The organism is Actinoplanes hulinensis (assembly GCF_019429605.1).
Lineage (GTDB): Bacteria > Actinomycetota > Actinomycetes > Mycobacteriales > Micromonosporaceae > Actinoplanes > Actinoplanes campanulatus.
Window position 1 is genome coordinate 1 of record NZ_JAHXZI010000012.1, and the last position, 112,451, is coordinate 112,451.

The 112,451-nt window shown below is 71.4% G+C and carries 107 protein-coding genes, 2 tRNA genes, 1 rRNA gene, 1 pseudogene and 1 riboswitch; of the genes and pseudogenes, 69 read left to right on the plus strand and 42 right to left on the minus strand.

The annotated features are described in order from the left end of the window. Positions 1-79 (plus strand): 5S ribosomal RNA (gene rrf, locus KZ829_RS45030); the annotation flags it as partial. Positions 80-260: 181 nt separating this feature from the next. Here rrf and KZ829_RS22595 read toward each other — a convergent pair. Beyond that, positions 261-1,181 carry a hypothetical protein gene (locus KZ829_RS22595; protein ID WP_246636112.1) on the minus strand — a complete coding sequence of 307 codons (921 nt, stop codon included), beginning with the start codon at positions 1,179-1,181 and terminating at the stop codon, positions 261-263. Between the two features lie 125 nt (positions 1,182-1,306). Here KZ829_RS22595 and KZ829_RS22600 point away from each other — a divergent pair, with 125 nt between their 5' ends. The 3 genes from KZ829_RS22600 to KZ829_RS22610 are packed head-to-tail and all read left to right on the plus strand — an operon-like array spanning position 1,307 to position 5,621. Continuing rightward, on the plus strand, positions 1,307-3,937 hold the full coding sequence (locus KZ829_RS22600) for a valine--tRNA ligase (RefSeq protein WP_220145937.1): 2,631 nt from the start codon (positions 1,307-1,309) through the stop codon (positions 3,935-3,937). Beyond that, entirely contained in the window at positions 3,934-5,265 is a 1,332-nt protein-coding gene (locus tag KZ829_RS22605; RefSeq protein WP_220145938.1) for a bifunctional folylpolyglutamate synthase/dihydrofolate synthase, read from the plus strand. The genes KZ829_RS22600 and KZ829_RS22605 overlap by 4 nt, the downstream gene beginning before the upstream one ends. Then, on the plus strand, positions 5,262-5,621 hold the full coding sequence (locus tag KZ829_RS22610; RefSeq protein ID WP_220145939.1) for a DUF4233 domain-containing protein: 360 nt from the start codon (positions 5,262-5,264) through the stop codon (positions 5,619-5,621). Before KZ829_RS22605 ends, KZ829_RS22610 begins: the two co-directional genes overlap by 4 nt. 34 nt (positions 5,622-5,655) lie before the next feature. On the opposite strand, the gene KZ829_RS43225 is transcribed toward KZ829_RS22610, so the two are convergent. Further along, complete coding sequence (locus KZ829_RS43225; protein WP_308285622.1) at positions 5,656-9,204, minus strand: VOC family protein; 3,549 nt, start codon at positions 9,202-9,204, stop codon at positions 5,656-5,658. A 149-nt stretch (positions 9,205-9,353) separates the two neighbouring features. Between KZ829_RS43225 and ndk the strand changes: the two genes are divergently transcribed. Continuing rightward, on the plus strand, positions 9,354-9,770 hold the full coding sequence (gene ndk, locus KZ829_RS22620; protein ID WP_220145940.1) for a nucleoside-diphosphate kinase: 417 nt from the start codon (positions 9,354-9,356) through the stop codon (positions 9,768-9,770). A gap of 12 nt (positions 9,771-9,782) precedes the next feature. Here the strand turns inward: ndk and KZ829_RS22625 are convergent, their stop codons facing one another. The 4 genes from KZ829_RS22625 to KZ829_RS44625 are packed head-to-tail and all read right to left on the minus strand — an operon-like array spanning position 9,783 to position 13,346. Beyond that, the gene (locus tag KZ829_RS22625; protein WP_220145941.1) at positions 9,783-10,568 is read right to left on the minus strand and encodes an ABC transporter permease; all 786 of its coding nucleotides are present in this window, start codon (positions 10,566-10,568) and stop codon (positions 9,783-9,785) included. Further along, entirely contained in the window at positions 10,565-11,335 is a 771-nt protein-coding gene (locus tag KZ829_RS22630; protein WP_220145942.1) for an ABC transporter permease, read from the minus strand. The genes KZ829_RS22625 and KZ829_RS22630 overlap by 4 nt, the downstream gene beginning before the upstream one ends. Further along, complete coding sequence (locus KZ829_RS22635; RefSeq protein WP_204295114.1) at positions 11,332-12,309, minus strand: ABC transporter ATP-binding protein; 978 nt, start codon at positions 12,307-12,309, stop codon at positions 11,332-11,334. Before KZ829_RS22635 ends, KZ829_RS22630 begins: the two co-directional genes overlap by 4 nt. A 29-nt stretch (positions 12,310-12,338) precedes the next feature. Further along, the gene (locus KZ829_RS44625; RefSeq protein WP_220145943.1) at positions 12,339-13,346 is read right to left on the minus strand and encodes an ArsR family transcriptional regulator; all 1,008 of its coding nucleotides are present in this window, start codon (positions 13,344-13,346) and stop codon (positions 12,339-12,341) included. Between the two features lie 385 nt (positions 13,347-13,731). Between KZ829_RS44625 and ileS the strand changes: the two genes are divergently transcribed. After that, a complete protein-coding gene (ileS, locus tag KZ829_RS22645; RefSeq protein WP_220145944.1) occupies positions 13,732-16,848 on the plus strand; it encodes an isoleucine--tRNA ligase in 3,117 nt (1,038 codons plus the stop codon). Positions 16,849-16,980: 132 nt separating this feature from the next. Next, positions 16,981-17,649 carry a lysophospholipid acyltransferase family protein gene (locus tag KZ829_RS22650; protein WP_220145945.1) on the plus strand — a complete coding sequence of 223 codons (669 nt, stop codon included), beginning with the start codon at positions 16,981-16,983 and terminating at the stop codon, positions 17,647-17,649. Positions 17,650-17,674: 25 nt separating this feature from the next. Here KZ829_RS22650 and KZ829_RS22655 read toward each other — a convergent pair whose 3' ends face one another. Continuing rightward, the gene (locus tag KZ829_RS22655) at positions 17,675-18,763 is read right to left on the minus strand and encodes a hypothetical protein (RefSeq protein ID WP_220145946.1); all 1,089 of its coding nucleotides are present in this window, start codon (positions 18,761-18,763) and stop codon (positions 17,675-17,677) included. A 193-nt stretch (positions 18,764-18,956) separates the two neighbouring features. On the opposite strand from KZ829_RS22655, the gene KZ829_RS22660 reads away from it, so the two are divergent. From KZ829_RS22660 to KZ829_RS22740, 17 genes are all read left to right on the plus strand, one after another. After that, positions 18,957-19,754 carry an alpha/beta fold hydrolase gene (locus KZ829_RS22660; protein ID WP_220145947.1) on the plus strand — a complete coding sequence of 266 codons (798 nt, stop codon included), beginning with the start codon at positions 18,957-18,959 and terminating at the stop codon, positions 19,752-19,754. Between the two features lie 28 nt (positions 19,755-19,782). Continuing rightward, complete coding sequence (locus KZ829_RS22665; protein ID WP_308285623.1) at positions 19,783-22,284, plus strand: SpoIIE family protein phosphatase; 2,502 nt, start codon at positions 19,783-19,785, stop codon at positions 22,282-22,284. 61 nt (positions 22,285-22,345) lie between these two features. Further along, on the plus strand, positions 22,346-22,690 hold the full coding sequence (locus KZ829_RS22670; RefSeq protein ID WP_220145948.1) for an STAS domain-containing protein: 345 nt from the start codon (positions 22,346-22,348) through the stop codon (positions 22,688-22,690). Positions 22,691-22,721: 31 nt separating this feature from the next. Continuing rightward, the gene (locus tag KZ829_RS22675; protein WP_220145949.1) at positions 22,722-24,665 is read left to right on the plus strand and encodes a TIGR03960 family B12-binding radical SAM protein; all 1,944 of its coding nucleotides are present in this window, start codon (positions 22,722-22,724) and stop codon (positions 24,663-24,665) included. Between the two features lie 66 nt (positions 24,666-24,731). Then, positions 24,732-25,451 carry a TIGR03936 family radical SAM-associated protein gene (locus KZ829_RS22680; RefSeq protein WP_220146169.1) on the plus strand — a complete coding sequence of 240 codons (720 nt, stop codon included), beginning with the start codon at positions 24,732-24,734 and terminating at the stop codon, positions 25,449-25,451. A 229-nt stretch (positions 25,452-25,680) separates the two neighbouring features. Then, a complete protein-coding gene (locus tag KZ829_RS22685; protein ID WP_220145950.1) occupies positions 25,681-28,863 on the plus strand; it encodes an Rne/Rng family ribonuclease in 3,183 nt (1,060 codons plus the stop codon). Between the two features lie 110 nt (positions 28,864-28,973). Next, on the plus strand, positions 28,974-29,459 hold the full coding sequence (locus KZ829_RS22690) for a hypothetical protein (protein WP_220145951.1): 486 nt from the start codon (positions 28,974-28,976) through the stop codon (positions 29,457-29,459). A 156-nt stretch (positions 29,460-29,615) separates the two neighbouring features. Then, positions 29,616-29,930, plus strand: coding sequence for a 50S ribosomal protein L21 (gene rplU / locus KZ829_RS22695; RefSeq protein ID WP_093621557.1), 315 nt, complete (start codon positions 29,616-29,618; stop codon positions 29,928-29,930). Positions 29,931-29,937: 7 nt separating this feature from the next. Further along, positions 29,938-30,195 (plus strand): 50S ribosomal protein L27, encoded by a 258-nt coding sequence (gene rpmA, locus KZ829_RS22700; protein WP_204295123.1) that lies wholly within the window; start codon positions 29,938-29,940, stop codon positions 30,193-30,195. A 137-nt stretch (positions 30,196-30,332) separates the two neighbouring features. After that, entirely contained in the window at positions 30,333-31,832 is a 1,500-nt protein-coding gene (gene obgE / locus KZ829_RS22705; RefSeq protein ID WP_220145952.1) for a GTPase ObgE, read from the plus strand. A gap of 72 nt (positions 31,833-31,904) precedes the next feature. Beyond that, positions 31,905-34,400: an aminopeptidase N gene (gene pepN, locus KZ829_RS22710; protein ID WP_220145953.1), complete on the plus strand. Its 2,496-nt coding sequence runs from the start codon at positions 31,905-31,907 to the stop codon at positions 34,398-34,400. A 68-nt stretch (positions 34,401-34,468) separates the two neighbouring features. Continuing rightward, complete coding sequence (locus KZ829_RS22715; protein WP_220145954.1) at positions 34,469-35,971, plus strand: ATP-binding protein; 1,503 nt, start codon at positions 34,469-34,471, stop codon at positions 35,969-35,971. A gap of 23 nt (positions 35,972-35,994) precedes the next feature. Then, positions 35,995-36,600: a nicotinate-nucleotide adenylyltransferase gene (gene nadD / locus KZ829_RS22720; RefSeq protein WP_204295127.1), complete on the plus strand. Its 606-nt coding sequence runs from the start codon at positions 35,995-35,997 to the stop codon at positions 36,598-36,600. A gap of 40 nt (positions 36,601-36,640) precedes the next feature. Then, positions 36,641-37,042 (plus strand): ribosome silencing factor, encoded by a 402-nt coding sequence (gene rsfS / locus KZ829_RS22725; RefSeq protein ID WP_220145955.1) that lies wholly within the window; start codon positions 36,641-36,643, stop codon positions 37,040-37,042. Continuing rightward, positions 37,039-37,671 (plus strand): histidine phosphatase family protein, encoded by a 633-nt coding sequence (locus KZ829_RS22730; RefSeq protein WP_220145956.1) that lies wholly within the window; start codon positions 37,039-37,041, stop codon positions 37,669-37,671. The genes rsfS and KZ829_RS22730 overlap by 4 nt, the downstream gene beginning before the upstream one ends. A gap of 35 nt (positions 37,672-37,706) precedes the next feature. After that, complete coding sequence (locus KZ829_RS22735) at positions 37,707-38,078, plus strand: hypothetical protein (RefSeq protein WP_220145957.1); 372 nt, start codon at positions 37,707-37,709, stop codon at positions 38,076-38,078. A 29-nt stretch (positions 38,079-38,107) separates the two neighbouring features. Beyond that, entirely contained in the window at positions 38,108-38,956 is an 849-nt protein-coding gene (locus KZ829_RS22740) for a DegV family protein (RefSeq protein WP_220145958.1), read from the plus strand. A gap of 1,119 nt (positions 38,957-40,075) precedes the next feature. Here KZ829_RS22740 and KZ829_RS22745 read toward each other — a convergent pair. Then, positions 40,076-41,116 (minus strand): DUF1444 domain-containing protein, encoded by a 1,041-nt coding sequence (locus KZ829_RS22745; RefSeq protein ID WP_220145959.1) that lies wholly within the window; start codon positions 41,114-41,116, stop codon positions 40,076-40,078. Positions 41,117-41,134: 18 nt separating this feature from the next. Continuing rightward, complete coding sequence (locus KZ829_RS22750) at positions 41,135-41,908, minus strand: putative protein N(5)-glutamine methyltransferase (RefSeq protein WP_220146170.1); 774 nt, start codon at positions 41,906-41,908, stop codon at positions 41,135-41,137. A gap of 100 nt (positions 41,909-42,008) precedes the next feature. Here KZ829_RS22750 and KZ829_RS22755 point away from each other — a divergent pair, with 100 nt between their 5' ends. The 4 genes and pseudogenes from KZ829_RS22755 to KZ829_RS22770 form a co-directional block, all read left to right on the plus strand. Then, entirely contained in the window at positions 42,009-42,869 is an 861-nt protein-coding gene (locus tag KZ829_RS22755) for a ComEA family DNA-binding protein (protein WP_308285625.1), read from the plus strand. Beyond that, on the plus strand, positions 42,869-45,196 hold the full coding sequence (locus KZ829_RS22760) for a ComEC/Rec2 family competence protein (RefSeq protein WP_220145961.1): 2,328 nt from the start codon (positions 42,869-42,871) through the stop codon (positions 45,194-45,196). Before KZ829_RS22755 ends, KZ829_RS22760 begins: the two co-directional genes overlap by 1 nt. A gap of 230 nt (positions 45,197-45,426) precedes the next feature. Next, the gene (holA, locus tag KZ829_RS22765) at positions 45,427-46,410 is read left to right on the plus strand and encodes a DNA polymerase III subunit delta (protein WP_220145962.1); all 984 of its coding nucleotides are present in this window, start codon (positions 45,427-45,429) and stop codon (positions 46,408-46,410) included. Beyond that, positions 46,407-46,637 (plus strand): annotated as a pseudogene (locus KZ829_RS22770) (hypothetical protein); the annotation flags it as partial. The gene holA and the pseudogene KZ829_RS22770, both read left to right, overlap by 4 nt. A 740-nt stretch (positions 46,638-47,377) precedes the next feature. On the opposite strand, the gene rpsT reads toward KZ829_RS22770, so the two are convergent. After that, positions 47,378-47,644, minus strand: a complete 267-nt coding sequence (gene rpsT, locus KZ829_RS22775) for a 30S ribosomal protein S20 (RefSeq protein WP_220145963.1) — start codon at positions 47,642-47,644, stop codon at positions 47,378-47,380. Positions 47,645-47,811: 167 nt separating this feature from the next. After that, entirely contained in the window at positions 47,812-48,786 is a 975-nt protein-coding gene (locus tag KZ829_RS22780) for a phosphotransferase family protein (protein ID WP_220145964.1), read from the minus strand. 55 nt (positions 48,787-48,841) lie between these two features. On the opposite strand from KZ829_RS22780, the gene KZ829_RS22785 reads away from it, so the two are divergent. The 4 genes from KZ829_RS22785 to KZ829_RS22800 all read left to right on the plus strand — a co-directional run bounded on the left by KZ829_RS22785 (position 48,842) and on the right by KZ829_RS22800 (position 52,502). Continuing rightward, positions 48,842-49,375 (plus strand): DUF4240 domain-containing protein, encoded by a 534-nt coding sequence (locus KZ829_RS22785; protein WP_220145965.1) that lies wholly within the window; start codon positions 48,842-48,844, stop codon positions 49,373-49,375. A gap of 83 nt (positions 49,376-49,458) precedes the next feature. After that, entirely contained in the window at positions 49,459-50,160 is a 702-nt protein-coding gene (locus KZ829_RS22790; RefSeq protein ID WP_220145966.1) for an MOSC domain-containing protein, read from the plus strand. Positions 50,161-50,251: 91 nt separating this feature from the next. Then, positions 50,252-52,138, plus strand: a complete 1,887-nt coding sequence (gene lepA / locus KZ829_RS22795; RefSeq protein WP_220145967.1) for a translation elongation factor 4 — start codon at positions 50,252-50,254, stop codon at positions 52,136-52,138. A gap of 82 nt (positions 52,139-52,220) precedes the next feature. Then, positions 52,221-52,502 (plus strand): GlsB/YeaQ/YmgE family stress response membrane protein, encoded by a 282-nt coding sequence (locus KZ829_RS22800; protein ID WP_220145968.1) that lies wholly within the window; start codon positions 52,221-52,223, stop codon positions 52,500-52,502. Positions 52,503-52,580: 78 nt separating this feature from the next. Here the strand turns inward: KZ829_RS22800 and KZ829_RS22805 are convergent, their stop codons facing one another. Next, complete coding sequence (locus KZ829_RS22805; RefSeq protein WP_220145969.1) at positions 52,581-53,447, minus strand: hypothetical protein; 867 nt, start codon at positions 53,445-53,447, stop codon at positions 52,581-52,583. Between the two features lie 63 nt (positions 53,448-53,510). Continuing rightward, entirely contained in the window at positions 53,511-54,275 is a 765-nt protein-coding gene (locus KZ829_RS22810) for an enoyl-CoA hydratase-related protein (protein ID WP_220145970.1), read from the minus strand. Positions 54,276-54,302: 27 nt separating this feature from the next. Between KZ829_RS22810 and hemW the strand changes: the two genes are divergently transcribed. Further along, the gene (gene hemW, locus KZ829_RS22815) at positions 54,303-55,502 is read left to right on the plus strand and encodes a radical SAM family heme chaperone HemW (protein ID WP_220145971.1); all 1,200 of its coding nucleotides are present in this window, start codon (positions 54,303-54,305) and stop codon (positions 55,500-55,502) included. Between the two features lie 3 nt (positions 55,503-55,505). Here hemW and KZ829_RS22820 read toward each other — a convergent pair whose 3' ends face one another. Continuing rightward, positions 55,506-55,967, minus strand: a complete 462-nt coding sequence (locus KZ829_RS22820; protein ID WP_220145972.1) for a DUF4870 domain-containing protein — start codon at positions 55,965-55,967, stop codon at positions 55,506-55,508. Between the two features lie 129 nt (positions 55,968-56,096). Between KZ829_RS22820 and hrcA the strand changes: the two genes are divergently transcribed. From hrcA to KZ829_RS22835, 3 genes are all read left to right on the plus strand, one after another. Continuing rightward, entirely contained in the window at positions 56,097-57,122 is a 1,026-nt protein-coding gene (gene hrcA, locus KZ829_RS22825; RefSeq protein WP_220145973.1) for a heat-inducible transcriptional repressor HrcA, read from the plus strand. A gap of 34 nt (positions 57,123-57,156) precedes the next feature. Continuing rightward, a complete protein-coding gene (dnaJ, locus tag KZ829_RS22830) occupies positions 57,157-58,293 on the plus strand; it encodes a molecular chaperone DnaJ (RefSeq protein ID WP_208467465.1) in 1,137 nt (378 codons plus the stop codon). Positions 58,294-58,694: 401 nt separating this feature from the next. Next, the gene (locus KZ829_RS22835) at positions 58,695-59,429 is read left to right on the plus strand and encodes a 16S rRNA (uracil(1498)-N(3))-methyltransferase (RefSeq protein ID WP_220145974.1); all 735 of its coding nucleotides are present in this window, start codon (positions 58,695-58,697) and stop codon (positions 59,427-59,429) included. Between the two features lie 79 nt (positions 59,430-59,508). Here KZ829_RS22835 and KZ829_RS22840 read toward each other — a convergent pair whose 3' ends face one another. Next, positions 59,509-61,926: a beta-glucosidase gene (locus tag KZ829_RS22840; RefSeq protein ID WP_220145975.1), complete on the minus strand. Its 2,418-nt coding sequence runs from the start codon at positions 61,924-61,926 to the stop codon at positions 59,509-59,511. A gap of 73 nt (positions 61,927-61,999) precedes the next feature. Here KZ829_RS22840 and KZ829_RS22845 point away from each other — a divergent pair, with 73 nt between their 5' ends. The 8 genes from KZ829_RS22845 to KZ829_RS22880 all read left to right on the plus strand — a co-directional run bounded on the left by KZ829_RS22845 (position 62,000) and on the right by KZ829_RS22880 (position 69,602). Next, positions 62,000-62,347, plus strand: a complete 348-nt coding sequence (locus tag KZ829_RS22845; RefSeq protein ID WP_308285626.1) for an HIT domain-containing protein — start codon at positions 62,000-62,002, stop codon at positions 62,345-62,347. Continuing rightward, positions 62,344-63,741 carry a serine hydrolase domain-containing protein gene (locus KZ829_RS22850; RefSeq protein WP_220145977.1) on the plus strand — a complete coding sequence of 466 codons (1,398 nt, stop codon included), beginning with the start codon at positions 62,344-62,346 and terminating at the stop codon, positions 63,739-63,741. Before KZ829_RS22845 ends, KZ829_RS22850 begins: the two co-directional genes overlap by 4 nt. 116 nt (positions 63,742-63,857) lie before the next feature. Continuing rightward, on the plus strand, positions 63,858-64,937 hold the full coding sequence (locus KZ829_RS22855) for a PhoH family protein (RefSeq protein ID WP_220145978.1): 1,080 nt from the start codon (positions 63,858-63,860) through the stop codon (positions 64,935-64,937). Between the two features lie 24 nt (positions 64,938-64,961). Continuing rightward, positions 64,962-65,432 carry an rRNA maturation RNase YbeY gene (ybeY, locus tag KZ829_RS22860; protein ID WP_183226208.1) on the plus strand — a complete coding sequence of 157 codons (471 nt, stop codon included), beginning with the start codon at positions 64,962-64,964 and terminating at the stop codon, positions 65,430-65,432. A 2-nt stretch (positions 65,433-65,434) separates the two neighbouring features. After that, positions 65,435-66,784 (plus strand): hemolysin family protein, encoded by a 1,350-nt coding sequence (locus tag KZ829_RS22865; RefSeq protein ID WP_220145979.1) that lies wholly within the window; start codon positions 65,435-65,437, stop codon positions 66,782-66,784. Further along, on the plus strand, positions 66,777-67,157 hold the full coding sequence (locus KZ829_RS22870; RefSeq protein WP_220145980.1) for a cytidine deaminase-like protein: 381 nt from the start codon (positions 66,777-66,779) through the stop codon (positions 67,155-67,157). The genes KZ829_RS22865 and KZ829_RS22870 overlap by 8 nt, the downstream gene beginning before the upstream one ends. A 449-nt stretch (positions 67,158-67,606) precedes the next feature. Continuing rightward, positions 67,607-68,482, plus strand: a complete 876-nt coding sequence (gene era, locus KZ829_RS22875; RefSeq protein ID WP_220146171.1) for a GTPase Era — start codon at positions 67,607-67,609, stop codon at positions 68,480-68,482. A gap of 82 nt (positions 68,483-68,564) precedes the next feature. Continuing rightward, entirely contained in the window at positions 68,565-69,602 is a 1,038-nt protein-coding gene (locus tag KZ829_RS22880; protein WP_220145981.1) for an acyltransferase family protein, read from the plus strand. Here KZ829_RS22880 and KZ829_RS22885 read toward each other — a convergent pair. After that, positions 69,589-70,359 carry a DUF4097 family beta strand repeat-containing protein gene (locus tag KZ829_RS22885; RefSeq protein ID WP_220145982.1) on the minus strand — a complete coding sequence of 257 codons (771 nt, stop codon included), beginning with the start codon at positions 70,357-70,359 and terminating at the stop codon, positions 69,589-69,591. The two genes, KZ829_RS22880 and KZ829_RS22885, sit on opposite strands and share 14 nt — an antisense overlap. A gap of 106 nt (positions 70,360-70,465) precedes the next feature. Between KZ829_RS22885 and recO the strand changes: the two genes are divergently transcribed. Beyond that, positions 70,466-71,242 carry a DNA repair protein RecO gene (recO, locus tag KZ829_RS22890; protein ID WP_220145983.1) on the plus strand — a complete coding sequence of 259 codons (777 nt, stop codon included), beginning with the start codon at positions 70,466-70,468 and terminating at the stop codon, positions 71,240-71,242. Then, positions 71,239-72,021, plus strand: coding sequence for an isoprenyl transferase (locus tag KZ829_RS22895; RefSeq protein ID WP_220145984.1), 783 nt, complete (start codon positions 71,239-71,241; stop codon positions 72,019-72,021). The genes recO and KZ829_RS22895 overlap by 4 nt, the downstream gene beginning before the upstream one ends. Here KZ829_RS22895 and KZ829_RS22900 read toward each other — a convergent pair. Both KZ829_RS22900 and KZ829_RS22905 read right to left on the minus strand, forming a co-directional pair. Further along, positions 72,008-72,688 carry an HAD family hydrolase gene (locus tag KZ829_RS22900; protein ID WP_308285627.1) on the minus strand — a complete coding sequence of 227 codons (681 nt, stop codon included), beginning with the start codon at positions 72,686-72,688 and terminating at the stop codon, positions 72,008-72,010. The two genes, KZ829_RS22895 and KZ829_RS22900, sit on opposite strands and share 14 nt — an antisense overlap. Further along, complete coding sequence (locus KZ829_RS22905; protein ID WP_183226215.1) at positions 72,685-72,978, minus strand: MTH1187 family thiamine-binding protein; 294 nt, start codon at positions 72,976-72,978, stop codon at positions 72,685-72,687. The genes KZ829_RS22900 and KZ829_RS22905 overlap by 4 nt, the downstream gene beginning before the upstream one ends. Positions 72,979-73,090: 112 nt before the next feature. Here KZ829_RS22905 and KZ829_RS22910 point away from each other — a divergent pair, with 112 nt between their 5' ends. The 3 genes from KZ829_RS22910 to KZ829_RS22920 all read left to right on the plus strand — a co-directional run bounded on the left by KZ829_RS22910 (position 73,091) and on the right by KZ829_RS22920 (position 74,796). Further along, entirely contained in the window at positions 73,091-73,312 is a 222-nt protein-coding gene (locus tag KZ829_RS22910; protein WP_188121444.1) for a DUF2191 domain-containing protein, read from the plus strand. A gap of 14 nt (positions 73,313-73,326) precedes the next feature. Next, on the plus strand, positions 73,327-73,731 hold the full coding sequence (locus KZ829_RS22915) for a PIN domain nuclease (protein WP_220145985.1): 405 nt from the start codon (positions 73,327-73,329) through the stop codon (positions 73,729-73,731). A 99-nt stretch (positions 73,732-73,830) separates the two neighbouring features. After that, on the plus strand, positions 73,831-74,796 hold the full coding sequence (locus KZ829_RS22920) for an aldo/keto reductase (RefSeq protein ID WP_308285628.1): 966 nt from the start codon (positions 73,831-73,833) through the stop codon (positions 74,794-74,796). Here the strand turns inward: KZ829_RS22920 and KZ829_RS22925 are convergent. From KZ829_RS22925 to KZ829_RS22945, 5 genes are all read right to left on the minus strand, one after another. After that, positions 74,787-75,710 carry a 5,10-methylenetetrahydrofolate reductase gene (locus KZ829_RS22925; protein WP_220145986.1) on the minus strand — a complete coding sequence of 308 codons (924 nt, stop codon included), beginning with the start codon at positions 75,708-75,710 and terminating at the stop codon, positions 74,787-74,789. The two genes, KZ829_RS22920 and KZ829_RS22925, sit on opposite strands and share 10 nt — an antisense overlap. Positions 75,711-75,775: 65 nt before the next feature. Further along, the gene (locus KZ829_RS22930; RefSeq protein ID WP_220146189.1) at positions 75,776-75,997 is read right to left on the minus strand and encodes a hypothetical protein; all 222 of its coding nucleotides are present in this window, start codon (positions 75,995-75,997) and stop codon (positions 75,776-75,778) included. Positions 75,998-76,086: 89 nt separating this feature from the next. Beyond that, on the minus strand, positions 76,087-76,890 hold the full coding sequence (locus tag KZ829_RS22935; RefSeq protein WP_220145987.1) for an energy-coupling factor transporter transmembrane component T family protein: 804 nt from the start codon (positions 76,888-76,890) through the stop codon (positions 76,087-76,089). Continuing rightward, positions 76,887-78,317: an ABC transporter ATP-binding protein gene (locus tag KZ829_RS22940; protein ID WP_220145988.1), complete on the minus strand. Its 1,431-nt coding sequence runs from the start codon at positions 78,315-78,317 to the stop codon at positions 76,887-76,889. The genes KZ829_RS22935 and KZ829_RS22940 overlap by 4 nt, the downstream gene beginning before the upstream one ends. Positions 78,318-78,320: 3 nt before the next feature. Then, positions 78,321-78,911: an ECF transporter S component gene (locus KZ829_RS22945; protein WP_220145989.1), complete on the minus strand. Its 591-nt coding sequence runs from the start codon at positions 78,909-78,911 to the stop codon at positions 78,321-78,323. A gap of 70 nt (positions 78,912-78,981) precedes the next feature. Next, positions 78,982-79,084: riboswitch (TPP riboswitch) on the minus strand. Positions 79,085-79,179: 95 nt separating this feature from the next. On the opposite strand from KZ829_RS22945, the gene KZ829_RS22950 reads away from it, so the two are divergent. Together KZ829_RS22950 and KZ829_RS22955 are read left to right on the plus strand one after the other, a co-directional pair. Continuing rightward, the gene (locus KZ829_RS22950) at positions 79,180-79,995 is read left to right on the plus strand and encodes an alpha/beta fold hydrolase (RefSeq protein ID WP_220146174.1); all 816 of its coding nucleotides are present in this window, start codon (positions 79,180-79,182) and stop codon (positions 79,993-79,995) included. A 31-nt stretch (positions 79,996-80,026) separates the two neighbouring features. Then, positions 80,027-80,524 (plus strand): DUF6328 family protein, encoded by a 498-nt coding sequence (locus KZ829_RS22955; protein ID WP_220145990.1) that lies wholly within the window; start codon positions 80,027-80,029, stop codon positions 80,522-80,524. Here the strand turns inward: KZ829_RS22955 and KZ829_RS22960 are convergent. Genes KZ829_RS22960 through KZ829_RS22990 form a run of 7 tightly spaced genes read right to left on the minus strand, consistent with a single transcriptional unit; the run spans position 80,504 to position 84,711 of the window. After that, positions 80,504-81,112, minus strand: a complete 609-nt coding sequence (locus KZ829_RS22960) for a hypothetical protein (RefSeq protein ID WP_220145991.1) — start codon at positions 81,110-81,112, stop codon at positions 80,504-80,506. The two genes, KZ829_RS22955 and KZ829_RS22960, sit on opposite strands and share 21 nt — an antisense overlap. A 16-nt stretch (positions 81,113-81,128) precedes the next feature. After that, on the minus strand, positions 81,129-81,530 hold the full coding sequence (locus tag KZ829_RS22965) for a Fur family transcriptional regulator (RefSeq protein WP_183226226.1): 402 nt from the start codon (positions 81,528-81,530) through the stop codon (positions 81,129-81,131). Next, the gene (locus tag KZ829_RS22970; protein ID WP_183226227.1) at positions 81,527-81,826 is read right to left on the minus strand and encodes an ArsR/SmtB family transcription factor; all 300 of its coding nucleotides are present in this window, start codon (positions 81,824-81,826) and stop codon (positions 81,527-81,529) included. Before KZ829_RS22970 ends, KZ829_RS22965 begins: the two co-directional genes overlap by 4 nt. 30 nt (positions 81,827-81,856) lie before the next feature. Beyond that, a complete protein-coding gene (locus KZ829_RS22975) occupies positions 81,857-82,726 on the minus strand; it encodes a metal ABC transporter permease (protein ID WP_220145992.1) in 870 nt (289 codons plus the stop codon). Beyond that, entirely contained in the window at positions 82,726-83,508 is a 783-nt protein-coding gene (locus tag KZ829_RS22980) for a metal ABC transporter ATP-binding protein (protein WP_220145993.1), read from the minus strand. Before KZ829_RS22980 ends, KZ829_RS22975 begins: the two co-directional genes overlap by 1 nt. Further along, positions 83,505-84,413, minus strand: a complete 909-nt coding sequence (locus KZ829_RS22985) for a metal ABC transporter substrate-binding protein (protein ID WP_220145994.1) — start codon at positions 84,411-84,413, stop codon at positions 83,505-83,507. Before KZ829_RS22985 ends, KZ829_RS22980 begins: the two co-directional genes overlap by 4 nt. Before the next feature lie 49 nt (positions 84,414-84,462). Continuing rightward, positions 84,463-84,711, minus strand: a complete 249-nt coding sequence (locus KZ829_RS22990) for a DUF6703 family protein (protein ID WP_220145995.1) — start codon at positions 84,709-84,711, stop codon at positions 84,463-84,465. Positions 84,712-84,745: 34 nt separating this feature from the next. Between KZ829_RS22990 and KZ829_RS22995 the strand changes: the two genes are divergently transcribed. The 3 genes from KZ829_RS22995 to KZ829_RS23005 all read left to right on the plus strand — a co-directional run bounded on the left by KZ829_RS22995 (position 84,746) and on the right by KZ829_RS23005 (position 87,041). Then, on the plus strand, positions 84,746-85,087 hold the full coding sequence (locus KZ829_RS22995) for an antibiotic biosynthesis monooxygenase family protein (protein ID WP_183226232.1): 342 nt from the start codon (positions 84,746-84,748) through the stop codon (positions 85,085-85,087). A gap of 16 nt (positions 85,088-85,103) precedes the next feature. After that, positions 85,104-85,592: a hypothetical protein gene (locus KZ829_RS23000; protein ID WP_220145996.1), complete on the plus strand. Its 489-nt coding sequence runs from the start codon at positions 85,104-85,106 to the stop codon at positions 85,590-85,592. A gap of 69 nt (positions 85,593-85,661) precedes the next feature. Continuing rightward, complete coding sequence (locus KZ829_RS23005) at positions 85,662-87,041, plus strand: glycine--tRNA ligase (RefSeq protein ID WP_220145997.1); 1,380 nt, start codon at positions 85,662-85,664, stop codon at positions 87,039-87,041. A 10-nt stretch (positions 87,042-87,051) separates the two neighbouring features. On the opposite strand, the gene KZ829_RS23010 is transcribed toward KZ829_RS23005, so the two are convergent. Further along, complete coding sequence (locus tag KZ829_RS23010; RefSeq protein WP_220145998.1) at positions 87,052-87,537, minus strand: XdhC family protein; 486 nt, start codon at positions 87,535-87,537, stop codon at positions 87,052-87,054. 181 nt (positions 87,538-87,718) lie between these two features. On the opposite strand from KZ829_RS23010, the gene KZ829_RS23015 reads away from it, so the two are divergent. Continuing rightward, positions 87,719-88,111, plus strand: coding sequence for a hypothetical protein (locus KZ829_RS23015; protein ID WP_220145999.1), 393 nt, complete (start codon positions 87,719-87,721; stop codon positions 88,109-88,111). 50 nt (positions 88,112-88,161) lie between these two features. Then, positions 88,162-89,295: a tRNA dihydrouridine synthase DusB gene (dusB, locus tag KZ829_RS23020; protein WP_220146000.1), complete on the plus strand. Its 1,134-nt coding sequence runs from the start codon at positions 88,162-88,164 to the stop codon at positions 89,293-89,295. Between the two features lie 189 nt (positions 89,296-89,484). On the opposite strand, the gene KZ829_RS23025 is transcribed toward dusB, so the two are convergent. From KZ829_RS23025 to KZ829_RS23055, 7 genes are all read right to left on the minus strand, one after another. Beyond that, on the minus strand, positions 89,485-90,561 hold the full coding sequence (locus KZ829_RS23025; RefSeq protein WP_220146001.1) for a DUF2786 domain-containing protein: 1,077 nt from the start codon (positions 90,559-90,561) through the stop codon (positions 89,485-89,487). A gap of 76 nt (positions 90,562-90,637) precedes the next feature. Further along, complete coding sequence (locus KZ829_RS23030; RefSeq protein ID WP_220146002.1) at positions 90,638-92,251, minus strand: family 43 glycosylhydrolase; 1,614 nt, start codon at positions 92,249-92,251, stop codon at positions 90,638-90,640. A gap of 184 nt (positions 92,252-92,435) precedes the next feature. Further along, positions 92,436-92,807: a hypothetical protein gene (locus tag KZ829_RS23035; RefSeq protein WP_043526192.1), complete on the minus strand. Its 372-nt coding sequence runs from the start codon at positions 92,805-92,807 to the stop codon at positions 92,436-92,438. Positions 92,808-92,849: 42 nt separating this feature from the next. Beyond that, the gene (locus KZ829_RS23040; RefSeq protein ID WP_188121466.1) at positions 92,850-93,341 is read right to left on the minus strand and encodes a roadblock/LC7 domain-containing protein; all 492 of its coding nucleotides are present in this window, start codon (positions 93,339-93,341) and stop codon (positions 92,850-92,852) included. 38 nt (positions 93,342-93,379) lie between these two features. Further along, on the minus strand, positions 93,380-94,390 hold the full coding sequence (locus KZ829_RS23045) for a DUF4388 domain-containing protein (protein ID WP_220146003.1): 1,011 nt from the start codon (positions 94,388-94,390) through the stop codon (positions 93,380-93,382). Positions 94,391-94,420: 30 nt separating this feature from the next. Continuing rightward, on the minus strand, positions 94,421-94,771 hold the full coding sequence (locus tag KZ829_RS23050) for a roadblock/LC7 domain-containing protein (RefSeq protein ID WP_221246226.1): 351 nt from the start codon (positions 94,769-94,771) through the stop codon (positions 94,421-94,423). 133 nt (positions 94,772-94,904) lie between these two features. Next, the gene (locus tag KZ829_RS23055) at positions 94,905-95,411 is read right to left on the minus strand and encodes a DUF4388 domain-containing protein (RefSeq protein ID WP_183226242.1); all 507 of its coding nucleotides are present in this window, start codon (positions 95,409-95,411) and stop codon (positions 94,905-94,907) included. A 121-nt stretch (positions 95,412-95,532) separates the two neighbouring features. On the opposite strand from KZ829_RS23055, the gene KZ829_RS23060 reads away from it, so the two are divergent. From KZ829_RS23060 to KZ829_RS23100, 9 genes are all read left to right on the plus strand, one after another. Further along, positions 95,533-95,877 carry a VOC family protein gene (locus KZ829_RS23060; protein WP_220146004.1) on the plus strand — a complete coding sequence of 115 codons (345 nt, stop codon included), beginning with the start codon at positions 95,533-95,535 and terminating at the stop codon, positions 95,875-95,877. Positions 95,878-95,908: 31 nt separating this feature from the next. Next, positions 95,909-97,117, plus strand: coding sequence for a deoxyguanosinetriphosphate triphosphohydrolase (locus KZ829_RS23065; RefSeq protein ID WP_220146005.1), 1,209 nt, complete (start codon positions 95,909-95,911; stop codon positions 97,115-97,117). Positions 97,118-97,128: 11 nt separating this feature from the next. Beyond that, positions 97,129-98,994, plus strand: coding sequence for a DNA primase (dnaG, locus tag KZ829_RS23070; protein ID WP_220146006.1), 1,866 nt, complete (start codon positions 97,129-97,131; stop codon positions 98,992-98,994). Further along, on the plus strand, positions 98,991-99,527 hold the full coding sequence (locus KZ829_RS23075) for a hypothetical protein (protein WP_220146007.1): 537 nt from the start codon (positions 98,991-98,993) through the stop codon (positions 99,525-99,527). Before dnaG ends, KZ829_RS23075 begins: the two co-directional genes overlap by 4 nt. A 32-nt stretch (positions 99,528-99,559) precedes the next feature. Next, a complete protein-coding gene (locus tag KZ829_RS23080; RefSeq protein WP_220146008.1) occupies positions 99,560-100,483 on the plus strand; it encodes an ABC transporter ATP-binding protein in 924 nt (307 codons plus the stop codon). Position 100,484: 1 nt separating this feature from the next. Beyond that, positions 100,485-101,243: an ABC transporter permease gene (locus KZ829_RS23085; RefSeq protein ID WP_220146009.1), complete on the plus strand. Its 759-nt coding sequence runs from the start codon at positions 100,485-100,487 to the stop codon at positions 101,241-101,243. A gap of 27 nt (positions 101,244-101,270) precedes the next feature. Next, positions 101,271-102,083 carry an ABC transporter permease gene (locus KZ829_RS23090; protein ID WP_220146175.1) on the plus strand — a complete coding sequence of 271 codons (813 nt, stop codon included), beginning with the start codon at positions 101,271-101,273 and terminating at the stop codon, positions 102,081-102,083. A 158-nt stretch (positions 102,084-102,241) separates the two neighbouring features. After that, a complete protein-coding gene (locus KZ829_RS23095) occupies positions 102,242-103,357 on the plus strand; it encodes a YihY/virulence factor BrkB family protein (RefSeq protein WP_220146010.1) in 1,116 nt (371 codons plus the stop codon). 458 nt (positions 103,358-103,815) lie between these two features. Beyond that, positions 103,816-104,826 carry an IolE/MocC family protein gene (locus tag KZ829_RS23100; protein ID WP_220146011.1) on the plus strand — a complete coding sequence of 337 codons (1,011 nt, stop codon included), beginning with the start codon at positions 103,816-103,818 and terminating at the stop codon, positions 104,824-104,826. A 49-nt stretch (positions 104,827-104,875) separates the two neighbouring features. On the opposite strand, the gene KZ829_RS23105 is transcribed toward KZ829_RS23100, so the two are convergent. After that, a complete protein-coding gene (locus KZ829_RS23105) occupies positions 104,876-105,187 on the minus strand; it encodes a hypothetical protein (RefSeq protein ID WP_220146012.1) in 312 nt (103 codons plus the stop codon). 235 nt (positions 105,188-105,422) lie between these two features. Here KZ829_RS23105 and KZ829_RS23110 point away from each other — a divergent pair. The 4 genes from KZ829_RS23110 (at position 105,423) to KZ829_RS23125 (ending at position 107,351) form a co-directional block, all read left to right on the plus strand. Beyond that, positions 105,423-105,495, plus strand: a tRNA-Asn gene (locus KZ829_RS23110). A 273-nt stretch (positions 105,496-105,768) separates the two neighbouring features. Continuing rightward, positions 105,769-107,034, plus strand: coding sequence for an NAD(P)/FAD-dependent oxidoreductase (locus KZ829_RS23115; protein WP_220146013.1), 1,266 nt, complete (start codon positions 105,769-105,771; stop codon positions 107,032-107,034). A 21-nt stretch (positions 107,035-107,055) separates the two neighbouring features. Then, complete coding sequence (locus tag KZ829_RS23120; protein ID WP_183226254.1) at positions 107,056-107,238, plus strand: hypothetical protein; 183 nt, start codon at positions 107,056-107,058, stop codon at positions 107,236-107,238. Between the two features lie 39 nt (positions 107,239-107,277). Continuing rightward, a tRNA-Ile gene (locus KZ829_RS23125) sits at positions 107,278-107,351 on the plus strand. 31 nt (positions 107,352-107,382) lie between these two features. On the opposite strand, the gene KZ829_RS23130 is transcribed toward KZ829_RS23125, so the two are convergent. Genes KZ829_RS23130 through KZ829_RS23140 form a run of 3 tightly spaced genes read right to left on the minus strand, consistent with a single transcriptional unit; the run spans position 107,383 to position 111,938 of the window. Next, positions 107,383-109,500 carry a glycosyl hydrolase gene (locus tag KZ829_RS23130; RefSeq protein ID WP_246636114.1) on the minus strand — a complete coding sequence of 706 codons (2,118 nt, stop codon included), beginning with the start codon at positions 109,498-109,500 and terminating at the stop codon, positions 107,383-107,385. A gap of 17 nt (positions 109,501-109,517) precedes the next feature. Then, positions 109,518-110,297, minus strand: coding sequence for an HlyD family secretion protein (locus KZ829_RS23135; protein ID WP_220146015.1), 780 nt, complete (start codon positions 110,295-110,297; stop codon positions 109,518-109,520). A gap of 30 nt (positions 110,298-110,327) precedes the next feature. Further along, entirely contained in the window at positions 110,328-111,938 is a 1,611-nt protein-coding gene (locus tag KZ829_RS23140; protein WP_220146016.1) for a glycosyltransferase family 2 protein, read from the minus strand. Between the last annotated feature and the right edge of the window lie 513 nt (positions 111,939-112,451).

Sequence of the window (112,451 nt, forward strand, 5' to 3'; positions counted from 1 at the left end):
TCCGAACCCGGTAGCTAAGCCCTTCAGCGCCGATGGTACTGCACTCGGGAGGGTGTGGGAGAGTAGGACGCCGCCGGACTCAACGTGATAGAAAGGCCCACCCCATACGGGGTGGGCCTTTCTTTTTGCCCTTTTTCGGTGACGGAAGGCTCACGCCCGGCGGGCGCTGCACGGCTGGGACGGCGCAGCGGCCTCGCGGGGACTCCCGGAACGGGGTGGTGCGTTTGGGGGCGGGCACTTTCGTACCGGAAAGGGTTTTCTTAGCTTCGGGTTTGGGTGGCGGAACGGATCTGGAGCATCAAGGGGGCGGCTTCGGCCGGGGTGCGGTTCGGGAACATGGCCAGGGCCAGGGCGCCGTGGTCGGCCCAGCCGCAGACCGTCAGGTCGCCGTCGGAGGAATGGGTCACTCCGCATTTCATGGTGCCGCCCAGATCGCCGGCTTCCACGTCGCTGATCTCGGTGACCGCGCCCTGGTCGTCGCCCACCAGATCGAAAGCGGTGTCCAGCTCGGAGCCGGGGGACCAGAAGAGCGAGGTGCCGCCGAAGAACAGGACGCTCTTCTCGTCGGCCCCGGTGTAGACGGCGCCCACCGCCTTGGTCATGGGGATCTCCGCGGAGAGAGCGGTCTGCAGGTAGTCGGCGGTCGCGGCGGCCTCCTCGCTGTCGTCGAGGGTGAGCGAGCCGATGCTGGTCGGTGTGGCGAGCGTCGTGTTGCGCTGGGAGTTGATCCGCCAGCCGAAGACGGCCATGGCGCCGGCGCCGGCGACCGTCACCGCGAGCAGGCTCGCCAGGACGATCGTGCGGGTTTTGCTGCGCGGCTTCGCAGGGCGGGCGGGGTCGTCGCTCTCCGCAGCCATCAGACCGAACGCGTTGTCACCGTCCGGGTCGTCGGGGGTCGCGCTCAGTTCCAGCGGGGTGTCGTCGTCGGCCGGGGCCGCGGGCGCGCTGAAGAGCGAGCCCGCCGCGGGCGGTGGGGTGTCGCTGGGCGCGGGGCCGGTCGCGGGCGGTGGGGTGTCGCTGGGCGCGGGGCCGATCGCGGGCGGTGGAGTGTCGACGGGCGCGGGTGACGGAGTGGTGCTGGGCTCGGAAGTGGGCTGGTCCGCGGTGGGCTCCGGAGCGCGCGCGGGTTCCGGCTGCTCCGGGGAGGCGGGAGGAGGTGTGTGCTGACCGCGGTCCGACATCAGGCGAGCCTATCCGGTGGCGGCCGGCGCCGTGGGTGGTGGACGGGCCGATCACCCGGGGTGCCGGGGTCCTTCGGAGGAGGTGCGAATTCGGGTCGGTGGCCGGGGATCCGTAGACTTGTCGGGTGACCGATGAGACCGAACCCCGTACTCCCGACAGCCGGCCCACCGGTGGCCTCTCCGCCCAGTACCAGCCGGGCGAGGTAGAGCAGCGGCGGTACGAGCGGTGGGTATCGGAGGGTTACTTCACGGCGGACCCGAAGAGTGACAAGCCGCCGTTCACGATCGTGATCCCGCCGCCGAACGTGACCGGGTCCCTGCACGTGGGGCACGCCCTCGACCACACGATTCAGGACACCCTGGTCCGGCTCAAGCGGATGCAGGGCTACGAGGTGCTGTGGCTGCCCGGCATGGACCACGCCGGCATCGCCACGCAGAACGTGGTGGAGCGGCAGCTCGCCGCGCAGCAGCTGTCCCGGCACGACCTGGGCCGGGAGAAGTTCGTCGAGCGGGTCTGGGAGTGGAAGGCCGAGTCCGGTGGCGCCATCCTCGGGCAGATGCGGCGGCTCGGCGACTCCGTCGACTGGTCGCGCGAGCGGTTCACCATGGACGAGGGCCTCTCCCGCGCCGTTCAGACGATCTTCAAGCGGCTGTACGACGACGAGCTGATCTACCGGGCCAACCGGATCATCAACTGGTGCCCGCGCTGCCTCACCGCGCTCAGCGACATCGAGGTGGAGCACACCGAGGACGAGGGCGAGCTGGTCTCGATCCGGTACGGCGAGGGCGAGAACTCGATCGTCGTCGCCACCACCCGTGCCGAGACGATGCTCGGTGACACCGCGGTGGCCGTGCACCCCGACGACGAGCGCTACAAGCACCTGGTCGGCACCGAGGTCGAGCTGCCGCTGACCGGCCGGCGCATCCCGATCGTGGCGGACGAGCACGTCGACCCGTCGTTCGGCACCGGCGCCGTCAAGGTGACCCCGGCCCACGACCCCAACGACTTCGAGATCGGGCAGCGGCACGGTCTGCCCAGTCCGGCGATCATGAACGAGCGGGCGATCATCACCGTACCCGGCCCGTTCGAAGGTCTTGATCGTTATGAGGCCCGTCCGGCGATCGTCGCGGCGCTGCGGGAGCAGGGCCGGATCGTCGCCGAGAAGCGGCCCTACCTGCACTCGGTGGGGCACTGTTCGCGGTGCAAGACCACGGTGGAGCCGCGCCTGTCGCTGCAGTGGTTCGTCAACACGAAGCCGCTGGCCAAGGCGGCCGGGGACGCGGTCCGTGACGGCCGGGTCAAGATCGAGCCGGCGGAGCTGTCCAAGCGGTACTTCGCCTGGGTCGACAACATGCACGACTGGTGCATCTCCCGGCAGCTGTGGTGGGGCCACCGGATCCCGGTCTGGTACGGGCCGGACGGCGAGGTCGTCTGCGTCGGACCGGACGAGCAGCCGCCCACCGGTGAGGGCTGGAAGCAGGACGAGGACGTCCTCGACACCTGGTTCTCCTCGGGCCTGTGGCCGTTCTCCACGCTGGGCTGGCCGGAGCAGACCGCCGACCTGGAGAAGTTCTACCCGACCAGCGTGCTGGTGACCGGCTACGACATCCTCTTCTTCTGGGTCGCCCGGATGATGATGTTCGGTCTCTACGCGATGGACGGCCGGCAGCCGTTCGACGTGGTCAACCTGCACGGCATGGTGCGCGACCAGTTCGGCAAGAAGATGTCGAAGTCGTTCGGCAACGTGGTCGACCCGCTCGACTGGATCGACCGGTACGGCGCCGACGCCACCCGCTTCACGCTGGCCCGCGGCGCCAACCCCGGCTCCGACGTGCCGGTCAGCGAGGAGTGGTGCCAGGGCTCCCGCAACTTCTGCAACAAGCTGTGGAACGCGACCCGGTTCGCCATGATGAACGGCGCGTCGGTCTCGGGCGACCTTCCTTTGCCGTCCGAACTGTCCGCTATCGACAAGTGGATTCTCTCCCGCCTCCAGCACGTGACCGCTGAGGTGGACGGCTACTTCGCGGCCTACGAGTACGCGAAGGTCTGCGACGCGCTCTACCACTTCGCGTGGGACGACGTGTGTGACTGGTACCTGGAGCTGAGCAAGCCGGTGCTGGCCCAGGGCAGCGCCGTGACGCAGCGCGTGCTCGGGCACGTGCTCGACCAGTTGCTGCGGCTGCTGCACCCGGTCATCCCGTTCGTCACCGAGGAGCTGTGGATCGCGCTCACCGGCGGCGAGACGGTGATGAAGGCGGCGTGGCCGTCGGCCGACCCGGCGCTCGTCGACGACGCCGCCGAGGAGGAACTGGCCGCCCTCCAGAAGGTGGTCACCGAGGTCCGGCGGTTCCGCTCCGACCAGGGGCTCAAGCCGAGCCAGCGGGTCACCGCGGCGCTCACCGGGCTGGGCAACGTCGGCATCGACGCGCACGAGCCGCTGATCCGTTCGCTGGCCCGGCTCGACGCGCCCGGCGCCGACTTCGCCACCACCGCCACCCTCGCGGTGACCGGTGGCATCACCGTCGACCTGGACACCCGGGGCGCCATCGACGTGGCCGCCGAACGGGCCCGGCTGGAGAAGGACCGGGCGGCCGCTGAGAAGGAGGTCACCCAGTGCCGGGCCAAACTCGGCAACGAGGCCTTCATCGGCAAGGCCCCGGAAGCCGTGGTCGCGAAGATCAAGGACCGGCTCGCGGCCGCCGAGGCCGACCTGGTCCGGATCGCCGCCGCCCTCTCGGGGTTGCCGGCATCATGAGCAACCCCGAGTACGACGAGGTCGAGGCCGCGCTGGACAAGCGCGGCTTCACCCGCATGGCGTTCGACATGCAGAAGATCCGAGATCTGATGGATGTGCTGGGCAGCCCGCAGCGGGCGTACCCGGCGATCCACCTGACCGGGACCAACGGCAAGACCAGTACGGCGCGGATGATCGACGCGCTGCTGCGGGCCCACGGGCTGCACACCGGCCGCTACACCAGCCCGCACCTGGAGAGCGTCCGGGAGCGGATCAGCCTCGACGGGGAGCCGGTGTCGGAGGAGCGGCTCGTCACCACGTTCAACGAGGTGGCGCCGCTGGCCGAGCTCGTCGACGCACGCTATGCGGAGCCGCTCACCTACTTCGACATGACGACGGCCATGGCGTACGCGGCGTTCGCCGACGCGCCGGTGGACATCGCGGTCGTCGAGGTGGGGCTCGGCGGCGAGGAGGACGCCACCAACGTCATCGAGGCGGGCGTTTGCGTGCTCACCCCGATCGGGCTCGACCACACCGAGTGGCTCGGCGACACGATCGAGGACATCGCCTGGCACAAGGTGGGCATCATCCACCAGGGCGCCACCGTGATCACCGCGCTCCAGACCGAGGAAGCCATGCGGCCCATCCTCGAACGCTGCGCCGACATGCAGGCCACCCTCGCCCGGGAGGGCAGCGAGTTCGGGGTGGTGGAGCGGACCCAGGCGGTCGGCGGGCAGGTGCTCACCCTCCAAGGGCTCGGCGGCGTCTACGACGAGATCTTCCTGCCGCTTTTCGGCGCCCACCAGGCGCAGAACGCCGCGATCGCGCTCGCCGCCGTCGAGGCCTTCCTCGGCGCCGGCCCCGGCAGGCAGCTCGAGGTCGACCTGGTCCGGGAAGGGTTCGCCCGGGTGGACTCGCCCGGCCGGCTGGAACGGGTGCGCAGCGCGCCCACCATCCTGCTCGACGGCGCGCACAACCCGCACGGGATGGCCGCCACGGTCACCGCGCTGGAGGAGGAGTTCTCCTTCCGGCACCTGGTGGCGGTCGTGTCGGTGCTCGGCGACAAGGACGTCACCGGCCTACTCGACCTGCTCGAGCCGGTCGCCGCCAAGATCGTGGTGACGCAGAACAGCTCGCCGCGCGCCATGCCCGCCGAGGAACTGGGCCAACTGGCGGTGGCCGTCTTCGGTGAGGACCGGGTGACGGTCACGGCTACCATGCCCGACGCCATCGAGGAGGCCGTCGTCCTGGCCGAGGAGGACTCCTCCGGGGACACCAGCGGCATCGCTGTGCTGATCACCGGATCGGTCGTCACCGTCGCCGACGCGCGGAAGCTGCTCAAACGATGAGCGCCCCGCAAGAGCCACGCCCCTCCGGGCTCAAGAACCCCCAAGCAGCGGTACGGGGACTCGGCGCCGGGACACTGGCGCTGGAGACGGTCGTGCTGCTGCTCATGGTGGCGCCCCTGAAGACGATCGCCGGAGACGGTAGCGGCCCGGCGATCATCATGGTGCTCGTGCTGGCCGTGCTGGCGATCGTGCTGGCCGGCAGCATGAAGCGGAGCTGGGCGTGGGCCGGTGGCACCGTGCTCCAGGTCCTGCTGCTGCTCGGCGGGTTCCTGCACTGGACCCTGGCCGCGGTCGGGGTGATCTTCGGGTTGACGTGGGTGTACGTGCTGCACGTACGCCGGACGATCCTGGGCTGACACCCGGTCCCGTTCCGGGACCGGGTGATGCCCGTCAGTGGATGGCCCGCCACTGGGTGATCGCGATGTTGTGGTTGTCCGGGTCGCGGAACGTCGCCGACCACAGCTCCAGGCGGTCGCCGCGGTTCACCGGGCGGGGCGAGTGGACGAACTTGACGCCCTTCTCCCGCAACTCGGTGTGCACCGCCTCGATGTCGCCGACCTCCAGGTTCAGGTAGATCAGCCGGCCCGCTTCGGACGACAGGTTGTGCACCGTACGCAGCACCAGGCGGGTGTCGCCGGACGCCAGTACGGCACTGCCGTCGCCGGTGTCGATCTCGTGGAAGCCGAGCACGTCCCGGTAGAACTCGGTCGAGCGCGCCAGGTCGGTGACCAGGATGGTGATGCCCACCCCGTGGATCGAGCCGGCCGGGCCCGGGCGGGCGCTCGGATAGCCGGTGATCACATCGGCGGCGTGCTCGTCCGGCTCGTTGCGGCCGGCGAAATCACCCCACGGGTTGCCGTCCTCCGGGTGCGGTGAGACGGCCGCGCGGCCCACCGCCACACCCAGGATGCCGTCGCGCAGCGCCGACGTGCCCTTCGGTGGCTGCTCCGAGGGCTGCTCCCGGGGCTGCTCCCGGGGCTGCTCCCAGGGCTGCTCCGGGGGCTGCTCCGGGGGCGCGACGAAGCCGTCAGCCACGGCGGGTGCCGCCTGCGCCCCCGGGTTACCGCGCAACGGCAGATCCAGCGGAATGTCGACGTGGTCGCGGGACGGGTAGGAGGCCGGCGGCGGCGCGCTCGGGAACGGCCGGTCCGGGGCCGGGGCGGTCGGGGGCGTGGTCAGCGGGGACGGCGCGGTCGTGGCGCGCTCCCGGCGCGGTTGTGCCGGGAACGCCACCGGGGTCGGCCCCGGCCTGGTGCCCGGCTCGTCCTCGGCGGTCGTCTCCTCAGCGGTCGTCGAAGGGGTGCCCGGCTCGGTGCCCGGCTGCACGAAGAACCGGGTTCGGCTGCCCAGCGGATGGGCGTCGACGTTCGGGGGGACCGGGGTGGGTTCGTCCTCCGGCTCCGCCCACGGGGAGGTCGTGGGACGCGCCCAGCGGTCGTCGTGGGGTGGGGCGCTCGGTGGGGCCTGTCGCGGAGCCGGGCGATCCGGTGTCTCGGGGGTGGACCCGGTCCAGCGTGCGTCACCGCGGGATGCGGTCGCCTGCGACGGCCGGGACCACGGGGCCCGCGGTGGTACCTCGGCCCGGGCCGGGCGCGCTGCGGGGGTGGCCGTCTGAGGTGCGGGCGGCGTTGTGGCCGGGGTGGTCGTCTGAGATGCCGGCCGGGCCTGAGGTGGGGGCGGCGCCGCGCGACTCGGGCGGGGCACGCGCCTCGGGGGCGGTGCGGGGGCGTCGGCCGGGCGCGGGACCGGTGGCGGTGGGGGCTTCAACCCCTGGCTCCACGCGGTGGGTGGTGGCGGGGGAGTGCCGGTTCGGGGCGTCCGTGAGGCGGGCGAGACCGGATCGACCGGCCCGGTGCCGCGGCGTGGTCCTCGCGAATCCTCGGGGGCCTGAGAAGACGGGCGCCCGGCGGGGACGGTCGGCGCGCTGGAAGAGGCCGCGGTCTCCGGGGCGGATCGCTGGTCGTTGGTCGGACGGTCGTGGCGACCGCGGTCGGAGGCGTCGGGCCCGGCCGGGGTCTCGCGGGGGATGCCCCGGACGGTCTCCCGAGAGGTGCCCGGGACGCCTTCGCGGGGGGTGCCCGGGACGGCTTCGCCATCGGAGGGGCGCGCCGGGGGGTCGATGTCGTCGGCTCGGCGGTGTCCCGCCTGGCGTGGAATCGCCGCCGACCGGGACGAGGCCGCGGCGGCGGTGGTGCCGACGCCGGATTGTGCCGGGCGGGTGGGCGGGCCGTCCAGGTCCAGGTCGACGGCCGGGTCGACGGACTCCAGGTCCAGGTCGACGGCCGGACCGGTTCCCTCCAGGTCCAGGTCGACGGCTGGGCCGGTGTCCTCCAGATCGAGATCGACGGCCGTATCGGCATCGGGTTCGGCGTGGGCGCGGTGTGCGCCCGTCGTGCCGGTCCCGGGCTGGTGGTAGCCGGACTTCTCGGTGCTGCTCCGGTCGGCGTCGACCTCGTCCGTGTGGGGGCCGGCCGGGTGGACGGTGCTCCGGGGAGTCTCCGCTGCCGGGCCGGTGTGGCGGGTCTCCCGGGTGGGCGGGGCGGTGTCGCCGGCTTCGGTGGGCCGGCGGGGCCGGGGTGCCGGGGAGGCGGCCCGGTCGCTCTCGGTGCGGTGGACCTCGTCCGCGTCGGGAGCCTCGGCGGTGTGGGGGTCGGCCGGTGGGGTGGGAGCCGACTCGGCCGACGTGCGCTGGGGTGGGGGCATGGTCGTGGCCGCCTGAGTGGCGGTCCTGGTGGTGGCGCGGGACGCGGCCGGTGGGGTGTCGCGCTCGACCGTCGCGGTGGCGGAGGAGTTCCGGGGGCGCGGGCTCGGGCGGGAGCCGGGCGGGCGGGTGGAGGCCGAGGCGGTCGTGGTGCGGGGACCACCCGCCGGGCCGGGTCCACCGGCGGACGGATCGGAAGGGTCGGGGCCGAACGGGCGGCTGGGGGCCTCCGCGGGCGAGGTGGCGAAGGCGGCACCTGACGGCGGGCCCGCGAACGACGCGGCGGGGCCGGGGGCCGGGTGCGAATTGGCCGACGGGGCGGAGCCGGAGGCCGGGTGCGAATTGGCCGACGGGCCGGGGCCGGGGGCCGGGCGCGGGTCGGACGACGGGGTGGGGCCTGGGTCGTACGGCGAGGTGGAGAAGTCCTCGGCGTGGTCGCGTGCACCGGACCGCGGCGGGTCGTCGAAGGCCGTGGACGCGGTGGCGGCGGCGGGGCCGAACGGCCGTGCCCGGCGGGGCAGCGGGGGCGGCTCCTCGTCGGTGCCGACCACCTGGCCCTCGACGATGGTGCCGGCGGGCGTGTCGCGGACCACGACGGGCGTGGTGGTCCGGCGGCCGAACCCGCCGGAGGAGGCGCGCGGGCCGGGCGGGGGTGGCGGGTCGTCCTCGGTGTCGACGTCCCACTCACGTTCGCGGCCCTCCCACGGGGCCGGGTCGGCGGAGCCGAGGAGTTCCTCGTCGAGATCGTCCGGATCGAGGCCGTCGGCGGGGGCGGGAGGTGGCGGCGGGTCCTCGCCCTGGGGGCGGGCGACGGCGTCCTTCCAGTTGATCCGGACGCGGCGGGTGTCGTCGACGTCGACGGTGATCGGGACGGTCGTGCCCGGATCCGGCCACTTCTCGATCGGCACCCGGGACTCGCGGACCATGGCGTCGAAGGCGCCCAGGCCGGGCGCCACCACGATGAGCTCGATGGTGGCCCGCCCGTACGCCCCGACCGGCGGCGGCTCGGTGATCGACCGCACCTCGGCGGTGCCCGCCACGGTGGCCCGGCCGCCACGGCGCGACACGTTGAGGAAAGCGACCGCTATGGCGATGGCGAGAACGGCGACGCCGAAGAAGGCGACGGCCGAACTCCGCATGCCGAGCCCGTAAACGATCACGAAGGCCGCCAGCGTGGCCATGATCGCCGCTACCAGCTTGCGCGCCGGGGCGATTGGCCGGCCGGTCTGGTTCGCCACTGTGGACCTCCCGGTTGTTCCCGTCAGGTTATGGCCCTGCGGTGCGTCCGCGAAAGTGCGGCAGTACGGACATCGCCGCTCGCCCCGTTCGCGGTACCGATAGGCTGAACTCCCCGCGTGTCGGCCTGTAGTGATAACGGAGGAACTGCGTGTCCAGCCCTACCGAGCGTTCGCTCGTCCTGATCAAGCCCGACGCGGTGCGCCGTGGCCTGCTCGGTGAGATTCTGTCCCGTTTCGAGGGTAAGGGCCTGGTCATCGAGGCGCTGGAGTTGCGCACGATGGACGGCTCCCTGGCTGACGCGCACTACGCCGAGCATGTGGACAAGGCCTTCTACCCGCCGCTGAGGGACTTCATGACGAGCGGGCCGCTGGCGGCTCTGATCCTCTCCGGTGACTCGGTCATCGAGGTGGTCCGGGCCATGATCGGCGCGACCGACGGCCGCAAGGCGGCCGCCGGCACGATCCGTGGTGACCTGGCGCTCTCCAACCGGGAGAACCTGGTGCACGCCTCCGACTCCCCGGAGAGCGCCGAGCGCGAGCTGGCGCTCTGGTTCCCGAAGTTCTAGATCTGACAGTCGTTACAGGGTCTCCAGGCTCGCCCGGCGACGGGACTCGGCCTCGAAGACCTTGAGCAGGAGCGCGGCGAGGACCGCGTAGCCGGCGCCGACCAGCAGTTCCAGGCCCAGCGCGGGCGCGGCCGCCTCGAGGCCGCGCCCGGCGGCGAGCAGCCGGGCCGCCTCCGCCGCGTGGGTGATCGGCAGCAGATGTCCGACAGTGATCATCCAGTCGGGCAGTCCGTCGCGCGGTACGTTGACCCCGGTCAGCAGGAGCAGCAGCGCGGCCGACACGTTGGAGACCACCCACACGTCGCGGAACCGCAGACCCAGCGCGCCCAGCGTGAGCCCGAAGAAGCCGCAGGCCAGCGAGCCGGCGGCCAGGGCCAGTGCCAGACCGGGCAGGGCCGGGGCGGGGATCCGCAGGCCGAGCAGCAACACCCCCATGAGCAGCGTGAACGCGGCGATGAGCAGGCCGTTCCCGGCGTACGGCAGCACCCGCCCCCAGAACACCACGGTCCGGCTGCGCGGGGACAGCAGCACGTGGCCGAGGGTGCCGTAGCGGCGCTCGTTGGCGACCGCCATCGTCCCGCCGAACACGCAGGCGGTCGACGCGGCCAGAACCGCGTTGCCGACGATGAAGAACCGGTCGTCGGCCACCTGCAACTGCCGCCCCAGATAGGCGAAGAACAGCAGCTGGAAGGTGGGCCCGGCGAGCAGTGTCCCGGTGTACATGGCGGGGGTGGTCCAGTTGAACAGGGCCCGGTACGCCAGCGCGCCACCGATGCCCATGAGCCGTAGCGTCCTCATGCCAGCGCCAGGGTCGCGGCCGCGCGGGCGCGGCGTTCGAACGATTTCAGCAGGACCGCCCCGAGCACCAGGCACACCGTGCCGAGGGCCAGGCAGATCCCGATCGACGGCCAGACCGGCCCGCCGACGGTGGCCTCGCGCAGCGCCCGGGCGCCCCACGTGGTCGGCAGGACGGCCGCGATCGGGGCGGTCCAGGCCGGCAGCACGCTGATCGGCACGAGCATTCCGGAGAGCAGCCAGATCGGGTAGTCGAGCGGGTTGGCCAGCGCGTTGGCGTTGCGCAGCAGCACGAACGTGGAGGCCAGCAGCAGGCCGAACATGCCGAGCCCGGCGATGCAGGCCAGGGTGGCGGCCCCGAAGGCGAGCGGGTGCGCCAGGTCGATCGGGATGCCGTAGACGAGGCGGCCCCACAGCAGGGTGGCGACCAGCGCGTAGCAGCCGGTGACCGCGGTGGCGGCGGTGAGCGGCAGGACCACCAGCACCGGGTGCCGGGGCGTCAGCATGATGATCTCGAGGGTGCCCTCGAACCGCTGGTGCTGGATGGCGCCGCCGGAACCGGTGAGCACCGAGGCCCAGACGCCCATCAGGCCGGCGCCGACCGCGGCCTCCAGCAGCCGGTGCGGCTCGTCGCCGGCCCGGAACAGGTAGACCGCGAGGGTGGCCTGGACCAGCGGGATGACCAGTGCCATGGCGATCTCGAACGGGGACCGGCTGAGGTGCTTGGCGCGCAGCACGGTGCCGATCAGCAGGGTGCGCAGCGTCCTCATGCGGCACCCACGATCGCCACGTACGCGTCCTCCAGCGTCGGCTCCCGGCTGTCCACCCGGCCCAGCCGGATCCCGGCGAGTTCCCGCAGCACGTCACCCTGTACGTCGACGTGCGCATCGGACTGGACGGTCAGCAGTTGCAGCGCCCCGCGGTCCTCCACCGAGGTTTCGCGGACGCCGGGCAGCCCCCGTAGGGCGCTGATCGCGGTGTCCGGGACGCCGTACGCCTCGACCTCCACGACCCGCCGCCCGTCTGCCCGGCTCCGCAGCTCGGCTGGTGTGCCGAGTGCCTGTATCTCGCCGCCGGAGATCACCGCGATCCGGTCGCAGAGCTCGTCCGCCTCGGCCATGTAGTGCGTGGTCAGCACGACCGTCGTGCCGCCCGCGGCCAGCCCGGCGACGGTGCGGCGCAGCTCCCGGGCGGCGACCGGGTCGACCCCGATCGACGGTTCGTCGAGGAACAGCACCTCGGGGGCGTGCAGCAGGCCGCGGGCGATGTGCAGCCGCTGCCGCATGCCGCGGGAGTAGCCCTCGACCCGTTCCTTCTCCCGTCCGGTGAGCCCGACGAGTTCCAGCAGCTCGGCGATGCGCCGTCTCTGGTCGCGGGGCGGTACGCCGTACAGCTCGGCGAAGTACCGCAGGTTGTCCAGCGCCGACAGCCGGTCGTAGAGGCCGCGGTCGCCGCCGAACACGTACCCGATCCGCCGCCGTACCTCCCGGGTCTGCTCGACCACGTCGAAGCCGCGGATCCGCGCGGTGCCGGCGGTCGGGATGAGCAGGGTGTTGAGCATCTTGATGGTGGTGGTCTTGCCGGCGCCGTTCGGGCCGAGCAGGCCGAACAGTTCGCCGCGGCGCACCGTCAGGTCGATGCCGCGGACCGCCTCCACCGTCTCGCGCCGGGGCCGCAGCCAGCCGGTGCGGGTCCGGTACGTGCGGCGCAGGCCCTCCGCCTCGATGGCGTAGTCGCTTTCCATGCCCGGAAAACTAGGGAACGACTGTCGATTCAGGAAACGAATTCGGTCGTGGCCGAATCGTCGCCGAGCAGGTTGACCAGTGCCAGCCCGGCCGGTTCCAGGCCGTAGAGGACCCGGCGCCCGGCCCGCCGCCGGTGCACCACCCCGGCGGCCTGCAATCCGGCCAGGTGCTCGGAGACCGTGCTCGGCGCCAGCCCCAGCACGGTGGCCAGCCCGGTGGTGGTGGCCGGGGTGGTCAGCGCCCGCAGCACGGTGGCCCGGCCCCGGCCGATGAGCAGGGTGAGCCGGTCGTCCGGTGCCGGGGTGTGGCTCTCGGCCAGTACGGCGGCGCCGCGCGCCTGATAGGTCACCAGCACCACCTCGGGATGGTCCGAGGAGTAGAGCAGCGCGCCCCGCGAGAAGATCAGCGGCACCAGCAGGAGCCGCTGGTCGGTCGCGGTGAAGTCGTCCTCCAGCTGCTTCATCAGGGTGAGCACCGGCCGCTCCCAGCGGACCCGGTCGTGCAGCCGGGCGAGCAGGGCGTCCGGGCCTTCGGCGGCCAGCGCCCGGGCCCGCAGCAGGACCTCCTCGTCCAGCGCGGCCCGCATGGCCGGCCAGTACGGCGCCATGGCCCCGTCCCAGAAGGCGGCGAGCCCGTCGGCGAGCCGGTTCAGCGCGGTCTCCCGGTCGTCGAAGAACGGCCGCAGACAGGTCGGAACGCCGTCCGGGTGGTGCCGGGCGACCTGCTGCGCGATCACCTCGGCGGGCGTGTGCCGGACCTCGTGGAGCTGCTCCTCGATGGTGGGCGCCGGCGACCCCGGCATCGGGGCGAGGAAGTCCGGCAACATCCGGCCCACCTCGAAGTAGACCCGCAGCGGGGCGGTCGCCGGATAGGTGCGCAGCACGGCCCGAGCCCGCCGGGCCCAGCCGTCGTACGGCCAGGGCGCGGTCTCCGGGTGGCGGTGCAGCAGCCAGAGGCCGCAGACCGTCTCGATCAGCGGGCTGATCGCGATCCGGGTACGCGACAGGGTCGGTTCGTCGAGCTCGATCCGGATCACGCCCATGAGTTTACGGTCGAAGGGTGGGTGGGCAGCTCCGCCCGGCGCGGGCGGCACCGGGCGCGAGCAGCGACGGACGTCGCTTCCGGCCCACGGCGGCCGCGCGTAGCCCGTACCCCTGAAGTAATGCGGATGAGAGAAGCTGAGCGTGCCCGGTATCGTTGTGCGCACGCAGGCTTTGAACCGGCCATCACCGGGGAGCCTCCGGAAGAACGGGCCTTTTTGAAAGAGCCCTAGTAGAACCGGGCGGACACCGGACCGCGCAGCCTTCCGGCGAATGAGCGGGCGGGTCTCCATGAACCGCCAAGCGAGGTGGTACCGCGGGTCTTCGTCGAAGGCTCGTCCTCGCAGTCACGTCATGTGAACTGCTTGAGGGGAACACCAGATGGCCTACCCGAAACACACCGACGCCACCGGCGTTCCGGCGAGCCCGGATCTGCCGGCGGTCGAGCGTGCCGTGCTCGACCACTGGGCGGCCGACAAGACGTTCGAGGCGTCCGTCGACCAGCGGCCGGCGGGCGAGAACGGCGCGAACGAGTACGTCTTCTACGACGGTCCGCCGTTCGCCAACGGCCTGCCGCACTACGGCCACCTGTTCACCGGGTACGTGAAGGACCTGGTGCCGCGCTACCAGACGATGCGCGGCCGGCGGGTGGAGCGGCGGTTCGGCTGGGACACGCACGGCCTGCCCGCCGAGGTCGAGGCGGAGAAGCAGCTCGGCATCACCACCAAGGCGCAGATCGTCGACCTGGGCATCGACAAGTTCAACGACGCCTGCCGGACGTCGGTGCTCGCCTACACCAAGGACTGGGAGCGTTATGTGACGCGCCAGGCCCGGTGGGTGGACTTCCAGAACGACTACAAGACCCTCGACCCGGAGTACATGGAGTCGGTCATGTGGGCGTTCAAGACGCTGCATGACAAGGGCCTGGTGTACGAGGGCTTCCGGGTTCTCGCCTACTGCTTCCGGTGCGAGACGCCGCTGTCCAACACCGAGACGCGGATGGACGACGTCTATCGGGATCGGACCGATCCGGCGTTGACGGTCAAATTCCGGTTGGACACGGGCGAGGACATCGCGGTCTGGACGACGACCCCGTGGACGCTGCCGTCGAACCTGGCGCTCGCGGTCGGCCCTGAGATCGAATACGCTGTTATGTCCGATAATTCGGGACAGAAGCTGCTTATCGGCGCGGGGCGGGTCGGGGCGTACGCCAAGGAGCTGGAGGGCTACGAGCAGGTCGGCAGCGTCCACGGCCGGGATCTCGTCGGCCGCCGCTACACCCCGCTCTTCGACTTCCTGGTCGAGCCGGGCGGGGAGAACGCCTTCCAGGTCCTCGGCGCCGAGTTCGTGACCACCGAGGACGGCACCGGTGTCGTCCACATGGCCCCGGCCTTCGGTGAGGACGACCAGAACGCGTGCAACGCGGCCGGCATCCCGACCGTCGTGACCGTCGACGAACACACCCGGTTCACCTCGCTGGTCCCGGACTACCAGGGCCTCCAGGTGTTCGACGCCAACAAGCCGGTGATCGCCACGCTGAAGGAGCGCGGCGTGGTGCTGCGCCACGACGGGTACACGCACTCGTACCCGCACTGCTGGCGCTGTGACACCCCGCTCGTCTACAAGGCGGTGTCGTCCTGGTTCGTGGCGGTGAGCACGTTCCGGGACCGGATGGTCGAGCTGAACCAGCAGATCAGCTGGACGCCCTCGCACATCAAGGACGGCTCGTTCGGCAAGTGGCTGTCCAACGCCCGCGACTGGTCGATCTCCCGGAACCGGTTCTGGGGCTCGCCGATCCCGGTGTGGAAGTCGGACGACCCGCAGTATCCGCGCGTCGACGTCTACGGCTCCTACGAGGAGCTCGCGCGCGACTTCGGGGTGACCATCACCGACCTGCACCGGCCCTACGTCGACCAGCTGGTCCGCCCGAACCCGGACGACCCCACCGGCAGGTCGACGATGCGGCGCGTGCCGGAGGTGCTGGACTGCTGGTTCGAGTCCGGGTCGATGCCGTTCGCCCAGGTGCACTACCCGTTCGAGAACAAGGACTGGTTCGAGCACCACTACCCGGGTGACTTCATCGTCGAGTACATCGGGCAGACCCGCGGCTGGTTCTACACCATGCACGTGCTGGCCACGGCGCTGTTCGACCGGCCCGCGTTCCGCAACTGCCTGAGCCACGGCATCCTGCTGGGCGAGGACGGTCGCAAGATGTCCAAGTCTCTGCGGAACTATCCGGACGTGTACCGGGTGTTCGACACCTACGGGTCGGACGCGATGCGCTGGATGCTGATGTCGTCGCCGGTCCTCCGGGGCGGGGACATGCCGGTCACCGAGGTGGCGATCCGTGACTCGGTCCGGCAGGTGCTGCTGCCGTTGTGGAATGTCTGGTACTTCTTCAGCCTCTACGCGAACGCTTCGGATTACGTCGCGAAGAATCGGACGGATTCGACGCACCTGCTCGACCGGTACATCCTCGCCAAGACCGGTGAGCTGGTCAGCGACGTCCAGCGGCAGATGGACGACTACGACATCTCGGGTGCCGCGGCCAGCATCCGGTCCTACCTCGACGCCCTGACCAACTGGTACGTGCGCCGTTCCCGGGACCGCTTCTGGGCCGGCGACGAGGACGCCTTCGACACCCTGTCCACCGTGCTGGAGACCCTCACCCGGGTGGTGGCGCCGCTCGCGCCGCTGACCGCCGAGGAGATCTGGCGGGGCCTGACCGGCGGCCGTTCGGTGCACCTGACCGACTGGCCCTCGGCGGACGTGTTCCCGGCCGACCACGAGCTGGTCGCGTCGATGGACGCGATCCGGGACGTGGCGTCGGCGGCCCTGTCGCTGCGCAAGGCCAAGGGGCTGCGGGTCCGGCTGCCGCTGGCCACGCTCACCGTGGCCACTGCCGACGGAGGCCGGCTGACCGGCCTCGGCGACCTGCTCAAGGACGAGGTCAACGTCAAGGACGTGGTCTTCACCGACGACGTGGCCGCGTACTGCCAGCAGGTCCTGACGGTCGTCCCGCGGGCGCTCGGCCCCCGGGTCGGCAAGCAGGTCCAGCAGGTGATCAAGGCGGTCAAGAGCGGCGAGTGGCAGCTCGTCGACGGCGCACCGGTCGCGGCCGGCGTCACCCTCGCCGAGGGGGAGTACGAGCTGAGGCTGGTCGCCGCCGACGTGGAGAACTCCGCGCCGCTGCCGGCCGGCGGCGGTGTCGTGGTCCTCGACACGGTCGTCACCGAGGAGCTGGCCACCGAGGGCCTGGCCCGCGACGTGATCCGCGTCGTGCAGCAGGCCCGCCGGGACGCCGACCTCGACGTCAGCGACCGGATCGCGCTCGTGCTGTCGGCCGCGCCGGTGGTCCGGGCCGCGGTCGAGGCGTACCGGGAGTTCGTCGCCGGTGAGACTCTCGCCACGTCGGTGGAGTTCGCCGAGCTGGCGGAAGGCTTCACGGGCGAGGTCGGCGACGCCGAACAGGTCACGGTGACCGTTTCGGCGGTGTGATTCAACCGATTGGCCCGGATGTTCGCCTGGTGTGGGCGAATGTCCGGGCCGGTCCAAGATCACTGGGTACATCGCGGCAACTGTCAGCTAACCTCACAACACCATCCACCCCCCACGCGTCCGGAGGACGAGTTGCCGCTGCTCTACTCGATCGGCAAGGTCACTGTCGGCAAGGTGCTGATGACCGGCTGGCGGCCGCACGTCGAAGGCATCGAGAACATCCCGCAGACCGGCGGCGCCATCTTCGCGGGCAACCACCTCTCCGTCGCCGACGAACTCCTCCTCGGCGCCGTGGTGCCCCGCCACCTGGCCTTCTGGGCCAAGTCCGACTACTTCACCGGCACCGGCGTCAAGGGTTTCCTCAACCGCAAGCTGATGGAGGGCCTCGGCGCCATCCGCGTCGAGCGCGAGGGTGGCCGGGCCGCACTCACCGCCTTCGACGCCGCCATCCCGGCGCTGCGCGAGGGTGAACTGATCGCGGTCTATCCCGAGGGCACCCGGTCGCCCGACGGGCGCCTCTACCGCGGGCGGACCGGCGTCGCCCGGCTGGCCGTCGCCGCGGGCGTCCCGATCATTCCGGTCGGCGTCCTCGGGACCGACAAGGTTCAGCCGATCGGCCGTCTCGTCCCGAAGCTGGAGCGCGGCGTCATCACGGTCAAGTTCGGCAAGCCGATCGATACGGTGGGCCGGCCCGACGACCGCACCGCGCTGCGCGAACTCACCGACCAGGTGATGGGCGAGATCCAGCGGCTCACCGGGCAGGAGTACGTTCCGCGCTACGCCCCCAAGCGCGAGGAATAGACCACAGCCCCCGGAGCCAGCCGTTTCAGGCGGCCGGCTCCAGGACGGTGTCGCGGAGACTGCTCACCAGCTCGGCGCTCTCCTCCAGCGACCGCCGGGTGAGCAGAACCGTGGCGAGACTGCCGTGGTCCGCCCAGGCGCACGCCACCACCGCCGTGTCCTCCAGCCGGCCGGTCCCGCACAGCTGATGCGCGCCGAACACACCCAGGTCGAACGGCTGCACGTCCCTCAGCCGGAGCGAATCGGACAGCCGCGCCAGCTGAGCCTCCACGTCGGAGCCCGGGGTGAGCCGGAAACCGGTGACACCGAAGACGGTGACGCGCTTGCCGCGCCCGTCGGCGTAGATGCCGGCGAAGGAGTCGCCGCCCGATCCGGCCGACTGCAACTCGTCGGCCAGCCGCTGTGCGGCGCGCCGGCCGGCCGCGGTGTCGCGCAGCTTCAGATCGGCGAAGGAGTCCGGGAGCACGGCCGTCACCGGGTACTGCCGGACGCCCGGCACCAGCCAGTAGCCGAGGGCCAGCCCGATGATCACCAGCAGCACCAGGCGGCGCAGCCGACGGCGCCGGCGTGGCCGGGGGAGCGGCCGGGCCGCCCACGGGGGTGGCGTGGCCGGTGGGCGGGGCTGAACCGGGATCCGGTCCGGGGCCGCGACCTTCCGACCCCACGCCCGGATCTTCTCCGGGGCGTTGCCGGCCGCCTCCTGACTCTTCGCCGTGGCGCGGCGGGCCGCTTCCTGGCTCTTCGTGGCGGCGCTGCGTGCCGCTTCCTGGCTTTTCGTGGCGGCGCTGCGGCCCCAGGCGCGGACCTTCGGTGGGAGCAGCGGCGGCAGGCCGGTGCCGGCGGCCGGCACCGCGGTGCGGTCGTCCTCCGGGTCGGCCTCGCCGCCGGTGAGCCGGTCGATCATGCGGGACCAGCGGGAGCGGCGCGGCCCCTGCTCGGGCACCATCGCGGCGCCGCTCCACCGGCCGGGAATCGCCTCGGTGGGCGGGTCGTTCTCGCCGGATCCGGCGTACCGGGTGGGGTCGGGCATTCCGGCGGCCGGAGTCTCATCGCCCGGCTGCGGGTCGGCCATCTCTCCGATCTCCTCCACGCTCGGCGACACGGTCGTCTTCACCCAGGTTAGGGACGCTGTGCCAGTGGGACGGCGAGGCCGGATCCGGGCAGTGGACACCAATGGCGGACAACGAGGGCGATGTGCGAGACGCTCCGGAGTCGTATGGTTACCCGGACTTGGCGTCGTCCGGCCTCGCTGGCCGGATGAGTGCCCGGATTCACGTTCGCGTGCAGACGGAAGAGGTCGCCGCACCATGAGCACGACGCAGAGGAACGCTGTCACGATCTCCGGGGCGGTCTCCGGTCGTCCGATGCTGTTCGCCCACGGGTACGGCTGCGATCAGAACATGTGGCGGCTGGTGACCCCGGCGTTCGCGGACACCCACCGGATCGTCCTGTTCGACCACGTCGGGAACGGGCGGTCGGACCTGTCGGCGTACCGGGACTCACGGCACGGCACGCTCGCCGGCTACGCCGAGGACATTCTGGAGATCGTCGAGGAACACGATCTGCGGGACGTCGTCTTCGTCGGGCACTCGGTGTCCGCCATGATCGGTGTGCTGGCCGCGATCCGGGAACCGGACCGGTTCGCCGGGATCGTGATGGTCGGCCCGTCCCCGCGGTACATCGACGACGAGGCGGACGGCTATGTCGGCGGGTTCGCCCGCTCCGACATCGAGGAGATGCTGGAGTCGCTGGACAGCAACTATCTGGGCTGGTCCAGCGCGATGGCGCCGGTGATCATGGGTAACCCGGAGCGGCCCGAGCTGGGCGAGGAGCTGACAAACAGCTTCTGCCGGACCGATCCGGAGATCGCCAGGAAGTTCGCGCAGGTCACCTTCCTCTCGGACAACCGCGCCGACCTGCCCAACCTCCGGGTTCCGTCGCTGATCCTCCAGTGCTCGGACGACGTCATCGCCCCCACCGTGGTCGGTGAGTACGTTCACAAGAACACCAGGGAGAGCACCTTCATGGCCCTCAACGCGACCGGGCACTGTCCGAATCTGAGCGCACCGGAGGAGACGGTTGACGCGATCAAGTCCTGGTTGTAGACACGGGCATGATCGGCGGACGATTGGCGTGAGTGAATCTGGCGGGCCGGACGTGACACAGGAGTTGCGACTGCCCTGGGACGACGATCCCGAGGATCTGTACGAACACGCGCCGTGTGGCTACCTCACGACGCTCCCGGACGGCACCATCGTCCGGGTCAACGAGACCTTCCTGACCTGGACGGGGTATGCCCGTACCGATCTGATCGGTCACAAACGGTTCCGTGACCTGCTCACCCCCGGTGACCAGATCTTCCACGAGACGCACTACGCGCCGTTGCTGACGATGCAGGGTGAGGTGCATGAGATCGCGCTCGACGTGGTCCGTGCCGACCGGAGCCGGGTGCCCACCCTGGTCAACTCGGTGCTGGAGTCCGGCCCCGACGGCACTCCCCGGATCATCCGCACGATGATCTTCAACGCCACCGAGCGGCGGGGCTACGAGCGGGAGCTGCTGGGCTCCCGCCGCGCCGCGGAGTCCTCCGAGCAGCGGGTGCGGGTGCTCCAGCAGATAGTGGCCGACCTGGCGGCGGCTCCTACCGAGGCCGAGGTGGCGGAAGCGGTGATCCGCGCCCCGGAACCCGCGTTCCAGGCCGCCAGCAGCAGCATCTTCCTGGTCGACCCGGAGCGGGACGAGCTGATCGCGGTCTCCTCGACCGATCCGACCACCAGCAACTGGGACGACATGCCCCGCTCGTCGACCCGGGCGGTCGCCGAGGTGGCCCGGCGCGGCGACCTGCACGTGATCGCCACCGTGGCGGAGGCCGAGGAGCACTTCCCGGATCTGGCCGAGTCGATGCGCCGCTCCGAGCGCAAGACCGTGGTGCTGCTGCCGCTCACCACCGGGCCGGCCGAGGAGCACGGCGCCGTGGCGGTGCTGGGTGTGCTGGCGTTCAGTTTCCGTGAGGAGCGCGTGCTCACCGACGGTGAGCTGCGGGTGATCCGGCTGCTCGGACAGCAGGCGGGACAGGCGCTGGACCGAGCCCGGCTGTACGACGAGGGCCGCCGCCGCGAGGACCGGTCCTCCTTCCTGGCCCGCACCACCCGGGCGCTGGACGAGCAGCACCGCCTGTTGCAGCGGGCCCGCCGCCTGGTCGAGCGGGTGGTGCCGGAGATCGCCGACTGGGCGCTGGTCCGCCTCCAGGTGGGCCCGGCCGGCCTGGTTGAGCACCACGGCGGCCCCGCCCCCGATCCGGAGCTGCTGGACGCCCGGGTCGCCGAGGCGGTCGAGACCTGCGCGCCGGTCTACGCCGGCGACGGTGACGGACTGGGCTGCACCGTGCTGCCGCTGACCGTCCGCGGCCGGGTGATCGGCACCCTGGCCCTGCGGATGGCCCCGGACCGGCGCGGCGCCGGGGCGGACCGGCTCTTCCTGGTCGATCTGGCCGACCGGGCCGCCCTGGCGCTGGAGAACGCCCGGCTCTACGAGCAGGAGCGGGCCATCGCCCGGACGTTGCAGCGCAGCCTGCTCGCCGCGGACGTGCCGGGCGCCGACTCCCGGTTCGCGCTGGAGACCCACTACCAGGCCGCCGCGCAGGACCTGGAGGTCGGCGGTGACTGGTACGACGCCTTCCTGATCACCGCGAACAAGCTGGCCGTGGTGGTCGGCGACGTGGTCGGGCGGGGCATCGACGCGGCCACCACGATGGGTCAGCTGCGCAGCGCGATCCGGGCGCTGGCCACCGCCGAGAACGGTCCGGCCCGGCTCCTGGAGGGGCTGGACCGGTTCTGCGAGCGGGTCGAGTCGGCGCGGATGGCGACCGTCGTCTACGCCGAGATCGACCTGCTCAGCGGCGAACTGACGTACGCCACGGCCGGTCACCTGCCGCTGCTGCTGCACGAGCCGGCCGGCCCACCGCAGTACCTCATGCAGGCCCGTTCGGCGCCGCTCGGCTCCCGGGCCGGCGACCGCCACCGGGTGGAGGACCGGATCCGGCTGTCCGGCGGGAGCCGTCTGCTGCTCTACACCGACGGGCTCATCGAGCGCCGGGGCCGCGGACTCGACCGGGGTTTCGAGATCCTCGCCCGGGAGTTCTCGCGGCTGCGCGACGCCCCGCTCAAGGGCCTGACCGCCGGGCTGGCCGACATCCTGGTCGGCCGCGACCACGGCGACGACGTCTGCATGCTCTGCCTCTCCCTCGGCACCGAGGAGCGGCTGGAGCGCTCGATCGGCGCCGACCCGGTCCAGATCTCCCGGCTCCGCGCGGACATGCGGGGCTGGATGGCGGGCCACGGCATCGACCCGGACTGTCTGAACGCGGTGCTGCTGGCCAGTTCCGAGGCGGTGGCGAACGCGATCGAGCACGGCTACCGGGACGACCCGTTCGGGATGGTGGACGTGTCCGCCACGATCAGCGCCGACGCCGTGGAGATCCGGGTCAGCGACCACGGCACCTGGCGTGGGCCGGGCGCCGACCTGGCCCGGGGCCGCGGCCTGCAACTGATCTACGAGTCGATGGACGAAGTGAGCTTCGACCAGGGGGAGGGGACTACGGTGACCATGCGGCGGCATCGGGGTAAGTCGTCATGAGCGACCGAAGGGAGTTCATGACGACGCCGGACTGCGCTTTTGAATCCCGAGTGGGGGAACAGTGACGGACCAGTGGGTGAGCTTCTCCCGCCGGGGGACCGCCGAACTGGTCCACCTCAAGGGTGAGATCGACCTGGCCAACGCCAACGACATCGGCCGGGCCATCGTGGCCCGGACCACCGGGGCCGACGCCGTGCTGATCGACCTGACCGCGGTCTCGTTCCTGGACAGCGCCGGGGTCCGGTTGCTCGACTTCATCGTGGGTGACCTGGATGATCGGAGGAAGCCGGTTCGGCTGATCGTCGGCGAGCGGGGGGCCGCACGGATGACGTTGCAGCTCTGTTCGTTCCGCAGTGACCTGCTGGCCACCGATCTGGACCGGGCGGCGGCGGAACTGGACCGATAGCCTCCATCGGCCTCGCGTACCCTGGACACCCATGAGCGTGAGTTCCGTCTTCCCGCAGCTCGAGCAGCTGCTGCCCCGGGTCAGCAAACCGATCCAGTACGTGGGCGGCGAGCTCGGCGCCGTCGTCAAGGACTGGGACGCCACCACGGTCCGGTGGGCGCTGATGTATCCGGACGCGTACGAGGTCGGCCTGCCCAACCAGGGTGTGCAGATCCTCTACGAGGTGCTCAACGAGCAGGAGGACGTGCTCGCCGAGCGCACCTACGCGGTCTGGCCGGACCTCGAGGCCCTCATGAAGGAGAACGGCGTCCCGCAGTTCACCGTCGACGCGCACCGCCCGGTGAAGGCGTTCGACGTGTTCGGCCTGTCGTTCGCCACCGAGCTCGGCTACACCAACATGCTGAGCGCCCTGGACCTGGCCGGCATCCCGCTGGAGAGCGCCGACCGGGACGAGACCCACCCGATCGTGCTGGCCGGCGGCCACGCCAGCTTCAACCCGGAGCCGATCGCCGACTTCATCGACGCCGCCGTGCTCGGTGACGGCGAGGAGGCGGTCCTGGAGATCACCGGGATCATCCGGGACTGGAAGGCGGAGGGCTGCCCGGGCGGCCGGGACGAGGTGCTGCTGCGCCTGGCCCGCACCGAGAGCATCTACGTGCCCCGGTTCTACGACGTGGACTACCTGCCCGACGGCCGGATCCAGCGGGTCGTGCCGAACCGGCCGGACGTGCCGTTCCGGGTTGCCAAGCGGACCACCATGGATCTGGACGCGTGGCCGTACCCGAAGAAGCCTCTCGTCCCGCTCGCCGAGACGGTCCACGAGCGCTATGCCGTGGAGATCTTCCGGGGTTGCACCCGGGGCTGCCGGTTCTGCCAGGCCGGCATGATCACCCGCCCGGTGCGGGAGCGGTCGATCACCACGGTCGGCCAGATGGTCAAGGAGGGCCTGGAGTTCTCCGGCTTCAACGAGGTGGGCCTGCTCTCGCTGTCCAGCGCCGACCACTCCGAGATCGGTGACATGTGCTCCGGCCTGGCCGAGCAGTACGCGGACACCAACGTCTCGCTGTCGCTGCCGTCCACCCGGGTCGACGCGTTCAACATCGATTTGGCCCAGGAGCTGTCCCGCAACGGACGGCGGACCGGTCTCACCTTCGCGCCGGAGGGCGGTTCGGAGCGGATCCGCAAGGTCATCAACAAGATGGTGACCAAGGAGGACCTGATCCGTACGGTCGTGACGGCGTACTCGAACGGCTGGCGCCAGGTGAAGCTGTACTTCATGTGCGGCCTGCCCACCGAGACCGACGAGGACGTCCTCGAGATCGCGCACATGGCCCACGAGGTGATCCGGGCCGGCCGCGAGGCCGCCGGCACCAAGGACATCCGCTGCACCGTGTCGATCGGCGGTTTCGTGCCGAAGCCGCACACCCCGTTCCAGTGGGCCTCGATGGAGCGTCCCGAGGTCATCGACGCCCGCCTCAAGCTGCTCAAGAACGAGATCAACAGTGACCGCTCGCTGGGCCGGGCGATCGGTTTCCGCTACCACGACGGCGAGCCGTCGCTGATCGAGGGCCTGCTGTCCCGCGGCGACCGCCGGGTCGGCAAGGTCGTCCGCCGGGTCTGGGAGAAGGGCGGCCGTTTCGACGGCTGGTCCGAGCACTTCTCGTACTCTCGGTGGGTCGAGGCCTGCGACGAGGTCCTGCCCGAGATGGGCGTGGATCTGGACTGGTTCACCACCCGCGAGCGTGAGGAGCTGGAGGTCCTGCCCTGGGACCACCTCGACTCCGGCCTCGACAAGGACTGGCTCTGGCAGGACTGGCAGGACTCCCTCAGCGAGTACGAGCAGGACGACTGCCGCTGGACCCCCTGCTTCGACTGCGGCGTCTGCCCGGCGATGGACACCGAGATCCAGATCGGCCCGACCGGCAAGAAGCTGCTTCCCCTGACACCCGTGAAGAATCTGCGGGTTCCCGCTTAGGAGTTTCCGATTCCCCCGAAGAACCAACCCGTCGGCGGCCAGGCGCCGGTCGTCCAGCGGATCCGTCTGCGGTACGCCAAGCGTGGCCCGCTGCGTTTCACCTCGCACCGCGACTTCGCCCGCGCGTTCGAGCGGGCGCTGCGCCGTGCCGCCGTACCGATCGCCTATTCGCAGGGCTTCACCCCACACCCCAAGATCTCGTACGCGAGCGCCGCGCCCACCGGCGTCGGCAGCGAGGCGGAGTACCTGGAGATTGGCCTCCAGGCGCCGGTCGACCCGGAGCAGTTGCGTGCCGCACTGGACGCCGCGCTCTCCCCGGGCCTCGACGTCCTGGAGGCGGTGATCGCGGGCGAGGGCAGCCTCGCCGACCGGATCGACGCGTCCCGCTGGCAGCTGGAACTGCCCGGGGTCGAGCCCGCGGACGCCGAGAAGGCGGTGACCGCGTTCCTCGACTCCGCGGAAGTCCTGGTGGAACGCATGACCAAGCAGGGTCGCCGTACCTTCGACGCCCGGGCCGCGGTGACCCGTTGTGCGGTGTCCGGGGAGCCGGACCTACCTTCCGGGGCCGTTGGCGTACGGTGTGCGATAATCGACCTTGTCGTACGGCAGGTGACGCCCGCCGTGCGGCCCGATGACGTCCTCTCCGGCCTGCGCGTGGTGGCCGGCCTGGAGCCGCCGGTGCCCCCACGGGTTACCCGGCTGGCCCAGGGCACACTCACCGCGCAGGGGGAGATCGTCGATCCGTTGGACGCGGATCGCGGGGATGTCGGCATCGGAGGACGCTAGCCGCAAACCGGCTGGTGTTCGTAGAACGTTTTTCAACGTGGCGAGGGCGGCAGCATCCGGAGCCGGCCAACGGCCCGGCGGTCTTCGGCCCGCTGCCAGGTTGAAAAAGGTTCACTTGACAGACTTCGGCAAGCCCGTCCCCAATCGGTCGGGCCCGAAAAACTTTGCAGCGACCCTGCGTGGCAGCGCTCACCCGCGCCCGGGGTCGCCGAGAACTGGAGAGCGCCCCATGCTCGATAACGAGCCCCCAGTCAACCTGGGAGAACAGGGCGGCGAACGGGACGGAGCAGAGACTCCTCCCGGAGATACCGCCGCAAGCACCACCCCGGTACGCCGGACGCGGGCCCCGCGCCGCAAGGCGGCGGCACCTCCGCCCGAGGCCGAGGCGCCGGACAGCGCCGCCGAGCCCGGTGCGGAGACCGAGACCCCGGCCCCCGCTCCGGTGAAGAAGGCCACCCGGAGCCGGAAGAAGGCCGCCGCGCCTGCCGCCCCGGCCGAGGCGCCGGTCGCCGAGGCGCCGGTCGCCGACGAGCCGGTCGCCGAGACTCCGCCGCCGGTGAAGAAGGCCACCCGGGCCCGCCGTAAGAAGGTCGAGCAGCCCGCCCTCGTCGAGGTGGAGGAGCAGCCCGCTCCCGCGGCCCCAGTCGCCGAGATCCCGGTCGCCGCCGTGGACGAGGACGAGATCACCGAGGACGAGGCCGCCCTCATCGAGGACGCCGCCGTGGCGGCCGCCTCCGCGGCCCGTGAGGCCGCCGTACCGGTCGTCGGGGTCCTGCCGCTCGATGACGACTTCGTCGAGGAGAAGCCGGCCCGGCCCGCCCGGGCCCGCCGGGCAGCGCTGCCGCCCGCCGTGCTCTTCATGCCGCCGGATGCCGCCGAGGCCGAGTCCGCCCCGGTGAGCCGTCGCCGTCGCGGCGCCGCCGAGCCGCCGGTGGCCGCCGAGGCCCCGGTCGCCGAGGTCGCCGAGACGACCGAGGAGGAGACCGAGGAGGCCGTCGAGGCCCCGCGCCGTGGCCGGCGCCGCCGTCGTGGCGCGGCCGAGGAGCCCGCCGAGGTCACCGCCACCGAGACCGAGCCGGTCACCGACGAGGTGGACGAGGTCGACGAGAGCGCCGACGACGTCGAGGACGGCGCCGACGAGGACGAGGACGGCGGCATCCGCCGTCGCCGCCGCCGGGGCCGTCGTGGCCGCGGCCGGGGCAAGGGCCCGTCCGACGAGGCCGACGAGAACGACACCGAGGACGGCGACGTCGAGGAGGGCGCCGAGGCCTCCGCCGAGGACGGCGAGGAGGACGAGGAGTCCGAGGACGGCGAGGGCGACGGGGTCACCCGCCGTCGGCGCCGGCGCCGGCGCAAGGGTTCCAGCGGTGACGGCGAGACCGGCGGTATCGAGGACGGCGTGCACACGGTGGTCCGGGTGCGTGAGCCCCGGCGTACCGACGAGGTGCAGGGTGTCTCCGGCTCGACCCGGCTCGAGGCCAAGCGCCAGCGCCGCCGGGACGGCCGGGAGCAGCGCCGTACCCGTCCGCCGATCCTGAGCGAGTCGGAGTTCCTGGCCCGCCGCGAGGCGGTGGACCGGGTCATGGTGGTCCGGCAGAAGCAGGACCGTACCCAGATCGCGGTCCTCGAGGACGGCATCCTGGTCGAGCACTACGTGGCCCGGGCCACCTCCGGCACCATGGTCGGCAACGTCTACCTCGGCAAGGTGCAGAACGTGCTGCCGAGCATGGAGGCCGCGTTCGTCGACGTGGGCCGCGGCCGCAACGCCGTGCTCTACGCCGGTGAGGTCAACTGGGACGCCACCGGGCTGGAGGGCCGGGCCCGCTCGATCGAGCAGGCGCTGCGTTCCGGCGACTCGGTGCTGGTGCAGGTCACCAAGGACCCGATCGGCCACAAGGGCGCCCGGCTGACCAGCCACATCGCGCTCTCCGGCCGGCACCTGGTCTACGTGCCCAACGGCAACGCCTCCGGCATCAGCCGCAAGCTGCCGGACACCGAGCGCAAGCGGCTCCGCGACATCCTGAAGAAGCTGGTGCCGGACGGCGCGGGCGTGATCGTCCGGACCGCGGCCGAGGGCGCCAGCGAGGACGAGCTGGCCCGCGACGTCAAGCGGCTGCAGGCGCAGTGGGAGGACATCCAGGCCCGGGCCACCGAGGGCAACGCCCCGCGCGCCCTGTCCGAGGAGCCCGACCTGGTCATCCGGGTGGTCCGGGACCTCTTCAACGAGGACTTCCGCGACCTGGTGGTGCAGGGCGAGCAGGCGTACGCCGAGGTGGAGAACTACCTCGACTCGGTCTCCCCGGACCTGCTGGAGCGGCTCCGCCGGCACACCGGCACGCAGGACGTCTTCGCCGAGTGGCGGATCGACGAGCAGATCCTCAAGGGTCTGGACCGCAAGGTCTTCCTGCCGTCCGGCGGCCACCTGGTGATCGACCGCACCGAGGCGATGACCGTCGTGGACGTCAACACCGGCAAGTACACCGGTGCGGGCGGCAACCTCGAGGAGACGGTCACCCGCAACAACCTGGAGGCGGCCGAGGAGATCGTGCGCCAGCTGCGGCTGCGTGACCTCGGCGGCATCGTGGTGATCGACTTCATCGACATGGTGCTGGAGAGCAACCGCGACCTGGTGCTGCGGCGGCTCACCGAGTGCCTGGGCCGGGACCGGACCAAGCATCAGGTCACCGAGATCACCTCGCTGGGCCTCGTCCAGATGACCCGTAAGCGGATCGGCGCGGGCCTGCTGGAGGCGTTCAGCGAGAACTGTGACCACTGCAAGGGCCGCGGCCTGATCATCCACGCGGAGCCGGTGCCGGAGAAGCGGTCCAACGGCGGTGGCGGTAGCAGCAGCAGTGGTGGTGGCACCCAGGTGAAGGCGGTCGCCGCGGCGGTGCGTACCGAGGCGCCTGCCCCGCAACCGCAGTCCTCCCGGCAGCGGCGCCGCCGCGGTGGTGGCGACAGCGCCCCGGTCGAACCGGTGGAGCAGATCGAGGCCGTCGAGCCGGTGGAGCAGATCGAGCCGGTGGAGCCGGTCGTCGAGCCGGTGACGCCGGTGGAGGAGCCGCCGGCCGTCGCCGAGGTGGCCGAGGAGCCCGGTCCGGTCGCGGAGGTGGCCGAGGTGCCGCCGGCCGCCCCGGTGGCGGGTTCCGGCATCGTCCGGCGCGTGCAGTCGGCGCTGACCACCTCGGACGGCGACGACGACTACGACATCAGTGGTTACGACCTGTCCCGGTACGACTCGGCGGAGGCCAACGGGCACGCCGGCGAGGCCGAGCCGATGCGGCTGGTCGGGGCCGACGACCCGGACGCGGCCGAGGACGAGGACGACGAGGACGACGACGTGGTGGGCGCCGGCACGGGCACCCGCCGACGGTCCCGGCGGGGTGGCGCACGGCGCCGTACCCGCCCCTGAACGGCTGAAACCCGGCCCGGTAGTGATCTGTAAAGAAAGCTAACTACCGGGCCGGGTTTTCCGTTACCCTCGGCGGGATCGATCCCTGTCCCCCGAGGAGACCGACGCCCATGCGTACCCCTGCTCTCGCCTCCGTGGCGCTCGCCGCGCTGCTGCTGGCCGGATGCTCCGGTGGCGACCCCGCGCCCACGGCCGCCGGGCCGACCCCGGCCGTGGCCGGGTCGGCGGCCGCCACCACCGAGAAGCCCACCGACACCGCGCTCGCCGAGGACACCGAGGCCATCTGCGCCCAGGCGAGCCGGACCAGCACGAGTTTCGGCACCACCTTCGCCGAGGACTACCAGCTGCTGATCAAGGCCGCCGCCGAGGGCGCCGAGGCGAAGGCCAAGGCCCAGGAGAAGGTCACCCGGGACGTGGAGAACTTCTCCTTCGCCCTGCTGGACATGTCGAAGCTCGCCTCGGACGCGGAGCTCAAGAAGGCGCTCGCCGCCATGGGCGCGCAGATCACCGCTCTCAAGGGTGACGTGGCCAAGATCGACGACAAGAAGCTGGCCGCCCTGCATGCCACGCTGGACAAGGCCTGCGGCCGGGGGTAGAGCCCGGTTTGGGTCTCGGCCCGGCTATGAAGTAGTCTTGCCGACGGCGCCTTTTCGGCGCTAGTTCCGTGCGCGCCTCCAAGCGCTTGCCGGAGCCTCTTAGCAACATCCGCCAGCAGCCCTACGGCTGCGTAAGTCTCAGGGAGTCCGCGTCCCATGTACGCGATCGTCAAGACCGGCGGCAAGCAGTACAAGGTTGCCGAGGGCGACGTGATCGAGGTCGAGAAGCTCGCGGGTCAGCCCGGCGATGCCCTGACCCTCGCCGCGGTCCTCCTCGTCGACGGTGACAACCTGGTGACCGAAGCGGCCAAGCTTGCCAACGTTACGGTGTCCGGCGAGATTGCCGAGCACACCAAGGGTCCGAAGATTCGGATCCACAAGTTCAAGAACAAGACCGGATACCACAAGCGCCAGGGGCATCGTCAGCCGCTGACCCGCGTCAAGGTGACCGGCATCAAGACCGGGAAGTAGGCGCGCCATGGCTCACAAAAAGGGTGCATCCAGCTCGCGTAACGGCCGTGAGTCCGCCGCTCAGCGACTGGGTGTGAAGCGGTTCGGTGGCCAGCTGGTCAACGCCGGCGAGATCCTGATCCGCCAGCGGGGCACGAAGTTCCACCCGGGCGACCTGGTCGGCCGTGGCGGCGACGACACGCTGTTCGCGCTTGCCGCCGGCAACGTCCAGTTCGGCACCTTGCGTGGTCGCAAGACCGTCAGCATCGTGCCGGTCGCGGAGTAGTTTTTCTCTACAGCGGGCCGTGGACCCTCGGGTCCGCGGCCCGCTGTCGTTTTTCAACCCGGCGGCTGGCCCTCAGTGCTGTCCCAGCGACGCTGAGACAGCACTGAGAACCAGCCAGCAGTAGTAGGAGTCGCAAAGTGACCACGTTCGTCGACCGGGTAGTGCTGCACCTGCAGGCGGGTGACGGCGGGCACGGCTGTGCCTCCGTGCACCGGGAGAAGTTCAAGCCGCTCGGTGGGCCCGACGGCGGCAACGGCGGGCACGGCGGCAGCATCACCCTGGTGGTGGACCCGCAGCAGCACACCCTGCTGGACTTCCACTTCCACCCGCACATCAAGGCGAACAGCGGTGGCGGCGGCGCCGGGTCGAACCGGGACGGCGCGACCGGCAGGGACCTGATCCTCAAGGTGCCGGACGGCACGGTCGTGCAGACCGAGGACGGCGAGGTGCTGGCCGACCTGATCGGCGCCGGCACCGAGTTCACCGTGGCCCGCGGCGGCCGGGGCGGCCGGGGCAACGCCTCGCTGGCCAACGCCCGGCGCAAGGTGCCCGGCTTCGCCGAACTGGGCGAGCCCGGCGACCAGCTGGACGTGGTCCTGGAGCTGAAGAGCGTCGCCGACGTCGGCCTGGTGGGTTTCCCGTCGGCCGGCAAGTCGTCGCTGATCTCGGTGATGTCCGCGGCCAAGCCGAAGATCGCCGACTACCCGTTCACCACGCTGGTGCCGAACCTGGGCGTGGTGCAGGCCGGTGACGAGACCTACACCATCGCCGACGTGCCCGGCCTGATCCCGGGCGCGGCCACCGGCAAGGGCCTGGGCATGCAGTTCCTGCGGCACATCGAGCGGACCTCGGTGCTGGTGCACGTGCTGGACGCGGCGGCGCCGGAGATCGAGCGGGACCCGCTGGCCGACCTGGACGCGATCGAGGCCGAGCTGTCGGCGTACGGGGGGCTGGAGGACCGGCCGCGCCTCGTGGTGCTCAACAAGGTCGACATCCCGGACGGGCGGGACCTCGCCGAGATGGTCCGCCCCGACCTCGAGGCTCGCGGCTACCAGGTCTTCGAGATCAGCGCGATCACCCGTGAGGGCCTGCGTGAGTTCAGCTTCGCCCTGGCCAAGCTGGTCGCCGAGTACCGGGCGGCCAAGCCGGTCGAGGAGGCGACCCGGATCGTGATCCGCCCCCGGGCGGTCGACGACACCGGCTTCACCATCGAGCAGGACGAGGACGGCGTCTTCGTGATCCGCGGCACCCAGGTGGAGCGCTGGATCAAGCAGACCAACTTCGACAACGACGAGGCCATCGGCTACCTGGCCGACCGGCTGGATCGGATCGGCGTCGAGAGCGAGCTCGCCAAGAAGGGCGCCCAGGCCGGCGACCCGGTCCGCATCGGCACGCGCGAGTTCGACTGGCATCCCAACGCCGGGGAGTACGTCTCCGGCCCGCGTGGCACCGACTCCCGCCTGGAGGAGCTCGACACCCGGCCGTCCGCGGCGCAGCGGCTCGCGGCCCGCAAGGCCCGCCGCATCCGCAACGACGACGAGATTCAGCACATGGCCGCCGACGGGACGGTCAGCACGGTGTCGAACTCGCAGTTGCCGGTGCTGGTCACCGACGAGGACGACGACATCGAGGGATAGTTCGGCGCGAGCGTACGGCGAGGGCGCCGCCCTCGCCGTATCGACGGACCGTGGCGGGGCATGATGGTCGTCATGCCGACCCTGACCCGTGCCGAGGCCGCCGACCGAGCAGCTGTCGTGGACGTCGAGGATTACCACGTCGACCTGGATCTCACCGCGGACGGTGACACGTTCCGATCCCGTACGGTGGTCCGGTTCCGGGCCCGGCCGGGCGCCGCCACGTTCCTGGAGTTCGAGCCGGTCGACGTCGCGTCGATGACGCTGAACGGTGTACCCGTGGCGCCCGGGGCGTCCACCGGAGTCCGGCTGGAGCTGACCGGCCTGGCCGAGGAGAACGAGCTGGTCGTCGATGCCCTGATGCGGTATTCGAACGACGGCGAGGGCCTGCACCGGTACACCGACCCGGCCGACGGCCGCACCTACCTCTACCAGCACCTGTTCATCAACAACGCGGGCCGGGTGCTGCCCAGCTTCGACCAGCCCGACCTCAAGGCGTCGTTCCGGGTGAGCGTGACCGCCCCGGCCGACTGGGTGGTGGCCACCAACGGCATCCTGGTCTCCCGGGAGGGCGGGCGCTGGGAGTTCGCGCCCACCAAGCGGATCTCCACCTACCTGGCCAGCCTGATCGCCGGGCCGTACCACGTGGTGACCAGCGAGCACGACGGCATCCCGCTGGCCCTCTACGCCCGCGCCGCCCTGGCCCAGCACCTGGAGGCCCAGGCGCCGGAGATCCTGCAACTGACCCGGCAGGCGCTGGACCGGTTCCACGAGATGTTCGAGATCCGCTACCCGTTCGGGCACTACCAGCAGGCTTTCGCGCCCGAGTTCAACTTCGGGGCCATGGAGTACCCGGGCCTGGTCGTCTTCCGGGACGAGATGATCCCGCGCTCCAAGGTCACCGACAGTGAGCGGGAGCGCAGGGCCAACATCATCGCCCATGAGATGGCCCACATGTGGTTCGGCGACCTGGTCACCATGGCCTGGTGGGACGACCTGTGGCTGAACGAGTCGTTCGCCGAGTACCTGGGCAGCCGGGTGACCGCCGAGGCGACCCGGTTCTCCGACGCGTGGACCACTTTCGCGATGCAGCGCAAGGCCTGGGGGCTGCGGGCCGACCAGCGGCCCTCCACCCATCCGGTCGCCCCCTCCGAGGTCTCCGACACCGACGAGGCACTGCTCAACTTCGACGGCATCTCGTACGCGAAGGGCGCCGCCGTCCTCAAGCAGCTGGTCGCCTGGCTCGGTGACGAGGCCTTCCTGACCGGGCTCAACGCGCATTTCGAGGCGCACGCGTACGGCAACGCCACCCTGGCCGACCTGCTCGGCGCGCTGTCCAAGGCGTCCGGCCGGGACCTGTCCGGCTGGGCCGAGGTGTGGCTGCGCCGGGCCCAGGTCAACACGCTGCGTGCCGAGGTGACCCGGGATGGCGCGAACTACGCCGAGGTGGCCGTGGCGCAGACCGCCCCCGAGGGCTACCCGACACTGCGCCCGCACCGGATCGGCGTCGGCCTGTACGACCGGGTGCCCGGCGGAGGAGTGGTGCGCCGTAAACGCCTCGAGGTCGAGCTGGAGGCGTCCGGGCGTACCGTGCTGACCGCTCTCACCGGGGAGCCGGCGGCGGACCTGCTGCTGCTCGACGACGGCGATCTGACGTACGCGAAGATCCGCCTCGACCCGGAGTCGACCGCCGGCGTGCCGCAGCTCCTGCCGCTGCTGGACGACTCGCTGGCCCGCGCCGTGATCTGGGCCGCCATGCTGGACGCCGTGGTCGACGGCGAGCGCCCGGTCGCCGAGCTGGTCACCCTGGTCCTGGCCGCGCTGCCGATGGAGACCGAGGTGGCCGTCGTCGAGGACGTGCTGCGCGCCACCCGGGGCCTGGTCGACCGGTACGCCACCCCGGAGACCCGCCCGGCCGCCCTGGAACTCGTCGCCCAGGCCGCCGACCGGCTGCTCGCCGCCTCGATGGGTGGCAGCTCCCGGCAGCTCGCCGCGGTCCGTGGCCTGATCGGCGCCACCGTCGACACCGCCCGGCTGCACGGCTGGCTGGCCGGTGACGGCGTGCCGGACGGGCTCACCGTCGACGCCGACCTGCGCTGGCTGATCATCTACCGGCTCTCGGTCCTCGGCGCGGCCGACTCGGAGATCATCGAGGCGGAGCGCGAGCAGGACCGCAGCGCCTCCGGCGAGCAGTGGGCCGCCCGGTGCCGGGCCGCCCGGCCGGACGCCGCGGCGAAGGAGGCCGCCTGGGCCGCGGTCATCGGCGACGGCTCGCTCTCCAACCGGCTCGCCGAGCTCACCGCGGCCGGCTTCTGGCAGCCCGAGCAACTCGACCTGCTGGAGCCGTACGTCGAGCGGTACTTCGCCGACATGCCGGAGATGATGCGGGTGCGCAGCGGGATGAGCGCCGAGCACATCGCCGTGGTGGCGTACCCCACGGTGGCCGTGTCGGCGCGTACCCGGGAGCTCGCCGCCGACCTGCTCGGCACCGACGGGCTGAACCCGATCCTGCGCCGTGTGGTGCAGGACTCCGACGACGACATGCGGCGGGCGCTGGCCGCCCGCGGCTGACCGGATTCGGTCGACTCCACCCCCGCGGCCTCGGGGCTTTCGTAGCCTGAGGCTTCGGGGGTGAATGCGTGGAGTGGTCCGAGGAGCTGGCCGGCGGTCTGCTGCAGGCCGCGCCGGACGCGATCCTGGTTCTGGCCGACGGCCACATCGTGCTCGCCAACGACCGTGCCGGGCAGATGTACGGCTGGCCCGTCGAGGAACTCGTCGGCCAGCCCATCGAAGTGCTGCTCACCGACCATTCCCGGGCGCTCGTCCCGGAACGGCGGCGCCTCGTCGAGGAGGGGCCGCCCGGCTCGATCGGCCGGATCGTCACCACCGCCCGGCGGCGCGACGGTGGGGAGTTCCCGGTCGAGTCGTCCACCGCACTCGTCGACACGGCCCAGGGCCGTGTCGCCGTCGCCGTGGTGCGCGACGTCACCGAACGGGCCCGTGCCGAGGAGGAGAAGGACCGGCTCCGGGCCGAGGCGCACGCGCACCGCAGCCAGCGCCTGGAGAGCCTGGGCCAGCTGGCCGGCGGGATCGCCCACGACTTCAACAACATGCTCGGGGTGATCCTCAACTACGCCAACTTCGTGATCGAGGAGGCCGAGTCGGCGGAGCCGGACGTCACGATGATCGCCTCCGACGCCATGCAGGTGGTCCGGGCCGGTCGACGCGGCACCGACCTCACCCACCAGCTGCTCGCCTTCGCCCGGCGGGAGGTGGTCCGGCCGCAGCCGGTCGACCTCAACGCACTGATCATGCAGGTCCAGGAGCTGCTGCGGCGTACCCTCGGCGAGCACGTCAACCTGATCTTCCGGCCCGGCCGGGCCCTGCCGATGATCACCTGCGATCCCAGCCAGATCGAGCAGATGCTGGTCAACCTGGCCCTCAACGCCCGGGACGCGATGCCCTCCGGCGGCAACCTGGTGATCGATACCACGGCGCTCGCCGACCAGGTCCGGCTGCGGGTCTGCGACTCCGGCCGGGGCATGCCCGCCGACGTGGCGGAACGGGCCTTCGAGCCGTTCTTCACCACCAAGGGCAGCGCCGAGGGCTCCGGGCTGGGCCTGGCCACCGTCTACGGCATCGTCACCCAGGCCGGCGGTGAGGTGACCCTGAACAGCGAGGTGGGGCTCGGCACCACGATCACCGTGCTGCTGCCGGCCGGGGCCACGCCGGCCGCCGACGGGGCCACCGAACGGCCGGCCGCGACCGGTGGGCGCGGGGAGACGCTGCTCGTCGTCGAGGACGAGGACGCGCTGCGTGACGTGGCCGGGCGGATCCTCACCGGCGCCGGCTACCGGGTGCTCGCGGCCGAGGGCGGCGCCCAGGCCCTGGAACTGGCCGCCGGCCATGACGGCCGGATCGACCTGCTGGTCAGTGACGTGGTGATGCCCGGGATGCTGGGCAAGGAGCTGGCCGAACGGCTGATCGTCGCCCGGCCGGGGACGCGAGTGCTCTACATGTCCGGGTACGCGCAGCCGGTGCTGGCCTCGCAGGGCACCCTCGACCCCGGGGTGGCGCTGCTGGAGAAGCCGTTCACGGCCGACGACCTGCTCGTGGCCGTACGCCGTCGTCTGGATGGTTGATCTTTTCGGGTTATTCTCTCCTGATGTCCGGAAAACGCGTGGGAATCATGGGCGGCACCTTCGACCCCATCCACCACGGGCACCTGGTCGCCGCGAGTGAGGTGCAGGCCCGCTTCGATCTGGACGAGGTGATGTTCGTCCCGACCGGCCAGCCGTACGAGAAGGGCCGCGTCTCACCCGCCGAGGACCGCTACCTCATGACGGTCGTCGCCACCGCCTCCAACCCCCGCTTCCACGTGAGCCGCGCCGACATCGACCGGGACGGCCCCACCTACACCGTCGACACCCTGCGGGACATGCGTGCCGTCTACGGCCAATCGGCGGAGCTGTACTTCATCACCGGGGCGGACGCGCTGGGCCGGATCATGTCGTGGAAGGACGCGCTCACCATGCTGGAGCTGGCGCACTTCATCGGTGTCACCCGGCCGGGCTTCGAGCTGTCCGGGGCCCACCTGCCGGCCGACAGCGTGACCCTGGTCGAGGTGCCGGCGATGGCCATCTCGTCCAGCGACTGCCGTAACCGGGTGGCGTCCGGCCTGCCGGTCTGGTACCTGGTACCGGATGGTGTTGTGCAGTACATCAACAAGCGGGGCCTGTATCGGGACTCGGGTATTGCCAAGCCGGTGTGAGACGCTTGAAGTCCGCAAACCCGACCGAGGGGACTCTTCTTTGCCCGTCACCGAACGTGCTCTTGAACTCGCTCTGACGGCCGCTCAGGCCGCCGCGGACAAGAAGGCACACGACATCTCCGTCATCGACGTCGCCGACCAGATCTACATCACCGACGCCTTCGTCATCGCCTCGGCGTCCAACGAGCGTCAGGTGATCGCGATCGTCGACGCCATCGAGGAAGCTCTCGTCAACCTGCCGGAGAAGGCCAAGCCGGTGCGGCGCGAGGGCCAGAACCAGGGCCGGTGGGTGCTGCTGGACTACGTCGACATCGTGGTGCACGTGCAGCACAGCGAGGAGCGCGAGTTCTACGCCCTCGACCGGCTGTGGAAGGACTGCCCCATCATCCCGTTCGTCGACCGGGACATGGTCGACGCGACGGCCGGCACCGAGGCGCCGTGACGAGGCTCATCGTCTGGCGGCACGGCAACACCGACTGGAACGCGGGCGCCCGCGTGCAGGGGCAGACCGACGTGCCGCTCAACGACCTCGGCCGGCGGCAGGCCGTCGACGCCGCCGAACTCCTCGTCCGGATGCGCCCGGCCGCGATCGTCGCCAGCGACCTCAGCCGGGCCGCCGACACCGCGGCCGCGCTCGCCGCACTGACCGGTCTCACCATCAGCACCGACGAGCGGCTCCGCGAGCGGCACTTCGGCGAGTGGCAGGGCCTCACCATGGCCGAGGTGGCCGCTGAGCGGCCCGAGGAGCACGCCCGCTGGACCGCCGGCGCCGACGTCATCGGCGGTGGTGTGGAGACCCTCGAGGACCTCGGCAAGCGGGTCTCCGACGCGCTCCAGGACGCGGCCCGGCAGGCCCCGCCCGGTGGCACGGTGGTGGTCGCCACCCACGGCGCGGCGGCCCGGCAGGGCGTCGGCCACCTGCTCGGCTGGGGGCGCGAGCAGCTCCGCACGCTCCGTGCCCTGCAGAACTGTCACTGGGTGGAGCTGACCCACGACAGCGCGCGGGGGTGGCAGATGGCGGCGTACAACGTGGGTGTCCTCGCCGAGCGGCCCGTCCCGCCGCCCGTCTGAGGGAACCGGACGATGTCCGGTAACGTCTCACCACCATGCTGATCCGTAAAACCGTCGTCCCCGTCGCGCTGTTCCTGGCGCTCTCCGCCGGTTGCGCGAACAACAACGCCCCCATCGACGCCGGCGGCGCCCCCGAGCCGGCTCCGGTGACCTCCAGCGCCGCCGCGCCCTCGGCACCCGCCGGCTCGGCCACCCTCACCGGGACCGTGACCGTCGGCGTCGAGCCGAACTGCCTGCTCCTCAAAGACGGCACCGGCGACCACCTGCTCGTCTTCGACGACCAGAAACTGAAGGCCACGGTGCAGGTCGGAGCCCAGGTCACGGTGGTCGGCAAGGCCGATCCAGGGCTGATGACCACCTGCATGCAGGGTGAGCCGTTCCTGGTCTCCTCGGTGGCCGGCAGCTGACGTCCATCTGAATCAAGTACCTTGCCTGCATGACCATCGCGGTCGTGACCGACTCCACCGCGTACCTGCCGGCTGAACTCGACGGCATGTACGACCTGACCATCGTGCCGCTCACCGTCGTGATCAACGGCTGGGGCGGCCTGGAGGGCATCGAGGTCTCGCCGGCCGAGGTGGCCCGGGCGCTCACCGCGCGCCGGGCCGCCGTCAGCACCTCACGGCCGGCGCCCTCAGCCTTCACCGAGGTGTACCGTCGCCTGCTCGACGAGGGCGCCGACGGTGTCGTCTCGGTGCACATCTCCGCCAAGCTGTCCGGCACCTACGAGGCCGCCCAGCTCGCCGCCGCCGAGATCGGATCCCGCGTCAAGGTGGTCGACAGCGGGACCGCGGCCATGGGGCTCGGCTTCCCGGCGCTGGCCGCCGCGGAGGCCGCCCGCAAGGGCCACGACCTGGACGCGGTCTGGCAGGAGGCCACCGACCACGCGGCCCGGGTCAGCACCTACTTCTACGTCGACACGCTCGAGTTCCTCCGCCGCGGGGGCCGGATCGGCGCCGCGTCGGCCCTGCTCGGCACAGCTCTGTCGGTGAAGCCGATCCTGCACGTCAACGAGGGCGCGGTCGTGGTCCGCGACAAGGTCCGCACCGCTGGGCGGGCCCTCACCCGCCTGGTCGATCTGGCCGTCGAGGCGGCCGGCGACGGTGAGGCCGACGTCGCGGTCCATCACCTGGGCACGCCGGACCGGGCGGCCGCGCTGGTCGGCGACCTCAGCGCCCGCCTCGGCGACCGGCTGCGGGACTGCTACCTCACCGAGGTGGGCGCGGTCGTCGCCGCGCACACCGGCCCGGGCCTGGCCGGCGTGGTGGTCCATCAGCGCGCCTGACGACGCCGCTGTAGAACCTCTGTGGGTCTCGGTCCGCGTTTCGCTTCCGGCTCCTTTTCTTGTACGGGTGTCCTCGTCCCGTTCCTATCAGGGCTGTTCCGCCCGCTCGGCCCCTCTCGCTGCCCACTCCCGCCTGTGCCGCCCCCGCCGGGCGTAGATCCGTTGGGCACTCCCGCATGTGCTGCCGCTCACGCCGGGTGGATGGTTGCAGTTGTGCTTGCCAGGCATCCGGGGTGCTGCTCCTGGCCGTCACGCCGGTTGCGTCGGGTGGATGGTGGCGCTTGAGGCCGGTCCCGCCACGGGGAACCCACCGAGTCACTCACGGACCGTGGTGGTGGAGGCGGGAAGGGGCGTGGTGGATCCGGGCTGTTCTGGAGTCTCTTTCTCGGTCGTTGCCTGGCCTCGGTGTCAAGTCGCCTGTTCGCGTGTTCCCGCCTTCGCCGCGAGACTCGGCCGGTCACCGCCAGCCGCTCGATCCATCCGAAACATCGATGTAGATCTTGAGTGATCGTCGCCGAACGGCGCGATCTTGCGCGATCGTGGCCGTCCGGATGTACCCCCAAGGTCTTCCAGGGGAAATGGATCATGGGCGATGGTCTGCTGCCGGATGACGACCAGGAATCAAGATCGGCCTGACGGCTGCCATCGACCAAGATCGCTGGCGAGTCGGGATGACGCCGCAACCATGCCACGTAGGCGACCACGACACGGCCGCCGTGTGGGCCCACCCCCTGGTGTAAGCGCGACCACCCGCACCGGGTGACCGGCGCTACGGCCGCGAGCGGGCAACCCGGGTGCTGGCAACCAACCGCGACGACCCGCCCCGGGCGACCGGCGTAACGGCTGGGAGTGGGCAACCCGGGTAGCTGGCGGGCAACACCGCGACCACCCGCCCAGCGTGACCGAGAGCCGGGCCGGCCGTGAGCGGCGGCAGAGGGGGTGGTGGCGACTGGGCCGGCCTGCCCGGGCACCGATCTGCGCCCGGCGGGCGCGGCACAGGCCGGAGCGGGCAGTGAGATCGCGCTGACCGGACGGGACGGCCCTGATCGGGCGGGACGAGGACACGCGTACAAGAAAAAGAGCTGGAAGTGACACGCGGACCTCGACCACGAACGATCTTCAACCGGGGAAACGTTCCCAGGAGGAGGCCAGCCAGCGGGCCGGGGTGTGCTCGCCGGCGGTCAGGTGGGGAGCTAGGGCGGACCAGGGGAGGACGCGGTCGCCCAGCTGGACCTCGTCGGCCTCCGGAAGCAGCGTGGGGGTGTCGCGGGGCCAGACCGCGCGGGTCCGCCAGCCCTCCGTGGCGGAGCCGATCACCTGGATGGCGGCGGAGGGGAGGTTCGGATCGGGCGGCTGGTGGGCGTACTCGTGAACGGCCAGCAGGCGCTCGGCGCGACGGACCGTCTGGTGCAGGGGATGGTCCGGCGGAGCCGGGTAGGGGACGGTGCAGCCGCGGTCGTCGCTCGTGTAGGCCATCGGGCTCAGCGCGTGCGGGGAGGTCGCGAAGATCGTCTCCGCCTCGACGAAGAGGGCCGGCAGATGGGGGCCGCCGTCGGCGGTGACCAGGAGGGTGCCGCGCTCGGGGGCGAAGGCCACCGGGGTGCCGCCGACCTGGTCGGCGAGGCGCGACAGCCAGCCGTCCAGCAGCAGGTGGGAGGTCCAGTAGGCGTTGCCGTCGTCGACGAACCGGACCACCACCGGGCCGATGGCCGCGCCCCGCAGGACCGCGCCGGTCAGGTTGCCGCGGGCGGTCGCGAAGATCCGTTCGGTGCGGACTCCCCAGGTCTTCGACTGCGCCGGGGTGACGTAGGTCATCGTGTCGGGCTGGTCGATCACCACGAACTCGGAGAGGAACGGCAGCACCGGCCGGCGCAGCGGGGAGCCCGGAGCGGCGCCGCGGAGTACGGGGCGCAGCAGCGGAGCGGCGTCCGGCCACGCGGCCGGGATGGGCTGTAGGCCGGCGACCAGGGCATCCAGGTGCGTGCGGTCACGCAGCAGCGGGTCGAGACGCAGGATGGTCGGCTCGGCGTCACCCGGGGCGGTGAACCGTACCTCGAACGGCGCGGCGTGATAGCGGGCGTCCCGGACACCGGCCCGGCGCAGCCGCCGGACGACCTTGGCGGCCAGACGGGCGCGGGCGATCCTGCGGAACAGGCCCACGGAGTCCCTCTTCTTACGTCAGGGTTGGCGCGACACGATCGCGCGGGCGTCGAGATCATCGTCGGTGACGACGGCGGGCGTCAATCCGTTCCCGAGTGCCGCCGCGAGCGCCGCCGCGGTCTGCGCCTCGGTGATCTCGGAGATCAGCAGCCCGCCCGGGGCCAGCCAGCCGGCCGCACCGGCGGTGACCGCGCGGAACACGGCCAGGCCGTCGTCGCCGCCGTCCAGCGCGGTACGCGGTTCGTGATCCCGGGCCTCGGCGGGCAGGAACGGCAGGTGGCGGGTCGCGACGTAGGGCACGTTGGCCAGCAGGAGGGTGATCCGGCCGCGCAGCTCCGGCGGCAGGGCGCCGTACAGATCGCCCTGATGGACGGCGTGGCCCGGCAGGTTGTCACGGGCGCACGCCACGGCGACCGGATCCACGTCGGCGGCGTGCAGGACGATCCCCGGAACCCGGTGGTGGACGGCCAGGCCCAGGGCGCCGGAACCGCAGCACAGGTCGACGACCACATCACCCGGGCGGACCGCGGCGGCGCCGAGACGTACGAGCAGCTCGCTGCGGACCCGGGGCACGAAGACCCCCGGCCGGAGGCGTACGCGGACGTCGCAGAAGTCGGCATGGCCGACCACCTGCTCGAGGGGCTCGCCGGCGGCACGCCGCTCGACCAGCGCGGCCAGGTGGTCAGCGGAGGTCGCGGCCCCGCTCAGGATCTCCGCCTCCGCCTCGGCGAACACGCAGCCGGCGGCACGCAGCCGGACGATCGCGGCGGCTCGGGCATCTGTCACACGCAGTCCTCAGCACGAATCGAAGGGCACCGGACGGTTGTCCACAATGCCGCGTCATCCACAGGGCCACGGGCGGGGGAACGCCGATCGCTCCTACGGTCGGCCCGTGCGAGAGGCGAAGGATAGCGGTGATGTCGTGGGGGCGCGGCTGCGGGCCGTGCTCGACGGGGGCGCGGCACCGGCGGATGGGCCGCTGGAGTGGGCGGACATCATTCCCGCCTGGTCGGCGGAGGAGGACGATGTCTCCCCTTTAGGGAGCCGTTCGTCCGGCGGTTCGCCGGGTGGGGACGCTCCGCCCGCCGCTGGCTCGGGCGCCTTGCCGGGTGAGGGGGCTTTCGAGGGCGGGCGCCGGCGGTGGTTGCACGCCTTCGATCCGGGGCGTCCCGGGGTGCGGGCGCTCGGCGCGGTGGCGCTGACGGTCGTGCTGATCGCGGCGTTCGTGGCGTGGCGGGCCCGGCCGCGGGTCGATCCGGTCGAGCCGTCCCCGGTGGTCGCGGAGGCGGGCCCCTCGGCGCTGCCCCGGCCCGCCGCCTCCTCCGGCGAGGTGGTGGTGGCGGTGGGCGGCAAGGTCCGGCGGCCGGGCCTGGTGCGGCTCAGCCCGGGCGCCCGGGTCGCCGACGCCCTGACCGCCGCGGGTGGGGCCGACCCGGGCGTGGACGTGGCGATGCTCAACCTCGCGCGGAGGGTCGCCGACGGTGAGTTGATCATGGTGGGGGTCACGCCGCCGCCGGGTGCCGTGCCGGCGGCCGGGCCGTCCGCTCCGGCCGGCCCCGGATCGCTGGTGAATCTGAATGCCGCCACCCTTGCTGATCTGGACGGATTGCCCGGGGTCGGGCCGGTGCTGGCGCAGCGGATCCTGGACGCGCGCGAGACGCAGGGCGGGTTCCGGGCGGTCAGCGACCTGCGGAAGGTGGACGGCATCGGGCAGGCCCGGTTCGAGCAGCTGAAGGACCTGGTGACGGTCTGATGGGCGGGGCTGTTCCGGATCTTCGGCTGGCCGGGTTCACGATCGGGCTGTGGCTCGCGGCGCTGGGCGCGCTGCACCTCTCCGCCGGGTGGGGGATCGTGGCCGGGGCGGGTGGCCTGGGGTGCGCGGCGGTTCTCGCCGGGGCGCTCAGGTCCGCTGCCGTGGTGCGCTGGATCGGCGTGGCGGTGGCGCTCGGGGCCGGGTGCGGAGCCGTCGCCACCGCGGCGCGGATGTCGGTGCGGGAGGCGCCGGCGCTGTCCGTGCTCGTCGAGTCCGGTGCGACGGTCCGGGCCGCCCTCGTGGTGCGTGACGATCCCCGGCTTCTGGCCCGGTCGGCCGGGCCGCCGACGTTTCTGGTGGCGGTCACCCTGGAGTCGGTGACCCCGGAGGACGCGCCGCCGGTCCGGCTCTCCGCGCGGGCCCTGGTGCTCGGAGCCGATCCGGGCTGGCGGGGGCTGCTGCCCGGGCAGCGGGTCACGGTCACCGGCCGCCTCCTGCCGCCCCGCCCCGGGGACCTGCGGGCCGCGGTGCTCTCGGCGCGGACCCCACCGGTGCCGGAGGGCCGGCCGTCGTGGGCGCAGCGCGGCGCCGGTGTGCTGCGGGCGGGACTCCAGCGGGCCTGTGAGCCGCTGCCCGACGACTCCGGCGGCCTGCTGCCGGGCCTGGTGGTGGGCGACACCAGCCGGCTGGACCCGGCGCTGGAGGAGGACTTCCGGGCCACCGGGCTCACGCATCTGACGGCCGTCTCGGGGACGAACGTGGCGATCGTGCTGGGTGTCGTGCTGTTCGTGGTGCGCCGGTTCCCGGCCGGGCCGGTCCTCTGCGCGGTGCTGTGCGCGGTCGCGCTGGCCGGGTTCGTGATCCTGGCCCGTCCGTCACCCAGCGTGATCCGGGCCGGTGCGATGGGCGCCATCGGGCTGTTGGGTCTGGCCAGCGGACGGCCACGGGCGGCGGTGCCCGCGCTGGCCGCCGGGGCCGCGGCGCTGCTGATCGCCGACCCGGAGCTGGCCGCCGATCCGGGGTTCGCGCTGTCGGTGCTCGCCACGGCCGGGTTGCTGCTGCTCGCGCCGGTCTGGCGGGACGGGCTCCGGCGGGCCGGATGCCCCGCGGGGGTGGCGGAGGCACTGGCCGTGCCGGCCGCCGCACAGGTGGCCTGCGGACCGGTGGTGGCGGCCATCTCCGGCACGGTCAGCCTCATCTCGGTGCCGGCGAATCTGGTCGTGGTCCCGGCGATCGCCCCCGCCACGCTGCTCGGCGTGAGTGCGGCGGTGCTCTCGCCGGTCTGGCCGGCGGCCGCCGAGTTCATCGCGTGGCTCGGGCACTGGCCGGCGGAGTGGCTGGTGCTCGTCGCGCACACCGGTGCGCGGGTCCCGGCGGGCGCGCTGCCCTGGCCGGACGGCGCGGCCGGCGGGCTGCTGCTGGCCGGGCTGACGGTGGCCGTGCTGTTAGCCGCGCGGCGGGCGATCGTGCGGCGGCTGGCGACCGTGGTGGCGCTCGGGGCGGTCCTCGGTGCGCTGCCGGTGCGGTTGCTCTCCCCGGGGTGGCCGCCGCCGGGGTGGTTCGTGGTGGCGTGCGCGGTCGGGCAGGGAGACGCCGTGGTGCTGGCCGCCGGGGCGGGGCGGGCCGTGGTGGTGGATGCCGGGCCCGAACCGAACGCGGTGGACCGGTGCCTGCGGCGGCTCGGTGTGCGCGAGGTGGCGGTCCTCGTGGTCAGCCACTTCCACGTCGACCACATCGGCGGCGTCGACGGGGTGTTCCGGGGCCGTCGGGTGGGTGCGGTGATCGGGCCCGCCTGGCCGGAGCCGGCGAGCGGGCGGGCCGCGGTGGAGAAGGCCGCCGCGGAGGCCGGGGTCGCGGTGGGGGTGGCCGGGGCCGGGTGGGCGTACTCGGTCGGTGGGCTGCGGCTGGAGGCGCTCGGACCGATCACTGAGATGCGCGGCACCAACTCGGATCCGAACAACAACTCGCTGATCCTGCGAGCCGGGGCCGGCGGTCGTTCGGTGCTGCTGCTCGGCGACGCGGAGACCGAGGAACAGGAGGATCTCGTCGCGGGCCTGGGGGCGGCCGGGCTTCGGGCCGACGTGCTCAAGGTCGCTCACCACGGGAGCGCGCTGCAGGCGACGGCGCTGCTGGACGCCGTGCGGCCGGCGGTGGCGCTGGTGTCGGTCGGGCGGGACAACGACTACGGCCATCCCAACGCCGGGGTGATCGGGCGGATCGCGCGGGACGGGGCGCGGGTCCTGCGTACCGATGAGTCGGGGGACGTGGCCGCGGTGATCGTGGAGGGGCAACTGGCGGTGGCGGTCAGGGGTGATCCGCCGGCGTGATGATCCTTCCCGGCAGCGCGACACGCCCGGGGCGGCGCGAAATTTGCGCCTGATAACGCTCAATAGGGGATGAAAGGTGCAAACAGTCATGGCAGGGCGTTGGTCCTGAGCACGCGACCCTGCGGACGGGGCGACATGTCGGGCTGCCGATATGTCTGGTTTCGCGTTCGGTGATCGGCGTTCTGCGCTAACGAGTGAGGCTCGCGGACTTGTCGCTCCCCCGTGCGACGATGTTGCGCGTGAATGCCGTGCCGCCCCCCTCGTTGCTGCTCGTCCAAGGCGATGAGGAGCTGCTCGCCGCCCGTGCCGTCGCTGAGGCCGTCGAGGCGGCCCGAGCCGCTGACCCCGGCGCGGACGTTCGGGAGTTCGAGGCCGGGTCACTGGTCGCCGGTGAGGTCGCCGAGATCCTCAGCCCGTCGCTGTTCGGCGGCCGCCGGGTCCTGGTGATCCAGAGCGGTCAGGATGCGCGTAAGGATCTGACGACCGCACTGCTCGCCTACGCGAAGAACCCCGACCCCGACGTGACACTGATCGTCACCCATGTGGGCGGGGCCAAGGGCAAGGCGTTCGCTGACGGGCTGCGGGCCGCCGGCGCGACCGTGGTGCCCGTGATGAAGCTGAAGAAGGACTCGGAGCGGATCGCGTTCGTGCGCAACGAGTTCCGCCGCAACGGTGCCCGCTGTGACGACACCGCGGCCTCCGCCCTGCTCCAGGCGGTCGGCAACGACCTGCGCGAGATCGCGGCGGCCTGCTCCCAGCTGCTCGCCGACACGGACGGAAAGATCACCGAGGCGGTGGTGGCCCGCTACTACAAGGGGCGCGCCGAGGTGACCGGGTTCGCGGTGGCCGACGCCGCCATGGTCGGCGACCTTCCCGGTGCGCTGGAGGCGCTGCGCTGGGCGCTGCACGTCGGGGTCGACCCGGTGCCGATCGCCGACGCGCTCGCCGACGGCGTGCGGACCGTGGCACGGGTCGCGTCGGCGGGGCGGGGAAATCCGTACCAGCTGGCCGGCACGCTCGGCATGCCGGCCTGGAAGATCGAGAAGGCCCAGGGGCGCAGCCGCGGCTGGACCCCGGAAGGGCTGGCCGACGCCATGCGTGCGGCCGCCGAGTGCAACGCCGCGGTCAAGGGCGGCGCCGAGGACCGGGGCTACGCCCTGGAACAGACCGTCTTCGCGATCGCGGCGGCTCGCCGGGACGGAGGAAACCGATGACCCGGACGATTCGTTCCCGCCGCGCCGACGAGGCGAACCGGCCGCTGTACGCCCGGGCGCTGCGGCTCCGGCGCCTCGCGCCCAGCGGGCTGCTCTGCTTCGTCTTCCTCGAGGGCGCGGTCGTTCTCGGCATCCTCCTCGCACTGGCCGAACTGGTCAGCTGGTGGGGGGTGCTCGTCCTGCCGGTCACCGTGGCGCTGATGGTGAAGTTCAACGACCTGGTGGCCGGTGTGATCACGCCGCGGCAGGTGGCCACCGAGACCGCGTCGGCGCGGGTGGCCGTGCTGCGCCCGGCCACCATGCCGGAGCACGGGCAGGCGTCCTCGGAGACGCTGTCGGAGTACCGGTCGGTCGAAGAGACGGGGACCGCGCGCTACGCGCCGGAGCGGAAGACCGCCGAATACGGCCCGGCGGCGCTGTCCGAGTCGCTCGGGGACGGGTTTCCGACGGAGGACCTGCCCGGTGTGCCGGCGGTGGGATATCCCGGCACGTATTCCCGGGGGCCTGCCTACGGTGACGTCGGGGGCAACCACAACGCCGGGCCGGGGCACGGTGGAGCCGGTCCTGCTGGTGGCTCGCTTCATGCCCAGCCGGCGGTGACGCCCGCGACCGGGTACGGCTCGGCTGCCCAGGACCCGGCGGAGGACGCCGGTGCCGCGGGGAAGGGCGCGCCGATCCGGCGGCCGTGGGCCGAGCAGCTGGACACGCGGCAGCAGATGGCTCGTCAGGCGGCGGCTCGCCGCTACGAGTGAGGGCCGCTCCTCAGCATCAGGCGGTGTGACGGACCGGTCTGGTCCGCACCCGCCGTCATTGATTCCTAACCCGTACCGCTGAAAATGGGACCGGGCACCGCTGTGGACCCGAAGGTCCGGCGGTGCCCGGTTGTGTCCAAACCGGCTCACCCCGAAGGGCGGCCGGAGTCAGCTACCGCTGCTGTGCGGCTCTGACATGATCCGGAACGAGCGGATCAGACGGACAGCGCGGCGATCTTCTTGGCGATGGCCGACTTGCGGTTCGCCGCCTGGTTCTTGTGAATGACGCCCTTGCTGACGGCCTTGTCCAGCTGACGCGAGGCGTCACGCAGAAGAGCGGTGGCCGACTCGACGTTGCCCGAGTCGCTCGCCTCGTGCAGCTTGCGGATCACGGTCTTCAGCGAAGACTTGACCGACTTGTTGCGCAGACGGGCCTTCTCGTTCTGCCGGTTGCGCTTGATCTGGGACTTGATGTTCGCCACGCGACAGCCTTGTCCTGACTAGGTTCGGAAAAAATGGTCTCAAGCGATGGTCGCCTCGCCATCTGTCCCGACTCGGAGCCGGAGCAGTTGACAGGGTGTCACCACACGCGATGAGCCAGACTACCAGCACCGTTCCGAGCCGCCAAAACGGCTCCGCCCCCCCGCGGTCAGCGAGTCCAGCCGCGGCGCTCGGCCAGCCAGGCCAGCGCCTGGGTTCCGCTGAACCGCTGATGCTGACGGCTGTGCGGGGAGGCGCTGGTCGGCCCGTCGGCCGCCCGGACCAGCCAGTACCCGGCCAGCGCGGCCAGGGCGCCGTCCACCCCGTCCGGCGGCGGGTTCCACGTCCGGATGTGGGCGTCGGTGTCGAGGCCGCTGGCGTACGCGCTGATCAGGAGCGTGACCGTGTCGAACCAGGGTGCGCCCAGGCAGGGCCACGTCCAGTCGCAGAGCCAGGCCCGGCCGGAACCGTCGACCAGGACGTTGTCGACGCGCAGGTCGCCGTGGCACATGCCGGGGCCGCCGGCGGTCGAGGGCAGCCGGCGTTCGAGGTCGGCCAGTTCGCCCAGCCGCTCCGGCGCGACGGTGCCCCGTGCGGTCACCGGCATCGGCTCGTGCCCCGCCTCGATCAGTGACCACCAGGACATCTCCTCGCGCAGGATGTCCGGCAGCGTGGGCAGCCCCACGGCGAGCAGTTCGGGGGAGGGGCGGGCCAGCGCCGACGCGGCCCGGCCCCAGGAGGCCAGCGTGGCCTCCAGGTCGGCCCCGGACCACGGCAGCGACGGGATCCGGCCGTCGACCGGCTCCATGCACAGGACGAACCATCCGGCCTCGGCCAGGGTCCAGCGGGGCCGGGCCGCGATCACCTCCCCGGGGAGGGCCGCGGTGATCGCCTGCTCACGTGCGTACCACTGGGCGGTGGGGTCGTCGAGCCGGGCGGCCTTGACGAAGGCATGGGCGCCGGTCCCGGTGGTGAGCAACGCGGCGAAGGCCCGGGTGAAACCGCCGCCGGCGCTGCGCGCGGCGACGACCGGCGATCCGAGGCGCGCGGCGATCGCCTTTCGCACGCCACGCGGCAGATCAGACCATTCCGGGCGTACGGCGGTGGCGTCGTACGGTACGTCGGGCAGCGAGATCGGCCGCATGTTCCCCATCCTGCCGCCGGCGGAATTGTCGTACCCCACTGGGAGGATCGCAGGCATGAGAACCGACGATTTCTGGGCGGTCATCGACCGTGCCACCGCCGACCGGCCGGCCTCGCCCGCCGAGGTGGCCGAGCGGGCCGTCGCCGACCTGGCCACGCGCGATCCGGAGGAGATCGTCGCCTGGGGCCGTCACCTGGACAAGGTGATGGCCGCGTCCGGCACCGAGGATCTGTGGGCCGCCGCCTACCTGATCAACGGCGGCGTCGACGAGGCCGGGTTCGACGCGTTCCGGGGCTGGCTGATCGCCCACGGGCGCAAGGCCGTCGCGGCGGCGGTGCAGAAGCCCGATGTGCTCGCCAACGTTGTCGTGATCAAGGAGGCGGCCGACACCGGCGCCGTCTTCGCGGCCGAGGAGGTGCTCGACATCGCGGCCCGGGCCTACGAGCAGGCCACCGGTGGGCCGCTGCCGGCGGGGGAGCGGCCACGCACCCGCCCGGAGGTCGCCGAGCTTTGGGATTTCGACAACGAGGAGGAGATGCACCGCCGTCTCCCGCGCCTGTCCGCCCTCTTCCTGGAGCCACCGGACTGACGTGCGGGCCGGGTGGGCCGGCGGGCGTCCGGGGCGTGGGTCCGGACCCGGCCTGGTCGGGCGGGTTGGGCAGACTCGGCGGCATGAGTGCTGAATCGGGAAGTGTGGCCGCGGTCAGTCGCAACGACGTCTACTCGTTTACGAAGCCGAACCGCGACGAGATCGTGCTGGTGGCCGGGATCGGTGTGGAGGGCGACGTGCACGCGGGCGTGCACGTGCGGCACCGCAGCCGGGTGAAGGCAGACCCCACTCAGCCGAACTTGCGGCAGGTGCACCTGATCCAGGCGGAGCTCTTCGCCGAGGTGGCCCCGAAGGGTTACGACGTGCCCTCCGGCGGCCTGGGCGAGAACGTGACCACCCACGGCCTCGACCTGCTCGGGCTCCCGCGCGGCACGATCCTGCGTTTCGGCGCCGAGCCGGCTGAGGGGCCGGGCGGCGGGGACGGGGTGGCGGTGCTGGGGGCCGTCTTCGCGGCGGCCGACGCCGCGACGCTGGACGAACCCACCGCCCGGGCCGCGGCGGCCGTCAAGGAGGCCGCCCGGCGGGACGGCGGTGGCGATCCACGGCCCGCGGTCATCCTGGCCGGGCTGCGCAATCCCTGCGCGCAGATCAACGGGTTCCGGGCCGGCCTGCTCAAGGAGGTGCTCCGGAAGGACGGGCGGGGCAACCCGGTCCGCAGGGCCGGGGTGATGGGGGTCGTGCTGCGGGGTGGGGTGATTCGTCCCGGGGATCCGGTTGCCGTGGAGCTGCCGCCGGGCCCGCGGGGACCGCTCGAACGGGTGTGATCGGACCTGCCCTCGCGGGCGTGGGACGATAGGGGGCGCCGGCTGAGATCCGGCGCCCACCCGAACCCGAAGACCAGCCCGAGAAGAACGGATGACCGTGCCTGGACCGCTCGACCCCGGCGTGAACGTGATCGGATCGACCGATCCGAGCCGTATCCGCAACTTCTGCATCATCGCCCACATCGACCACGGCAAGTCGACGCTGGCCGACCGGATGCTGCAGATCACCGGGGTGGTCGACCCGCGCCAGATGCGCGCGCAGTATCTCGACCGGATGGACATCGAACGCGAGCGCGGCATCACGATCAAGTCGCAGGCCGTGCGCATGCCCTGGGTGGTCCGCGAGGGCGACAAGCAGGGCGAGTCCGCCGTCCTCAACATGATCGACACCCCCGGTCACGTGGACTTCACCTACGAGGTGTCCCGCAGCCTGGCCGCCTGTGAGGGCGCGATCCTGCTGGTCGACGCCGCGCAGGGGATCGAGGCGCAGACTCTCGCCAACCTGTACCTGGCGATGGAGAACGACCTCCACATCATCCCGGTGCTCAACAAGATCGACCTGCCGGCCGCCCAGCCGGAGAAGTACGCCGAGGAGCTGGCCAAGCTGATCGGCGTCGAGCCCAGCGACGTGCTGCGTGTCTCCGGCAAGACCGGCGTCGGCGTGGACCACCTGCTCGACGAGATCGTCCGGCAGTTCACGCCGCCGGTCGGTGACCCGGACGCCCCGGCCCGCGCGATGATCTTCGACTCGGTGTACGACGTCTATCGCGGCGTGGTCACCTACGTCCGGGTGATCGACGGCCGGATCCAGGCCCGCGACCGGATCAAGATGATGTCCACCGGCGCCGTGCACGATCTGCTGGAGCTGGGTGTCGCCTCGCCGGAGATGGAGAAGGCGGGGGCGCTCGGCGTCGGCGAGGTCGGCTACCTGATCACCGGTGTGAAGGACGTCCGCCAGTCGAAGGTCGGCGACACCGTCACCGGCAACAACCGTCCGGCCAAGGACGCGCTCGGCGGTTACAAGGAGCCGAAGCCGATGGTCTACTCGGGTCTCTACCCGATCGACGGCTCGGACTACCCGGCGCTGCGTGACGCGCTCGACAAGCTCAAACTCAACGACGCCGCGCTCACCTACGAGCCGGAGACCTCGGCGGCGCTCGGCTTCGGCTTCCGCGTCGGCTACCTGGGCCTGCTGCACCTGGAGATCATCGGCGAGCGGCTGGAGCGCGAGTTCGGCCTGGACCTGATCTCCACCGCGCCGAACGTGGTCTACCAGGTGATCACCGAGGACGCGAAGGAGACGGTGGTCACCAACCCGAGCGAGTTCCCGAACGGCAAGATCGCCGAGATCCACGAGCCGGTGGTGCGCGCCACCGTCCTGGTGCCGAACGAGTACGTGGGCGCCGTCATGGAGCTCTGCCAGAGCCGCCGCGGCAGCCTGCTCGGCATGGAGTACCTGTCCTCCGAGCGGGTGGAACTGCGCTACACGCTGCCGCTCGCCGAGATCATCTTCGACTTCTTCGACCAGCTGAAGAGCAAGACCAAGGGGTACGCGTCACTCGACTACGAGCCCTCCGGTGAGCAGGTGGCCGACCTGGTGAAGGTGGACATCCTGCTGCACGGCGAGCCGGTCGACGCGTTCAGTGCCATCGTGCACAAGGACAACGCCTACTCGTACGGCACGACGATCGCCGCCAAGCTCCAGAAGCTCATCCCGCGGCAGCAGTTCGAGGTGCCCATCCAGGCGGCCATCGGCTCCCGGATCATCGCCCGCGAGACGATCCGCGCGATCCGCAAGGACGTGCTCGCGAAGTGCTACGGCGGTGACATCAGCCGGAAGCGGAAGCTGCTGGAGAAGCAGAAAGAGGGCAAGAAGCGGATGAAGATGGTGGGCCGCGTGGAGGTTCCGCAGGAGGCCTTCATCGCCGCGCTCTCCACCTCCGACAGCACCGACGCGAAGGGGTCAGGCAAGAAATAGGGCGGTTTGATTCCTCGGGGGGTCGGGAACACAGGGGCTCGATGGACGCAACCACCAAGCTCCACCCCCGAGGAGGAACCTCATGGAATTCACGCTCACCGGCATCATCGTCGCCCTGATCGTCGGACTCGTGGTCGGCGCGCTCGGCCGGCTCGTCGTACCGGGCCGCCAGAACATCCCGCTCTGGCTGACCCTGGTCGTCGGTGTGGTGGCCGCTCTGCTGGGCACCGTGATCGCCCGCGCCGCGGGTGTCGCGAACACCGCCGGTTTCGACTGGATCGAGTTCTTCTTCCAGGTGGCTCTGGCCGCCATCGGTGTGGCGCTGGTCGCCGGTGTCGGTGGCCGTCGCGGTATCACCCGGTGATCGCGGCCTGACCGCGAAGACGGAAACGCCGGTCCCGCCCCCGCGGGCCCGGCTTTCCGCGTCTGAGGGGCGCAGAACTCAGTGGAAGACCTCGGCGACCACCTGCGCCGGGTCGCCGGCGCTGCCGTCGGTCACCGGCTGCCACTTCCCCTCGGGGGCGCGCCATTCGAGATCACCGAACCGGACCCGTTCGAGACCGGTGCCCGAGGCGTGCGAGACCAGCCAGTGCGCGAACCGCCAGCCGACGCTGGGATCGGCCACGGCCACGGTCAGGCCGGCCGTCTCGGCGCTGCGGGCCTGGCCGCCCAGCTTCTTGCCCCAGTCCAGCTGGAGGCTGCTGAGCAGGGCGGTGGCAGCCTCCGCGCCGCGGATGGCCGGGGTGTCCGGGACGACGCACTCGACGGCCCCGGTGGCCCGGCCGGTCAGCGCGGCGGCCAGCACCCGGGACTCGTCGGCCCATTTCTCGTACGCGTTCGGGTACGCCGAGCGCTGCACCCGCTGGGCCGCGTCGGTGACCCGCATCTTCTCCCAGCCCTTGACCTTCTTGAGAGCCGTGTAGAACTTGCCGGCCGAATACCTAGGGTCCATGATCTGCTCCACCGTGCCCCAGCCCTGGCTGGGCCGCTGCTGGAAGAGGCCGACCGAGTCGCGGTCCCCGCCGTCCAGGTTCTCCAGCTCCGACTCCTGGAAGGCGGTGGCGAGCGCGACCACCACCGCCTGCTCGGGCATCCCCCGGCGCACGCCCACGGCGGCGATCGTCGCCGCGTTGGCCATCTGTGCCGAGTCCAGGGTCACCTCGCCCTCGGCGCTGACCGTGCACTCCGGGCCCAGCTGCGGCAGCTTGATGCTGCCCGCCAGGTTGTTGATCAGCACGATCACGCCGACCACGCCGACGAGGGTCAGCGCGGTGATCACACCCACGATCGATCTGGTTCGCACCGTCACCTCCTCAGCCGAGCCGGACGCCCAGCCTAGACAACGACCGCTCGTGCCCCGGGCGGGGATGATTCATCGAACCCAGTCGGGGTCACGCCTCTCCCGGGACGCCGCCACACCCTCCCGGCCCTCCGCGGACTTGAAGTATCCCGCCGACCGCTGTGCGAGATCGGCCAGGTCGGTACGGATGGACTCGCTCCGCGTACGCCGGAGAAGTTGTTTGGTGCCGGCGAGCGCGAGTGGCCCGCCGCGGATGAGTGACGCGCAGTAGGCCGCGACAGCGGCATCGAGATCCTCCTCGGCGACCGCCGCGGTGACCAGGCCCACTTCGGCGGCCCGGGTCCCGTCGAAGACGTCGCCGGTGAGATAGAGCTCGGCGGCGGCCCGGGGCGCCAGGCGCGGCAGCACGGTGGAGCTGATCACCGCGGGGATCACTCCCAGCCGTACCTCGGTGAAGGCGAACGTCGCCGACCGGGCGCAGACCGCGATGTCGGCCGCGCCGATCAGGCCGAGGCCGCCGGCCCGGGCCGGACCGCCGATCCGCGCCACCACCGGCTTGGGGAATTCCCAGAGCGCGGCCAGCACGTCGGCGAGCATCTCGGCGGGCAGTTTGTCGCCGGGCCGGGCGGCGGCGGTCTCCTTGAGGTCGACGCCGGAGCAGAACACCGGGCCGGTATGGGACAGGACCACCACCCGGGAGTCCGGGTCGGCTGCCGACGCGGCCAGCGCGTCGAGCATCCGCCGGAGCAGGGCGGTGGAGAGGGCGTTGCGGTTTCCGGGGTTGTCCAGGGTAAGGGTGGTCACCCCGGCGCCGGTGGCGGTACGGACCAGATCCATGCCGGGAACCTTAACTACGCTTGCTGGATGGCCGGCGCACTCCCCGATGGTGAACCCGTACCCGACGACGGGTCGCTCCCCGACGAAGCCACCCGTGAGGTCGGCAAGGACGGGTTCGCCGTCTACGTCCACGTGCCGTTCTGCGCCAGCCGCTGCGGCTACTGCGACTTCAACACGTACACGGCGAGCGAGCTGGGCGGCGGGGCGAGCCGCGAGGAGTACGCCGACACCGTCCTGGCCGAGCTGGCCCTGGCCGCCCGGGTGATCGAGCCGGGCCGGGTGGACACCGTCTTCGTCGGCGGCGGCACACCCACCCTGCTGCCGGCCGGCGACCTGGCCCGGATCCTGGACGGCATCGACCGCACCTGGGGCCTGGCCCCCGGCGCCGAGGTGACCACCGAGGCCAACCCGGAGTCGGTGGACCCGGCCTACCTGCGGGAACTTCGCCGCGGCGGGTTCACCCGGATCTCGCTGGGCATGCAGTCGGCCGCCGAGAACGTGCTGCGGGTCCTGGACCGCCGGCACACCGCCGGACGGGCGCCGCGGGCCGCCGCCGAGGCCGGGGAGGCCGGGTTCGAGCACGTCAACCTCGACCTGATCTACGGCACGCCGGGGGAGACCCCGGAGGACTTCGCGGCCTCGCTGGACGCCGTGATCGGCGCCGGGGTGGACCACGTCAGCGCGTACGCCCTGATCGTCGAGGACGGCACCCGGATGGCCGGCCGGATGCGCCGGGGCGAGCTGCCGTACCCCTCGGACGACGTGGCGGCCGACCGCTACCTGGCCGCCGAGGCCGCGCTGAGTGAGGCCGGTCTCACCTGGTACGAGGTGTCCAACTGGGCGCAGCCGGGCGGGGAGTGCCGGCACAACCTGCTGTACTGGACCGGCGCCGACTGGTGGGGTCTCGGGCCGGGCGCGCACAGCCACGTCGGCGGGGTCCGCTGGTGGAACGTGAAGCACCCGGTGACCTACGCGAAACGCCTGGCCGCCGGGACCTCGCCGGGCCACGCCCGGGAGACGCTGAGCGGTGACGACCGGCACATGGAGGACGTCATGCTCCGGGTCCGGTTGCGCGACGGCATCCCGCTGGACCGGGTCGACGCCACGGGCGCCGCGCGGGCCCTGGCGGACGGGCTGCTCGAGCCGGGGGCGTACGACGACGGCCGCCTCGTGCTCACGCTGCGCGGCCGCCTGCTGGCCGACGCGGTCATCCGTGACGTGGTGTGAGTCTCACCTGATGAAGCGCGCGCTCAGCGGATAGTTGAACGGCTCGTTGTTGGCCGCCTTCACCCCGGCGACCACACCCAGGATGGTGGCGATCAGCCACGCCGCGCCGACGATGAAGACGCCCACCCCGACGCAGATGAGCACGCTGCCGACCAGGCCGATGATGCCCCAGAGAAGCTGGAAGTTGAGCGCCTTGACGGCCTCCTCCCGCACGTACGGCGAGGTGTTCCCCCGGGCCAGCAGGGCGACCAGCGGCGCGATCCAGCCGAAGAACGTGCCGCCGAAGAACGCGCCGGCCGCCCCGCCGAAGTGCGCCACCAGGATCCAGGTGCGCTCGTCGCCGGCGGTGGACGGAGGCCTGTAGCCGTACCCCGGAGGCGGGTTGTAGGGAGGCGGCGGATATCCGCCCGGCGGCTGATAGCGAGCGGTCGGATCGTCGTCCGGTGGGCGGGGCTGTTCTGTCATGAAAGACACGCTAGGACCCGCTATCGAGCCGGTCGAGGACCAGGCAGGTACTTTCGATCATCGCGCTGCCGCCCCCGGGGACGTAGACTGGCACTCTATTAGCGGGAGTGCCAGAGGGGGAGGGGTCATATGAGTCTGGATGACCGCAAGCTCGAGGTGCTCCGGGCGATCGTCGAGGACTACGTCGAGACCCAGGAGCCGGTCGGCAGCAAGGCCCTGGTGGACCGGCACAAGCTCGGCGTCTCTCCGGCCACCGTGCGTAACGACATGGCGGTGCTGGAGGAGGAGGGCTACATCCGGCAGCCGCACACCAGCGCCGGGCGGGTCCCCACCGATGCCGGCTACCGGCTCTTCGTCGACCGGCTCACCCGGATCAAGCCGCTCAGCCCGGCCGAGCGCCGCGCGATCGAGCGCTTCATGGTCGGCGCCGTCGACCTGGACGATGTGGTGCACCGCACGGTCCGCCTGCTGGCCCAGCTCACCCGCCAGGTCGCCGTCGTTCAGTACCCGTCGCTCTCCCGGTCCTCGGTGCGCCATCTGGAGCTCGTGCCGATCTCCACCACCCGCCTGATGCTCGTGATGATCACCGACACCGGCCGGGTCGAGCAGCGCCTCGTCGAGATGCCCGGCCCGGTGCACGACGGCGACGTGTGGGACCTGCGCCGCCGCGTCAACGAGAAGCTCTCCGGTCAGCGGCTCGCCGACACCCCACCCCTGGTGCAGCGGCTGGTCGACGAGTGTGACGATCCCGAGCGACGGGCCACGATGGCATGCCTCGCGTCGGTACTCTTGGAGACCCTCGTCGAGCGGAGTGAGGAGCGCCTCGCCCTCGCCGGCACGGCCAATTTGACACGTGGCGGTGTGCTGGACTTCCAGGGCACGCTACGGCCCGTCCTCGAGGCTCTCGAGGAGGAGGTGATCCTGCTGAAGCTCATCGGCGACCTGGAGCCCCGGACCACCCGGGTCCGGATCGGTGACGAGAACGAGATCGACAACCTGCGGTCGGCGTCCGTGGTGAGCAGTGGTTACGGACCGGGCACCACGATCGTTGGTGGGCTCGGCGTGCTGGGGCCCACCCGGATGGACTACCCCGGCACTATCGCTACCGTTCGTGCAGTGGCACGCTACGTTGGCGACCTGTTGGCACAGAATTGACGGATTCGCGCAGACATTGAGGACTCCAAACCCCGTGGCCAAGGACTATTACGGAATTCTCGGTGTGAGCCGGGAGGCAACCGACGACGAGATCAAGCGCGCCTACCGCAAACTCGCTCGGCAGTACCACCCGGACGTCAACCCGGATCCGGAAGCGCACGACAAGTTCAAAGAGATCAACGCGGCGTACGAGGTCCTCTCCGACGACCAGAAGCGCCAGATCGTCGATCTCGGCGGTGACCCGCTCGCGCCCGGTGGCGGCATGCCCGGCGGTGCCGGCGGCGCCGGCCCGTTCGTCGGCTTCCAGGACATCATGGACGCCTTCTTCGGCACGGCCGCCGGCGGCGGCTCCCGGGGCCCGCGCCCGCGCACCCGTCCCGGCGCCGATGCCATCCTGCGTCTCGAGCTGGACCTGGTGGAGACCGCCTTCGGTGTGGAGGCGCCGATCACCGTCGACACCGCGGTGCTCTGCACCCAGTGCTCCGGCGCCGGCACCGCGCCCGGCACCCACCTGGCCACCTGCGAGGTCTGCGCGGGCCGCGGCGAGGTCCAGTCGGTGCAGCGCACCTTCCTCGGCCAGGTCGTCTCGTCGCGCCCCTGCCAGAACTGCCAGGGCCACGGCACGGTCATCCCGACCCCCTGCCCGACCTGCGCCGGCGACGGCCGGATAAGGACACGCCGCTCGCTCACCGTCAAGATCCCGGCGGGCGTCGAGGACGGCATGCGGATCCGCCTGGCCCAGCAGGGCGAGGTCGGTCCCGGCGGCGGCACCGCCGGCGATCTCTACGTGGAGATCCACGAGCGGCCGCACGACGTCTACTCGCGCAAGGGCGACGACCTGCACTGCCGGGTCACCCTGCCGATGACCGCGGCCGCGCTCGGCACCCGGATGACGATCAAGACCCTCGACGGCGAAGAGAACATCGAGGTCAAACCGGGCACTCAGCCGGCCAGCACGTTGCGTATCCGCGGCAAGGGCGTCCCGCACCTGCGCGGCCAGGGCCGTGGCGAGCTCTTCGTGCACCTCGACGTCAAGACGCCGACCAAGCTCACCGCCGACCAGGAGCGCATGCTGCGCGAATTCGCCAAGACCCGCGGCGAGGACGTGGCCGAGCTCTCCAAGCAGGGCGGCTTCTTCAGCCGGATGCGCGACGCCTTCAACGGCCACTGAGAGCTACGCATCCGACGACCCGGCGCCGTCCCTGACAAGATCAAATTCAAGATCATGTCGTAGCCGGGTGGTGGGTGCCGACCGCCGCTCCCGCCGAGGACCGGGCGGTGGCGAGTTGGCCGCTGGCGCGTCCAGGACACTCACCGCCACCCGGTGACCTGAGTGAGCGGTCCCGCTGACCCCGCACAGACCACCCGCACACGCGGCGCCCAGCCGCACACGCGGCGCGCTTCGCGCGCGGGCCTGGTGCCACGCGGCGCCCACCCGCACACGCGGCGGGTTTTGTGTGCGCGTGCCCCGCGGTGGTCGGCGTGTCGGTGGGTGGTCGCGCGTGCGGCGGACGCGTGAGCGATCGGCGGTGCTGGTCGGTGCTGGCTCCGGGCGAGGGGTACGTTTCTGGGATGTCCGCGCCGCTGTTCCTGGTCGATAGCCTGCCCACCGGATCGTCGTACACACTGGACGGCCCGGAGGGGCATCACGCCGCCACCGTGCAGCGGCTTCGGGTCGGTGAGGCGATGATCCTCGCCGACGGGCGTGGCGGCACCGCCCGGGCCGAGGTCACCGCGGTCGGGCGGGGCAGCGTCGAGGTGATGGTCAGCGCGGTCGGCCAGGAGCCGGCCGCCGACCCGAGGCTGGTCGTCGTGCAGGGCATCGCCAAGGGTGACCGGGGCGAGTTGGCCGTACAGGCGATGACCGAGGTCGGGGTGGACGAGATCCTGCCCTGGGCGGCGTCCCGGTCGGTGGCCCAGTGGCGCGGCGACCGTGGTTTCAAGGCTCGCGACAAGTGGACGGCCACCGCCCGTGAGGCCGCCAAGCAGGCCCGCCGCTCCTGGCTGCCGGTGGTGACCGGCGACCCCGACTGCTCGACCAAACGGGTGGCGTCCCGCATCGCCGGGGCGGCGGCCGCCTTCGTGCTGCACGAGGAGGCCACCGAGCGCCTCTCCACCGCAGCTCTGCCGGAACAGGGCGACATCGTCCTGGTGGTCGGCCCCGAGGGCGGCATCAGCGACGCCGAACTGGAGACCTTCCGCGATGCGGGCGCGACCCCGGTCCGCCTGGGCACCGCGGTCCTGCGCACCTCCACCGCCGGAGTGGCGGCCCTAGCCGTCCTGAACAGCCGCCTGACCCGCTGGTAACCCCTTCAGCTGGCCCCCAGAGCTGTTTCAAGGGCAGTGAGACAGCTCTGGCAGCCAGCTGAAGAATTCCGGCTGGTTGTCAGGGCTGTTTCGGCGGGCGTGAGGCAGCTGTGGGCGCCGGCTGGAGGGGTTGGGTGAGGGTGAGGGTGGTGGTCAGGCGGGGGGCGTCGAGGGCGTGTGCGGCGGTCACCGTGTAGTCGCCGGGCACCGTGCGCCAGCCGCCGTCCCACACCTGGAAGGCGCGCTCGGGCAGCGGGATCGTCACGGTCACCGTCTCTCCGGGGGTGGCCGTGGCGGTGGCGAAACCGGCGAGCCACCGCTCCGGGCGGGCCACCGGGCCCGGCTGGTTCGCCGACAGGTACACCTGCACGACCTCTCGGCCGGGGCGGTCGCCGGTGTTGGTGAGCGTCACCCGCGCCCGCGTGGCGTCGAGCGTGATCTCCCCGTACGCCCAGGTGGTGTAGCCCTGACCGGAACCGAACGCGAAGAGGGGGCGGGCCGACCAGCCGCGGTAGCCGATCCGGATGTCCTCGCCGTAGGCGAGCGTGCCGTCCGTAGGACGCACCTCCAGGACCGGGCAGTCCTCCTCCCGGCGCGGCCAGGTGGTGGGCAGGCGGCCGCCCGGCTCCGCGACGCCGAGCAGCACGTCGGCCAGCGCGGCACCGGCCTCCTGTCCGGGGAACCAGGTGAGCAGCACCGCGGCCGCCTCCCCGGACCAGGGCAGCAGCACCGGCGAGCCGGCGTTCACCACCACGATCGTGCGCGGGTTGGCCGCGGCCACCCGGGACACCAGCTCGTCCTGGCGGCCGGGCAGGGCCAGCGAGACGCGGTCGAAGCCCTCCGACTCGACCTGCTCGGTGGTGCCGACCACGACGACCGCCACGTCCGAGCGGGCGGCCAGCTCGACCGCCTCGGCGATCAGGCCGTCGTCGTCCGGACCGGGCGCCCGGTGGCCGAGCGTGGTGGAGACCGAGTGGGCCATGCCCGGTTCGAAGGTCTGCCGCAGCAGCACCGGAACCGGTACGCCGGCCTCCAGCTTCACGGTGAACCGCTGCTCGCGCGGGTGCAGCAGCAGGTCGGCGCGGCCGGTGCCGGGCGGGTGCAGCGAGCCCTGGTAGCGCGTCTCGCCGCCGACGACCAGCTGGAACGCGCCGAACCCGGAGACCGCCAGGACGTGTTCGCCGCCGACCGCCGGGGTGATCTCGGTACGCAGTTCGAGGGTGGTGATCGCGGCCACCGGCAGCCCGCCGGGCGGGTCGCCGAGCCAGCGGATGGTGGCCGTCTCCACTCCGAAGTCGTGCCCCTCGGCGGAGAAGGTGAACGGCGCCCAGTCAGGGCCCTGCGCGGGCGGCAGGAACGGGCGCGGGTCGGCGCCGACCGCGTGGGCCACGTCGACCCCGGGCAGCGCCGCGCGCAACCCGTCCAGCGGGGAGATCACGTGCCGCGGGGTGACCTGGGCGCTGCCGCCGCCGAGCACCCGCGCGTCGGTGGCCAGCGCGCCGATCACCGCGACCCGGGTGAGGTCGGCGGCCCGCAGCGGCAGGGTGGCGTGTTCGTTGCGGGCGAGGACGAACGACCGGACCGCCACCTCGTGCGCCACCGCGTCGCCGTCCTCCTCCGGCGGCGGCGCGGGAAGAGCGTGCCCGTCCAGGGCCCCGGTACGGGCGGCGAGCCGCAGCACCCGGCGCACCTTGTCGTCGATGACCTCCTCCGGCACGGCTCCGGAGCGGACCGCCTCGACCAGCGCCGGACCCCACGGGTTGTCCATGGCCGGCATCGCGATGTCGAGCCCGCCGAGCGCGGCCGCCACGGTGTCCCGGGCGGCCCGCCAGTCGGAGACGACCACGCCGTCGAAGCCCCACTCCCGTTTGAGGATCTCGTCCTGGAGGCGCCCGTTCGCGGCCATCGGCGTGCCGTTGACCCCGTTGTACGCGCTCATCACGCCCCACCCGCCGGCCGCCGCCACCCGCTCGAACGGGGCCAGGTAGATCTCCCGCAGCGCCCGTTCCGGGATCTGGACGTCCACCGTCATCCGGTCGGTCTCGAAGTCGTTGCCGACCAGGTGCTTGACCGTGGTGCCGACCGAGTGCGCCTGCACCCCGGCCACGAACCCGGCCGCGATCTCCCCGGTGAGCAGCGGGTCCTCCGAGTAGCACTCGAAGTGGCGGCCGTTCAGCGGGGTGCGGTGCATGTTGACGGTCGGGCCGAGCAGCACGTGCACGCCCTTGCGCCGGGCCTCCTGGCCGAGCAGCCGGCCGGCCCGTTCGGCGACCGTGGTGTCCCAGGTGGCGGCGAGCGCGGTGGGGCTGGGCAGGGCCACGGACGGGTCCTCGGGGGTGTAGCCGGTGCCCCGGACACCGACCGGGCCGTCCGACATGACCAGTGACCGCAGTCCGATGTGGGGCACCGCCGGCAGCGACCAGAAGTCCTGTCCGGTCAGCAGGGACACCTTCTCCTCCAGCGTGAGCCGGTCGAGAAGGTCGTCGAGATCGGTCATGAGAGCGCTCCCAGGAGTGTGTCGGAGGTTCCGGCGCCCATCTGAGCACACCCCCGGCCATAAGATCCATGAGGTGGAAAACACCTGTCTGTTCTGCCGCATCCTGGGCGGCGAGATCCCCGCCACCGTCGTGCACCGGACCGAGACCACCCTCGCCTTCCGTGACATCGACCCGAAAGCGCCCAGCCACGTCCTGGTCATCCCGGTCGCCCACCACGCGAACGTGATCGAGCTGGCCGCCGATCCGGCCGCGGCCGCCGACGTGCTGGCCACCGCCGCCAAGGTCGCCGAACTGGAGGGCCTGACCGACGGCTTCCGGGTCATCTTCAACACCGGGGAGCACGGCGGTCAGGAGGTCCATCACGTGCACGCGCACGTCGTCGGCGGCGCCCCGCTCGGACCGATGCTGGCCGGCCGATGAGCGCGCCCACCCCTCGCTACGAGCGCGCCGCCCGCCGGGCCCAGGCCGACGGCCGGATACCCGCGCTCTCGGTGGCGCTGCACCGCGCCGACCGGGAGCCGTGGGTCTTCACCGTCGGCGACTCCGGCAACCCGGACCACCCCCTCGGGCCGGGCACCCGCTTCCGGATCGGGTCGGTCACCAAGACCTTCACGGCGGTGCTGGTCATGCAGGCCCGGGACGAGGGCCTGGTCGACCTGGACGCGCCGATCGGCAAGTACCTCGACGTGCCGGCGCACGGCGACGCCACGGTCCGCCGGCTGCTCTCGCACACCGCCGGGTTCCAGCGGGAGCCGTACGGCGACATCTGGGACACCCTGATCGCCCCGGACGCCGGCCGGATGCTCGCCGAACTGGACCGGGCCGAGCGGGTCCTGCCCAACGCCCGGCGGTTCCACTACTCCAACCTCGGTCTCGCGGTGCTCGGCCAGATGGTCGCCGGCCTGCGCGGCGGCACCTGGGCGGAGGTCCTCACCGAGCGCGTCCTCACCCCGCTCGGCCTGGAGCACACCACGGCCGGCCGGCCGCCGGAAGCGGCCGTCGGCTACCTGGTCGACGCGTACTCCGACGCGGCCCGCCCGGAGCCGCCGGTCGACGTCGGGGGCGTGGCCCCGGCCGCCCAGCTCTGGAGCACCGCGGCCGACATGGCGAAGTGGGCCGCCTTCCTGGCCAGCCCGGAGATCGCCGACCCGGACGGCAGGGTGCTCGCCGCAGGCACCGTCGACGAGATGCGCTGGCCGCTCACCACCACCGACGAGAGCCTCTGGGCGGCCGGGTTCGGGCTCGGCCTGATCCTGGTACCGGAGGGCAAGCGGGTCATGCACGTGGGCCACGACGGCGCCATGCCCGGTTTCCTGGCCGGCGTCTACGGCCGGCGGGGCGGCGACGGCAACCCGGGCGCGCTCGGCTGTGCGGTGCTCGGCTCCTCCGGCACCGCCGGGCAGACCAACGAGCTGGTCCACGAGCTGTTGCGGCTCGCCGCCGAGCTGGACCCGGCGGAGATCCGGCCGTGGCGGGCCGCGCCGCCCGCGCCGCCCGCGTACCGGCCGGTGCTCGGCCGCTGGTGGAGCGAGGGCATGGAGTTCGTCTTCGCCTGGCACGACGGCCGGCTCCAGGCGCGGGCCGCCGAGGCGCCGGCCGGGCGCCCGCCGGCGATCTTCGAGCCGCTGCCGGACCGGCCTGACGTGCTGCGTACCGTCTCCGGGCGGGAGGCCGGCGAGCTGTTGCGGCTCACCCGCGACGACAGCGGGGCGGTGGTCCGGATGCACTGGGCGACCTACCGGTTGACCCGTCTTCAGGAGGGCTTCGACGGGGGCCCGGCGAGCGACGGGCCGGAAACCACTAACCGGCGATAATGGCATCGGCGGGCGGGCGGCCGAGCGGATAGGATGGCACGATCCTTGAGCGAGCCGCCCGACCCGCGGTGGCGAAGTAGAAGAGAGCAGGTGGCGGAGGCCCTTCGGGCCACCCTATGACCGGTACGCCGAACGAATCCAGCACTGGCTCGACCAGCCCGGTGCGGGCGCAGACCAAGATCTCGGTGAGCGATCCGAAGATCATGGTGAACCTGCTCGGCGCCAAGGACGAGATCCTCCGGCTCATCGAGCGCAACCTCGACAGTGACGTGCACGTCCGTGGCAACGAGATCACCATCACCGGCGATCCGGCGGAGAACGCGACGGCCGAGCGCCTCTTCTCCGAGCTGATCGAGTTGATCGAGAAGGGCGAGACGCTCAGCGTCGACGCCGTCCGCCGCACCCTGCGGATGCTCGAGGAGAACACCTCCGAGCGCCCCGCCGAGGTGCTCACCCTCAACATCCTGTCCCGCCGCGGGCGCACCATCCGGCCCAAGACGCTGGGCCAGAAGAAATATGTCGACGCCATCGACCAGAACACCATCGTCTTCGGCATCGGCCCCGCCGGCACCGGTAAGACGTACCTGGCCATGGCGAAGGCGGTGCAGGCCCTCCAGGCCAAGCAGATCAACCGGATCATCCTGACCCGGCCGGCGGTAGAGGCGGGGGAGCGGCTCGGCTTCCTGCCCGGCACGCTGACCGAGAAGATCGACCCGTATCTGCGGCCGCTCTACGACGCGCTGCACGACATGCTCGACCCGGAGTCCATCCCGCGCCTGATGGCCGCCGGGACGATCGAGGTCGCGCCGCTGGCGTACATGCGTGGCCGCACGCTGAACGACGCGTTCATCATCCTGGACGAGGCGCAGAACACCACGCCCGAGCAGATGAAGATGTTCCTGACCCGGCTCGGGTTCGGGGCGAAGATCGTGGTGACCGGTGACGTCACCCAGATCGACCTGCCCGGCGGGACGACCAGTGGCCTCAAGATCGTGCGGGAGATCCTGCGCGACGTGGAGGACGTGCACTTCGCGGAGCTGTCCAGCTCCGACGTGGTGCGGCACCGGCTGGTCGCCGAGATCGTCGACGCGTACGCGCGCTACGACGCCGTCCAGGAACAACAGTCGGCACAATCCGTCCACGCCGTGCCGGGCCGGGCCGCCAGCGGTGGCCGGGCACCGGGCCGCCGGCGCTGATTCGCAAGGGGTAATCGCACCACTATGTCCATCGAGATCGCCAACGAGTCGGGAGTCGAGGTCGACACCGACGCGATCCTCGCGGTTGCCCGGCACGCCCTGGACGAGATGGGGGTCAACCCGCTCGCCGAGCTGTCGATCCTGCTCGTCGACATCGAGTACATGGCTGAGCTGAACCACCGGTGGATGGGCAGCGACGGCCCGACCGACGTGCTCGCGTTCCCGATGGACGAGGGCAGTGTCGACCACGGCCCCGGCGAGTCCGGCACCGGTGAGCCGGCCCTGCTCGGCGACATCGTGCTCTCCCCGGAGGTGGCCGCCAAGCAGGCCGCCGCGGCCGGGCACGCCGCCGCCGACGAGCTGCACCTGCTCACCGTGCACGGCGCCCTGCACCTGCTCGGCTACGACCACGCCGAGCCGGAGGAGGAGCGCGAGATGTTCGCCCTGCAGAACAAGCTGCTGCAGAGCTGGCGCGCCGGGCGTAAAGCCGGCTGATCATGGACCCCGCGTCGGCCGGGCTTCCGGACCTGCAACTGATCCTCCTCGCGGTCGCTCTGGTGCTGCTCGCCGGCCTGGCCTCGATGACCGACGCCGCGCTGGCCACCGTCTCGCACGCGCGCGCCACCGAGCTGGCCCGGGAGGGCCGCCGCGGTGCGGGCGCGCTGACCGCGGTGGCCTCCGACGTGGTGCGCTACGTGAACCTGCTGCTCCTGCTGCGGTTGCTCTGCGAACTGACCGCCACCACGCTGGTGGCCCTGGTCGCGGTGGACACCTGGGGTGTCGGCTGGCGGGCGGCGCTGGTCTCGGCGGGCGCCATGACACTGGTCAGCTTCGTGGTGGTGGGGGTGGCCCCGCGCACCCTGGGGCGCCAGCACGCGTACGCGGTGGGCCGGGCGACCGCCCCGCTGGTGCGCTGGCTCGGCCGGGTGCTCAACCCGCTGGCCCAGCTGCTGATCCTGATCGGTAACGCGGTGACACCCGGCAAGGGGTTCCCGGAGGGGCCGTTCGGCAGCCAGGTGGAGCTGCGGGAGCTGGTCGACCTGGCCGAGCAGCGCGGTGTGGTGGAGCACGGCGAACGCGAGATGATCCACTCGGTGTTCACCCTCGGTGACACGATCGCCCGCGAGGTGATGGTGCCGCGGACCGAGATGGTGTGGATCGAGGCGTCCAAGACGTTGCAGCAGGCGCTCTTCCTCTTCCTGCGGTCGGGTTTCTCACGGATCCCGGTCATCGGTGAGAGCGTCGACGACGTGCTGGGCGTGCTCTACCTCAAGGACGTCATCCGGCTCACCCAGAACGGCAATCCCGACGCGACCGCCCAGGCGGTGGCCGAGGCGATGCGCGCGGCCAACTTCGTGCCCGAGTCGAAACCGGTCGACGACCTGCTCTCCGAGATGCAGGCGGCCCGCAACCACCTGGTGATCGTGGTGGACGAGTACGGCGGCACCGCCGGCCTCGTGACGATCGAGGACATCCTCGAGGAGATCGTCGGCGAGATCACCGACGAGTACGACGTCGAGCGCCCACCCATCGAGTACCTGGAGGACGGGGCGGTGCGGGTGGCCGCGCGGCTGCCGATCGAGGACCTGGGCGAGGTGTACGGCGTGGAACTGCCCGCCGACGAGGTGGAGACGGTCGGCGGCCTGCTGGGGCAGACGCTGGGCCGGGTGCCCATTCCGGGTGCCGAGGCGGAGGTCGGGGGCCTGCACCTGACCGCCGAGGGCGCCATCGGGCGGCGTAACCGGATCGACTCGGTGCTGGTGCGCCGGGTGCGGCCGGAACCCGCCGCCGAGCAGGACGATGAGAACGTTGCCGAGAACGAGGAAAGACAACCCGCCGATGCCTGACCAGACCTTCGCCGCCGTCGCCGTTCCGGGCGCCGGCGACATTCCGCTGAGTGCCGAGGACGCCAAACTGGTGACCCTCGCGCGCAGCTCCCGTGCCCGGGTGGGCGCGTCCGAGGGCGCGGCGGTGCGTGACCAGGACGGCCGCACCTACGCCGCGGCGACCGTCGCGCTGCCCCACCTGTCGGTGACGGCGTTGCAGTTGGCGGTCGCGCAGGCGGCCGCGTCCGGGGCGACCCGGCTGGAGGCGGCCGCCGTGGTGACCGAGTCCACCGAGCTGGAGGGCGCGGGCCACGCCGCGGTGCGTGACCTGGCCGCCGGCGCGCCGATTCACCTGGCGGGCCCGAGCGGCACGCTGTTCGGCACGGTCCAGTGATGGCGGACCAGCCGGAGAAGAAGCGCGGTCAGGCTCCCAAGAAGACGCCTGCCGCGCTGCGTGGTCAGGCCCCGAAGAAGGCGTCCGCCGAGCAGCACGCTCAGGCCCCGAAGAAGGCGGCGGACGAGCGCCGTCTCACCGCGGGGGAGCGCAACGAGCTGCGGCGTCAGGAGCGGCGGGTGGCCCGCCGGGCCGCGGAGCAGGGCGCGGAGCAGGGCGGGCGGTCACGCGGCGGCTCCGGCGCGGGCCGGGCTTCCACCGCATCGGGTACGCCGAACGCGCCCCGTCGTGGTGGAAGTGATGGAAAACCTACGGGTAAGGCCGGGCTTCCCACGAGCTCCCAGGGGCGGGGTGGTGCTTCTGCCGACAGCTCACCCCGTACCGGAAAAGGGGTTTCGCCGAAGAAGCACCGGCACAAGGCCGCGAGTGCCGCGAAGCGTGATGATGGGGTGTACCGTGCCGGTTTCGCCTGTTTCGTCGGGCGGCCGAACGCGGGCAAGTCGACGCTGACGAACGCGATCGTGGGTCAGAAGATCGCGATCACCTCGAACAAGCCGCAGACGACCCGGCACGTCATCCGCGGCATCCTGCACCGGCCGGACGCGCAGCTCGTCCTGGTCGACACCCCGGGCCTGCACCGCCCCCGGACCCTGCTCGGCGAGCGGCTGAACGACCTGGTCCGCGAGGTGTGGAGCGAGACCGACGTGATCGGGGTGTGCTTCCCGGCGGACGAGCCGATCGGCCGCGGCGACCGCTTCATCTCGTCGGAGATCAGCGAGCTGAAGGCCAAGGTCATCGCGGTGGTCACCAAGGTCGACCTGGTCGACCCGGCCACCCTGGCGCAGCGCCTGCTCGCCGTCTCCGAGCTGTACGACTTCGCGGAGATCGTCCCGGTGAGCGCGGTCTCCGGTCATCAGGTGGAGACCCTGACCGACGTGCTGGTCAAGCACCTGCCGGAGTCGCCGCAGCTCTATCCGGACGACGTGCTGACCGACGAGCCGGAGCAGGTGCTGATCGCGGAGCTGATCCGGGAGTCGGCGCTCGAGGGCGTGCGCGACGAACTGCCCCACTCGATCGCGGTCATGGTCGAGGAGATGCTGGTCGAGGGCAAGCTCACCCGCATCTACGCGGATCTCTACGTGGAGCGCGACAGCCAGAAGTCGATCGTCATCGGGACCCGGGGCGCGCGGCTCAAGGAGGTGGGCTCGCGTGCGCGGACGGAGATCGAGAACCTGCTCGGCCGGCGGATCTACCTGGACCTCCACGTTCGAGTCGCCAAGGAGTGGCAGCGCGATCCGAAGCAACTGCGTAAGCTAGGTTTTTAATCGAAACTTGGACATTCTCCAACTATGGTGAACTTCACCATAGTTTGCACAGGTTGCCGGTTCGGGGGTAACACCTTGGGCCATGCGAAACCGGTACCTGGACATGCTGCGCGCTGTGGCGACCGTCCGGGTGGTTGTCTATCACCTGACCGGCTGGACCACGCTCACCGTGGTCCTGCCGGCCATGTCGGTGATGTTCGCCCTGGCCGGCTCGCTGATGGCCGCTTCGCTGGACCGGTTCGGGGTGTGGGCGGTGGAGCGGCGGATCCGCCGGCTTCTGCCCTCGCTGTGGGCGATCGCCCTGATCGCGATCGCCACCATGCTGGCCACCGGCACGTCGAGCGTGAACCCGATGCTCCTGCTCTGGGGGTTCCCTCTGGACACCCCGGAGGCGACCGGCTGGTGGATGCAGGGGCTGAGCCACACCTGGTACCTGCGGGACTTCCTCTGGATGGTGCTGCTGTCGCCGCTGGCGCTGCCGCTCTACCGCAGGTTCCCGGTGGCGACCGTGCTGACACCGTTCCTGGCGCTGCTGGCGATCACCCTGACCGGGGTGACGGTGCCACCGGTGGCGCACGGCCTGGCCCTGTACGGCGGGGCCTGGCTGCTCGGCTTCGCCCACCACGACGGGCACCTGGAGCGACTCGGCCGCAAACGGCTGCTCGCCATCGCGGCCGGGCTCGCCGTGCCGGCCGCCGCCTGGGTGCTGACCCATCCCGGGCCGCGGGGCTACGACCTCAACGACATCCCGCTCGGCAACGCGCTCTGGTCGGCCGCGTTCATCCTGGTCGCGCTCGGATGCGTCCGGCCGGTGGTGCGCGGCCACCGGGTGCTGAGCCTGCTGAACGCGCGGGCGCTGACGATCTACCTCTGGCACGTGCCGGTGATCGTCGCGGTGACCCAGTGGGGCGAGCGGCACGGTCTGCCGGTCCAGGGCTGGGTCGGCATCGGCTGGCGTACGGCCGTGGTCTTCCTGCTGCTCGGCGTGGTGACCGCCGCGGTCGGCTGGGTGGAGGACCTGGCCGCCGGGCGCCGTGTCACCGTGCTGCCCGGCCGGCCGGTCCCCGTCCCGGTCTCCCCGGCACCGGCCGCCCCCGAGCCCGTCCCTAGCCTCCGATGACGCTCACGTCCCCGTTCCGGGTGTGCACGTCCAAGACGTTCGTGGACTTCGGGTCGTTGGTGACGCCGACCGACTCCTGGTCGCCGGAGGTCGATCCGGTGCGCACCTGGTAGGCGCCGGCCGGGACCATCACCTGGACGTCGCCGTTGGTGGCCGCCGCGGTCACCGAGGACGCCTCGGCCAGCTGGACGTCGATGTCGCCCGAGGTGGTGCGGACCGTGACCGGGCCGGCGGCGTTCAGCACGCTGAGGTCGCCGGACTGGGCCTCCAGGGTCACGTCGGAGCGGCCCACCACGTTGAGGTCGCCCGAGGTCGCCCGGACCTTCAGCGGGCCGGTGCCGTGGTCCACCATCACGTCCCCCGAGGTGAGGCGGATGTCGACCGGGCCCACCCCGATCAGGCCCACGTCGCCGGAGGTCAGCTCGCCGCGCACGGTGACCGACGCGGGCGCGGTGATCTCGTAGTCGACGCCGCAGTCCGGCCCGCAGTCGGAGGTCAGGGTCAGCACCCCGTCCTTGCGCTGGTAGGTGGTGCCGGGATCGCTGTCACCCGTGATGATCCGCCGGATCGTCGTCTCGGTCGCGGTCTCGCTGCCGGTGATCCGGACGTCGCTGTGCCGGCCGGACAGCACGATCTCGGTGATCTTGACAGTCTCGGTGTCCTCGAAGGTCAGCCGCGCGCCCACCGCGCCGTCGCAACCGGCCAGGGTGCCGCCAACCGTGACGGCGGCGAGGATCAGGGCAACTCTTCGGCTCATGCGCTGAACCTATTTGCGCCGTCCGGGAAAGCCATCGGGTTCCGTCCCGGAGTCAACCCTGAGATCCGGGTCAGGGTCTGTCGTAGGTACCGGGCAGAATGGCGGGGTGCCCGCCGGATACCGCCGCCAGCTCTACCGCGACGACGCGGTGGTGCTCCGTGTGCAGAAACTGGGCGAGAGCGACCGGATCGTCACCCTGCTGACCAGGCGCCACGGCCGGCTGCGCGCTGTCGCCCGCGGGGTCCGCCGGATCAACTCCCGCTTCGGCGCCCGGCTCGAGCCGTTCGGCCACATCGACCTGCAACTCGCCGGCTCCCCCGAAGGGCTGGGCAGCTCGCTGCACTCGGTCAGCCAGGTCGAGGCGGTCACCCTGTTCGGCAAGAGCTTCCTCACCGACTACCCGCGCTACACGGCGGCCAGCGCCATCTGCGAGACCGCCGAGCGGCTCACCCCGGTCGAGCGGGAGCCCGCGCTCCGGCTCTTCCAGCTCACCCTGGGCGCGCTGAAAGCCCTGGCGACCGGTGAGCACCTGGGCGGTCTGGTGCTGGACGCCTACCTGTTGCGCGCCATGGCCTTCGCCGGCTGGGCCCCCGCTCTCACCGAGTGCGCGGTCTGCGGCACCCCCGGGCAGCACGCCGCCTTCGCCGTCCCGGCCGGCGGCGCGGTCTGCCCCGACTGCCGCCCACCCGGCGCCGCCCACCCCAGCCCGGCCACCCTCGGCCTGATGTCCGCACTCACCTCCGGCGACTGGACCGTCGCGGACGCCGCCGAGGCCGCGGTGCGCCGCGAGTGCAGCGGCCTGGTCGCCGCCCACCTGCAATGGCACATGGAGCGGGCGCTGCGCTCGCTCCCGCTTGTCGATCGACGGGAGTTGAACCCTTGAGCCCGCGTCCGCCCACCCCACACATCTCCGGCGCCCAGCCACCCCGCTTGCCCGCAGCCGCGTTGCCGAAGCATGTGGCGATCGTCATGGACGGCAACGGCCGCTGGGCCAAGGACCGCGGGCTCGCCCGGACCAAGGGCCACGAGCAGGGGGAACACTCGCTCTTCGACACCATCGAGGGCGCCATCGAGATCGGCATCCCCTACCTCTCGGCGTACGCGTTCTCCACCGAGAACTGGAAGCGCTCGCCCGAGGAGGTGCGCTTCCTCATGGGCTTCAACCGGGACGTCATCCGCCGCCGCCGCGACCAGCTGGTCGATCTGGGCGTGCGGGTGGTCTGGTCCGGGCGGGCCGGCCGGCTGTGGAAGAGCGTCATCAGTGAGTTGCAGACCGCCGAGGAGATGAGCCGCGGCAACACCAAGCTCACCCTCCAGTTCTGTGTGAACTACGGCGGCCAGGCCGAGATCGCGGACGCCGCGGCGGCCATCGCCCGGGACGTGGCGGCCGGCAAGCTCAAGGCCGACAAGGTCAACGAGAAGACCATCGCGCGCTACCTCTACCACCCGGAGATCCCGGAGGTGGACATGTTCCTGCGCCCGTCCGGCGAGCAGCGCACGTCCAACTTCCTGCTCTGGCAGTCGGCGTACGCGGAGATGGTCTACCTCGACACCCTCTGGCCCGACTTCGACCGCCGCCACCTGTGGTATGCGTGCGAGCTCTACGCCCAGCGCGACCGCCGCTTCGGCGGGGCCCTGCCGAACCCGGTCAGCCCGACGTAACCAGCGCCTCCACGGCGGCGTCGGTGTCCGCCAGATCCGGCAGCACCACGTGCGCGCCCGCCGCGGCCAGCTCCGCCGCGGCGGTGCGGCCCGTCGCCACGGCGATCGCGACCGCCCCGTTGGCCAGGGCCGCGGTCACGTCGTGGACCGTGTCGCCGATCACCACCGGGTGGAAGCTCTCGGCGTACTTCGCCCGCGCCCGCTCCAGGCAGCGGCGCACCAGGACCGCCCGGACCGCGTGGTCGGTGCCGTAACCGCCCACCTCGGCGTCGAACTCGCCACCCAGCCCGAAGGCGGCGAGCTTCACCGCGGCGACCTGCGGGACGTTGCCGGTCACCAGGGTCTGCACCACCCCCGGGTCGTCGGCCAGACGGGCCAGCACCGCACGGACGCCCGGCATCAGCGCGCCCTGCTCGGCGAACTCGTGCCGGATCTCGTGGACCACCTCGACGTAGCGGGCGAAGAACCGCTCCGGCGTGCAGTCGGTGACCCCGTGGGACGCGAACACCTCCGTGCAGATGTCCGTGTCGGTCCGCCCGCCGAAGTTCGGCGTGTCCCGCCACTCCACCCCGGTCACCTCGGTGAAAGCCGCCCTCCAGGCCCGCGTCGTCACCCCGCCGCCGCGCAGCAGGGTGTAGTCGATGTCCCACATCACCAGGCGCCTCACTCGGCCAGCACCCGCTCGATGTGCTCCACCTTGGCGGTCAGCGCGCCGGTCACGCCGGGCCGGACATCCGCCTTCAGTGACAGGCTGACCCGTGGGGCCACCGTCGCGACGGCGTCGACGGCCTGTTTCACGACGGCCATCACCTCGTCCCACTCGCCCTCGATCGTGGTGAACATGGCATCGGTCCGGTTCGGCAGGCCGGAGGCGCGAACCACCCGGACCGCCTCGGCGACGGCGTCGCCGACGGAGTCCCCGGTCCCGATGGGTGTGACGGAGAAGGCAACCAGCATCCCCTCATCCTTCCAGGCGGCTCGCGCTTGAGTCGATCAATGCGTACGACTACCCTAGGCGTTGCGCACGTTGTCTCGCGCAAAGCGCACTAATCTGGAGGGAAGTGGTTTCATGGGGGTCGCCGTGGTGGATGAGCCGATGAACATCGATGCGCGGGCTTTGATGGAGGCCGCGAAGATTCTGGGTACGACGACGGCGGGTGACACGGTCAACGCGGCGCTTCGCGAGATCGTCGCCGTCCGCCAGAGGGTCGAGGCCCTCGAGGAACTCGGCCGGATGGGTCAGGCCGGTGACTTCGACGAACTGCTGGACAAGCGGAACTACCGCCGATGACAGCGAAGTACCTGGTGGACACCAGTGCATATGTTCGGCTCGCCCGCGAGTCCGCCCTGCGGGACGCATGGCGCCCATGGTTCGCTGCGGGGACCTTGGCGGTGTGCCCACTGACAGAATTGGAGATCTTCTTCGCTGCTCGGTCGGTCGACCATCGGAAGGAGATCGAGTCGACTATTCGAAATCGGTACAACTGGGTGTTCATGCCTGATGTGATCTTCGACCGGGCGGCTGAGGTTCAGGAACTCCTCACCAGGTGTGGCGCTCACCGGTCCGCCGGCCCCGTCGATCTGTTGCTGGCGGCCACGGCGGAGGCGCACGGGATGACGATCCTGCACTACGACCGTGACTTCGTGAAGGTTGCTGAGGTGACCGGGCAACCGGTGCGGTGGATCGCGGAGCCCGGGTCGGTCAACTGAGGGGCTTGGCTCTGTCTGAAAACTATCAGGGATGGCGATTCGCCGGTATCGGGAGCGCGGCCGAGTTCGGGGGGCCGGGGCGGGGCGTAGCTTCGCCGGGTGACAGTGGAGCGAATCGATGCGTCAGTGGCCGGGCGGTGGAAGCTCGGGGACACGTTCGTCAATCGGATGGGGTTCGGGTCGATGCGGCTCACCGTGCGGGCCGATCGGGAGCGGGCTGTTCGGGTGCTGCGCCGGGCCGTTGAGCTCGGGGTCGATCACATCGACACGGCGGCGTTCTACTTCTCGCCGGGCGGGATTCTCGACGGGGAGGACGGGCCGGTTCGGTTTGCGGCCGAGTTGATCCGGGGTGCGCTCACGCCGTACCCGGAAGGTTTGATGATCGTCACGAAGGTGGGGCCGGACCCGCGGGCCGATGGTGGCTGGGGTGAGGCTCTCACCGCGGAGCAGTTGCGCCGGCAGGTGGAGGAGAATCTGCGGCGGCTCGGTGTGGAGGCGCTCGACCTGGTCAATCTGCGGATCGTGCGGGATCGGGAGAGGTTCGCGGAGCGGTTCGGAGCGCTGGCCGAGATGCGTGCGGAAGGGTTGATCCGCAATCTCGGGATCTCCAACGTCGGCGTCGAGCAGCTCGACGAAGCTCAGCGGATCGCGCCGGTGGCGTGCGTGCAGAACGCCTTCGCCGCGGATCTCCGGCAGCACGAGGATCTGCTGCGTGAGTGCGGCGCGCGTGGGATCGCCTTCGTCCCGTTCTTCGCGATCGCCGGGCCGAAGCGGGAGACCGGGCCGAAGCGGGAGACCGGGCCGAAGCGGGAGACCGGGCCGAAGCCAGAGACCGGGCCGGGGCGGGAGGGCGGTGCGACGGCGGGGGCCGACGGGGCGGAGTGGCGGATCGCGCGGAGGCGCGGGCTCACCGGGCATCAGGTGCGGCTCGCCTGGACGCTGCATCAGGGGCCGCATGTGCTGGCGATTCCGGGCACCGGCGACGTCGCTCACCTGGAGGAGAACGTTGCCGCCGGTGGGATCAGGCTCACCGCCGAGGAGCTGGCCGAGATTGATCAGCGCTGACGGTCGAGGAGGGCCGCGACCTCGGTGGCCAGCTCGGTGGTGGCCTCGATCTCGGCCTTGCGGATCGAGACGCTCTCGATGTTGAAGCCGTAGGGGATGCCCAGGTGCTCGCAGAAGTCGATCAGATCGCGGGCGATCAGCATGCACTGCCGGTAGGACTCGGCGAGCGGGTCGGGCGAGTGGCGGATCGCGTTCTCCAGCCAGCGAGGCACGTCCACACCGAGCCAGCGGACGAACTCCAGGGTCTTCATCGAGCCGCACAGCGACAGCGTGAAGATCACCGTCCGGGGGTCGACGCCGCGCTCGCGGCACTCCAGGTAGTAGTCGCTGAGCAGGTTCTTCGTGTCGTTCAGGTGGTAGATCACCTGGGTCACGAAGAAGCCGACGCCCAGCTCCTGCTTGGCCAGCATGCGCAGGTGCTCGTCGCGGCGCTCACCGATCACGACGGCACCGAGCGGCAGGTCGGGGCGGACCTCGTTGCGTAGCTCCTGGGCCCGGCGCAGACCGGTGTGCACCGGCTTGCCGCCCGAGGAGGCGCCCACGAAGACGGTCAGCATCTGGTCGCCGGCGCCGGCCAGCCAGCCCCGCAGCTCGTCCTCGGGGTACTTGCCGACACAGCGGTAGATGATCACCGGCTCCCGCCAGCCGGCGGCCAGATGCCGGCTGTAGTAGCGCGCCGGGTCGAGGGTCGGCAGGTACGGGAAGGGCCGCTCGTCCGGGTTCCGGTCGGACTCGTCGTCGATGTCGTACAGGATCAGGCCGTCGAGGTCGAGCGCGCCGAGCCGCTTCAGGGTGACCTCGGCGATCTCGCTGATCCGGTCCTCGGTGGCGTGGCTCCGCGGTGGGGTGATGCTGAACACCAGGACGCCACTGCGGGCCTCGGCCAGGAGCTGTCGCAAAGGGGGACGAGACATGCGACCCACAGTAGGGGTAGCCCCGGCGTGGCCGGGCATCGCACACGTCCCGTCCCGCTCTGCGATCAGTGGTCGGCGCAGCGGGGAGTGGGGTCGCGGGTCTCGAACGGGATCAGCCGGCCACCCGCCGCCGGGGGCCCGTTGTCGCCGGCCTGGGTGTTGATCGAGCCGTTGTAGACCGGGTCGTCGTACCTCCCGTCGGCGTCGAAGTCGCTGCCCGGCCCGCGCTCGGCCGTTCGGGGCGGGGATGCCGGCGGCCTGGTGGCCGGGCGCCCCTCGAAGCCCACGGCGATCGTGGGGTCGGCGGCACGTGGCGGACACTCTCGTCCGAAGAGGACAGCGCCCGTTGCCGATCCCGTGGCCGCCCGGCGAACGGTCAGCCGATGATCGGGTTGAAGTAGCCCAGTGCCAGCGTGAGGGTGAGGATCGCGAGACCGGTCAGGAGGGCGGCGGCCAGCAGGACGGCGTCGGGCGCGGTGAAGTGCTGCACCCGCGCGTGGGTACGCGGGACGCCGGCGTCGAACCCGCGCGCGTCCATCGCCACCGCCAGCCGCACCCCGCGCCGCAGCGCCCCCACCAGCAGCGCGAACGCCGTCGACCCGAAGAGCCGCAGTTTGGCCAGCGGGTTGCGCCCGGCGTCCACCCCGCGCGCGCGCCGGGCCAGGGTGAGCGCCCGCCATTCCTGACCGAGCAGCGGCACGAGCCGGAACGCGGCGAGCGCCCCGATCGCGAACCGGGCCGGGGCCTTCGCGTTCTGCACCAGCGCGTCGGCCAGGTCGGTCGGGTCGGTGGTGGCGAAGACGACGATGCCGGGCAGCGCGATCGCGAAGATCCGCAGGACCAGCGCGCCCGCGGTGGCCAGCACGCCGGTGGTGACGTCGAACGGCCCGAGCGACGCCACGGTGGCCCCGGTCCGCTCCCCGGCGAACAGGACCATGGTGACCAGGATCCCGCCCGCGGTGAGCAGCAGCGGAGCAAGCCGGCGGGCCAGCAGCCGCATCCGGATGCCGAAGAACGGCAGCACGAGCAGCTCCACGACCAGGGCCGCGGACGGGGTGAACGGGTCGACGGACAGGATCAGCGGCAGCGTGAACAACAGCGCGGCGCCCAGCTTGGCGACCGGGTTGCGGCGGGCCAGCGGCGCGGCGGGATCGGCGATCGGCTCCACGGACAGGCTCACGGACGAGACCTCCGCGGCAGCGGGTCCGGCGCCGGCTCCCCGAGGGGCACGGTTCGATCAGCGAGGGTACGGACGAAAGCGTCATCATGCGTGACGGCGACCACCCCGTGACCGTCGTCGCGCAGCCCGGCCAGCAGCTCGACCAGTTCCCGCCAGGTGCGGCGGTCCTGGCCGAAGGTGGGTTCGTCGAGCACCAGCAGCCGGGGCGCGGTGGCCAGCGCCGTGGCCACGCTGAGCCGGCGGGCCTCACCGCCGGAGAGGGTGTACGGGTTCGCCTCCGCGAGCCGGGTCAACCGCAGCCGGTCCAGCAGGTCGTCGACGGTGCGGCGGATCTGCTCCGGGGTGCGGCCCAGCCGGCGCGGGCCGAGCGCCAGTTCGTCGGCGACCCGCCCGGTGACGAACTGGTGCTCCGGGTTCTGGAAGACCGACCCGATCCGCCCGGTCAGGGTGGCGGCCCGCCAGCGGTGCGGCGGGCGGCGGTCCCCGAACGCCTCGACCCGGCCGGACGTCGGCGCCAGCAGGCCGCCGAGCAGCAGCGCCAGCGTGGACTTGCCGGCGCCGTTGGGCCCGGTCACGGCCACCACCTCGCCCGCCGCGGCGGACAGCGAGACGGGTGGGAGGCGTTTCGTGACTTCGGCGCGCGTCACGCGTACCAGATCGTCTGCCGGTTTTGTGGCGGCCTTGATCGGCGGCGTGCTGAAGCCTGGCACCCAGACGCCCTCGCCGGCGAGTTTGTCGCCGTAGGCGGCGAAGATCAGCTCGGGCGTGCCGTCGGCGCGCACGCCACCGCCCGGCTCCAGGACCACGACCCGGTCGACCAGCGGAAGGGCCTCGGCCACCCGGTGTTCCACGATGATCAGCGTGGTCGAGGGGTCGGCGGTTCGGGCCACCGCGTCCCGGATCAGCCCGGCGCCCGCCGGGTCGAGGTTGGCGGTCGGCTCGTCCAGCAGCAGCAGCCCGGGCCGCAGGGCCAGGACCCCGGCCAGGGCGAGACGTTGCGCCTCACCGCCGGAGAGCGCGGCGGTGGACCGGTTGACGGGGTACGGGAAACCGACGCGATCCAGTACGTCGGACACCCGTGGCCAGATCTCGCCGGCCGGTACTCCCCGGTTCTCCAGCCCGAACGCCACGTCGTCGCCGCTGCGGGCCATCACGAGCTGGGTCTGCGGGTCCTGGAAGACGATGCCGACCCGCTCGCGGGCCTTGCGCGGGTCCAGCCCGTCGATCTCGATGGCGCCCTCGGACTCGCCGGAGTCCTCCGGCAGCAGACCGGCGAGCGCGGCGAGCAGGGTGCTCTTGCCGGCCCCGGAGGGACCGAGCAGCAGCACCCGCTCGCCGTGCCGGATCTCCAGGTCCAGCCCGCGGACCGCCCAGGCGCGGCGCCCGGCGTGCCGCCACCCGAAGCCGCGAAGCCGAACCTCACTCATGAATCAGATCGTTGCCCGCTCGCGGCCGGCTCCGAACCGGTCCAGCACACCGGTCGGGGCCAGCGCCCGGACCAGCGCCCAGGAGCCGAGGCCGGCGATCACGGCGCCGCTCAGGACGGTGATCAGCGCGTACGGGATCCGGTAGGACCAGAGGGCGGTCTCCGAGTTCCACACGAAGAAGTCGAAGATCGCCGCGCTCACGCCGGTCAGCGTGCCGGCCAGCAGCGCGGTGCCGATCCGGAACGACTGGTAGCGGAACGCCGCGAACGCCAGCTCGGCGCCGAGACCCTGCGCCAGGCCCTGCCAGACGACGGTCAGGCCCCAGGTGCTGCCGAGCAGCCCGGACACCAGCGCCGCCACCAGCTCGGTGTAGAGCGCCGCGCCCGGCTTGCGGATGATCAGGCCGCCCAGCACGGCCGGGATCAGCCAGACGCCGTACAGCACGGTCTGGGACGGGGGGAAGAAGGCGAAGGCGCCCTCGGTGATCACCCAGAGGTTGCCCCACGCCCAGAAGATGACGCCGAACGCCACGGCGATCACCGAGGCGATCACGATGTCTATCGTGCGCCACCGGTTCGGGTTGATGTCTTTCATGTACGCCTCCCAGCGGACACCGGGAGGAGACGCACGCCGCGACCCGGGCAGCGGCGCCCGGGTGCGACGCGGCTGGAGAGGACCGAACTTCCTGCGCTGGCATTACCCAGATCAGGTACGAGGGTCTGCGGTCACCCGCACTCTCAGCGCTGTGCGCTCCCCTGTCGGATCGAAGCCCGTCCGCTCTCGCGGGCAAGGCCTCGGTGGATGTGCTTCGATGACCGTAACACCTGGTAGCAGCGCGGCACAGGGAGGTAGTGATCACGTGATCGAGGTCAAGGCCAGGGGCATGACGTTCGATGTGTACGAGGGGGGACCCTCGGACGGCGATCCGGTCCTCCTGCTCCATGGATTCCCGCAGGACTCCCGTGAGTTCGACCTGATCCTGCCCCGCCTGCACGAGGCCGGGCTGCGGACCTACGCCCTGGACCAGCGCGGCTACTCGCCCGGCGCGCGGCCCACGGCGGTCTCGGCGTACCGGATGTCGGAAGTCACCGACGACGCCATCGCCGTCCTCGACGCCCTCGGCATCGAGAGCGCCCACGTGGTCGGCCACGACTGGGGCGCCCAGGTGGGCTGGCAGCTGGCCGTCCACCACCCGCACCGGGTCCGGACCCTGACCGCGATCTCCGTGCCGCACCCGCGGGCGCTGCTGCTCGCCCTCCGGGTCCGGCCCTCCCAGCAGGCCCGGCTCGCCTACATGGGGTTGTTCCGCTCCGCGATCGCCGAGAAGGTGCTGTCCGCCCGGCACTCGCTCGCCCTGCGGCTCATGCTGCGCCCCATCGGGATGCGCGCCGAACAGTACGTGGCGGCGATGCGTGAGCCGGGCCGGCTGACCGGCGGGCTCAACTGGTACCGGGCCATCGCCAGCGAGGAGTACTCCGGGCTCGGGGTGGTGACCGTGCCCACCACGTACGTCTGGAGCGACAAGGACGGGGTGGTCGGGCTCACCGCGGCGCTGCGGACCCGGGACTGGGTGCGAGGCGAGTACCAGATGGTGGCCATGCGCGGGGTCAGCCACTGGGTGCCCGAACAGGCGCCACGCGAGCTCGCCGACGCCGTCCTGGCACGGATCGGCGTTTGACCACGAGCCCACGGGGGAACGCTCTCGCGACATGGCGGTCGATACGCACCACACCTCCCGTGAGACCGAGAAACAGCGCTGGGATCGCAACTTCGGCGATCTCCTCCAAGAACTCAGGGTCGCGCAGACCGGAGTGCAGATCCTCTTCGCGTTCCTGCTGACCCTGCCGTTCAGCAGCGGGTTCCCGAAGGTCACCGGCTTCCAGAAGGACACCTACATCGTCGCGCTGATCAGCGCGGCCTTCGCCACCGCGATGATCATCTCGCCGGTGGCGTTCCACCGTGCCCTGTTCCGGCAGGGCCGCAAACCGGAACTGGTCCGCTACGCCCACAAGATGGCGTCCGGCGGCCTGGCCTTCATGCTGGTCTCGATGGTCAGCAGCGTCCTGCTGATCACCGACTACCTGCTGAACTGGATGTGGGCCATCCCGCTGACCGTCGTCACCGGGGCCTGGTTTTTGACCTACTGGGCCATCCTGCCGTTCGCCCACCGGGAGTGGGGCGACGAGTCAGACTCGGCGTCCTCGTAGGCCCAGCGACCGCAGCTCCAGCTCGGCCAAGGCATCCACGGCGGCCGCGTCGCCGGCCCGCCAGCTCTGTGCGATGTCCGGGCCCAGCCTGGTCAGCTCACCGAGTGGGCGGCCGGCCAGCGCGCGCAGCGCCAGCAGGTCACGGCCGGCCGCGTCGTCCCGGACCGCGGCCGCGATCCCGGCCCGGCGCATCCAGCGCAGCCGCAGCGGCAGCCACAGGAACAGGACCAGAGCCAACGGTACGGCCACCGCCACCAGCGGCAGGATCAGCGCCAGCCGTCCGACGATCTCCTGCTGCTCGTGACCGGCGTCGGCGATCGCCCGCGCGGCGTCCGCGGCGCCGGTGAACGGCCTGGTCAGATCGTCACCGACGACCGGCACCCGGCCCACCTTGCCGGACGCGTCGGCCAGGTTGTCGGCGATGCCGCTGCCGGCGCTCTCCAGCTTCTGCCCGGGCACGGCGAGTCTCTCGACCACGTCGTTGATCCACAGTGCCACCCGGATCCACAGATAGACCCAGAGCACCACGAGGACGTCGGTGACCAGTTGGCGAAGAGCGACGGGGAATCGGTCCGCATAGGGCTTCACACCGGAAGCGTCGCACTCAGCTTTTCGCGGCGCACTCCGGGCACGTGCCGAAGATCTCCATCGTGTGCGAGACGTCGACGAAGCCGTGCTGGCCGGCCACCTTGTCGGCCCAGGACTCCACCGCCGGGCCGGCCACCTCGACCGTCCGCCCGCACGACCGGCACACCAGATGATGGTGGTGCCCCTGGCTGCACCGCCGGTAGAGGTGCTCCCCACCCGGCGGGCGCATGACGTCGATCTCGCCGGCGTCGGCCAGGCCCTGCAACGTCCGGTAGACCGTGGTGAGCCCGACCCGCTCGCCCCGCTCGCGCAACATCGCGTGCAGATCCTGTGCGCTGTGGAAGCCCTCGGTCTCGGCGAGGACGGCGCTGACGGCGCTGCGCTGCCGGGTGTTGCGGATAGTGCTCTCGGCGTTCACTGTCGGCTCTCCCTGGCGTGACTCACGGCGTCGGTGACGATGTGGGCGACGTGTTCGTCCACCAGGGAGTATGCGATCTCCCGGCCACGCCGCACACCCCGCACCACGCCGGCCCCCCGCAGCACCCGAAGATGCTGGGAGACCAGCGGCTGCGGCGCACCGAGCTTCTCCACCAGATCGTGCACGCAGCGCTCGCCCACGCCCAGCTCGACCACGATGGCTACACGGATCGGTGCGGAGAGCGCGCGCAACAGCGCCCCCGCGGACTCGTACGCCTCGTAACCGGTGGTCGTCATCGTTGCGACAACGGTACAGGGAGCGTGTCGTCAGACATGCAGGACGACATCGGGTGGCTCCGTGGCGGCCGGCGGGCGCTCGCGTCCGCGCCGGAACCGGCGGGCCAGGGCGCCGCCCACGGCGGTGGCCACGAACGCGGCCAGGGCCAGCAGCACGATCGTCGCGCCGGGCGCGGTGTTCACCTCGGCGGAGAGCAGGATGCCCGCCACCGCGGCCAGCACGCCGATCAGCATGGCCAGCGTCATGGTGCTGCGGAATCCGCGGGTGACCTGCTGGGCGGCGGCGACCGGCACCACCATCAGGGCGGACACCAGCAACAGGCCGACGGTACGCATGGCGATCGTCACGGTCACCGCGGTGGTCACCGCGAGCAGCAGGTTGAGGGTGCGTACCGGCAGGCCGCTGACCCGCGCGTACTCCTCGTCGTTGCAGAGCGCGAAGAGCGCCGGGCGGAACACCAGCATGGCGGCCAGCACCGCGGCGCCGAGCCCGCCGATCAGCGCGAGATCCTCCGGCGAGGTGGTGAGCAGCGACCCGAACAGGTACTGCATCAGGTTGCTGTTGCCGGCGCCGTCGGAGAGGCCGACCAGCAGCACCCCGCCCGCGATGCCGCCGTAGAAGAGCATGGCCAGCGCCAGGTCGCCGGAGGTGCGGCCGCGCTCCCGGATCAGCTCCACCCCGACCGCGCCGGCCGTCGCCACCAGCACCGCGGTCAGCACCGGCGAGTTGCCGGTGAGCAGGCCCACGCCGACACCGGTGAGCGCCACATGGCCGATCCCGTCCCCGATCAGCGAGAGGCGGCGCTGCACCAGGTAGATGCCGAGCGACGGGGCGGCCAGGCCGATGATCACGGCGGCCACCAGGGCGTACTGCATGAAGGGGAGGGTGAGCAGGTCCATCAGTACGCCTTCGTCCCCTCGGTGGGCGCCCACTCGCAGATGGCCGGCTTGGCCTCGTCGGCGTGCGGGTGCACGTGCTCGTGACCGGGCTCGGCGTGGTGCCCGGCCGGTTCGGGGGGCGCCCCCTCGTACGCGATCCGCCCGTCGTGCACCACCACGGTCCGCCCGATCAGCGGCCGCAGCGGGCCCAGCTCGTGCAGGACCAGCAGGATCGTGCCGCCGGCGCCGGCGAACCGGGTCAGCGCCGCGGCGAACGCCTCCTGGCTGGCCGCGTCGACGCCGGCGTTCGGCTCGTCCAGCACCAGCAGGTCCGGTTCGCCGGCCAGCGCCCGGGCGATCAGCGTCCGCTGCTGTTGACCGCCGGACAGGGTCGTCACCGGGTCACCGATCCGGTCCAGGAGGCCGACGGCGGTCAGCGCCTCCCGTACCGCGGCCTTGTCCTTCGACCCGGGGAAGCGGAAGACGCCGCGCCGGGCCAGCCGGCCGGACGCGACCACCTCGCCGACGGTGGCCGGCACGCCGCTGCCGGCGCCGAGCCGCTGCGGCACATACCCGATCCGCTCCCAGTGCCGGAACCGGCGCTGCGCGACCCCGAACAGGTCGATCTCGCCGCGGCGCAGCGGGACCAGGCCGAGGATCGTCCGGATCAGGGTCGACTTTCCCGACCCGTTGGCGCCGAGGACCGCGACGACGTCGCCGGCCGCCACGCTCAGCGAGACGTCACGCAGCACCTCGCGCCCGTCGTAGCCGACCGCGAGATGCCTGACCTCGACAACGCTCATGAACACTCCAGGCCGAGCTTCAATGCGGTCAGGTTGGCACGCATCGCCGAGAAATAGTCCGCGCTGTCGTCGGTCAGACCCTCGATCGGGTCGAGAACGGCGGTCTGCGCGCCGGCCTCACGGGCGATCGTCTCGGCGACCTTGCTGCTGACCAGCGTCTCGAAGAAGATCGTGGTGGTGCCGTGCTCCTTGGCCTCGGCGGCCACCTCGGCCAGCCGCTGCGGGGACGGCTCGGTCTCCGGGTCTATGCCGGTGATGCCGATCTGGGTCAGATCGTAACGGTCGGCCAGGTACGCGAACGCGGTGTGGCTGGTCACCAGCTCACGCCGGGCGCAGTTGGCCAGGCCGGTCTTGAACTCGCCGTCCAGAGCGGTCAGCTCGGTGCGCAGCGCGGCGGCCCGGCCGGTGAAGTCGGCGGCGTGCGCCGGGTCCGCCTTGCCGAGCCGCTCGGCCAGCTTGTCGGCGATGGTGGCGAGCCGCTCCGGGTCCAGCCAGACGTGCGGGTCGTTGGCGCCGTGCTCCTCCTCGGCGTGGGCGTCCGCCTCCTCGGCGGTGAGCGGCTGCACCGTGCCCGCCGCGTCGAAACCGCGGTCCCCGCCGTTCTGCTTCACCGCGTCGTCCACGGCGGGCTGGAAGCCGCTCAGGTAGACGATCAGGCCGGCGTCGGCGACCTGGCCGACCTGGCCGGCGTTCAGCTCCACGTCGTGCGGCTCGGCGCCCGGCTTGGTGAGGGTCGACACCCGGACCGCGTCGCCGCCGACCCGCTCGCTGATGAACTGGAGCGGGTAGAAGGCGGTCACGACGGAGAGCTTGCCGTCGTCACCGTTGGCCGAGCCCCCTCCGCACCCGGTCAGCGCGCTCAGCGCGGTCAGCAGGGCTACGGCGGGAATCAGGCGGCGCATCATGACGGCAACTGTGGTCGATAATGACAATGATTGTCAAAGCCGCATGGTTTCACAGGGCTTTCGCCACCACGGCGGCCACCAGAACGCTCAGCAGGACGAGCCGCACGGCCCTGGTGATCCCCGACTGCACCGGCCAGGTGGTGAAGGTCAGCACGGCCAGGCCGGCCGCCAGCACGCCCAGCAGCAGGGCGCCCACGATCCCGGGCAGGAAGAGCCCGGCCAGCAGCAGGACGAGAGCGCCGATGAAGGCCGTGGTCGGGTTCACCCGGGCCAGCCGGTGGAGGAAGGACGGTGTCACAGTGGCTCCTGTCGCGCGTGCGTACCCTCGTCACATGCTGGTGCTCAACCGCTTCTCGGTCCCCCCGGAAACGCAGGACGTCTTCCGGGAACAGGCGCACGCCGCCCTCGCCGCCCTCGCGCGCACGCCTGGTTACCGTTCCGGCCGCCTCACCCGGGCCCTGGAGGACCCGGCCGGGTGGATCCTGGTCACCGAATGGGAGTCGGTCGGAGCCTACCGGCGGGCGCTCGGGGCGTTCGACGTGAAGGTGTCCGCCACACCGCTGCTCGCGCTCTCCCTCGACGAGCCGTCCGCCTTCGAGACCCTGGCCGAGGCCGCCCCGGGCGAGGACGTGGTGATCACGGCGAGCGACCGGGCGGCCGAACCCTGGCGCTGAACACTAGGCTGTGGACATGAGCCTCGTTCCACCTCCACCACCGGGCCCGGGCGTGCACCCGCCGTTCCCGGCGCCTCCGGTCGAGGGCAGGGGCAAGCGGATCGGGACGAGCCTGGGGATCACCGCGGGCATCCTGGTGCTGATCTGCGGCGCGGGAGTGGTGGCCGCCGGCGGGTTCCTCACCGCGTTCGGCAACGCGCTCGACGAGCAGGCCGAGGTGGTCGTCAGCCGTTACCTCGACGATCTCCAGGACCGTGACTTCGACGGGGCCTACCAACAGCTCTGCCAGCAGGCACAGGACGGTGAGAGCCAGTCCGACTACGTCGCCCGGATGTCGGCCAGCGAGCCGTTCTCCTCGTACCGGCTGGGCGAGCTGGCCCTCGGCGTGCGGATCGTCGTGCCGGTCGACCTGCTCTACCCCGACGGCGGCTCGGCGCGGCAGGAGGCCCTCCTCGGGCAGAACAAGGAGACGGGCAAGTTAGAGGTGTGCGACCTCGGGGAGTAACCTCGCTTTTCGTCCAGTCCTTTACGAATTTCCCCGCCGACACCCAGCCGGCGTAGGAGGAAACCGCACATGCCTGCCGACCGTATCGACAGCGTCGTCAGCCTGGCCAAGCGCCGGGGCTTCGTCTTCCCCTCCAGCGAGATCTACGGAGGAACCCGCTCGGCCTGGGACTACGGTCCGCTCGGCGTGGAGCTGAAGGAGAACGTCCGCCGGCAGTGGTGGAAGACCATGGTCCAGCAGCGCGACGACATCGTCGGCCTGGACTCCGCGGTCATCCTCGCCCGCGACGTCTGGGCGGCCTCCGGTCACCTCGACGCGTTCGTCGACCCGCTGACCGAGTGCCAGTCCTGCCACAAGCGCTTCCGGGCCGACCACCTGGAAGAGGCGTTCGAGGCCAAGAACGGCAAGCTGCCGGCTTCCCTCCAGGAGCTGAACTGCCCGAACTGCGGCAACAAGGGCACCTTCACCGAGCCGAAGATGTTCAACGGCCTGATGAAGACCTACCTCGGCCCGACCGAGAGCACCGAGGGCCTGCACTACCTGCGCCCGGAGACCGCCCAGGGCATCTTCGTCAACTACAACAACGTGGCCACGGCGGCCCGCAAGAAGCCGCCGTTCGGCATCGCGCAGATCGGCAAGAGCTTCCGCAACGAGATCACCCCGGGCAACTTCATCTTCCGTACGCGTGAGTTCGAGCAGATGGAGATGGAGTTCTTCGTCGCGCCCGGCAGCGACGAGGAGTGGCACGAGTACTGGCTCCAGCAGCGCTGGAACTGGTACCGCGACCTGGGCCTGTCCGAGAGCAACCTGCGCTTCTACGAGCACCCCAAGGAGAAGCTCTCGCACTACTCGAAGCGGACCGTCGACATCGAGTACCGCTTCCAGTTCGGCGGCACCGAGTTCGCCGAGCTCGAGGGCATCGCCAACCGCACCGACTTCGACCTGTCGACGCACTCGAAGCACTCCGGGGTCGACCTGTCCTTCTTCGACCAGGAGAAGGGCGAGCGCTGGGTGCCCTACGTCATCGAGCCGGCCGCCGGTCTGACCCGCGCGGTGCTGGCGTTCCTGCTCGAGGCGTACGACGAGGACGAGGCCCCGAACACCAAGGGCGGCGTCGACAAGCGCACGGTCATGCGGTTCGACCCGCGGCTCGCGCCGGTCAAGGTCGCCGTCCTGCCGCTGTCGCGCAACCCGGAGCTCTCGCCGAAGGCCAAGGGGCTCGCCGCGGACCTGCGCAAGCGCTGGATCGTCGAGTTCGACGACTCGCAGGCGATCGGCCGCCGTTACCGTCGCCAGGACGAGATCGGCACCCCGTTCTGCGTCACGGTCGACTTCGACACCCTTGCCGACAACGCGGTGACGGTCCGCGACCGCGACACCATGAAGCAGGAGCGGGTCTCCCTCGACCAGATCGAGGACTACCTGATCAAGCGCCTGCCGGGTTGCTGATCCACCGGATCTAGAACTCGAAGCCGCCCGGTCGGCTGTTCCGGTCCGCGATCAACCCGGCCAGGGTCGCCACGGCGATCTCGGCCGGGGTCCGCGAGCCGATGTTCAGCCCGACCGGGCGGTGCACCCGCCCGATCTCGTCCTCCGGCACGCCCAGCTCGCGCAGCGCCACCACATGCGGGCCCTCGTGCCGTGGGTTGCCCAGGATGCCGATCCAGCGCGCCTTCCCGTCCAGCGCCTCCCTGAGCAGGGCGCCGATCTCCGGCCGGTGATGGTCGGTCAGCAGGATGTCGGTGTGTTCGTCCGGCGCCGCCGCCGACAGATCGCTCACGTAGGTGTCACCGTGTGGCCGGGGCGTGCCGCCCAGCCGGGTCGGGTCCGGCTCCACCAGCACGGTCTGGAAGCCCAGCTCCACCCCGAAGCGGAACAGCATCTCCGACACCGGGGACTCGAAGACCGCGATCAGCCGCCGTGGGCTCTGCGCACCGTTCTCCATGCCACAGACTCTGCCAGAGGGCCCGGCCGTTGTCACCCTTCCAGGTGACTTGCGACGGGTTGCTCAGTGACAATAGCGTGGTGGTGAAAGTACGGCGCCGGTCCGTTCACCGGCCTACCCTTCACCCCTGGAGCCTGTGTTGCCTACCGTGGAAGAGCGTTTGACCGACTTGGAGGAGCGTATGGACGAGCAGGAGCGACTCCGTGCCAGCCAAGATCAAGATCTGAGTGACATCGGCGAGAAGCTGCGGGGCCAGGACAAGCTTCTGAAAGCCCTGGCGGAGACTCAATCCGAACACACCATGACGCTGGCCCAGCACACCGAGACCCTCAACCAGCACACCGAGACCCTCAACCAGCACACCGAGACCCTCAACCAGCACACCGAGACCCTCAACCAGCACACCGAGACCCTCAACCAGCACACCATGCTGCTTGAGCAACACACCAGCCAGCTGTTGCACCTGGAGGAGATGGTCGACACCTTGGAAGGCAAGGTCGACACCGTGCATGGTGGGGTGCAGCAGATCATCGGGATGCTGGAGACGTTGATCGGCCGGGAGAGCCCCAACTAGGCGAGCGGCCGATTCGAGGTCGCCGGGCATGGCGTGTCACCCTAGACCCCGTGATTGCACCGCTCATCCTCGGCGACCATGCCGTCAACCCGCCCGTCGTGCTCGCGCCGATGGCGGGCATCACCAACGTGGCGTTCCGGCGGCTCTGCCGGGAGCAGGGCGGCGGTGTCTACGTCTGCGAGATGATCACCACCCGGGCCCTGGTGGAGCGGATCCCCAAGACGCTCAAGATGATCGCGTTCGCCGAGGACGAGGGTTTCCGCAGCCTCCAGCTCTACGGCGTGGACCCGGACGTGACGGCGGCCGCCGTGCGGATGGTCGGCGAGGACAACCTCGCCGATCACATCGACCTCAACTTCGGCTGCCCGGTGCCCAAGGTCACCCGGCGCGGCGGCGGCTCGGCCCTGCCCTGGCGGCGGCGGCTCTTCGGGCGGATCGTCAGCCAGGCGGTCGCGGCGGCCAAGCCTTTCGGCATCCCGGTCACCATCAAGATGCGCAAGGGCATCGACGACGACCATCTGACGTACGTCGAAGCCGGCCTCGCCGCGCAGGAGGCCGGCGTGGCGGCGGTCGCCCTGCACGCCCGCACCGCCGAGCAGCGCTACTCGGGTCAGGCCGACTGGGACGCCATCGCCACCCTGAAGCAGGCGCTGGACGTGCCGGTGCTGGGCAACGGCGACATCTGGGAGGGCTCGGACGCGCTGCGCATGGTGGAGCACACCGGCTGCGACGGCGTGGTGGTGGGCCGTGGCTGCCTGGGCCGTCCGTGGCTCTTCGCCGATCTGGAGGCCGCCTTCACCCAGGGCGCGAACTACCAGCCGGTGCTGCCCACCCTCGGTGAGGTCGCGAAGATCATCTCCCGGCACGCCCAGCTACTGGTCGAGGCACTGGAGGACGAGCGGCACGGCTGCGCCGACTTCCGTAAGCACGTGGCCTGGTATCTCAAGGGTTTCCCGGTCGGCGGTGACCTGCGCCGCAGCCTGGCGATGATCTCGTCGCTGACCGAGCTGGACGACCTGCTCGCCAGGCTGGACCCGTCGGTGCCGTTCCCGGCCGACGCGCTGGGCCAGCCGCGTGGCCGGGTCAACGCGCCCGGCAAGGTCTCCCTGCCGCACGGTTGGCTGGACAGCCGCGACGACGAGACCGTCCCCGAGGGCGCCGAGACCGACGAGTCCGGCGGCTGACCGTCCCGCGCTGTCGCGCCCGGCTTTCGCGATCGTGGGGGCTGCCCCCCCCGCGGCGGGGGGGGGGGGGGCCCCCACCCCCCGGAAGCACCGCTGGCGCGCCGGGCTCCCGCGAGCGGGCCCCCTCCGCCCCGGTCGCGGGGGGCGGATCGTCCACGATCGCGAAGAATCCAGGCGCGGGCGGGCGCGTCAGCGCAGTTCGGCCTCGTCGGCGGCGGCCCGGCCGGACTCCCAGCCCTCCAGGCTCTCCACGCGGCTGCCACGGGCCCGGACCGTGCGCGGGAACGCCCGGTCCATCGCCTCGTTCACCTGCACCTCGCGGCGGCGCAGGACCGGGAGCAGATCACCGTGGCCGGTCATCTCACGCTCGGTGACCTGCCGCAGCCGTTCTCCGATGCGTACGCCGTACGCGACCAGGAACGACCGTTTGAACGCCTTCAGCCGGGCCTTGCGGACGTTCTTCTCGTCCCGGACCATCGCCCGGTTCGCCTGGACCAGCAGTGACGTGTAGAGCAGCTCGACCGCGTCGATGTCGGCGTCGAACCCGAAGATGGTGCTGAACCCCAGTTCCGGCGACCAGACCGTGCGGCAGGTGTTGGCCTGCGCCACGGCGTCGAGCAGGCCGGCCTTCTCGGTCTCGTACGGGTGGTCCACCCCGATCCGGCGGGCGAACGGCGTCACGTCCACCGCCGGGGCGGCGACCACCTCGATCCGGTAGCGGGTGATCAGCTCCTGGGCCTTGGCGCTGTACGACTCCGCCTCGGCCGGGAAGTCGGTGGCCTCCGCCTTGGCCAGCAGCGCCCGGACCCGGTCGAGGATGCGCTGGTCACCGTGGTGCGGCACGGCTGTCAGGGGAGTGCCGGGCGGCGGGATCAGGATGTCGATGCGGGGCATCCGCCGCAGTTCGGCGAGCAGGGCCAGCGAGGCGTCGAGAACCGCGATCCGGTCCGGCCGGCGGCTCTCGGGGGTGCGCAGGGCGTCCGCCTGTGCCTGCCAGCGCTCGTCGACCGGGCTCTTCCCGCGGGCGTAGTCCCGGGCCGCGTCGGCGACCAGCCGGGCCTGGATCGGGTTGCCGCGCCGGGCGACCGCGCGGTGCAGTTCAGCCGGCTGCCAGCCGTTGCCGAAGAGACGGCTGAACTCGCTGCTCAATGCTCCTGTCAGCGCCGCGTCCACCTCGATGGACGGGGCGCCGGTCAGCACGTCCAGCGCGTCCTCGTGATCGAGTGCCCCGGACCGTACCGCCTCGATGATGTCCCGGGCCGCCATGGGAGGGAATGGTAGTTGCCGGGGTCCTGGTTCCCGGCCAGGACCCCGGCGCCGTGACCGCCGAGCGGCCGGACGGTCACGGAGTCAGCAGCAGAACCTCCCGTATCTGCCCGTTCTGTCCGGTCAGACGATAGCCGCCTGTGACCAAGGCCTCGATGCGCCACCGGGTGCCGCCGAGCGCCTTTCGGCTGAACGAGCCGGTGATCCGGTACCAGCCGTCAGTCGTGTGGGTGAACCGCCAGCTCCTGCCGATCAGCCGGGTGTTGTCCAGGTCGGTGAGCAGCACGTCACCGACCGGCTGGATCCGGAAGTCCGGGCAGTCACCGGCGATGAAGGTCTGCACCGCGGACCCCGCCCCGCCGCATCCGGCGGGCTGGAGGGCCCGGCCGGCCAGCGGGTTGACGATCCGGGACCAGCCCTCGGTGGTGGGCTCCAACCGGAACCGCTGGCAGTCGTTGGCCAGCCAGCCCCACTGGGCCACCCGGGCGCCGTCGGTGTCGATGCAGGCGGCCACCTCGGCCACCTTGTTGCTCCTGCGGTTGGTCAGGCTCACGAAGCCGTTGCCGCGGTCGATGAGCTGCCACTGCCGGCAGGTGTCGCGGCTGCCGGCGGTGGCGAGGGTGATGTCGGCGCCCTCGTAGCCGCAGGTGGCGTTCGCCAGGGCGGCGCCGCTGCCGGAGTGGATCAGTTGCACGTACGCCGGCCCGTGCCCGTGGCCGCGGTTGCCGCTGAGCGGGTCGGACAGCCGGGGCCAGCCGTCGACCCACCGGATCCGGCGGATCGAGCCCTTCGGGTCGCCGTCGTCCGCGCCGTCGTAGTAGTGGTGGGCGAACAGGTCGCCGTAGACGTCGCCGTGGCCCGGGCCGGCGAAGCCGTTGTAGCCGGCCAGAATCTGCGAGCCGCCACCCTCGGTGAGGGCCACGCCGTCGGAGTCCACATACGGGCCGGTGATCTCCCGGGACCGGCCGACCATCACCCGGTAGTCGCTGTTCACGCCCCGGCAGCAGAAGTCGAAGCTGACGAACAGGTAGTACCAGCCGCCGTGGTAGGTCACCGACGGGCCCTCGATCGCCATGCCGTTGCGGGAGGCGATCCGGTACTCGGTGGTGTCCGTGGTGGACAGCAGGCCGGTCCGGACGTCCAGGCGCCGCATCCGCAGCCCGTCCCAGAACGAGCCGTACGACAGGTAGGCGTTGCCGGCCCGGTCGAAGCTGACGTCCGGGTCGATGGCGTTGACGTTCTCCACGCCGCTGGTCGTGCGCATCACCATGCCCCGGTCCACCCAGCGCGGGTCCGCCAGGGACCTGGTGGTGGCCAGGCCGATCACCGAGTTGTTGGTGCCGAACGACGAGGCCGCGTAGTACAGGTGGTACTCGCCGTCGAAGTAGTTGATGTCCGGCGCCCAGAAGTCGGCCGGGGTGACCCCGAGCTCCTCGACCACCCAGGCCGGCGGGGTGTCGAACACGGTGTCGACGTAGGTCCAGTTGATCAGGTCGGTGGAGCGGCGGATCGGCAGGTAGGTCCGGGTGCCGCTGTCCCCGGTGATGATCTCGTAGTAGTAGCGGCCCTGTTTGATCAGGGTGGGGTCGTGGGCGACGGGGTCGGGGTTCGTCCGTGCCGCGGCCTGGGCGGGCACAACCGGTGACGTGATCAGAAGGGTGGCGGCGAGCAGAGCACCGAGTATTTTCACGGGTCCTCACAGACGGAGGCGCAGGGTGCTGGCACACCCTTTGCAGCGCTGCAAAACAGGATGCACGCGCGTCGATCCGACGGCAAGGGTTGACGTCCCGGAAACCTTGTTCACGGATCGCCGCGGGGGCGGGGAGGGCGGTGCCGGCCCTCCCCGCCAGGGGTGGCGATCACGCCTCGTGGCCTCAGACGTCGAGGTCGTTCTCGATGCGGCGCAGCTGATGCCGGGACATCGCGAGGTTCGCCCGGTCGCGCCGCAGTGCCACGTAGAGGAAGAGGCCCTTCCCGGAGCGGCTCGTGAGTGGCCGGATCATGTGGTACTGCGTATCCAGTGTGATCAGGATGTCCTCGATCTTCTCGGAGAGGTTCAGCATCTCCATGGCGCGCAGTTTCGCGCGTACCACGTCGGTGTTGCCCGCGGCGGCGACCGTCAGGTCGAGGTCCTTCCCGCCGCCCAGAGTGCCCAGGGCCATGCCGCTGGTGTGGTCCACGAGCGCGACGCCGATGCAGCCGTCGATCTCCATGATTTCCTTGAGTGCGGTGTCCATGTCGGGCATGGGATTCGTTCCTCCGTTGCGGTGGGATGGGTTGTGTAACGGTCAGCCGGTCGCCTGGCGGCGCCGGGCGACGTTGTTCGGCAGGGTGGCCATCGGGGTCCGCCGGGCCAGCGGAGTGGATGGGCCGGCCTGTGTGGGGATCTCCGGCCGCAGTTGCGGCGCGGTGTCCAGGGCGAGGATGCGGATCAGCCGGCGTACGCACCGCCGCGCCTCGAGATGGACCATGGCGAGGTTCGCGTCACCCGAGGTGACCACGGTGAGCAGGGCGTTGGGCCCCGCGGTGTACGAGGTGATGTAGCCGCCGTCGCACTCCACCACGGATTCCCGCAGCTCACCGTGATTGACCGCGTGCGCGAAGCGCCGGGCCAGAGCGAGGTGGGCCGCGGCCAGGGCCGCGAGGGTGTCCGGTTCGATGCCGTGCGAGTCGTGCGCGACGACCAGCCCGTCCGCGGTGGCGAGCACGCTGCCGGACAACTCCGGCACCCTGGTGCGCAGGCGGCCGAGTTCCTCGAGTACCGCCGGATCCACCGTCATCCTCTCCTCGCTCCTTCGGCTGGTCGGGGGTGCGCGCGTCACCGCAGTGCCCTCAGTGCGGTGCGTATGCGCTTGAGCAGGACCTCGTCGGTGCCCTGGTGCACCGGCGGGCTATCGGTGGCCAGTTCCTTCGGCAGCTTCGCGCCGGGTTTCCGGCGGGCCAGGCGAGGTGGCCGGTTCGTCGCGGTGGGGCTTTCCACGGCCACGGAGGCCGATGAGGGGTCGCTGTTCGGGGGCGGGTGCCGGGCCGTGGGTTCCGGGCCTTTCATCCCAGAGATCACCGGTACGGCCGGAGTGGTCCGGTCCACCGGAGCCGAGGCCCCCCGTGGGTGCGGCAGCCGGACGAACTCGGGACTGTCGGCCGCTCGCGTCTCGGGCAGCTCGATCAGTCCGGCCGCGGCCATCCGGCGCAGCTCCTGGATGGTCGCGTACCCGGCCCGGCCGAGCAGTTGGGCCAGGTCGGCCGGGGTGCGCTGACCGTCGGCGTGGACCAGGAGCTCCCACTGCGCGGCGGTGACCGTCACCCGTTCCCGGGGTGGCCGGGTGACCGGGCTGACCGGCTCCACGTCGATCAGCCGGTTCGGGAAGATCCCGTCGAGCAGGTGGACCCGGCGGAGCACCTCCCGGCCGACCGCGGCCGCGTCGATGTGCACGACCGCCCCCAGCCAGTGGGTGGCGCCGGGCAGGAACTCGACCGGCGCCGACTCCGCGGAGAGTGCGAAGTACGCCGCGTCGTAGGTCGCGCCGAGCACGCACAACTCCAGCTCGCCCTGGGTGAGGTGGCCCTGCTCGACCAGCAGCCGGCCCACCCGGGCGGTCGAGGTGCCCAGGTCGAGCGCGCTCTGCCAGGTCCGCCCGGCGAGCCGCCCGGACGAGGTGAGCAGTTCGCCCACCCCGGGCGCGGCCGGCGACTCGGCGTAGATGACGCGGCCCTCGAAGACGTAGACCGCGCCGCCGGGGTGGCCACCCACCATCAGCGCTCCGGTCTGCCGTGCTTCGGCGACCCGCGTGAGCAGGTCGCCGGGCGCGGCGGTCTTCGTCGGGGCCACCGATCGCTCCTTCGTGGTCAGTGGATCGGGTCATCGGGCCGTGACCAGTTCGTCGGCCAGGCGTTGCATCATCCGGCGGGCCACGGCGAGGTTGCCGCGGATCCGGTCCAGCCACACGTAGAGCACCAGGCGGCTGTCGAATTCGGTCTGGACCATTCGCAGGAGGTGATAGCCCCCGGCGGTGGTGATGATCAGGTCTTCCAACAGGTCGTGCGGTATGGCCGAGACGAACAGCGATCGGCTGTTCGCGGCCTGGACCACCTCTGCCGTTCCGGCGGCGGCGGCCTCGTGGTCCTCGTTCGGCGCGGCTCCGGTCGTGGCGACCGGGAAACCCGTGGTGTAGTCGACGATGCTGGCGCCGACGGCGCCGGGGATCGTCATGGCTTCCTGTAGACAGTGGTCGACGCCGGGCACTTCACTCCTCAGCGTTGCGGTCGGCGGTCAGACCCTTCCCGTCCGCCACCGTGGGCCATCCTCCGGTGACCGTGCGACTACAAGTCGCACGTTCTGTGCGTCATGGTCCGGTGGCGGTGACCCGTTTCCGGGGCCGCCGTGGACCGGGCACGGCACGCAGCCGGGCCGCGGTGAGATGGCCCGGCGAGCCGAGGTCCACGCCGGGTACCTCGCCCAGCCAGTGCCGCTCGCCGGGTACGAAGCGGGCCGGCGCGTCGGCCTGTTGCAGCAGTACGTGGGCGGCGTCGGCGATGACCGCCACCACTCGCAGGGACAGTTCGTTCTGGCCGAGCCAGCCGTCGCGCAGCAGCACCCGGCCGACCCGGTGGCCGCCGCGGCCCTCCGCGTACACGGTCCGCCAGGTCTGTGGGGCGAGCCGGCCGGACGACACCAGCCGTTCGCCGAGGCCCGGGCAGGCGGGCGACTCGGCGTACGAGATGCGGCCGGCGATCAGGTAGAGCACCCCACCCGGTACGCCGCCGACATGCAGCGCGCCGGTCCGGCCGGACTCGCCCAGTTCGGTGAGCAGGCGCCGCATCGATGCGGTCGCCGGTGAACCAGGAATCACGGATTGTCATCCTGAGGCAATCATCGAGTGACGTCGTCGCACGCGCGGTGCGCTGTTTCGTCCCGGTTCACCCAACCGGGTCGCGTAACATGATCGCCATCTGTCGATCCCGGGAGGCGGAATGCCCAGTCGGTGGGAGCAGGTCGTGGTGGACTGCGCGGACCCGGCGCGACTGGCCCGATGGTGGGCCGAGGCGCTCGATTACGTGATCGTCCACGAGACCCCGGACGAGGTGGAGATCCGTCGCACCCCCGATGAGCTGCCAGGACTGCTGTTCGGCACGAATCCGGATGTCAAACGGAACAAGAACCGGCTGCACCTCGACCTGCGCCCGGACGATCAGGCGGCCGAGGTGGAGCGGCTCGTCGGGATGGGCGCCCGCCCGGTCGGCGTCGGCCAGGTGGAGGTGCCCTGGGTGGTGCTGGCCGACCCGGAGGGCAACGAGTTCTGCGTGCTCAGCTCCTGAACCGGCGGGCATCCGGCCTAGGGTGGGGATCATGACGGCCGCCGACGCTCAGCGGTGGGCAGCCGAGCCCGCCAAGGACAGCGGGTACGGTCGCACGCCGTACCAGCGGGACCGTGCCCGGGTGCTGCACTCGGCCGCGTTCCGCCGGCTCGCCGCGAAGACCCAGGTGCACACCGCCGGGTCGGACGACTTCCTGCGTACCCGGCTCACCCACTCGCTGGAGGTCGCCCAGATCTCCCGGGAGATGGGCGCCCGGCTGGGCTGCGACCCGGACGTGGTGGACGTCGCCGGCCTGGCCCACGACCTGGGGCACCCGCCCTTCGGGCACAACGGCGAGGCCGCCCTGGACGCGGTCGCCGGACCGTGCGGTGGCTTCGAGGGGAACGCGCAGACCCTTCGGGTGATCACCCGTCTGGAGGCGAAGGAGCCCGGCGCCGGGCTCAACCTGACCCGGGCCACCCTGGACGCCTGCTCCAAGTACCCGTGGTTCCGCAAACCCGGCTACCGCAAGTTCGGGGTGTACGCCGACGACCGCCCGGTCTTCGAGTGGCTGCGCGACGGGCGCGCCGACGAGCGCCGCTGCCTGGAGGCGCAGGTCATGGACTGGGCCGACGACGTCGCCTACTCCGTGCACGACGTCGAGGACGGGGTGCACGGCGGCTACATCGACCTGGACACGCTGCGCGACCCGGGGGAGCGGGCCGCGCTCTGCGCCGACGTGGCCGCCACCTACTCCACCGAGACGCCCGGCGAGCTGGCCGCCGCCCTCGGGCAACTGCTCGCCGACCCGGCCGTGGCGGAGGTCTGCGGCTACGACGGCGGGTACCACTCCCTGGTCGCCCTCAAACGGATGACCAGCGTGCTGACCGGCCGGTTCGTCGCCTCGGCGGTGGGCGCCACGCAGAGCCGGCACGGCACCGGGCCGCTGCGCCGGTACGACGCCGACCTGATCGTCCCGCGTACCGTCCGGATCCAGTGCGCGCTGCTCAAGGGCATGGCGCTGCGCTACGTGATGCGTGCCCGGGGCGAGGGCTGGTACGAGCAGCAGCGGACCGTCCTGACCGAGCTGGTGGACGCGCTCACCCGTACCCCGGAGAGGTTGGATCCGCTTTTCCGGCCGCTTCATGCGGCCGCCGCGGACGACGCCGCGGCACTGCGCGTGGTGATCGACCAGGTCGCGTCGCTCACCGACCACGCCGCGGTGGCGTGGCACCGGACCCTGCTGGCGGGCCGCCGGTAGCGCGAGGCAGGATGTATGCCGTGGCGGGCAGGGTCAAGGACGAGGACATCGCACTGGTCCGGGACCGGACCTCGATCGTCGAGGTGATCAGTGAGACGGTCACCCTGCGGTCGGCGGGTGGCGGCAATCTCAAGGGGCTGTGTCCCTTCCACGACGAGAAGACTCCGTCGTTCAACGTCTCACCCGCCCGTAATGTCTATTTCTGCCATGGTTGCGGGCAGGGCGGCGACGCGATCAAGTTCCTGATGGACGCGGAGCACCTGTCGTTCATCGAGTCGGTGGAGCGCCTGGCCGGCAAGGCCGGCATCCAGCTGCGCTACGACACCGAGCCGGGCGCTCCGGCCGGCCCGCGCCCCCAGACCGGGCAGCGACAGCGGCTCCTCGCCGCGCACACCGCCGCCGTCGAGTTCTACCGCGACCAGCTCGGTTCGCCGGGGGCGCGCAAGGCGCGCGAGTTCCTGGCCGAGCGGGGTTTCGGCCGGGACACCGCGGAACGGTACGGGTGCGGCTTCGCCCCGGACAGCTGGGACTCGCTCAGCAAGCACCTGCGCCTCAAGGGCTTCACCGCGGAGGAGCTGACCATCGCCGGACTGGCCAAACCGGCCCGCTCCGGCTCGCTGATCGACCGGTTCCGGCGCCGGCTGCTCTGGCCGATCCGGGACCTCGGCGGCGACGTGATCGGGTTCGGCGCGCGCAAATTGTTCGACGACGACGACGGCCCGAAGTACCTGAACACCCCCGAGACGCCGATCTACAAGAAGTCGCATGTCCTGTACGGCATCGACCACGCGAAACGGGAGATCGCCAAGCGTGGCCGGGCGGTGATCGTCGAGGGCTACACCGACGTGATGGCCTGCCACGAGGCCGGCGAGCCGACCGCCGTGGCGACCTGCGGCACCTCCTTCGGCGTGGACCACATCCAGGTGCTGCGGCGCCTGCTGATGGACAGCGACAGCTTCACCGGCGAGATCATCTACACCTTCGACGGCGACGCGGCCGGGCAGAAGGCGGCGCTGCGGGCCTTCGAGGAGGACCAGCGTTTCGTCGGGCGGACGTTCATCGCCGTCTCGCCGGACAACATGGACCCCTGTGAGCTGCGCCTCGCCCGCGGTGACCTGGCGGTCCGCGACATGATCGCGGCCCGGGAGCCGCTGGTCGACTTCGCGCTGCGGCAGACCATCTCCCGCTTCGACCTGGACACCGTGGAGGGCCGCGTCGAGGCGATGCGCCGCGCGGCGCCGTTGGTCGCCAAGATCAAAGACCGGGAGAAACGCCCGGAGTACGCGCGAAAGCTCGCCGGCGATCTCGGCATGGACCTGGACCCGGTCCAGCGGGCGGTGAACAACGCGCTGCGCGGTGAGCAGGCCGAATCACGGGCCACCACCCGGCAGCAGGCGGCGGCCGACTCCCCGCAGCGCCTGGTCGAGCGGGAGGCGCTGAAACTGGCCCTCCAGGAGCCGGTGCTCGCCGGGCCGATGTTCGACGCGGTCGGCCCGGAGAACTACGGCGACCAGGTGTTGCGGACCGTCCGGGAGGCGATCACCCAGGCCGGTGGCGCCGCCTCGTCCACCGGCGGCGTCGTCTGGATCGAGAAGGTCCGCGACGCCTGCCCCGACATGGGCGGCCAGATGCTGGTCAGCGAGCTGGCCGTGGAGCCGCTGTACGTGGACGGCCAGGCCGACCCGTACTACGTCCAGGTCACCCTGGCCCGGCTCCAGGGCGGGGCGCTCGCCACCCGCATCCGCGACCTCAAGTCGAAGGTGCAGCGACTGAACCCGGTCGCCAACAAGGACCAGTACCTGGCTCTGGCCGGGGAGCTCTTCTCGCTCGAACAGCAGGCACGGGCCCTGCGTGACCAGGCGGCAGGTGGACTGTGAAGCTCTTCCGACGGCGTCCCGTGCTCCCGGCGCGCTCCCGGCCCCCGCTGGCCGCCGAGGAACGGATCCTGGCCTGGTCTGCGGTCGGCGACACGGCCGGGACGGAGAACGTGGTGGTCGCCACGAACCACGGGCTCTGGCTGCCGTCGGCGGTCGAACGGCTCGGCTGGCACGAGATCCACAAAGCCGCGTGGTCCGGGCGGGAGCTGCGGATCACCCCGGCCGAGGTGCTGGCGGAACGCGACGGCTACACCGTGCTGGTGGACGGCCCCGAGGTGTCGTTCCTGCTGCTCGAGCCCGGCGAGCTGCCGGACCAGGTCCGTACCCGGGTGACCCGCTCGGTGGCGTACACGACGCATCACCCGCTGCCCGGGGGCGCGGTCCGGGTGGTCGGCCGCCGGGTCGGCGGGCGCGACGGGCTGAGCTGGGCGGTCCGCTACGACTCGGGTACGCCCGCGGAGTCCCCGGAGATCGTCGAGGCCACCGGGGAACTGGTCGGGGCGGCCCGGTCGGCGGCCGATCCCACGGACTGAAATCTGTCGTACCCCACCCGTAGGGTCGGGGCGTGAACTCGCTCATCCACGCGCGTGGCCTGATCAAACGGTTCGGGGGCTTCACCGCGGTCGACGGCATCGACGTCGACGTTCGGCCCGGCGAGGCGTTCGGCTTCCTCGGGCCCAACGGCGCGGGCAAGAGCTCCACCATGCGCATGATCGGCTGTGTCTCCCCACCCACCGACGGCGTGCTGCGCATCCTCGGGATGGACCCGCGGCGCGACGGTCCGGCGATCCGGGCCCGGCTGGGCGTCTGCCCCCAGTTGGACAACCTCGATCCCGAGCTGACCGTCCGGGAGAATCTGACCACCTACGCCCGGTTCTTCGGCATCCCGCGTAAGGTCGCCCGCGCCCGCGCCGCCGAGCTGCTCGACTTCGTCCAGCTCAGCGAGCGCGCCGACAGCAGGGTCGAGCCGCTCTCCGGCGGGATGAAACGGCGGCTCACCATCGCCCGCGCCCTGGTCAACGAGCCCGATCTGGTGCTGCTCGACGAGCCCACCACCGGCCTCGACCCGCAGGCCCGCCACCTGGTGTGGGAGCGGCTGTTCCGGCTCAAGCAGCAGGGCGTCACCCTGGTGCTGACCACCCACTACATGGACGAGGCGGAGCAGCTCTGCGACCGGCTCGTGGTGATGGACGGCGGCCGGATCGTGGCCGAGGGCTCGCCCCGTGCGCTCATCGAGACGCACTCCACCCGCGAGGTGGTCGAGCTGCGCTTCCTCACCGAGGACCAGGGACGGTATGCGGACAAGCTCGCCGGCATCGGCGACCGTGCCGAGGTGCTGCCCGACCGGATCCTGCTCTATGTCGGCGACGGCGACGACGCCCTGGCCGAGGTGCACCGGCGCTCGCTGAGCCCGGCCAGCGCCCTGGTCCGCCGTAGCAGCCTGGAGGACGTGTTCCTGCACCTCACCGGCCGGACCCTGGTGGACTGAGATGACCCCCTCGCTCTATGTGATGGAGTACCACCTGGTCAACTACCGGCGCACGTGGCGGGCCAGTGTGCTCTCCTCGCTGGTGCTGCCGCTGCTGACCATGCTCGGGTTCGGTGTCGGCGTCGGGGCCTATGTGACCGGCGGTGTCGAGGGCGTCAGCTATCTCCAGTGGATGGTGCCGGGCCTGATCGCCACCACCGCCGTGCAGGGGGCGATCGGCGAGTCCACCTGGCCGGTGCTGAGCTGCTTCGAGTGGATGAGGACCTACTTCGCGCAGGCCGCCGCGCCGCTGCGGGTCGCCGACATCCTCGGCGGGCACCTCGCCTTCATGCTGTTCCGGGTGTTCACCAGCGTGACGGCGTTCCTGCTGGTCGCGGCCCTGTTCGGGGCGCTGCGGTCGGTGTGGGCGCTGGCCGTCCTGCCGATCGCGCTGCTGCTCGGGCTGGCCGCGGCCGCCCCGGTGGCCGCGTACACGGCGTCCGTCTCCACCGACATGTACCTGGCGATCCTGATGCGGTTCGCGGTGCTGCCGATGTCGCTGTTCTCCGGGGTGTTCTTCCCGGTCGAGTCGCTGCCGGAGGTGCTGCGCTGGGTGGCGTATGCATTGCCCCTGTGGCACGGCGTCGACCTGTGCCGGGCCGCGACGCTCGGGCTCGACCCCGGCCCGGAGGCGGTGTGGCAGGCCCTCTATCTGGTGGCGTGGGGGACGGCCGGGTGGTTCCTGGCGCACTGGCGCTACCGCAGCCGGCTGGTGATCTGAGATGACGTCCGAGAGGTGCGTGCGACCGTGCTGACCCTGGTGCTGCCCCGCCGGCTGGTGAGCCTCGAGGGGGCCGCGCGCCGGTCGGCCTCGGTCGCCCAGCGCAACATCGCCGCGCTGAAGACGGCGTATTGGCTGGTCATGCTCGGTGGCCTGCTGGAGCCGGTGCTCTACCTGTTCTCCATCGGCGTCGGGGTGGGCGCGCTGGTCGGGGAGATCACCCTGCCCGGCGGCCACACGGTGGGTTATCCGGAGTTCGTGGCACCGGCCATGCTGGCGTCGTCGGCGATGAGCGGGGCGCTGGCCGAGACGACCTTCAACTTCTTCGGGAAGATGAAGTACATGCGGCTGTACGAGGGCATGCTCGCCACGCCCGTGCGGCCCATCGAGATCGCGCTCGGCGAGCTGTCCTGGGCCATGCTGCGCGGCAGCGTCTACTCCGCGGCCTTCCTGGTGATCATGGTGCTGATGGACCTGACCACCCCGGCGCGGGCGCTGCTCGCCTTCCCGGCCGCGGTCCTGGTCGGTTTCGCCTTCGGGGCGCTCGGCATGACCATCTCCACGCTGATCCGCGGCTGGCAGGACTTCGACATGATCGGCGCCGGGCAGTTCGCCCTGTTTCTGTTCTCCGGCACGTTCGTCCCCGCCACCACCTACCCTCCGGTGCTGCGGTGGCTGGTCGAGGTCACCCCGCTGTACCGCGCGGTCGACCTGATTCGCGGCATCAGCATCGGCACGCTGGGCCCGGTCCAGGCGCTGGACGTGCTCTACCTGCTGGCGATGACGGGCGCCGGCCTGCTCATCGCCGGCCGCCGGATGGAGCGGCTGCTCTGCCGGTGACCCCGTGGCGCGGCCCTTTCGGGTCGCGCCGCGCCGCGGACGGTTAGCGGAACGCTCCAGCGGGCAACAGATGCGCAGGTCGTCCGTGCCCACCGTGCCGGGGACACGATGGGCGGACCGGCCGGGAGCCATCGCTGATGCCCGGAGGGAACCCCGCCATGAACCTGTTCCACAAGGCCGACGAGCAGGCCGCCACAACGGAGGACCGGGCAGCGTCCGAGGCGCGCCGGCAGGGCACCGCCGACTTCGATGTGGCCGCCGCGGCGACCGCCCGGACGGCCGAGGACCGCGACCGGGACCTGTCCGCCCCGGGGCCGGACGCCGGCCCGGACAGCCCGCTCCAGTTGCGGGGCAAGGGCATCGTCGCCGCCCTCAAACGGACCTTCAAGCAGTTCTCCGAGGACAACATCTCGGACTGGGCGGCCGCGCTGACCTACTACGGCGTCCTGTCGATCTTCCCGGGCCTGCTGGTGATCGTGTCGCTGCTCGGCATGCTCGGCAACGACGGGCAGCAGACGGTCCGGGACGCGGTCGACGACATCACCACCAACCAGCAGGCGCAGGAGTTCGTCGACCTGGTGCTCAACCAGGTGCAGGCCACCGGCAAGGCCGGGCTGACCGCGATCATCGGTATCGTGGTGGCGTTCTGGTCGGCGTCGGGGTACATCGGCGCCTTCATGCGCGCGTCGAACTCGATCTACGACGTGCCGGAGGGCCGGCCGATCTGGAAGACGCTGCCGATCCGGGTCGGCGTCACCGCGGTCGTCGGCGTCATGCTGATCGCCTCGGCCGCCATCGTGATCTTCACGGGTGAGCTGTCCCAGGTGGTCGGCGAGATGCTCGGGATGGGCGGGGTGGCCGTCACCACCTGGAACGTCGTCAAGTGGCCGGTCCTCGTGATGCTGGTCAGCCTGATGTTCGCGGTCCTCTACTGGGCCTCGCCGAACGCGAAGACCGGTGGCTTCCGCTGGGTCAGCCCGGGCGGCATCTTCGCCGTGGTCCTGTGGGTCGCCGCCTCCGCCGCGTTCGCGCTCTACCTGGCCAACTTCGCCAACTACAACGCGACGTACGGCACGCTCGGCGGTGTCATCGCCTTCCTGGTCTGGCTGTGGATCTCGAACATGGCGATCCTGCTCGGCGCCGAGCTCGACGCGGAGCTGGAGCGGGGCCGGGCCATCGCGGCCGGGCACCCGGCCGACGACGAGCCGTTCCTGGAACTGCGGGACACCCGCAAGCTCAAGAAGGGCAGCGAGCACGGCCTGAGTCAGCGCTGAATCACCCATCCGTGGTGCGGATGCGCGAGCAGTCGCCTCGTGCATCCGCACCGTCGTGCCTCGGCACGCGACGGACGCACGGGCAGGCGACGATTGCATGTCCGTTTGATCAGGATCTGAACAAGCCGACTGACCGACAATGCCTCTTCGTGACGGTCCGTGGGCGGCTACTCGCTGGTCACCCCAGTCTCAAAGATCTGCATGAATCGATGGGTGCGGCTGCTTTCGATCATGTTGTGGCTGGTGGCCACGTCGCACGGCGGGTGCGCCGGTGATCCGTCTCACGGCGCAGGCTCGTATCCGAGGGCAGGTGTTCCACGGATGGAGGCGGCGATGAGACCCCGGCACCGTCAGATCGGGCGATCGGGCCCAGGCATGGACATGGTCCATACTGGAACCGTCAGCGCGTGCGAATGCACGTGCACCTGCACGGGTGACCTCGTCCGGGGAGGAAATTGATGCGGCTGCGACATCCCTCCGGCCGGATCGTGCATCTCAGCTGCGGCATCAGCCTAGATCACGCGGAGGATCCGGCGTCCGTCGTCGGCCGGCTGGACGCGGCCAACAGCGCGCTCCGCGGCCACTTCGGCACCGGGCCGCTCACCGTCGCGCTCCGGCTGCCGTACCGTCTCGCTGCCGCACTCGCCGAGGACGGGCGCGCCCGGACCCGGCTGCGTACCGACCTCGACGCCCGCGGGCTCGAGGTGGTCACGCTGAGCGGCGCATCCGGTCCCGGCGGCGGCGCGGACGGCACGGAGACCGGTGCATCCGGTCCCGGCGGCGGCGCGGACGACTCGGAGGCCGGCGCAACCGGGTTCGAGGGCTCCGGCGCGGCCGGCACGGAGACCGGCGAGGACGGGCTCGAGGCCGACTGGAGCGAGCCGGCCCGCCTACGGCACACCCTCGACCTGGCCCGGATCCTGGTCGACCTGCTCCCGGCCGAGGAGGTCCGTGGCGCCGTCTGCACGTACGGGCTGGGCCGTGCCGACGACTGGGACGAGGCCCGGCAGCGGGCCGGCGCACGGCACCTGATGCGCCTCTCCGGCGGACTGGCCGACCTGGCCTGGCGGGTGGGCCGCGCCGTCCGGGCCGGCTTCCAGGCCGGCCCCGGCCTGGTGCTGGACACCCCCGAGCAGATCGTCACGGCACTCACCCGGGTCGACAAGGACCGGCTCGGCGTCTGTCTCGACCTGAGCACGGCGCTGCGCGACTGGCCCGCCCCGGAGGCCGGCATCGACCGGATGACCGACGCCGGCCTCTCCGTCATCACCGCCCTGATCACCGAGCCGGGCGCCGCCTGGCAACCGATGCTGCGCCACCTGCTCGCCGCCGACACCGCCCGCACGGAGTACGTGGTCGTCGACACCCCCGGCGGGGACGAGCGGCGCGCCGCCGACCTGGCGTACGTGCTGGCCGAACTCACCGCCCTCGGCCTGGTGCCCGAGCAGCAGCCCTGCACCGCCCCCTGAACAGCCGAAGGGCCACCCCGGACGAGGCGGCCCTTCGACTATCCGGCGGTCAGTACGTGGTGCCGGTGCCCTTCGAGGTGGAGAGGCTGTCACTGGGCGCGAGCAGCTCATCCGTCGTGGTCGAGCCGGTGGTGCCCGTGCTCAGCTTCTCGCCGAGCTTGGACGACTGGAGCTTGTCCTTGCCCTCGGTGTAGAGCTTGTTGGCCTGCGCCTGGGCGACGCCCGCGGCCTCCTGAACCGTCGGGTGCTGCCACACCTTCTGAGCACTGGCCCGGATCTCTTCGTACTTCTCCCGGCCGGCACGGCTGCCCAGGACGAAGCCCGCCGCGAGACCGGTGAGGAACATCAGCTTTCCGCGCATGGTGGCGGCTCCTTCCGTTGTTCGACGCGCATGCGTCTGCGGGGGTGCATACCCATCCTGGCGGCGTGGTACTCCCCGTGTCCTCATCCTGCCCGGGCGATACTTCGCAGCGGCACCGTTTCGGCATGCCGGGGGCGCCACGCCCACGGGGGTATCCCGTTGGTGAGGCGCCGCGGTGGTCATGTAGTCTGTTCAGCGTCGCCAGGGAGACCGGGCGACAGGCAGGACAGAGCAATCCCCGATAGCTCAATTGGCAGAGCAGCCGGCTGTTAACCGGCAGGTTATAGGTTCGAGTCCTATTCGGGGAGCAGTAACGACAATGCTCCGGACCACTGTGGTCCGGAGCATTATTGTTTTCCGGCCCCGTTTCGGCGACGTCCGCCTCTGATCAGGTGCGGCCGACCGGCCCCGATCCCGAGTGGCCCGACCGAGGTTACCGAGCGCGTGACGGCGATCCTTCTGAATCGGGCCGCGCGATGCCCGTACGTCTGCGTGGTTTGGGGTTGAAGGGCTTTCGCCTGCTCGGGCCAGCATGCGCGGTTACGCTGGGTTCCGCATTGATTGCAGCATGTGAGGTGGGCATGTCGGGGCCGGTAGAGGTGGACGTCGTCATCATCGGCGGCGGGCTCGCCGGGCTGTCCGCCGCTCGCCGGCTCGATCGGGCCGGCGTCGAGTGGCTGCTGATGGAGGCCTCCGACCGGCTGGGCGGCCGGGTCGCCACCGACGTCGTGGACGGCTGGCGGATGGACCGCGGATTCCAGGTGCTCAACACCGCCTATCCGCGGCTGCCCGCGCTCGTCGACGTGGACGCGCTGGACATGCGCTGGTTCACCTCCGGAGTGCTGGTGCGCCGCGGGCACAGCCTGCACCGGCTGGAGAACCCGCTGCGCGAACCGCTCGCCACCCCGCAGGCCCTGTTCTCCGGAATCGGCACCCTCGCCGACCGGCTCAAGTTCGCCGCGCTCGTCACCCGCTGCGCCACCCTGCCGGCGGCCCGGCTCCTCGAGATGCCGGAGACCACCACCCAGGCGATGCTGCGCGGCGCCGGCCTCTCCCACCGGATCATCGAGGAGGTGCTGCGGCCGTTCCTCTCCGGGGTGTTCGCCGACCGCTCCCTCGAGACGTCCAGCCACGTGGCCGCCATGGTGCTGCGCTCCTTCGCCCGCGGCCGGATCGGCGTCCCGGCCGCCGGGATGGCCGCGCTGCCCGCCGCGATCGCCGGACCGTTGCCCTTCCCGCAGTTGCTGATCGGCGCGCGGACCCTCTCCGTCGGCCCCGGCATGGTCGTCACCGAGGGTGGTGAGATCCGCTGCCGCGCCGTGATCGTCGCCACCGACCCGGTCAGCGCCGCCGCCCTGCTGCCCAGGCGGCTGCCCGTGCCGGACGTGCACAGCCTCACCACGTTCTACTTCGGGGCCGGCCATGCCCCCATCGACGAGCCCATCCTCCTGCTCGACGGCGATCGGCGGGAGATCATCGCCAACACCGTCGTGATGAGCAACGCCGCACCCGAATACGCCCCCGGTGGCAAGAGTCTCATCGCGGCCACCGTCGTCGGCGTCTCGGCGCCCTCCAGCGCGTCCGAGGCCGTGATCCGGGTCGAACTATCCCGAATGTACGGAACGCCGACCGACGACTGGGAACTGCTCAACGTGGTCTCCGTGCCGCAGGCCCTGCCCGCGGCCCGCCCGCCCCAGGCCCGGCTGCGCAAGCCGGTCAACCTCGGCGACGGCCTCTTCGTGGCCGGCGACCACCGCGACAGCCCCTCCATCCAGGGCGCACTGGCCGGAGGCTGGCGCGCCGCCGGAGCAGTCCTGGCGTCATTCGGCGCCCGGGTCGGGGTGTAATGCCCGATAAAGGGGGTTTCAATGAGCGACATCAGTCCAGAGAATTACGCTGAGTTCATCACCCAGGACGGACCCGAAAGCCCCAGCCGCTGCGAGGAGGAGGTGCCGAGAATCGAGGATCTCCAGCCCCCGTTCATGATGTCCGATCCCCGGCTGCAGACCATCCTCCTGCCGAAAATCCCTGGTGCGGTGATAGATCGCTAGGCTTGGGAGCGGGGCACGGGATAGTATCGCCGCCGGTACGGGCCGGTAGCTCAGTGGGTTAGAGCAGGGGACTCATAATCCCTCGGTCGCGGGTTCGAGTCCCGCCCGGCCCACCCTTGCCTTGCCGGATCTGGCCGTCGTTGGTCACCCTCCGGGTGCCCGGAGGGTTCGCGGAGCATCTGCGGGCCCGAACGCCAGAGACCCCACCGGCGCGGCGGTTTTCGGCTGTGGAGGTCCCAGCACGGCCAGAGCCTCGACCCAGTAGCGGACCATCGCCCGGCTGGTGCTTTCCTCTCGGGGAACGCCCGCGTCGAGCCGGCGGCGGGCAGCCTCCGGGTCGGAGAGGGCGAGGTCTGCGGCGAAGAGGTCGCCCCAGACCGTGGGCTTGTCGCCCAGTTCCTTCTGACGGGCGGCCGACGGACCGCGGTAGAACGCACCGGCCGTCAAGGGCAGCAGTTGGATGCCGAGGACGGACTCCGGCTTGGGGTCGAACCAGGTCGCATAGTCGATCTTGGCGTCCCAGACGATGCCCGCAGTGGTGTGCGCGTATCCGGCCTCGCGCGTCACCCCTTCGCCGAGCCAGTACATCCGGGCTGTCGCCGCCTCCAGAGCGTAGTGCGCGATGCCGTACCCGGTCATCGCCGCGTCGTCACGGACGACTCCCCAGCGGACTACGGCCTCCCAGGCCGCCACCGCTTCGCTGGACGACTCCTGATTGTTGCCGTCCGCGAAGGGGGCGAACCCGGACGCTGCCGAACTGCCCAGATAGGCGTTGAAGGCCCGGAACGGCGGCAGCCCGCTCGCGGGGCCGATCGCCAGTGAACCGGCGTAGTCGCGGACGATCAGGTCTACCACGTCGCCGTACTCGCGGGCGAATGTGGGATCGGCCGTTGCCAGCACGGCGGCGGCGCGGACCAGGTAGCCGTACTGGAAGTGATGGTCGTTGTAGTCCTGTGCGCCGAACTCGGCCGGGACGGCGATCAGTCCACCCCAGGTCGGGTCGTAGCCGAAGTAGCGCCCGTCGGACGGTCCCGTGTAGGTCAGCCAGTCGACTAGTTGCGGCCGCAACCGATCGAGCGCCGCCGTGCGCTGTGTGTCCGCCCCGGAGGCGGCCGCTACCTCGGCGACGGTGGACAGCCGGCCGAGTTCCTTGAGTCCGAAGTAGCTGCCGCCCGCGCCGGGCGGATCGGCCAGGTCACGATCCAGATCGGCCAGCACCGCTTTGTTCGCCGGCTTGCTCAGCGGCACCTTCGGCATAGCGGTGAGCAGGCCGGGCATCGGCATCCTGATCTGCACCGTGCCGGCCGTCACCAGGGACATCGTCCCCCTTGCGTCCGGATAGGAGCCCGTCAGCGGCGCCGGCCCGGCGGCCAGGCCGGCTTGGTGGTGCGGCAGCAGGGCCCACGCTCCGCCTCCGCCGGCGGCCCGGCGTGCGGTGAGCGCCTGAGTGACCGTCCCGGCCGTGGCGTCGTACGCCGTGGTGGCCGTGGTCTGCACGATCGGATCGCCGGTGCTGGCCTTCTCCCAGCTCGCCCGATCCTCGCCGGCCGGGACCCGGGCGACGGCGAGTCCCCGGCCCGACCCGGTGATGGTGGTCCCGGTCAGCGCCAGATCGGTGCCGAGAACGTCCCAGCGACCGCCCGCGATGTCGAGCCGAACCCGGGTGGGCGAGCTACCGACGTCGCGGAAGGTGCCGTTCACGGTGGGCGCCGCCCCGTCGAAGCGCAGCCACACCACCGGGCTGCCCTGCGCGAGGGTGACATCGACCCGGCCACCGCCGGCGAGCCCGACCCGGAGGACGACGTGGAAAGCGCCGTAGCTCACGACGGTCACCGCGCCGGTGGCCGTGCCGACGGTGAGGGCGGGCAGAAACGGGGTGATGACGGCGTTCGCGGAGGCGGTGAGCGACGCGCCGCTGATCTGCAGGCCGTCGGCGGCCGCCTGCACGGCCAGCGGGTGGGTCCAGATCGGCTGGGTACGGGGCCCGGTCAGTGCGGAGCTCCACCACTGGTTGGTCGGCACCGCTTGGCCGGTGAGGTCGCCGGCCTGGGTGGGGGCCTTGGTCGGGGCGGAGCCGGCCGGCAGCTTCTCGGCGATGCTTCCGCTGCCGGTCACCACGGGAATCGTGAGCGGCGACGCGGCGGCGTCCTCCATGACCGTTCCGGCGTTCTGCGGCGGCGCGGCCGGGACCCGGTCCGGCGGCGCCGCGTCGGGCGTGGAGGTGCACGCCGCCAGTGCGGTGAGAGCCGCGATCGCGGTCATGGTCCGGATGCGGCGGTTCATGCGCTGTTGACGGCGGGGGTGCTCCCGACGGCCGTGGTGGTGTCGACGACCACGGCGAACTGCAGCCCCGGCACCAGGGTCCGCACTGTCGCACGGGCCGCCGGGTCCGGCCGCAGCACGACGGTCAGCTCGTCCTCAGTGCTCGCCTGCTGGCCGGCATCGACCTTCGGCTCGACCTTCTCCAGCGTCGAGGTTATCCGGCGGGAGAGGCCGGGGCCCGTCATGTAGGCGGTCATCCCGAGGCGGAACTTGCGCAGCTTCTCCAGCGGCACGTCGACCGCGAAGGCGACCTTGGCCGGGTCGTACAGGGTGACGATCGGCTCACCGGCGCGGGCGATCTGTCCGGGAGCAACGTTGATCTTGGTGACGATGCCCGCGGCCGGCGCCTGCAACTTCTGCACTCGTCGCGTGGTCCCGTCTCCGTCGGCGGTCAGGGTGATGGTGGCCAGGACCGCGCCGGCGGTGACGCTGGTCCGCTCGGTGGCCAGCATGTCGGTGACGACCGCGGCGTCGGCCGAACCGACCGCGATCGGCTGCGCGATGAGCACGGCCGTGCCGGCATCCACCATGTTTCGTTCGGCGAGGCGCTGGCGCACGATGTGGGTGCCGCCCGTGCCGGCCGCTGCCAGCAAGATCAGCACTACCGAGCTGGTACGCGCGAGGCGCAGTGCGCTGCGTCCTCGGCGCTTCGGCGGCGGGGCAGCCGGTGCGGTGCGCTGAATGACTCTGGTCGCGTCGTTGTCGTGGGTTCTGACATTGTCGATCGTGGCGCTCATGGTCGTACCCTCTCGACGGTGTGGACCGGGTCAGGCGGTTGCCGCGACATGCCGCGGCTGGTGGGTGGTCTGTTCGCGGGCGGGCGGGAGCGGGGCATCCGGCGCTTCGGCCGGCGGCTTCGCGCCGTGCCGCAGCCGGCCGCCGGTGACTGATTCGAGGATCATCCGGCCGAGGATCAGAACGATCATGGAGGCCCAGCCGACGGACAGCCAGGTCGGCGCGGGATCGGCCATCACGAGCACACCGACCACGATGGCGGTGACGTTCAGCACCAACAGCGCGAACAGGGGCATGACCGCCCACAGCGACCGGGTGCCGTCGCCGCCGGCGTTGGTGGCCTTCCATCTCGCCGGTCGCCCGAGGAGCACGCCTCCGAGCGCTCGCAGATGTACCGGCGTCGCACCGATGCTGGCCACGATCGCCGACAACTTGAACCCGCCCGACTGCAGCCAGGTGACCAGCAGCACGGCCGCCTGGAACGGCAGGTAGTGGGTCGCCCATGCGAGGCCGTCGGCACGAATGGGGCTCAGCGCGAAGAGGAGGTAGAGCGCCGGGAAGAGCATGAAGGTCAGCATCGCCATGGACAGCAGGTAATGCGTACCGCAGAACAGGTACTGCAGTCGCTGGTCGATCGTCAGGCCGATGCCCCGCTTGAACAGTCGCCCGCGTAGCAGCACCTCGAAACCGCCGCTCGCCCAGCGCAGCTGCTGTTTCAGGTACGACGGGACATCCTGCGGGGCCAGCCCGCGAGCCAGCACCTGCGGGACGTAGATGGACCTCCAGCCGCGCTTGTGCAGCTCGATCGACGTCCAGATGTCCTCGGAGTTGCTGCCCGTCCAGATGCCGCCGATGTCGTCCAGCGCGGCCCGTCGGAACATCACGTTCGTGCCGACGCAGAAGGCGGCGTTGAAGCGGTTCTTGCCCGGGCAGACGAGCTCGTAGAAGATGCGCTGAGCTTCGCCGGAGCCGGTGGCGACCAGATTCACGTTGTTCGTGTAGAACTGCGGCGACTGGACGAACGCCACGTCCGGGTCGTGGAAGTGCGGCAGGGTGCTGAGCAGGAAGCCCGGCTCGGGCACATGGTCGGCGTCGAAGATGACCACGAACTCACCGCTGGCACGGGCCAGGCCGGCATTGACGTTGCCGGCTTTCGCATGCGCGCCGCCCGGGCGGCGCAGATAGTCGATGCCCACCTGGTCCGCGATCTCGCGCAGCTCATCGCTGTCGCCGTCGTCGAGCAGGAACGTCCGGTGTGGCAGGTCCATGTCCCGGGCCGCGATCATGGTGCGCCGGACCAGCGCCGGCTCCTCGCCGTACGCGGTGATGAAGACGTCGATGGACGGCGCATCCGAACCGGCCCGCAGCCGGTTGCGCCAAACCGTGGCGTCCACCGATTCGGGCCGGTCGTCGTGCGCCAGGATGGTCCACCACGTGCCGATCAGGTGCAGGGCGGTCAGGCCTTCGGCCGCCAGCATGGCGAACCACAGCCAGCCGGGCCCGCGGTACGCCGGGTTGAGCAGGAAGAGTTGATAGAACAGCGTGGCGCCGAGCGCCGCGATGATGGCTACGCGCGTCGAACGCTGCAGCGGCCGCCATGCCAGGCGAGCTGCTCGGGCCGGCGGAACTGGCGGTGCCGTCATGGATGCTCCCGAAAGCCTTCGATATTCAGCGCCGTGAATTCGGTGCCGTAGACCAGGAAACAGGAACATCTGCTGACGCGCGACACGTAGCTCCGAACATTAATATTCGGCACGGGTTACAAATTAGTGAAATTGGTGGCGTGCGTGTGGCTCAAAGATCTTTCTTTATTGCTTTGAATGACCCCTGAGCTGCGGCTAATCATGTTGGCGCGTTAAATCCTGATGACCTTTCGGTCTCTTGAATTTCACTATGAGATGTTGACCAGTGGGTGAGGTCACATGGTTCGCCCGGCGGCATGGTGATCCCTGTCTATGCAACCGAAACCTTGGTGACACGAGGCGGCCTCGACCGGCAGGGGGCTCGATCCCGCCGTCCCGTGCCGGGTTTCATTACCTGTCCCTTAATGGTGCTCATGAAGTAATGGAAACCTTCTATCAACTCAATCAACCTTGCGCCACCTATGGTGGGAGCTACCGGCGATCAAGGCCACCTTGAAGCCGTGCCGCTCCAGC

Coding starts and splice junctions, on each gene's coding strand:
- nadD (WP_204295127.1), top strand. CDS start 35,995: ATGTCCGGAAAACGCGTGGGAATCATGGGCGGCACCTTCGACCCCATC.
- KZ829_RS22880 (WP_220145981.1), top strand. CDS start 68,565: ATGCGAAACCGGTACCTGGACATGCTGCGCGCTGTGGCGACCGTCCGG.
- KZ829_RS22790 (WP_220145966.1), top strand. CDS start 49,459: ATGAGTGCTGAATCGGGAAGTGTGGCCGCGGTCAGTCGCAACGACGTC.
- KZ829_RS22780 (WP_220145964.1), bottom strand. CDS start 48,786: ATGCGGCCGATCTCGCTGCCCGACGTACCGTACGACGCCACCGCCGTA.
- KZ829_RS23135 (WP_220146015.1), bottom strand. CDS start 110,297: ATGAGCGCCACGATCGACAATGTCAGAACCCACGACAACGACGCGACC.
- KZ829_RS23130 (WP_246636114.1), bottom strand. CDS start 109,500: ATGACCGCGATCGCGGCTCTCACCGCACTGGCGGCGTGCACCTCCACG.
- KZ829_RS23040 (WP_188121466.1), bottom strand. CDS start 93,341: ATGACGGTGGATCCGGCGGTACTCGAGGAACTCGGCCGCCTGCGCACC.
- KZ829_RS22905 (WP_183226215.1), bottom strand. CDS start 72,978: ATGCTGGTTGCCTTCTCCGTCACACCCATCGGGACCGGGGACTCCGTC.
- KZ829_RS23085 (WP_220146009.1), top strand. CDS start 100,485: ATGACCCCCTCGCTCTATGTGATGGAGTACCACCTGGTCAACTACCGG.
- hrcA (WP_220145973.1), top strand. CDS start 56,097: ATGAGTCTGGATGACCGCAAGCTCGAGGTGCTCCGGGCGATCGTCGAG.
- KZ829_RS22940 (WP_220145988.1), bottom strand. CDS start 78,317: ATGAGTGAGGTTCGGCTTCGCGGCTTCGGGTGGCGGCACGCCGGGCGC.
- KZ829_RS22840 (WP_220145975.1), bottom strand. CDS start 61,926: ATGACCGATCTCGACGACCTTCTCGACCGGCTCACGCTGGAGGAGAAG.
- KZ829_RS22975 (WP_220145992.1), bottom strand. CDS start 82,726: ATGGACCTGCTCACCCTCCCCTTCATGCAGTACGCCCTGGTGGCCGCC.
- KZ829_RS23095 (WP_220146010.1), top strand. CDS start 102,242: ATGAACCTGTTCCACAAGGCCGACGAGCAGGCCGCCACAACGGAGGAC.
- KZ829_RS22690 (WP_220145951.1), top strand. CDS start 28,974: ATGCGTACCCCTGCTCTCGCCTCCGTGGCGCTCGCCGCGCTGCTGCTG.
- lepA (WP_220145967.1), top strand. CDS start 50,252: ATGACCGTGCCTGGACCGCTCGACCCCGGCGTGAACGTGATCGGATCG.
- KZ829_RS22760 (WP_220145961.1), top strand. CDS start 42,869: ATGGGCGGGGCTGTTCCGGATCTTCGGCTGGCCGGGTTCACGATCGGG.
- KZ829_RS22810 (WP_220145970.1), bottom strand. CDS start 54,275: ATGGATCTGGTCCGTACCGCCACCGGCGCCGGGGTGACCACCCTTACC.
- KZ829_RS23015 (WP_220145999.1), top strand. CDS start 87,719: ATGGACGAGCAGGAGCGACTCCGTGCCAGCCAAGATCAAGATCTGAGT.
- holA (WP_220145962.1), top strand. CDS start 45,427: ATGTTGCGCGTGAATGCCGTGCCGCCCCCCTCGTTGCTGCTCGTCCAA.
- rplU (WP_093621557.1), top strand. CDS start 29,616: ATGTACGCGATCGTCAAGACCGGCGGCAAGCAGTACAAGGTTGCCGAG.
- KZ829_RS23010 (WP_220145998.1), bottom strand. CDS start 87,537: ATGGAGAACGGTGCGCAGAGCCCACGGCGGCTGATCGCGGTCTTCGAG.
- ybeY (WP_183226208.1), top strand. CDS start 64,962: ATGTCCATCGAGATCGCCAACGAGTCGGGAGTCGAGGTCGACACCGAC.
- KZ829_RS22955 (WP_220145990.1), top strand. CDS start 80,027: ATGGCGGTCGATACGCACCACACCTCCCGTGAGACCGAGAAACAGCGC.
- KZ829_RS23120 (WP_183226254.1), top strand. CDS start 107,056: ATGAGCGACATCAGTCCAGAGAATTACGCTGAGTTCATCACCCAGGAC.
- KZ829_RS22800 (WP_220145968.1), top strand. CDS start 52,221: ATGGAATTCACGCTCACCGGCATCATCGTCGCCCTGATCGTCGGACTC.
- KZ829_RS22605 (WP_220145938.1), top strand. CDS start 3,934: ATGAGCAACCCCGAGTACGACGAGGTCGAGGCCGCGCTGGACAAGCGC.
- KZ829_RS22785 (WP_220145965.1), top strand. CDS start 48,842: ATGAGAACCGACGATTTCTGGGCGGTCATCGACCGTGCCACCGCCGAC.
- KZ829_RS22660 (WP_220145947.1), top strand. CDS start 18,957: ATGAGCACGACGCAGAGGAACGCTGTCACGATCTCCGGGGCGGTCTCC.
- ileS (WP_220145944.1), top strand. CDS start 13,732: ATGGCCTACCCGAAACACACCGACGCCACCGGCGTTCCGGCGAGCCCG.
- KZ829_RS23060 (WP_220146004.1), top strand. CDS start 95,533: ATGCCCAGTCGGTGGGAGCAGGTCGTGGTGGACTGCGCGGACCCGGCG.
- KZ829_RS22865 (WP_220145979.1), top strand. CDS start 65,435: ATGGACCCCGCGTCGGCCGGGCTTCCGGACCTGCAACTGATCCTCCTC.
- KZ829_RS23050 (WP_221246226.1), bottom strand. CDS start 94,771: ATGACGATCCCCGGCGCCGTCGGCGCCAGCATCGTCGACTACACCACG.
- pepN (WP_220145953.1), top strand. CDS start 31,905: ATGCCGACCCTGACCCGTGCCGAGGCCGCCGACCGAGCAGCTGTCGTG.
- KZ829_RS22970 (WP_183226227.1), bottom strand. CDS start 81,826: ATGACGACCACCGGTTACGAGGCGTACGAGTCCGCGGGGGCGCTGTTG.
- KZ829_RS22910 (WP_188121444.1), top strand. CDS start 73,091: ATGGGGGTCGCCGTGGTGGATGAGCCGATGAACATCGATGCGCGGGCT.
- KZ829_RS22835 (WP_220145974.1), top strand. CDS start 58,695: ATGTCCGCGCCGCTGTTCCTGGTCGATAGCCTGCCCACCGGATCGTCG.
- KZ829_RS23100 (WP_220146011.1), top strand. CDS start 103,816: ATGCGGCTGCGACATCCCTCCGGCCGGATCGTGCATCTCAGCTGCGGC.
- KZ829_RS23140 (WP_220146016.1), bottom strand. CDS start 111,938: ATGACGGCACCGCCAGTTCCGCCGGCCCGAGCAGCTCGCCTGGCATGG.
- KZ829_RS22855 (WP_220145978.1), top strand. CDS start 63,858: ATGACCGGTACGCCGAACGAATCCAGCACTGGCTCGACCAGCCCGGTG.
- KZ829_RS22985 (WP_220145994.1), bottom strand. CDS start 84,413: ATGATGCGCCGCCTGATTCCCGCCGTAGCCCTGCTGACCGCGCTGAGC.
- KZ829_RS23000 (WP_220145996.1), top strand. CDS start 85,104: ATGAGCCTCGTTCCACCTCCACCACCGGGCCCGGGCGTGCACCCGCCG.
- KZ829_RS22630 (WP_220145942.1), bottom strand. CDS start 11,335: ATGAGGACGCTGCGCACCCTGCTGATCGGCACCGTGCTGCGCGCCAAG.
- KZ829_RS22995 (WP_183226232.1), top strand. CDS start 84,746: ATGCTGGTGCTCAACCGCTTCTCGGTCCCCCCGGAAACGCAGGACGTC.
- KZ829_RS22625 (WP_220145941.1), bottom strand. CDS start 10,568: ATGAGGACGCTACGGCTCATGGGCATCGGTGGCGCGCTGGCGTACCGG.
- KZ829_RS23035 (WP_043526192.1), bottom strand. CDS start 92,807: ATGCCCGACATGGACACCGCACTCAAGGAAATCATGGAGATCGACGGC.
- KZ829_RS22980 (WP_220145993.1), bottom strand. CDS start 83,508: ATGAGCGTTGTCGAGGTCAGGCATCTCGCGGTCGGCTACGACGGGCGC.
- KZ829_RS23025 (WP_220146001.1), bottom strand. CDS start 90,561: ATGGCGGCCCGGGACATCATCGAGGCGGTACGGTCCGGGGCACTCGAT.
- KZ829_RS23115 (WP_220146013.1), top strand. CDS start 105,769: ATGTCGGGGCCGGTAGAGGTGGACGTCGTCATCATCGGCGGCGGGCTC.
- dnaG (WP_220146006.1), top strand. CDS start 97,129: ATGTATGCCGTGGCGGGCAGGGTCAAGGACGAGGACATCGCACTGGTC.
- KZ829_RS23105 (WP_220146012.1), bottom strand. CDS start 105,187: ATGCGCGGAAAGCTGATGTTCCTCACCGGTCTCGCGGCGGGCTTCGTC.
- KZ829_RS22685 (WP_220145950.1), top strand. CDS start 25,681: ATGCTCGATAACGAGCCCCCAGTCAACCTGGGAGAACAGGGCGGCGAA.
- KZ829_RS22735 (WP_220145957.1), top strand. CDS start 37,707: ATGCTGATCCGTAAAACCGTCGTCCCCGTCGCGCTGTTCCTGGCGCTC.
- hemW (WP_220145971.1), top strand. CDS start 54,303: ATGGCCGGCGCACTCCCCGATGGTGAACCCGTACCCGACGACGGGTCG.
- KZ829_RS23005 (WP_220145997.1), top strand. CDS start 85,662: ATGCCTGCCGACCGTATCGACAGCGTCGTCAGCCTGGCCAAGCGCCGG.
- KZ829_RS22610 (WP_220145939.1), top strand. CDS start 5,262: ATGAGCGCCCCGCAAGAGCCACGCCCCTCCGGGCTCAAGAACCCCCAA.
- KZ829_RS22850 (WP_220145977.1), top strand. CDS start 62,344: ATGAGCGCGCCCACCCCTCGCTACGAGCGCGCCGCCCGCCGGGCCCAG.
- KZ829_RS22925 (WP_220145986.1), bottom strand. CDS start 75,710: ATGTCTCGTCCCCCTTTGCGACAGCTCCTGGCCGAGGCCCGCAGTGGC.
- KZ829_RS22945 (WP_220145989.1), bottom strand. CDS start 78,911: ATGAAAGACATCAACCCGAACCGGTGGCGCACGATAGACATCGTGATC.
- KZ829_RS23065 (WP_220146005.1), top strand. CDS start 95,909: ATGACGGCCGCCGACGCTCAGCGGTGGGCAGCCGAGCCCGCCAAGGAC.
- KZ829_RS22885 (WP_220145982.1), bottom strand. CDS start 70,359: ATGAGCCGAAGAGTTGCCCTGATCCTCGCCGCCGTCACGGTTGGCGGC.
- KZ829_RS22740 (WP_220145958.1), top strand. CDS start 38,108: ATGACCATCGCGGTCGTGACCGACTCCACCGCGTACCTGCCGGCTGAA.
- KZ829_RS22635 (WP_204295114.1), bottom strand. CDS start 12,309: ATGGAAAGCGACTACGCCATCGAGGCGGAGGGCCTGCGCCGCACGTAC.
- KZ829_RS22675 (WP_220145949.1), top strand. CDS start 22,722: ATGAGCGTGAGTTCCGTCTTCCCGCAGCTCGAGCAGCTGCTGCCCCGG.
- KZ829_RS22870 (WP_220145980.1), top strand. CDS start 66,777: ATGCCTGACCAGACCTTCGCCGCCGTCGCCGTTCCGGGCGCCGGCGAC.
- KZ829_RS22820 (WP_220145972.1), bottom strand. CDS start 55,967: ATGACAGAACAGCCCCGCCCACCGGACGACGATCCGACCGCTCGCTAT.
- rpmA (WP_204295123.1), top strand. CDS start 29,938: ATGGCTCACAAAAAGGGTGCATCCAGCTCGCGTAACGGCCGTGAGTCC.
- KZ829_RS22595 (WP_246636112.1), bottom strand. CDS start 1,181: ATGTCGGACCGCGGTCAGCACACACCTCCTCCCGCCTCCCCGGAGCAG.